The 113,808-nt window shown below is 63.9% G+C and carries 109 protein-coding genes (2 of these 109 only partly in view); 54 read left to right on the top strand and 55 right to left on the bottom strand.

What is annotated here, in order from left to right; translation table 11 throughout:
- From KF712_04935 to KF712_04920, 4 genes are all read left to right on the top strand, one after another.
- Positions 1–494: the 3' portion of an NYN domain-containing protein gene (locus KF712_04935; GenBank protein MBX3740313.1), read on the top strand. 265 nt of this gene lie to the left of the window's left edge; the window shows 494 of its 759 coding nt (coding positions 266–759); its start codon lies beyond the left edge, outside the window; it ends in the stop codon at positions 492–494.
- Positions 495–545: 51 nt separating this feature from the next.
- Positions 546–1,445, top strand: a complete 900-nt coding sequence (locus KF712_04930) for an ADP-ribosylglycohydrolase family protein (protein MBX3740312.1) — start codon at positions 546–548, stop codon at positions 1,443–1,445.
- Positions 1,446–1,556: 111 nt separating this feature from the next.
- Positions 1,557–3,455, top strand: coding sequence for a hypothetical protein (locus tag KF712_04925; GenBank protein ID MBX3740311.1), 1,899 nt, complete (start codon positions 1,557–1,559; stop codon positions 3,453–3,455).
- Positions 3,456–3,704: 249 nt separating this feature from the next.
- Positions 3,705–4,298, top strand: coding sequence for an exopolysaccharide biosynthesis protein (locus tag KF712_04920; GenBank protein ID MBX3740310.1), 594 nt, complete (start codon positions 3,705–3,707; stop codon positions 4,296–4,298).
- A gap of 18 nt (positions 4,299–4,316) precedes the next feature.
- Here the strand turns inward: KF712_04920 and KF712_04915 are convergent, their stop codons facing one another.
- Positions 4,317–4,760 (bottom strand): hypothetical protein, encoded by a 444-nt coding sequence (locus KF712_04915; protein ID MBX3740309.1) that lies wholly within the window; start codon positions 4,758–4,760, stop codon positions 4,317–4,319.
- A gap of 133 nt (positions 4,761–4,893) precedes the next feature.
- On the opposite strand from KF712_04915, the gene KF712_04910 reads away from it, so the two are divergent.
- A complete protein-coding gene (locus KF712_04910) occupies positions 4,894–5,178 on the top strand; it encodes a 4a-hydroxytetrahydrobiopterin dehydratase (protein MBX3740308.1) in 285 nt (94 codons plus the stop codon).
- A gap of 221 nt (positions 5,179–5,399) precedes the next feature.
- Here the strand turns inward: KF712_04910 and KF712_04905 are convergent, their stop codons facing one another.
- The 5 genes from KF712_04905 to fbaA form a co-directional block, all read right to left on the bottom strand.
- On the bottom strand, positions 5,400–6,170 hold the full coding sequence (locus KF712_04905) for a hypothetical protein (protein ID MBX3740307.1): 771 nt from the start codon (positions 6,168–6,170) through the stop codon (positions 5,400–5,402).
- A gap of 144 nt (positions 6,171–6,314) precedes the next feature.
- Positions 6,315–7,220 (bottom strand): PEP-CTERM sorting domain-containing protein, encoded by a 906-nt coding sequence (locus KF712_04900; protein ID MBX3740306.1) that lies wholly within the window; start codon positions 7,218–7,220, stop codon positions 6,315–6,317.
- A 197-nt stretch (positions 7,221–7,417) separates the two neighbouring features.
- Positions 7,418–7,915 (bottom strand): GNAT family N-acetyltransferase, encoded by a 498-nt coding sequence (locus tag KF712_04895; protein MBX3740305.1) that lies wholly within the window; start codon positions 7,913–7,915, stop codon positions 7,418–7,420.
- The gene (locus KF712_04890) at positions 7,896–8,210 is read right to left on the bottom strand and encodes a DUF1778 domain-containing protein (GenBank protein ID MBX3740304.1); all 315 of its coding nucleotides are present in this window, start codon (positions 8,208–8,210) and stop codon (positions 7,896–7,898) included. Before KF712_04890 ends, KF712_04895 begins: the two co-directional genes overlap by 20 nt.
- 159 nt (positions 8,211–8,369) lie before the next feature.
- Positions 8,370–9,401 carry a class II fructose-bisphosphate aldolase gene (gene fbaA, locus KF712_04885; GenBank protein ID MBX3740303.1) on the bottom strand — a complete coding sequence of 344 codons (1,032 nt, stop codon included), beginning with the start codon at positions 9,399–9,401 and terminating at the stop codon, positions 8,370–8,372.
- 170 nt (positions 9,402–9,571) lie between these two features.
- Between fbaA and KF712_04880 the strand changes: the two genes are divergently transcribed.
- From KF712_04880 to KF712_04855, 6 genes are all read left to right on the top strand, one after another.
- Positions 9,572–10,414 (top strand): hypothetical protein, encoded by an 843-nt coding sequence (locus KF712_04880; protein ID MBX3740302.1) that lies wholly within the window; start codon positions 9,572–9,574, stop codon positions 10,412–10,414.
- 109 nt (positions 10,415–10,523) lie between these two features.
- Positions 10,524–10,766: an acyl carrier protein gene (gene acpP, locus KF712_04875; GenBank protein ID MBX3740301.1), complete on the top strand. Its 243-nt coding sequence runs from the start codon at positions 10,524–10,526 to the stop codon at positions 10,764–10,766.
- A gap of 99 nt (positions 10,767–10,865) precedes the next feature.
- Entirely contained in the window at positions 10,866–11,402 is a 537-nt protein-coding gene (locus KF712_04870; protein ID MBX3740300.1) for a hypothetical protein, read from the top strand.
- 14 nt (positions 11,403–11,416) lie between these two features.
- Complete coding sequence (locus KF712_04865) at positions 11,417–12,328, top strand: LysM peptidoglycan-binding domain-containing protein (protein ID MBX3740299.1); 912 nt, start codon at positions 11,417–11,419, stop codon at positions 12,326–12,328.
- A 44-nt stretch (positions 12,329–12,372) separates the two neighbouring features.
- Positions 12,373–13,326, top strand: a complete 954-nt coding sequence (locus KF712_04860) for an acetyl-CoA carboxylase carboxyltransferase subunit alpha (protein MBX3740298.1) — start codon at positions 12,373–12,375, stop codon at positions 13,324–13,326.
- 158 nt (positions 13,327–13,484) lie between these two features.
- Positions 13,485–13,919: a hypothetical protein gene (locus tag KF712_04855; protein MBX3740297.1), complete on the top strand. Its 435-nt coding sequence runs from the start codon at positions 13,485–13,487 to the stop codon at positions 13,917–13,919.
- Between the two features lie 209 nt (positions 13,920–14,128).
- On the opposite strand, the gene ppk1 is transcribed toward KF712_04855, so the two are convergent.
- Together ppk1 and KF712_04845 are read right to left on the bottom strand one after the other, a co-directional pair.
- Positions 14,129–16,222, bottom strand: a complete 2,094-nt coding sequence (gene ppk1 / locus KF712_04850) for a polyphosphate kinase 1 (GenBank protein MBX3740296.1) — start codon at positions 16,220–16,222, stop codon at positions 14,129–14,131.
- 94 nt (positions 16,223–16,316) lie between these two features.
- Positions 16,317–17,876, bottom strand: coding sequence for an HD domain-containing protein (locus KF712_04845; protein MBX3740295.1), 1,560 nt, complete (start codon positions 17,874–17,876; stop codon positions 16,317–16,319).
- A 134-nt stretch (positions 17,877–18,010) separates the two neighbouring features.
- Here KF712_04845 and KF712_04840 point away from each other — a divergent pair, with 134 nt between their 5' ends.
- Positions 18,011–18,832: a polyphosphate kinase 2 family protein gene (locus KF712_04840; GenBank protein ID MBX3740294.1), complete on the top strand. Its 822-nt coding sequence runs from the start codon at positions 18,011–18,013 to the stop codon at positions 18,830–18,832.
- A 107-nt stretch (positions 18,833–18,939) separates the two neighbouring features.
- On the opposite strand, the gene KF712_04835 is transcribed toward KF712_04840, so the two are convergent.
- From KF712_04835 to KF712_04820, 4 genes are all read right to left on the bottom strand, one after another.
- Positions 18,940–19,131, bottom strand: coding sequence for a hypothetical protein (locus KF712_04835; protein MBX3740293.1), 192 nt, complete (start codon positions 19,129–19,131; stop codon positions 18,940–18,942).
- 474 nt (positions 19,132–19,605) lie between these two features.
- Positions 19,606–20,346, bottom strand: a complete 741-nt coding sequence (gene aqpZ, locus KF712_04830) for an aquaporin Z (protein ID MBX3740292.1) — start codon at positions 20,344–20,346, stop codon at positions 19,606–19,608.
- A 155-nt stretch (positions 20,347–20,501) separates the two neighbouring features.
- The gene (locus KF712_04825) at positions 20,502–21,155 is read right to left on the bottom strand and encodes a transposase (protein MBX3740291.1); all 654 of its coding nucleotides are present in this window, start codon (positions 21,153–21,155) and stop codon (positions 20,502–20,504) included.
- 124 nt (positions 21,156–21,279) lie between these two features.
- Positions 21,280–22,431 carry a class I SAM-dependent rRNA methyltransferase gene (locus tag KF712_04820; GenBank protein ID MBX3740290.1) on the bottom strand — a complete coding sequence of 384 codons (1,152 nt, stop codon included), beginning with the start codon at positions 22,429–22,431 and terminating at the stop codon, positions 21,280–21,282.
- A gap of 106 nt (positions 22,432–22,537) precedes the next feature.
- Between KF712_04820 and KF712_04815 the strand changes: the two genes are divergently transcribed.
- Complete coding sequence (locus KF712_04815; protein MBX3740289.1) at positions 22,538–23,716, top strand: class I SAM-dependent methyltransferase; 1,179 nt, start codon at positions 22,538–22,540, stop codon at positions 23,714–23,716.
- A 209-nt stretch (positions 23,717–23,925) separates the two neighbouring features.
- Here KF712_04815 and KF712_04810 read toward each other — a convergent pair whose 3' ends face one another.
- A complete protein-coding gene (locus KF712_04810; GenBank protein ID MBX3740288.1) occupies positions 23,926–24,114 on the bottom strand; it encodes a hypothetical protein in 189 nt (62 codons plus the stop codon).
- A 205-nt stretch (positions 24,115–24,319) separates the two neighbouring features.
- Here KF712_04810 and KF712_04805 point away from each other — a divergent pair, with 205 nt between their 5' ends.
- On the top strand, positions 24,320–24,793 hold the full coding sequence (locus KF712_04805; protein ID MBX3740287.1) for a DNA starvation/stationary phase protection protein: 474 nt from the start codon (positions 24,320–24,322) through the stop codon (positions 24,791–24,793).
- Positions 24,794–25,021: 228 nt separating this feature from the next.
- Here KF712_04805 and KF712_04800 read toward each other — a convergent pair whose 3' ends face one another.
- The 3 genes from KF712_04800 to KF712_04790 all read right to left on the bottom strand — a co-directional run bounded on the left by KF712_04800 (position 25,022) and on the right by KF712_04790 (position 29,488).
- Positions 25,022–25,912, bottom strand: coding sequence for a class I SAM-dependent methyltransferase (locus KF712_04800; protein ID MBX3740286.1), 891 nt, complete (start codon positions 25,910–25,912; stop codon positions 25,022–25,024).
- 147 nt (positions 25,913–26,059) lie between these two features.
- A complete protein-coding gene (locus KF712_04795) occupies positions 26,060–26,206 on the bottom strand; it encodes a hypothetical protein (protein MBX3740285.1) in 147 nt (48 codons plus the stop codon).
- A gap of 90 nt (positions 26,207–26,296) precedes the next feature.
- The gene (locus KF712_04790; protein ID MBX3740284.1) at positions 26,297–29,488 is read right to left on the bottom strand and encodes a DUF1553 domain-containing protein; all 3,192 of its coding nucleotides are present in this window, start codon (positions 29,486–29,488) and stop codon (positions 26,297–26,299) included.
- 152 nt (positions 29,489–29,640) lie between these two features.
- On the opposite strand from KF712_04790, the gene KF712_04785 reads away from it, so the two are divergent.
- The 3 genes from KF712_04785 to KF712_04775 all read left to right on the top strand — a co-directional run bounded on the left by KF712_04785 (position 29,641) and on the right by KF712_04775 (position 30,792).
- Positions 29,641–30,153 carry a hypothetical protein gene (locus tag KF712_04785; protein ID MBX3740283.1) on the top strand — a complete coding sequence of 171 codons (513 nt, stop codon included), beginning with the start codon at positions 29,641–29,643 and terminating at the stop codon, positions 30,151–30,153.
- A gap of 114 nt (positions 30,154–30,267) precedes the next feature.
- Positions 30,268–30,453 carry a hypothetical protein gene (locus KF712_04780; GenBank protein MBX3740282.1) on the top strand — a complete coding sequence of 62 codons (186 nt, stop codon included), beginning with the start codon at positions 30,268–30,270 and terminating at the stop codon, positions 30,451–30,453.
- 132 nt (positions 30,454–30,585) lie between these two features.
- Complete coding sequence (locus KF712_04775) at positions 30,586–30,792, top strand: hypothetical protein (protein ID MBX3740281.1); 207 nt, start codon at positions 30,586–30,588, stop codon at positions 30,790–30,792.
- A 78-nt stretch (positions 30,793–30,870) separates the two neighbouring features.
- Here the strand turns inward: KF712_04775 and KF712_04770 are convergent, their stop codons facing one another.
- Complete coding sequence (locus KF712_04770) at positions 30,871–31,605, bottom strand: hypothetical protein (GenBank protein ID MBX3740280.1); 735 nt, start codon at positions 31,603–31,605, stop codon at positions 30,871–30,873.
- 363 nt (positions 31,606–31,968) lie between these two features.
- On the opposite strand from KF712_04770, the gene KF712_04765 reads away from it, so the two are divergent.
- Positions 31,969–32,442, top strand: a complete 474-nt coding sequence (locus KF712_04765) for a hypothetical protein (protein MBX3740279.1) — start codon at positions 31,969–31,971, stop codon at positions 32,440–32,442.
- A 4-nt stretch (positions 32,443–32,446) separates the two neighbouring features.
- On the opposite strand, the gene KF712_04760 is transcribed toward KF712_04765, so the two are convergent.
- Entirely contained in the window at positions 32,447–33,688 is a 1,242-nt protein-coding gene (locus tag KF712_04760) for a methyltransferase domain-containing protein (protein MBX3740278.1), read from the bottom strand.
- A 381-nt stretch (positions 33,689–34,069) separates the two neighbouring features.
- Here KF712_04760 and KF712_04755 point away from each other — a divergent pair, with 381 nt between their 5' ends.
- The 4 genes from KF712_04755 (at position 34,070) to KF712_04740 (ending at position 38,168) form a co-directional block, all read left to right on the top strand.
- Positions 34,070–35,212, top strand: coding sequence for a hypothetical protein (locus KF712_04755; GenBank protein ID MBX3740277.1), 1,143 nt, complete (start codon positions 34,070–34,072; stop codon positions 35,210–35,212).
- 111 nt (positions 35,213–35,323) lie between these two features.
- The gene (locus KF712_04750; protein MBX3740276.1) at positions 35,324–36,442 is read left to right on the top strand and encodes a prepilin peptidase; all 1,119 of its coding nucleotides are present in this window, start codon (positions 35,324–35,326) and stop codon (positions 36,440–36,442) included.
- A gap of 335 nt (positions 36,443–36,777) precedes the next feature.
- A complete protein-coding gene (locus tag KF712_04745; GenBank protein MBX3740275.1) occupies positions 36,778–37,251 on the top strand; it encodes a nucleoside deaminase in 474 nt (157 codons plus the stop codon).
- Between the two features lie 77 nt (positions 37,252–37,328).
- Positions 37,329–38,168, top strand: a complete 840-nt coding sequence (locus tag KF712_04740) for a hypothetical protein (protein MBX3740274.1) — start codon at positions 37,329–37,331, stop codon at positions 38,166–38,168.
- Positions 38,169–38,180: 12 nt separating this feature from the next.
- Here the strand turns inward: KF712_04740 and KF712_04735 are convergent, their stop codons facing one another.
- From KF712_04735 to KF712_04725, 3 genes are all read right to left on the bottom strand, one after another.
- Positions 38,181–38,498 (bottom strand): AraC family ligand binding domain-containing protein, encoded by a 318-nt coding sequence (locus tag KF712_04735; protein MBX3740273.1) that lies wholly within the window; start codon positions 38,496–38,498, stop codon positions 38,181–38,183.
- Positions 38,499–38,560: 62 nt separating this feature from the next.
- A complete protein-coding gene (locus KF712_04730) occupies positions 38,561–39,850 on the bottom strand; it encodes an acetylxylan esterase (protein MBX3740272.1) in 1,290 nt (429 codons plus the stop codon).
- Positions 39,851–39,861: 11 nt separating this feature from the next.
- Complete coding sequence (locus KF712_04725) at positions 39,862–42,687, bottom strand: PSD1 domain-containing protein (protein ID MBX3740271.1); 2,826 nt, start codon at positions 42,685–42,687, stop codon at positions 39,862–39,864.
- Between the two features lie 437 nt (positions 42,688–43,124).
- Between KF712_04725 and rpmH the strand changes: the two genes are divergently transcribed.
- The 4 genes from rpmH to yidC are packed head-to-tail and all read left to right on the top strand — an operon-like array spanning position 43,125 to position 45,940.
- Complete coding sequence (gene rpmH, locus KF712_04720) at positions 43,125–43,307, top strand: 50S ribosomal protein L34 (protein MBX3740270.1); 183 nt, start codon at positions 43,125–43,127, stop codon at positions 43,305–43,307.
- A gap of 45 nt (positions 43,308–43,352) precedes the next feature.
- Positions 43,353–43,727 carry a ribonuclease P protein component gene (gene rnpA, locus KF712_04715; GenBank protein ID MBX3740269.1) on the top strand — a complete coding sequence of 125 codons (375 nt, stop codon included), beginning with the start codon at positions 43,353–43,355 and terminating at the stop codon, positions 43,725–43,727.
- Entirely contained in the window at positions 43,724–44,032 is a 309-nt protein-coding gene (gene yidD, locus KF712_04710; protein ID MBX3740268.1) for a membrane protein insertion efficiency factor YidD, read from the top strand. The genes rnpA and yidD overlap by 4 nt, the downstream gene beginning before the upstream one ends.
- Positions 44,033–44,050: 18 nt before the next feature.
- Positions 44,051–45,940, top strand: a complete 1,890-nt coding sequence (gene yidC, locus KF712_04705) for a membrane protein insertase YidC (GenBank protein MBX3740267.1) — start codon at positions 44,051–44,053, stop codon at positions 45,938–45,940.
- A 351-nt stretch (positions 45,941–46,291) separates the two neighbouring features.
- Here the strand turns inward: yidC and KF712_04700 are convergent, their stop codons facing one another.
- Both KF712_04700 and KF712_04695 read right to left on the bottom strand, forming a co-directional pair.
- Positions 46,292–46,792: a GNAT family N-acetyltransferase gene (locus tag KF712_04700; GenBank protein MBX3740266.1), complete on the bottom strand. Its 501-nt coding sequence runs from the start codon at positions 46,790–46,792 to the stop codon at positions 46,292–46,294.
- 17 nt (positions 46,793–46,809) lie between these two features.
- Complete coding sequence (locus KF712_04695; protein MBX3740265.1) at positions 46,810–47,064, bottom strand: hypothetical protein; 255 nt, start codon at positions 47,062–47,064, stop codon at positions 46,810–46,812.
- 320 nt (positions 47,065–47,384) lie between these two features.
- On the opposite strand from KF712_04695, the gene KF712_04690 reads away from it, so the two are divergent.
- On the top strand, positions 47,385–48,500 hold the full coding sequence (locus tag KF712_04690) for a hypothetical protein (GenBank protein ID MBX3740264.1): 1,116 nt from the start codon (positions 47,385–47,387) through the stop codon (positions 48,498–48,500).
- A 35-nt stretch (positions 48,501–48,535) separates the two neighbouring features.
- Here KF712_04690 and KF712_04685 read toward each other — a convergent pair whose 3' ends face one another.
- From KF712_04685 to KF712_04640, 10 genes are all read right to left on the bottom strand, one after another.
- On the bottom strand, positions 48,536–48,874 hold the full coding sequence (locus KF712_04685) for a hypothetical protein (GenBank protein ID MBX3740263.1): 339 nt from the start codon (positions 48,872–48,874) through the stop codon (positions 48,536–48,538).
- Positions 48,875–48,904: 30 nt separating this feature from the next.
- The gene (locus KF712_04680; protein MBX3740262.1) at positions 48,905–49,591 is read right to left on the bottom strand and encodes a hypothetical protein; all 687 of its coding nucleotides are present in this window, start codon (positions 49,589–49,591) and stop codon (positions 48,905–48,907) included.
- A 191-nt stretch (positions 49,592–49,782) separates the two neighbouring features.
- A complete protein-coding gene (locus KF712_04675) occupies positions 49,783–50,130 on the bottom strand; it encodes a hypothetical protein (protein ID MBX3740261.1) in 348 nt (115 codons plus the stop codon).
- Positions 50,131–50,177: 47 nt separating this feature from the next.
- Positions 50,178–50,798: a hypothetical protein gene (locus KF712_04670; GenBank protein ID MBX3740260.1), complete on the bottom strand. Its 621-nt coding sequence runs from the start codon at positions 50,796–50,798 to the stop codon at positions 50,178–50,180.
- A complete protein-coding gene (locus KF712_04665) occupies positions 50,795–50,932 on the bottom strand; it encodes a hypothetical protein (protein MBX3740259.1) in 138 nt (45 codons plus the stop codon). The genes KF712_04670 and KF712_04665 overlap by 4 nt, the downstream gene beginning before the upstream one ends.
- A 42-nt stretch (positions 50,933–50,974) precedes the next feature.
- Positions 50,975–53,530, bottom strand: coding sequence for a hypothetical protein (locus tag KF712_04660; GenBank protein MBX3740258.1), 2,556 nt, complete (start codon positions 53,528–53,530; stop codon positions 50,975–50,977).
- 52 nt (positions 53,531–53,582) lie between these two features.
- A complete protein-coding gene (locus tag KF712_04655) occupies positions 53,583–53,867 on the bottom strand; it encodes a hypothetical protein (GenBank protein MBX3740257.1) in 285 nt (94 codons plus the stop codon).
- Positions 53,868–53,939: 72 nt separating this feature from the next.
- Positions 53,940–55,316: a polysaccharide pyruvyl transferase family protein gene (locus KF712_04650; protein MBX3740256.1), complete on the bottom strand. Its 1,377-nt coding sequence runs from the start codon at positions 55,314–55,316 to the stop codon at positions 53,940–53,942.
- Positions 55,317–55,422: 106 nt separating this feature from the next.
- Positions 55,423–57,294 (bottom strand): hypothetical protein, encoded by a 1,872-nt coding sequence (locus KF712_04645; GenBank protein ID MBX3740255.1) that lies wholly within the window; start codon positions 57,292–57,294, stop codon positions 55,423–55,425.
- Between the two features lie 60 nt (positions 57,295–57,354).
- On the bottom strand, positions 57,355–59,106 hold the full coding sequence (locus KF712_04640; protein ID MBX3740254.1) for a hypothetical protein: 1,752 nt from the start codon (positions 59,104–59,106) through the stop codon (positions 57,355–57,357).
- A gap of 139 nt (positions 59,107–59,245) precedes the next feature.
- Between KF712_04640 and KF712_04635 the strand changes: the two genes are divergently transcribed.
- On the top strand, positions 59,246–59,464 hold the full coding sequence (locus KF712_04635) for a hypothetical protein (GenBank protein MBX3740253.1): 219 nt from the start codon (positions 59,246–59,248) through the stop codon (positions 59,462–59,464).
- Positions 59,465–60,286: 822 nt separating this feature from the next.
- On the opposite strand, the gene KF712_04630 is transcribed toward KF712_04635, so the two are convergent.
- From KF712_04630 to KF712_04585, 10 genes are all read right to left on the bottom strand, one after another.
- Positions 60,287–60,853, bottom strand: coding sequence for a hypothetical protein (locus KF712_04630; GenBank protein MBX3740252.1), 567 nt, complete (start codon positions 60,851–60,853; stop codon positions 60,287–60,289).
- 31 nt (positions 60,854–60,884) lie between these two features.
- The gene (locus KF712_04625; GenBank protein ID MBX3740251.1) at positions 60,885–62,411 is read right to left on the bottom strand and encodes a hypothetical protein; all 1,527 of its coding nucleotides are present in this window, start codon (positions 62,409–62,411) and stop codon (positions 60,885–60,887) included.
- 285 nt (positions 62,412–62,696) lie between these two features.
- Positions 62,697–63,323 carry a hypothetical protein gene (locus KF712_04620; GenBank protein MBX3740250.1) on the bottom strand — a complete coding sequence of 209 codons (627 nt, stop codon included), beginning with the start codon at positions 63,321–63,323 and terminating at the stop codon, positions 62,697–62,699.
- Positions 63,320–63,580, bottom strand: coding sequence for a hypothetical protein (locus KF712_04615; GenBank protein ID MBX3740249.1), 261 nt, complete (start codon positions 63,578–63,580; stop codon positions 63,320–63,322). Before KF712_04615 ends, KF712_04620 begins: the two co-directional genes overlap by 4 nt.
- Positions 63,577–69,384, bottom strand: a complete 5,808-nt coding sequence (locus tag KF712_04610) for a hypothetical protein (GenBank protein MBX3740248.1) — start codon at positions 69,382–69,384, stop codon at positions 63,577–63,579. The genes KF712_04615 and KF712_04610 overlap by 4 nt, the downstream gene beginning before the upstream one ends.
- Before the next feature lie 227 nt (positions 69,385–69,611).
- Complete coding sequence (locus KF712_04605; protein ID MBX3740247.1) at positions 69,612–71,012, bottom strand: hypothetical protein; 1,401 nt, start codon at positions 71,010–71,012, stop codon at positions 69,612–69,614.
- Positions 71,013–71,072: 60 nt separating this feature from the next.
- A complete protein-coding gene (locus tag KF712_04600; protein ID MBX3740246.1) occupies positions 71,073–71,879 on the bottom strand; it encodes a hypothetical protein in 807 nt (268 codons plus the stop codon).
- A gap of 162 nt (positions 71,880–72,041) precedes the next feature.
- On the bottom strand, positions 72,042–72,344 hold the full coding sequence (locus KF712_04595) for a hypothetical protein (GenBank protein ID MBX3740245.1): 303 nt from the start codon (positions 72,342–72,344) through the stop codon (positions 72,042–72,044).
- A 249-nt stretch (positions 72,345–72,593) separates the two neighbouring features.
- The gene (locus KF712_04590) at positions 72,594–74,270 is read right to left on the bottom strand and encodes a head-tail connector protein (GenBank protein MBX3740244.1); all 1,677 of its coding nucleotides are present in this window, start codon (positions 74,268–74,270) and stop codon (positions 72,594–72,596) included.
- Between the two features lie 170 nt (positions 74,271–74,440).
- Positions 74,441–74,638 (bottom strand): hypothetical protein, encoded by a 198-nt coding sequence (locus KF712_04585; GenBank protein ID MBX3740243.1) that lies wholly within the window; start codon positions 74,636–74,638, stop codon positions 74,441–74,443.
- A gap of 457 nt (positions 74,639–75,095) precedes the next feature.
- On the opposite strand from KF712_04585, the gene KF712_04580 reads away from it, so the two are divergent.
- The 4 genes from KF712_04580 to KF712_04565 are packed head-to-tail and all read left to right on the top strand — an operon-like array spanning position 75,096 to position 77,228.
- Positions 75,096–75,590, top strand: a complete 495-nt coding sequence (locus KF712_04580) for a hypothetical protein (GenBank protein MBX3740242.1) — start codon at positions 75,096–75,098, stop codon at positions 75,588–75,590.
- Between the two features lie 42 nt (positions 75,591–75,632).
- The gene (locus KF712_04575; protein MBX3740241.1) at positions 75,633–76,127 is read left to right on the top strand and encodes a hypothetical protein; all 495 of its coding nucleotides are present in this window, start codon (positions 75,633–75,635) and stop codon (positions 76,125–76,127) included.
- A gap of 37 nt (positions 76,128–76,164) precedes the next feature.
- On the top strand, positions 76,165–76,656 hold the full coding sequence (locus KF712_04570; protein ID MBX3740240.1) for a hypothetical protein: 492 nt from the start codon (positions 76,165–76,167) through the stop codon (positions 76,654–76,656).
- A gap of 59 nt (positions 76,657–76,715) precedes the next feature.
- The gene (locus KF712_04565; protein ID MBX3740239.1) at positions 76,716–77,228 is read left to right on the top strand and encodes a hypothetical protein; all 513 of its coding nucleotides are present in this window, start codon (positions 76,716–76,718) and stop codon (positions 77,226–77,228) included.
- A 243-nt stretch (positions 77,229–77,471) separates the two neighbouring features.
- Here KF712_04565 and KF712_04560 read toward each other — a convergent pair whose 3' ends face one another.
- Positions 77,472–78,338, bottom strand: a complete 867-nt coding sequence (locus KF712_04560) for an alpha/beta hydrolase (GenBank protein ID MBX3740238.1) — start codon at positions 78,336–78,338, stop codon at positions 77,472–77,474.
- Between the two features lie 284 nt (positions 78,339–78,622).
- Complete coding sequence (locus tag KF712_04555) at positions 78,623–79,984, bottom strand: Gfo/Idh/MocA family oxidoreductase (GenBank protein ID MBX3740237.1); 1,362 nt, start codon at positions 79,982–79,984, stop codon at positions 78,623–78,625.
- 304 nt (positions 79,985–80,288) lie between these two features.
- Here KF712_04555 and KF712_04550 point away from each other — a divergent pair, with 304 nt between their 5' ends.
- On the top strand, positions 80,289–82,538 hold the full coding sequence (locus KF712_04550; protein ID MBX3740236.1) for a DUF1549 domain-containing protein: 2,250 nt from the start codon (positions 80,289–80,291) through the stop codon (positions 82,536–82,538).
- Between the two features lie 235 nt (positions 82,539–82,773).
- Complete coding sequence (locus KF712_04545; protein ID MBX3740235.1) at positions 82,774–84,093, top strand: DUF1501 domain-containing protein; 1,320 nt, start codon at positions 82,774–82,776, stop codon at positions 84,091–84,093.
- Between the two features lie 118 nt (positions 84,094–84,211).
- Here KF712_04545 and KF712_04540 read toward each other — a convergent pair whose 3' ends face one another.
- From KF712_04540 to KF712_04515, 6 genes are all read right to left on the bottom strand, one after another.
- Positions 84,212–84,580 (bottom strand): hypothetical protein, encoded by a 369-nt coding sequence (locus tag KF712_04540; protein ID MBX3740234.1) that lies wholly within the window; start codon positions 84,578–84,580, stop codon positions 84,212–84,214.
- A 90-nt stretch (positions 84,581–84,670) separates the two neighbouring features.
- Positions 84,671–85,105, bottom strand: a complete 435-nt coding sequence (locus KF712_04535) for a hypothetical protein (GenBank protein ID MBX3740233.1) — start codon at positions 85,103–85,105, stop codon at positions 84,671–84,673.
- A gap of 128 nt (positions 85,106–85,233) precedes the next feature.
- A complete protein-coding gene (locus KF712_04530; GenBank protein MBX3740232.1) occupies positions 85,234–85,722 on the bottom strand; it encodes a GNAT family N-acetyltransferase in 489 nt (162 codons plus the stop codon).
- A 314-nt stretch (positions 85,723–86,036) separates the two neighbouring features.
- A complete protein-coding gene (locus KF712_04525) occupies positions 86,037–88,022 on the bottom strand; it encodes an FAD-dependent oxidoreductase (protein ID MBX3740231.1) in 1,986 nt (661 codons plus the stop codon).
- A 116-nt stretch (positions 88,023–88,138) separates the two neighbouring features.
- Positions 88,139–88,327, bottom strand: a complete 189-nt coding sequence (locus KF712_04520; GenBank protein MBX3740230.1) for a hypothetical protein — start codon at positions 88,325–88,327, stop codon at positions 88,139–88,141.
- Positions 88,324–88,737, bottom strand: a complete 414-nt coding sequence (locus KF712_04515) for a hypothetical protein (protein MBX3740229.1) — start codon at positions 88,735–88,737, stop codon at positions 88,324–88,326. Before KF712_04515 ends, KF712_04520 begins: the two co-directional genes overlap by 4 nt.
- 357 nt (positions 88,738–89,094) lie before the next feature.
- On the opposite strand from KF712_04515, the gene KF712_04510 reads away from it, so the two are divergent.
- Together KF712_04510 and KF712_04505 are read left to right on the top strand one after the other, a co-directional pair.
- Positions 89,095–89,574 carry a hypothetical protein gene (locus KF712_04510; GenBank protein MBX3740228.1) on the top strand — a complete coding sequence of 160 codons (480 nt, stop codon included), beginning with the start codon at positions 89,095–89,097 and terminating at the stop codon, positions 89,572–89,574.
- A gap of 134 nt (positions 89,575–89,708) precedes the next feature.
- Positions 89,709–90,275 carry a hypothetical protein gene (locus KF712_04505; GenBank protein ID MBX3740227.1) on the top strand — a complete coding sequence of 189 codons (567 nt, stop codon included), beginning with the start codon at positions 89,709–89,711 and terminating at the stop codon, positions 90,273–90,275.
- A 110-nt stretch (positions 90,276–90,385) separates the two neighbouring features.
- On the opposite strand, the gene KF712_04500 is transcribed toward KF712_04505, so the two are convergent.
- Both KF712_04500 and KF712_04495 read right to left on the bottom strand, forming a co-directional pair.
- Entirely contained in the window at positions 90,386–91,225 is an 840-nt protein-coding gene (locus KF712_04500; GenBank protein ID MBX3740226.1) for a PEP-CTERM sorting domain-containing protein, read from the bottom strand.
- A 365-nt stretch (positions 91,226–91,590) separates the two neighbouring features.
- Positions 91,591–92,253, bottom strand: a complete 663-nt coding sequence (locus KF712_04495) for a PEP-CTERM sorting domain-containing protein (protein MBX3740225.1) — start codon at positions 92,251–92,253, stop codon at positions 91,591–91,593.
- A gap of 1,023 nt (positions 92,254–93,276) precedes the next feature.
- Between KF712_04495 and KF712_04490 the strand changes: the two genes are divergently transcribed.
- The 6 genes from KF712_04490 (at position 93,277) to KF712_04465 (ending at position 99,767) form a co-directional block, all read left to right on the top strand.
- On the top strand, positions 93,277–94,224 hold the full coding sequence (locus KF712_04490) for a hypothetical protein (protein ID MBX3740224.1): 948 nt from the start codon (positions 93,277–93,279) through the stop codon (positions 94,222–94,224).
- A 52-nt stretch (positions 94,225–94,276) separates the two neighbouring features.
- Positions 94,277–94,765 carry a hypothetical protein gene (locus tag KF712_04485; GenBank protein MBX3740223.1) on the top strand — a complete coding sequence of 163 codons (489 nt, stop codon included), beginning with the start codon at positions 94,277–94,279 and terminating at the stop codon, positions 94,763–94,765.
- Between the two features lie 164 nt (positions 94,766–94,929).
- On the top strand, positions 94,930–95,571 hold the full coding sequence (locus KF712_04480; GenBank protein MBX3740222.1) for a hypothetical protein: 642 nt from the start codon (positions 94,930–94,932) through the stop codon (positions 95,569–95,571).
- A gap of 226 nt (positions 95,572–95,797) precedes the next feature.
- Entirely contained in the window at positions 95,798–98,353 is a 2,556-nt protein-coding gene (locus KF712_04475) for a hypothetical protein (protein ID MBX3740221.1), read from the top strand.
- Positions 98,354–98,422: 69 nt separating this feature from the next.
- Positions 98,423–98,854 (top strand): hypothetical protein, encoded by a 432-nt coding sequence (locus KF712_04470; protein ID MBX3740220.1) that lies wholly within the window; start codon positions 98,423–98,425, stop codon positions 98,852–98,854.
- Between the two features lie 127 nt (positions 98,855–98,981).
- A complete protein-coding gene (locus tag KF712_04465; protein MBX3740219.1) occupies positions 98,982–99,767 on the top strand; it encodes a PEP-CTERM sorting domain-containing protein in 786 nt (261 codons plus the stop codon).
- An 18-nt stretch (positions 99,768–99,785) separates the two neighbouring features.
- On the opposite strand, the gene KF712_04460 is transcribed toward KF712_04465, so the two are convergent.
- The gene (locus KF712_04460) at positions 99,786–100,598 is read right to left on the bottom strand and encodes a lamin tail domain-containing protein (GenBank protein MBX3740218.1); all 813 of its coding nucleotides are present in this window, start codon (positions 100,596–100,598) and stop codon (positions 99,786–99,788) included.
- Positions 100,599–100,909: 311 nt separating this feature from the next.
- On the opposite strand from KF712_04460, the gene KF712_04455 reads away from it, so the two are divergent.
- The 12 genes from KF712_04455 to KF712_04400 all read left to right on the top strand — a co-directional run bounded on the left by KF712_04455 (position 100,910) and on the right by KF712_04400 (position 113,377).
- A complete protein-coding gene (locus tag KF712_04455; protein ID MBX3740217.1) occupies positions 100,910–101,404 on the top strand; it encodes a hypothetical protein in 495 nt (164 codons plus the stop codon).
- Positions 101,405–101,497: 93 nt separating this feature from the next.
- Complete coding sequence (locus KF712_04450; protein MBX3740216.1) at positions 101,498–103,171, top strand: hypothetical protein; 1,674 nt, start codon at positions 101,498–101,500, stop codon at positions 103,169–103,171.
- A gap of 49 nt (positions 103,172–103,220) precedes the next feature.
- Positions 103,221–105,707 (top strand): hypothetical protein, encoded by a 2,487-nt coding sequence (locus KF712_04445; GenBank protein ID MBX3740215.1) that lies wholly within the window; start codon positions 103,221–103,223, stop codon positions 105,705–105,707.
- Positions 105,704–106,255, top strand: coding sequence for a suppressor of fused domain protein (locus KF712_04440; protein MBX3740214.1), 552 nt, complete (start codon positions 105,704–105,706; stop codon positions 106,253–106,255). The genes KF712_04445 and KF712_04440 overlap by 4 nt, the downstream gene beginning before the upstream one ends.
- Before the next feature lie 133 nt (positions 106,256–106,388).
- On the top strand, positions 106,389–106,817 hold the full coding sequence (locus tag KF712_04435) for a hypothetical protein (protein MBX3740213.1): 429 nt from the start codon (positions 106,389–106,391) through the stop codon (positions 106,815–106,817).
- A gap of 282 nt (positions 106,818–107,099) precedes the next feature.
- Complete coding sequence (locus KF712_04430; GenBank protein MBX3740212.1) at positions 107,100–107,894, top strand: hypothetical protein; 795 nt, start codon at positions 107,100–107,102, stop codon at positions 107,892–107,894.
- A gap of 5 nt (positions 107,895–107,899) precedes the next feature.
- Positions 107,900–108,238: a hypothetical protein gene (locus KF712_04425; GenBank protein MBX3740211.1), complete on the top strand. Its 339-nt coding sequence runs from the start codon at positions 107,900–107,902 to the stop codon at positions 108,236–108,238.
- A 584-nt stretch (positions 108,239–108,822) separates the two neighbouring features.
- Positions 108,823–109,590 (top strand): hypothetical protein, encoded by a 768-nt coding sequence (locus KF712_04420; protein MBX3740210.1) that lies wholly within the window; start codon positions 108,823–108,825, stop codon positions 109,588–109,590.
- A 412-nt stretch (positions 109,591–110,002) separates the two neighbouring features.
- Positions 110,003–110,635 (top strand): zeta toxin family protein, encoded by a 633-nt coding sequence (locus KF712_04415; GenBank protein MBX3740209.1) that lies wholly within the window; start codon positions 110,003–110,005, stop codon positions 110,633–110,635.
- Between the two features lie 222 nt (positions 110,636–110,857).
- Positions 110,858–111,025, top strand: a complete 168-nt coding sequence (locus KF712_04410; GenBank protein MBX3740208.1) for a hypothetical protein — start codon at positions 110,858–110,860, stop codon at positions 111,023–111,025.
- Between the two features lie 683 nt (positions 111,026–111,708).
- The gene (locus KF712_04405; GenBank protein MBX3740207.1) at positions 111,709–112,317 is read left to right on the top strand and encodes a hypothetical protein; all 609 of its coding nucleotides are present in this window, start codon (positions 111,709–111,711) and stop codon (positions 112,315–112,317) included.
- Positions 112,289–113,377 carry a hypothetical protein gene (locus KF712_04400; protein MBX3740206.1) on the top strand — a complete coding sequence of 363 codons (1,089 nt, stop codon included), beginning with the start codon at positions 112,289–112,291 and terminating at the stop codon, positions 113,375–113,377. The genes KF712_04405 and KF712_04400 overlap by 29 nt, the downstream gene beginning before the upstream one ends.
- A gap of 21 nt (positions 113,378–113,398) precedes the next feature.
- Here KF712_04400 and KF712_04395 read toward each other — a convergent pair whose 3' ends face one another.
- Positions 113,399–113,808: the 3' portion of a hypothetical protein gene (locus KF712_04395; GenBank protein ID MBX3740205.1), read on the bottom strand. The gene runs 691 nt beyond the window's last position; only the last 410 of its 1,101 coding nucleotides appear in the window; its start codon lies beyond the right edge, outside the window; it ends in the stop codon at positions 113,399–113,401.

The raw sequence follows: 113,808 nt of genomic DNA, 5'->3' as shown, positions 1-113,808 counted from the left end.
ACATCCTCTACACCCGTTCCGTGTCCACCTTCTGCCTGGTGTCCTCCGACAGTGACTTCACGCCGCTGATCCAGCGGCTGCGCGCGGATGGGAAGCAGGTCTTCGGCTTCGGCGGGCGGAACACACCGGACCCGTTCATCGCCAGTTGCACGCGGTTCTTTTACCTGGAGGATGAAACCAAGGAGGCCACCACCAGGGACAAGCCGAAGTCGGACGCGACGAAGCAGCTCAAGGGCAACTCCAAGCTCATGAGCACGCTGCGCAGCGCGGTGAACAGCGCGAAGGATGAGGAGGGCTGGGCGCGGCTCGGCCCCATCGGCAGCCACATCGCGAACCTCGGTCCCTTCGACCACCGCACGTATGGTTTCAAGAAACTGGTGGATCTTTTCAGCGCCATCGATCTCTTCGAGGTCCGTCAGGAAAAGAATGGCAACCAGACGGAGATCTTTGTCCGGTTGAAGAAAGGCCCGAAGAAACCTCCGGCGGCGAAATGATTCCGGCGACATGACTTTGACGCGGGATGTCACCGCGGTAGATTCGGACCCATGTCAGACAGAACCATGGTGATGGGGGCCTTCCTCGGGGATGCGATCAGCCTGGGACCCCACTGGGTCTATGATCAGGATGAGATCTCCCGGAAGATCGTGGACCGCGAACGCTATCAGGATCCCATCTCGCCCTATCATCCCGGAAAAAAGGCGGGGGACTTCACCCACTATGGCGACCAGTTGCTGGTTCTCCTGAAATACGTGGTGGATGCCGGGGAGTTCGACCTGACCGGCTACGCCGCGGCGTGGAAGGCGTATTGGGAGGACCCGGACACCATCAGCTACAAGGACGGCTCCACCAAGGGCACGCTCGCCAACCTGCAGGCCGGGCTGCCACCGGACCGGGCGGGGGCGCACTCGCATGATCTCTCCGGCGCGGGCAGGTTCGCACCGCTGTTTCTCCTCAGATGGAATGATGACGCCGCCTTGCTCTCCGCCGTCAGGCAGCTCACGGCCTTCACCCACAACCATCCGGATGTCATCGACGCGGCGGAGTTTTTCGCCCGGGTGGCGCTGGCGGTGAAGCGGGGGGAACCCATCCCCGATGCCATCCGCAGGGTGGGGCGGGATCTGGACGGGAATCTGAAGGACTGGCTCGCCGCTGCGGAGGAACACCTCCATGCGGTGGAGGGAAATGCCGCCGTCCTCAAGGCCCACGGGCTGAGCTGTGACATCGATGGGGGCTTCGCGGGTGTCTGCCATCTGTTGCTCAGGTACCCGGATGATCCTGCCATCGCCCTGGTGGAGAACGCCATGGCGGGCGGGGATAATGCGGCGCGCGCGCTCATTCTGGGAGCCATCCACGGAGCCGCGGATCTCACCGGCCTCCTGCCTGAGCATTGGCGCGGGGAACTGCGTGCCGGGGCGGAGATCGAACGGCTTTCCGGTTCTCTCTGAGAGTTGACCGTGCATCTGGCAAAGGTGCGGTGTGCCTTTGGCATTCCATCCGCTGGAAAACCGATTGGATTGACCGCTGGCGGACAGGGGTGAGCGGGATAGGTTGGGGAGATGTCATCTCCACGCAGGTTCCGCCTTTCCCGCCGCTGGCGGATCTTCCTGTGGATCCTGGTGGGATTTTCCGCCGTGGTGGTGACGGTATTCATGCTCGCGCAGGGCCGCATCATCGCGGGGATCGAGCAACGGATGCGCGACCGTCTGGAGGCGCGTGGGCTGGAGCCGGAGTGGAGCGGCGCGTCATGGAGTCTGTGGCGGGGCGGAGTGGTGTTCCGGGATTTCATCCTCCGTGAGACGGAGGGCGGACGAAAGCAGGTGCTGGAAGTGGAGAGCATGGCCGTCAGCCTGCCGCCATCCCAGTGGATCTCCACCGGGTCCCGAACCATGGTCTGGAGCATCCGCCGCTCGAAGGTGGTCGTCGCTGATGCGGAGGGACATATCGCGCTGGAGGATGTTTCCGCGAAGTTCCGCACGCATCGCGGAAAGATCGTCGTGACGGAGGCGAAGGCCCGGCACCGGGGCTTGGTGGTGGATCTGGAAGGCGGGATCCTCACGAGGAAGGAGCCGTTGCGCCCGCCCCCGCGTTTCGTCATGCGGCTGAAGGCGGCCAGGGCGACGCTGGCGGCGCTGGATTTCGATGATGGCACGGGCCGCTTCAAGATCCGCGGCAAGTTCACCGTGGATGCCTCCACCCCGGCGTTCGATTGGAGCGCATCATTGGAAGGGAATGGCAGAAACGTGAGCCTGAAAGGCGTGCCGTTGCGGAAGGCGGGCGCGACGGCGGAGCTGTCCTCGCTGGGGGATTCCGTCATCCATGCCGGGGCCGCCACGGAGCATGGCAAGGCGGAGGCGGTGATCCGGCGGCAGGGTTGGAAGGGGACGCCTTTCACCTTCGAAGGCACCGTGGAGGACAAGGAGGGAAGGAAAGACCGGCTCCACGGAAGCCATCACCAGGGGACCTTCCACGTCACGGAGCTGGAGGGGGATGCGGATCTGTGGTCCATCGCGGCGGATATTCCCATGCTGGCGGATGCCCTTCCCGAATCCCTGGAGGTGACGGCTTTCCCCCCGATCGCGGTGCGCGACATCCGATGGAAAAAGCAGGACGGCTGGAGCGTGGCGGAGGTGGCGACGAAGGGGGAAGGTGCCGTGACCGTCACGCACGATGGGAAGAAAGTGGAGATCTCCCAACTGACCGGCCGCGCCAGCCTGGCGGATGAAAAGTGGAGCCTCAGAGGGCTGCGGGGAGAGGTGTTCGGCGGGAGTCTTTCCATCCAGGGAGACTATTCCGGAGGGACGCTGGAGGATGCCGTCATCAAGGCGGATGGCCTGAGTCTCGCGAGGATCAAGCAGGTGACGGGAAAGGGGAAAGCCGCCACCCCCGGAGTCCTGTCGCTCTCCTACACCGGCTCCGCGGATCCGGGCGGGAGGCAGTTCGACGGCGAAGGCCGGATGACCCTGGAGAATGCGCCAGTCATCGAGGTGCCGCTGCTCGACCAGGTGCATGATCTGTTCGCCGCCATCATCCCCGGTGTGAAACGCGCGGAATCCGGAGAGGGCCGCTTTGAGGCGCACTTCACCAGCCGCGGGAATGTCGTGAGTGTGGGCAGCTTCGAGGCCAGCGGAGGCACCTTGGTCGTGGATGCCCGCGGCCAGGTGGATTTGAAAAAGGAAACCGTTGCCGGCAGTGCCCGCGGGAGGCTCACCGGCCTGCCGGGAGCGGTGACCCACCCCCTCAGCCGCCTGCTGGAGATGGAGGTCACCGGCACGCTGGACCGCATCCAGGTCCGGCGGCTGGAGGCGGGCAAGATCATCTCGAAGGCGGCGGAAGGCACCGCGGAGGTGGTGGAGGAAAGCGTCAGGGGCGTGAGGAAAGCCAGCGACGGGGAGAAGCGCCGCAGCCCACGCACACCCGCCCGCTGGTTCGACAAGTGGCGTGGGGATCGGAAGTGATACCGTTGCGGAAGCACCGCGCACCGCGCGGAAAGGAAAGACCTTTCTCCGAAAGGGCCGGGGGGGACGTGCCTCCGGTCATTAGGTCTTCGATGACAGGGTGCCGTCCCCCCCGGCCCTTTCGGAGAAAGCGCTTCCTTTCCCATCGGCTCCGCCGACGGGGGGAGAAGTGCCATCCGTGGTGCCTTGGAGCCGGAAGGTGACCGCAGCCGATTTGACATCCATCACGGAGGCTGCATCTTCTAACAGATGGAAAAGCAGCCGGAGAACCTGGAGGAGTTGCTGGAGCGGATCGGCGGCTGCGCCGATGGGAAGGACAAGGTGAAGGTGGACGACATCATGGATGCCGTGGGCGGGCGTTCGTTCGGCCCGCTGCTGTTGCTGGCGGGTGTCTTCGTCTCCGCCCCGGGCATTGCGGACATCCCTGGCGTGCCGACCGTCATCGGTCTTTTCGTCCTGACCATCTCCGTGCAGCTCATCTCCGGCAATGACCACTTCTGGCTGCCGCGCTGGCTGCTCGACCGGAAGATCAAGTCGGAGACCATCCGGAAAATGACGGGCAGCAAGTGGGTGAAAAAGCCCGCCGCATTCATCGACCGCTTGCTGAAGGAACGCCTGCGTTTCCTCACGGGAAAGCCGGCGATGGTCGCCATCGCCACCGTGACCGCGGTCACCATGCTGGTGATGCCGCTCACGGAGGTGGTTCCACTCAGCGCGAATGTCGTCGGCGCGGGGGCCATCGCCTTCGGCCTGTCCCTGATCGCGAAGGACGGCGTGATGGCGCTCGCAGGATTCGTGATCTCAGCGGCGGCCGTCACCCTTGCCATCATGGGTGTGACGTGACGTCCGCGCTTTGGCCGGTCACTTCAAGCGTTCCCAGGATTCCACCCGGTTGCCGGCGAAGGTCACGCTCGCCCGGGTGTAGGGCACATAGACCACCTCCGGCCCCACCGCGAAGCGGTAGCCATACGGACGGTAGTATCCGCCATCGCCCCAATAGTCATAGAAGCCGTATCCGGCGTGGAAGTTGTGGATGAACACCGGGCGGCTTCCGGCGTAGTCCCAGCGCTCCGTGCTGCGGCGGCTTTCCTGGCCTTCGTAACGGCTCGCCGGAGTCCCCCATGCCAGCAGCACCCCGTCTTTCGGCATGCCGCGGTCGATCTTCCCTTCCTCCACCAGCGCCTTGTGCTTGGCGCTCAGGCGCGCGTATTTGTCCGGATGGGCGGCGATGCGGGTTTGGGGGGTGGAGGGGGCGCAGGCTCCGATGAGCAGGCACGCAGACAGGAGCGCGAAAATCGTCTTCATGATCGTGGAACGTACGCTTCCTCGTGGCTGATTGCAACATGCCGCAAGGATTTTGCAAAAGTTTGGAAACACAGCTTGCCAACGGTGAATATCACGCCGCAATCTGCCCGCGAACTTTCCCTCAACATCACGCATGTCCGACCTGCTCGAAGACGAAGACCTCACCGCCGCTCTCAAAAAATGCCCGGAGTGGGAGTATGAGAAAAAATCCATCACCCGCACCGTCGAATTCGAGGAATTCATGGATGCCATCGATTTCGTGAACGATCTCGCCGAGATCGCCGAAGAAGCGCAGCACCACCCGGACATCACGATCCGGCACACGAAGGTGACGCTGAAGCTCACCACCCATGACGCCGGTGGCGTGACGGAGCTGGACGTGGAGCTGGCCCAGCGGGTGGACAACCTGGTGGACTGATCCTTTCCCCGCAACGGTTCCTCCGGGAACCGGAGGAGGGGAAGGCCGCGGATTTTTTCAAAGCAGCAGCCGGACCGGGCGGGTGGACCGTCCGCTCCGGTTGTTTCGTGTCCGGATGGCGCGGCAAGGAAAGGAAGACAAGCCTGCGGATTGTCATTTGGGGAGGCAATCCGGAGGCTTGCCTTCCTTTCGCCTGATCGGTGCCGATCCGCCGGCATCCCTCAGCGCGGCAGCATCAGCTCGTCATCCTTCAGTCCGGTCAGCTCGCGCAGTCCTTTGAGCAGGAACCTCAGCGTGAAGAACAGGAAGGCCAGGATCGGCACGCCGATGACGACGAAGCCCCAGAAGGTGAGGCGCCCGACGATTGCGTTGTAACCCTCCAGCGCGTCCGCCGCGGTGTGGTCGAAGCTCCGGAAGAACCATAGCGCGAGGCCCACGTTCATCAGCGAGCTGACGAAGAAGGAGAAGGCGAACATCTGCGTCGCCCTGCGCAGCAGGTGGAGGTAGGGCGCGTCCTTGCCCAGGTCCGCGATCAATTTCCGGATCTTCGGGATGTCGAAGATGCTGTCATTGTAGAGGAACACGTTGAGCAGCGGTGTGGTGGTGCGCGCGGAGGCCAGCACGGCGACCCCCAGCATCAGCGGGATGGAACCCTCCTTCAGCCCGAAGAGCAGGCCGGCGTTTTCTTTCACCGTGCCATCCTTGTTCCAGAGATACAGCGTCAGACCGCCGGTCAGCAGCACCGAGAACAGCCCGATGGCGGAGAACAGGTTGAACTTCCGCGTCTGGATGAACGACCAGATCCCGTAGAAAAACGGCAGCGCCAGCGCGATGGCCATCGCATAAACCGGGCCGATGTGCCATGGCCTCACTTCCTTGCCCAGCTTCTGCTGGATCTCCGGATCCTTGCTCAGATAGCTGAGCACCAGCACCGGGATGATCACGTTGATGAGGATGTTGGCGAGCGGGTTGTCTTTCGGCTTCTGGGACACGCCGGGGAGGAAAGCAGGGATGGTGGATTCCGGAAACGAAAAAGCGGGGGGACGGATCGGCCCGGGGTGCCTAGGTCGTGGGGCCCTGTGGCGGCGGCTGGACAGGATGCCCATCCTTGTTGTGCTAAAGGGAGGTGCTCTCCATCAACGCCGCCGTCTTCCCGCCAGGGCGAGCGTACCGAGGGCGGAAAGGACGAGCGCGGAGGGTTCCGGGATGGGGTAGGTGGTGCCGGAGGCGGCGTTCAGGGACCAGCCGGTGACCAGATTCCCGTTGCCGTCGCGCAGCTCCATGCCCACCAGGGTGACGGTATTGCTGAAATCCACCGTGCCGGAGTAGTCCTGTCCGTCCTGATGGTATTCCGGGCGGAAGTCGAACTGGCTGAGGGTGGTCGCACGGTGGGCATTTGGCTCATTCAGGAGAATGTTGAACGGCTGGGTGGCCCAGGTGCGGTTGATGAAGTTCCCGTCGTCCGCCCTGAGGAGGATGTAGTCCGACTGCCCGTTGAACTCGACATACACCGAATGGTAACCGGCATCCCCGAGGAAAGCTCCGCTGACCTGGTAGAGGAAGTTGACCGTGAGGGCGGCGCTGGTGTTGGTGTAGGTGAAGGTGTCGCTGTAGGCGGCCTGCCCGTAGGCGATGATCTGGTCCGGGGTGCCCTCCTCATTCACGAACCCGCTGGGGCTGTTGTAGTATTCCGGGTTCTCCGGGTTGAAGTAGGAACCCTGGACGCTGCCGCTGGCGTAGGTGTGCATCCTGCCGTAGCCGGAACTGGCGCTGGAGGAGCCGGTGAAGGTCATGGTGGCGTCATCCCCGTTCCGGTCGATCCCGTTGAAGGTGGCGCTGCCATAGGCGGAGACAGGCGCGCCACCCGGGCTGTAGTTTCCGGTGCCGATGGTGCTGTAGTAGAGAGGATCATACCGTTCGCCATAGCCGGAGTTGGTGGCGACGACGTAGGCGCTCGTCTCAATGGACGACTGGGCGGAGGAAATCTGCGGATGGAGCAGGACGAACGCGGCGGCCAGCAGGGGGGAAGTGACTCTTTTCATGTCAGGGGGGATGACATCTGTTTTTACCGCCCGCTGTCCGGCAGGGTCAAACCCGGGCGGTCCGGTGGCATCCAAGGTGTTGGAAACGCATGGCGTCAGGGAGATGGTTAGGTGCCGCCGGGTTTTCAGGATACCCATAACAATGAACAAAAAAGCGGAGCCAGTGAGGACTCCGCTTTTCACAGATGGATGGTCGATCAGCGCAGTGATGCCAGGGGCAGGAACAATCTCAACGAGTCCGCGTTGATGCGTTGGAATCCGTATTTCTGGTAGAATCCCACGAGTTCCTCATCTGCTGCATCCACGGCGAGTCCGACTCCGCCGGTTCCCTGCATCGACGATGCCGCGATCTCCCGGGCGGCGGCGAGCAGCAGCCGGGCGATGCCTTTTCCCTGCCAATCCCGTGCGACGGCCAGACGCGCCAGAAGCACCATGGGAATCGGTATGCCGGGCAGGCCTTTCGCCGCGCCCGGCCAGTTGGCCGCCTCCGCCAGGATCGTGGTCAGGGTGAAGTAGCCGATGATGGGGACGGGAGCGGCGGCATCCCTCCCGACCAGGACGCGGGTGACGGCCACACCTTTGAGAAGATGGCCCTTCGCGGTTTCCCGCAGGTAGCGGTCCAGGGATTCCCTGCCGCACTGGAAGGCCTTCCTGTCGTGGCGGTCCGCCAGCAGCTCAAGATCGTATGCGGACATGGGTCGCCAGGTCTTTGGCCGCCTTTTTCGCGGCGGCGTTCGGGGCCGGCGGTTTGGCAAGGAGCCGCTGGATCTTCGCGGATTCGGCGAGACTCAGTTTCCAGCGGGTCTCTTCCTCCAGCACACGCTCCGCCTCACGCGCCACTGCTTCCAGGACGAACGCCGCGACGGATTGGCCACGGATCGCGGAGGCTTCCTTGAGGCGTGCTGCGGTCGCTTCGGGAAAGCGGGGGTTGATTCTCACCGTCCGCTGGCCGTTACGCTCCGGTCCGGTGGCCTGTGGGGCCTTCTTCATGGGATGACCGTAGCATCCCTGGTGGATGGCTCCAATCCAAAAGTGGCACCGTTTTGGCACCGCCATTTATCCACGGAGCAAAGAAAAAGCGGAGCCCGTGAGGACTCCGCTTTTCACAGATGAATGGAAGATGCGGACTGAAGTCCGCGCTCCGTGGGATCAGACCGTTCCGAAGATGGTCTTGCCGGAGGAGCGCAGCTCGTCGCAGGCCTGCTTCATGCGGTCGCAGAGGCCTTGCTCGCCCTTCTTGAGGTAGGAGCGCGGGTCGTAGTGCTTCTTGTTGCCGACCTCGCCGTCGATCTTGAGCACACCCTCGATGTTCGCGCAGATGTGGGTGACGATCGGGCGGGTGAAGGCATACTGGGTGTCGGTGTCGATGTTCATCTTCACGACGCCGTAGTCGAGGGTCTCCTGGAGGTCTTCGCTGGAGGTGCCGGAGCCACCGTGGAAGACGAGGTCCATCTCCGCGCTGTCACCGTGCTTGTCCATGACGGCCTTCTGGCCATCGCGGAGGATGCTTGGCTTCAGCTTCACCGCACCTGGCTTGTAGGCGCCGTGGACGTTGCCGAAGGTGGCGGCGAAAAGGAAGCGGCCGATCGGCTGGAGCGCTTCATAGACCTCCACCATGTCTTCCGGGGTGGTGTAGAGTTTTTCGGACGGCAGGCCGGAGGTGTCGTGGCCGTCTTCCTCACCGCCGACGCAGCCGGCCTCGACTTCGAGGATGATGCCCAGCTCGGCGCACTCTTTCAGGAGGGCCTTGGAGATTTCGAGGTTTTCCTTCAGATCGACCACGGAGCCGTCGAACATGTGGGATTGGAAAAGCGGACCCTTGCCGGCGGCGATGCGCTCGCGGGAGGCCTGGAGGAGCGGCTTGAGGAAGCCCTCGACCTTGGCCGGGTGGCAGTGGTCGGTGTGGAGGGCGATGAGGACGTCGTGTTTCTCGGCGAGCAGGTGGCAGGCTTCGGCCAGGATGATCGCGCCGAAGGCGGCGTCTTTCACCGCGGTGCCGGAGGCGAATTCGCCGCCGCCGGTGGAAACCTGGATGATGCCGTCAGACTTCGCTTCGGAGAATGCCTTGAGGGCACCGTTGATGGTGGTCAGCGAGGTGACGTTGATGGCCGGGTAGGCGTAGCTGCCCTTCTGGGCGGCATCGAGCATGGCGCGATATTGTTCGGGAGTGGCGATAGGCATGACGGCGGAGTGCGTAACCAAGCGGAGGCTCCCCGACAAGCGGGAATTCCCGCAGGCAGGAGGGCAATCCTCCCGATGGCCTCAGATGACAATCCGGAGGATTGTCTTCCTTTCCCCGCCGGGGCTTCCGTGCTTGCCATGCCCCGCGAATCCGGGTTTTGTCCCACCCGATGCCGACCGCTTCTCCCGATGCCATCGTCTGCAAGCCAACGCCATGGTTCCTGCTCCGGGCGGCGGCCATGCTGGTGATGTTTTCCTTTTTCGCCGCTTATTTCGCCTATGACGGCGCGATCGGTTACCGGAAGAAGAACCACATCTTCTACCTTTCCAAGGCGTTCGACGAGGCGGTGGTGCAGTTCAACGAGAAGAACAAGGACAACTCATTGACGGCGGAGGAGTGGAAGAGCTTCGCCGCCACCCGCAACGTGAAATTTCCGGAGGATCCCTATGTGCTGCCAAAGGATCTGAAACAGCCCATGCCGTGGCCGGAGATGCTCCAGGATCATGAAAAGATCAGCAAGCGGCTGCAGGCGAACCTTTTGTGGCGGGACTACTCCGCGGAGCATGGCTATGACAGCAAGCCGCCGGAGGAGCCGATGACGAAGCGCGAGATCGATGAGCAATGGATCTGCGCCGGTGTCTGCGTCATCCTCTCCGTGGTGGCGGCGTTTTTCCTCCTCCGCACCATCCGCCGCCGCATCGTCGCGGATGAAACGGGCATCACCTCCCAGGACGGGAAACGGGTGCCATACACCGACCTGAAGACGCTGGATCTCAGGAAGTGGGACAACAAGGGCCTCGCCTTCGCCGACTATGAGGGGGCATCCGGGAAGGGCCGGCTGCGCATCGACGGCCTGACCTACGGGGGGTTCAAAAAAGAGGACGGCCAGCCGGCGGAAATGCTGATGGAGCGCATCCGCTCGAAATTTTCCGGGGAAATCATCGAATTCGCCCGCGCGGAGGAAGTTTCCGGCGGGGAACCGGAAACGAAATCCACCCCGGAAGACGGGTGAAACGCAGCTCCCGCGCGGAATTACCCGGCGATCACTGTTTTCAGGGTTGCCAAGTCCGCCAGCGGCGCGATAACCAACCGCAACGCCAACCAATCAACCACAGCAGCCCATGTCTGACAAAAGCATCGAAGAACGCGTAAAAGATATCATCGTTGACCAACTCGGCGTCAGCGCCGACCAAGTGACCCCTGAGGCGAAGTTCGTCGAAGACCTCGGCGCCGACTCCCTCGACACCGTCGAGCTGGTGATGGCCTTCGAAGAGGAGTTCGACATCGAAGTCCCCGACGAGGAAGCCGAAAAGCTCCAGGCTGTCGGCGACGTCGTGACCTACATCAACAGCCAGCAAGGCTGATCCAGCGGCAGGCGTACGCTTTCGGAAAGGGCGGACTCCTCGCGGATGTCCGTCCTTTTCTTTGCATTGCGCCCGAATGAGCGGAGATTCCCCCGGCTGATGCATTCCCCGGACAATATCCAATACGCGCTGGAGATGACGAAGGTGCTCCGCGAGCCGGACCGCCGGATCGAAACCTTCGGCGAGACCCGCTTCGAGTTCCAGCTCATCAGCGAGCTGATGGACCGCAACAACGAGGTCAGGGTGCGCACGGGTGAGGTGGAGGCCATGCGCCCGCGCATCTTCCGGCCGGATGGCTACCGCGGCATCGAGCTGGAGGGCTTCAACGACGATGCCCGCGCCCGCCTGGACGCGCTGGTGCACAAGTTCAAGGAGCAGGGCAGGGATCTTGCTTTCCTCCAGTATGGCTTCCAGTTCAGGCGCGGCCACGTGCAGGAGGAGATCATCCATGACTCCATGGACGCCGTGCGGGAGCGCGTGATGGAGGACATCCGCCGCACGGGGAACCCCTCGCTGGCGGTCATCGAGGGCGTGGACGACGCCTGGGAGATCTCCATCCTCAAGTTTTCCTTCGAAATGATCCTGCGCTCCCAGGAGATCAATGCGTTCGACTTCAAGCGGCGCGGGCTGCTATAACCCGGCGTGTCATCATGAGGCTGTGGTTCCTGGTCAAGTTGGTCGCCCTTTTCGCCGTGCTCGGCGTGATGGCATTCACGGCGATGTTCCTCTACCACATCCTCGTCGCGCCGATGGGCGGCGTGTTCGAGAAGCTGATCCCGAACCCCGCGGAGATCGTCAAAAAGGAGCCGGACACGGAATTCGCCAAAATGCTGGACGCGGCGGAGCTGCCCGACATCGACCCCGGTGAGAAGGCGTTCCAGAAGGCGCACGAACTGCTCGCCCTGGACCAATACACGGAGGCCCGCGAGAAGCTCATGGCCATCGTCAATGTTTTCCCCACCTCCCCGTCCGCCCCCATCGCCCGCCGCATCGTCGGGGACATGAACATGGACGAGGTGCTGTCCACTTCCCACCGGGAGGGGAAGACCGTCCATGTCGTGAAACGCGGGGATTCCTTCCTCGGCATCGCCGGAAAGAACAAGACCTCGCTCGACATGATCATGTATCTCAACGGCATGTTCGAGCTGGGCAACATCCAGCCCGGGGACGAACTCATCGTCATGCCGCTGGAGTTCCGGCTGCTCATCGAGCCGCAGCGGATGGCCGTCTCCATCTGGGACGGCGGCAGGTTCCTCCGGGAGTACCCCATCCTCCGCATCGGTTCGGGCAGCCCGTTGGCGGGCCAGAAGACCACCATCGAGTCGAAAGGGGCCATGTCCGGCGGGCGGCGCCTCCAGCCGCAGGCGAAGGGTTACCGCGGCGCCGCGAAATACATCCAGTTCACCAAGGTGCCGGTCCCCCTGCTGGCGGACGACCCGACTACCAGTGACGACGACAAGGAAGGCGCGCGCGGCATTTTCCTCAGCGGTCCGGACATGGAGGAGCTGAATCTTCTCACCCGGGCCGGAAATGAGGTGGAAATCCGCAACCCGAAACGCTAGCGTCCGTCCCAGCGGTCCGTCCGCAACCACTTCTTCCATAGCACATGCAGCTTCTCGAATTCGAAAAACCCGCCGCCGAGCTTGAACGCGAACTGGAGAAACTGCGCGCAAAAGCCGCGTCGCAGAACATCGACATGTCCGCGGAGATCTCCATCATGGAGGGGAAACTGGCCGAAACCCGCGCTTCGATTTACAAGAACCTCACACCTTGGCAGCGCGTCCAGATCGCCCGTCACACGAACCGCCCGTTCATGCTCGACTACGTCGCACTCGCTTTCACGGACTTCTACGAACTGCATGGTGACCGCCACATCGGCGATGACGCCTCCATGCCCGGTGGCTTCGCCCGCATCGGCGGCCAGCGTGTCGTCGTCATCGGCCACCAGAAAGGCCGCGACACGAAGGAGAACCTCAAGCGCAACTTCGGCAGCGCCCATCCGGAAGGCTACCGCAAGGCGCTCCGCCTGATGAAGATGGCGGAAAAGTTCGGCCTGCCCGTCGTCACCCTCATCGACACCCCCGGCGCGTTCCCCGGCATCGGCGCGGAGGAGCGCAACATTGCCGAAGCCATCGCCTACAACCTGCGTGAGATGATGTTGCTCAAGGTGCCCGTCATCGCCGTCGTCCTCGGTGAGGGAGGCTCCGGCGGTGCGCTCGGCATCGGCGTCGCGGACCGCGTCCTCATGCTGGAGAACGCCTACTACTCCGTCATCAGTCCGGAAGGTTGCGCCGCCATCCTCTGGAAGCACCGCAAGCACGCCCCGGAGGCCGCGGAAGCGATGAAGCTCGTCGCCCCGGACCTGATGAAGCTCAACCTCATCGACGATGTGATCGAGGAGCCGACCGGCGGCGCCCACCACGACCACCACGCCACTGCGGACGCCTTCAAGGCCACCATCCTCCGCCATCTGGAGGAGTTGAAGAAGCTCCCCGTCCAGAAGCTCCTCGACCAGCGCTACGAAAAGTTCCGCGCCTTCGGTGAGTGGCAGGGCAAGTGACGCCCCGCAGGGAAAGGAAGACAAGCCTCCGGATTGTCATCTGAGGCAATCCGGAGGCTTGCCCTCCTGTCGCCGTGGCTTCCGGTGGGGGGGGATCTTGGCCGTCCCGCCTGATGGAGATTGCAGGGAACTTTCCCGTCTGCTAATACCCGGACTCCATGGATGCGCTGATCGATATGTTCCAGGCCATCGTCGTTGCCGGCCTGTTGCTGGGCCTGCTGGTCAAACCGTGGGATCTCGGTAGGGTGAGGAGCGCCGTCAGGCGAAAGGGAGGGAAGATCGTCGAGCTTGAGGCCGGTCCTTACAGCATCGGGTGGCTTGCAGGGACCAACCCCACGATCCATGAACTGGAATATGTGGACGCCGAAGGGCAGACCCACATGGCGGAAGTGGCAACCTCGTTGGTGAAGGGAGTGATTTTCATCTCCGACATCATCATGCCGAAGGCGAAGCTCCTGCGGAAAAGCCCCAGGAACCCGGAAGCGGCGGCAGCCGCGCGGAAAGCCTCCGGCCACCATCATCCCGGATTCCCTTCCGGACTGCGCGCCAATGAAACCCGCCGTCCCCGGAAGAAGATGGCGAGGATGGAGTAGCGAACCTCGTGAGAGGTTCGGTTGGAGGGAGGTCCACCAGGAACCGGAGCTGGTCTGTTGGATGATGCTCCAACGCATCACTCATCGGATCCGCCACACGGACCATGCGGCATCTACCCCGGCCCTTTCGGAGAAAGCCTCCTTTCCCGCCGGCTCCGCCGACGGGGGTGTATGCCATCCATACTGGATGCCCGCGCATTCCTTTCCCCTCACTCCACCGGCACGTGCGGCTCGAAGGTCATCGCCCGTTCGTGCTCGCGGGCTTTGGCGGCCTGTCTTGCCTGCTGGTAGAAGAACTCCTGCACGCGGAAGGCTTTCTTGCCCTTTTCCCGGACGAGGCGCTGGGAGGTGCCGTCGGGGAGGATGCGGGAGGCCTGGACGTTGTCCTGGAAATAAGCGTCCAGGATGCGGATGAGGCGGCGCTTCAGCGGCGCGGCCTCGATGGGGATCATCAGCTCCACGCGCTTCTCCAGGTTGCGGGTCATCCAGTCCGCGGAGGCGATGTAGACCTGGGAGTCGCCGCCCTGGTGGAAGTGGAAGAGGCGCGCGTGTTCGAGGTAGCGGTCGATGACGGAAATGACCTCGATGTTTTTCGAGTGCTTCGGGTCGCCCGGCTTCAGGCAGCAGATGCCGCGGACGTTGAGCTTCACCTCGACGCCGGCCTGGGAGGCCTTGTAGAGCGCGGCGATGATGTCGGGGTCCTGGAGGGAGTTCACCTTCGCGGTGATCTTCGCGGGCAGGCCCAGCCCGGCGCGGTCCGCCTCGCTGGCGATGAGGTCCAGCAGCTTCGGCTTCATCGCGGTGGGGGCGGGGACCAGACGCTGGAAGCGCAGCAACTTCGACCGTCCGGTGACGGCGTTGAAGAAGAGGGAGGCGTCGTTGCCGTAGTCCGGCTTGCAGGTGAGGTAGGAGAGGTCGGTGTAGAGCTTCGAGGTGGACTCGTTGTAGTTGCCGGTGCCGAGGTGGACGTAGCGGCGCAGGCGGCCGGACTCCCGGCGGATGACCAGGCAGATCTTCGCGTGCGTCTTCAGGCCCTTCACGCCATAGACGATCTGTGCGCCCGCGCGGCGCAGTTCATCCGCACGGTCGAGGTTGCGGGCCTCGTCGAAGCGCGCCTTCAGCTCCACCAGCGCGGTCACGTGTTTGCCGTTTTCCGCGGCCTTGATGAGCGCGTCGATGATGCGTGACTGCCGCGCGGTGCGGTAGAGCACCTGCTTGATGGCGATGACATCCGGATCCTCCGCCGCTTCCTCGATGAGGCGCATCACCGGCTCGAACGATTCATAGGGATGGAAAAGCATCAGGTCGCCGGAGGCGATGGTCTCGAACATGGTCGAGCCGGGTGTGATGGCGGGGGAGGGCTGGCCGGGCCAGTCCGCGTCGCGCAGGTGGTCGTAGCCGGAGAGGAACGCCAGGTCCATGAAGGAGGAAAGTCCGGGCGGGCCGTCCATCTGATAGACTTCCTGCGGGCTGGCACCGGTGACTTTCTGGATGATGCGGGCGAGGTCGCGCGGGGCGTCCTCACGCAGTTCCAGCCGCACGGTGTCCGCGAAGCGGCGGGCGGTGAGCACGTCCTCCATCTCGCCTGCCAGGTCCGTCGCATCCTCCTCCTGCACGGCCATGTCGCCGTTGCGGGTGACGCGGAAGACGGTGGTGGCGGTGACATTCTCACCAGGGAAAAGCTGGTCCGCATGCGCGGCCACCAGGTCCTCGATGAAGAGGAAGGACGCTCCCTCGCCATCCGTGGAGATGGGCACGCGGCGGCCCACGCTTTCCGGGATGGGGATCACGGCGTGGCGCACGGCCTGGGTCTCCGGGTCGAGCAGGCGGCAGGCCACCACGATCTGGAGGCCGGGCACCTGGAGCGGCGGGCCGTCCGGATCGATGGCCAGCGGGGTGAGCAGCGGAAAGACGCCGTCCTCGAAAATGGCGGATGCCTGCGCCGCCTGGGTCAGGCTCAGCTCACGGAAGGAAAGCAGGCGGATCTTGTGCTTCTCCAGCGCGGGCAGCAGCACGGTGTTGAGCAGGGTGTACTGGTCCTCGCACATCCGGAGGATGCGGGTGCGCAGCAGCGCCAGGTTCTTCACCGGGGTGAGGCCGGAAAGGTCCGGCGTCTTCCGGCCGCTGCGGCGCATGAGCATGAGGCTGCCGATGCGGACCTGGAAGAACTCGTCGAGGTTCGACGCGGTGATCGCCAGGAACTTCAGCCGTTCCAGCAGCGGAAGGTCATCGCGCAGGGCTTCGTTGAGCACCCGTTGGTTGAATTCGACCCAGGAAAGTTCGCGGTTGAGGTAGGGGATCATGGGAGAAAAGTGGGAAGTGATCGGTGATTTGAGCCGGATGTTGATGGTTTCAGTGGCTCCATGTCGCTGCGCTCCATTGTGGAAGAAAGGGGAGTCAGTTATCCTCATCGATGACGACGGTGAGGCCGAAGACTTCCTCGAAGAGGTCCGCCTTCGACTCCATGGCGATGCGTTCCACGGCGGCGTCCTCCAGTCCGGGCAGGCGGACGCGGAGCTTGCCTGCTTCACGCTTGATCTCGATCTGCGCGACGCGCTGGGCGTGGGTGCGTTCCAGTGCGTCCGCCACGCGGAGCAGGGCCGCCAGCTTTGACACGCGGATGCGATCCTCCGTGCCCAGGGCGGCGTAGCTGGGGTGTTCCAGCTTCGGGCCGGAGTGGCGGTGGTAGCGGGAAACCAGCGCGACGATGGTGACGTCCAGACGGTCCAGCCCGAAGATCTCCGAGTTGAGGATGATGTATTCCGAGTGCTTGTGGTGCGCGCGCGCGGTGATGAAGGTGCCCACCTCATGGAGGATGGCGGCCACCTGGAGCAGCAGCGCGTCATGCGGCGTGAGGCGGTGCAGGTCCGCCGTGGCATCGAAGAAACGGGTGCAGAGCCGTCCCACGTGTTCGCCATGGGCGATGTCCGACTGGTAGCGTTCCGCGAGGATGTTGGCGGAGCGCAGCACCTCCTCCGCGAAGGCTCCGGTGAGTTCCTGGGAGACCAGCAGGTCGTTCAGCAGGCCCTGTTCGTAGTCGCTGTCCGGGATGTGGATCTCCTCCTGCTTGAGCACCTCCGCGATGGCGAGGTTGATCTCCAGCGCGGGCAGCAGGCCCTCCGCCGTCTGGTAGTCCACCTGGAACCGCTTCACCAGCTCCGCGTCCGAGAGCGTCGCCGCCTCCGAGGTGAACTGGCGCAGCGTCTTCAGCGGGGAGGCGCTCCCTTTCTTGATGAGGGACGGGGCGACGGACTGGATCTCATAACCGATGGCGACGATGCCGTCGATGGTGACGTCCGAGTAGTCGAAGCGGATCTGCGCCAGGTTCCCGGACGTATGCTCGCGGATCACGCGGTTGAGGGCGGGGCCGTCCGTGAGGGAACCCTCCAGCGCCTCGCGGGTGCGGTGGGTGCCCAGCCGGTAGCTGGTGTAGCGGGTGATCTTTCCGTTCTGGAACAGGAGGGCGCGGGTGTTCCCCGGACCCACGTGGACCACCAGCGTGGTGTCCTGCTCCATGGCGGGCAGGTTCTTCAGCCGGCGGCGCGTCTTCAGGTAGATGAGGCGGGTCATCTCCCCGTCGTCGATGGTGCTCACCCGCAGGCCACAGGCGATGCGGATGCGGTTCATGACCGTGTCATGGTTCGTCGCCTCGCTCAGGATGTTCGTCGCCACGGCGCGGGTGAGGTCGTGCGGGTCATAGCCCAGCTCCGCCAATGCCTTCTGGTAGCCCTTGATGATGGAGACGATGCGCTCCGTGGTGGTCAGGCTGACCTTTCCGTCACGGAAAATGTCGCTCGCCAGCGGGGCGGGCTGCTCCAGGAAATCGACCGGGGTCAATGTGCCTTTTCCGTCACGTTCCGCGACCATCATGGAGACGGAGCTGGCACCGATATGGAGCGCGGTATGGAGGGAGGCGGAATTTTGCTTCAGTTGCAGGGACTTCCGGGCGGCGGGCATTGGCCTAAGACTGCCCGTGAACCACGCATTTACAACTCCCAATGTGTGACGCACGTTTCACGGAAGGGGATGGGATTTCGCGGCCCTTCCGGCTTGTCACGGGTCGCTGTCAGGAGGATAACAGCGGCATGCCGGTGAAGGGTCCACTTGAACGATACTATGTGAAGCCGGGGAGCACCCTGGACCTCGCCAGGATCGACACCTCGGAGAAGACGGTCTTCGAGTCCGTCACGAAAGACAGCTTCCTGCCCATCGCGGAGAGGCTGAAGGTGGAGCTGCGGGAACTGCAGAAAGTCCTCTACGCCCAGAGCAAGCAGCGTGTGCTGGTGGTGGTGCAGGCCATGGACACCGGCGGCAAGGACGGCTGCGTGAAGAACGTGTTCGCCGGCATCGACCCGCAGGGCATCCGGGTACAGGCGTTCAAGAAGCCCGCGGAGGAGGAACTGGCGCATGATTTCCTGTGGCGCATCCACCAGCACGTTCCGCGGAACGGCGGGATGGTCATCTTCAACCGCAGCCACTATGAGGACATCATCGCCGTGCGGGTGAAGAAGCTTTTCCCGGATGAAGTCTGGAAGCGCCGCCAGCGCCATGTGCTAGAGTTCGAGCGCATGCTGGCGGAGGAAGGCACCACCATCGTGAAGCTGTTCCTCCACATCTCGAAGGACGAGCAGAAGAAGCGGCTGGAGTCCCGGCTGGCGAACCCGGCGAAGCACTGGAAATTCAATCCCGACGATCTTTCCGACCGCGCCCTGTGGAGCGACTTCATGAAAGCCTATGAGGAGGTCATTTCAAAAACCTCCACCGACCTCGCGCCATGGTATGTCATCCCGGCGGACCGGAAATGGTACCGCGACCTCGTTGTTGCACAGATCATGGTGAACACGCTGAAGGGCCTGAACATGGAGTATCCGAAGATCACCTGGGACCCGAAGACCGTCGTGGTGGGGGAATGACGGAAAGGAGGGCAAGCCTCCGGATTGCCTCATCAGGAATGGAGAGTCGTGATGCGGCTTTTGTTGTTGGCAATCCGGAGGCTTGCCTTCCTGTCTCCCTCCCACCCTCACGCCGCAAGCGACGCCTGAGTGCCGGAGAGGATCACGGGAGCGGGCTGGACCGCCGCCTCCGCACGGGCGGCGCTGAGTTTCTCCAGTCTCCGGCGGAGGTAGAGGATCTCGCGTTCCTGTTCGGCGATGGTGCGGGTGTCCATCTTCTGGCGGATGATTTGTTCGTTGCTGGAGGAGAGGAAGTTCATGATTTTCGGCGGATCATCGCAGGGCGGATGCCATGACCGGCCGGAGAGCACCGGATGCTGATGGCGGAAGGGTTTCCGCGCCATCAGGGGTGAATGGGGACTTCTCCTCGTGGCGCGTATTGCATCACCCTGCGGAGTCCGGGTTGCACGATGCCGAAAGGAGGGCAAGCCTCCGGATTGCCTCAAAAAAGGATCAACCCCGGGGCATTTTCCATCGGATGTTGGCAATCCGGAGGCTTGCCTTCCTTTCTCTGATCACCTCCCGGCGTCGGCCGGGCGGATGACCTTGTAGAGGATGGCGCCGATGACGGCACCGATGATGGGGGCACCCGGAACAGCCAGACTTGGGAAAGATAGTCCCCCCGGAGAAGGAGGAAAGGAGGGCAAGCCTCCGGATTGCCTTAAAAAAGGATCAACCCCGGGGTATTTTTCATCGGATGTTGGCAATCCGGAGGCTTGCCTTCCTGTCTCCGATCACCTTCCGTTCTCGGACGGGGCGATGACCTTGTAGAGGATCGCACCGATGACGGCACCGATGATGGGAGCCACCCAGAACAGCCACACTTGGGAAAGGTAAGCGCCCCCGGCGAAGGCCGCGGTGCCCAGGCTGCGGGCGGGATTCACCGAGCAGTTGGTGACCGGGATGGAAATGAGGTGGATGAGCGTCAGCCCGAGGCCGATGGCGACGGGAGCCAGTCCGGCGGGCGCTTTCTTGTCCGTGGAGCCCAGGATGATGATCAGGAACACCGCCGTCAGCGCGACCTCCGCGGCGAAGCAGGCGACCAGCGAGTATTTGCCCGGGGAAAGATCCGCATAACCGTTCGAGGCGAACCCGCCGGCCACGAAGCCCGCCTTTCCGCTGGCGATGAGATAGAGCAACCCCGCACCTGCGATACCACCGATGACCTGCGAGATGATGTAGGGCACCAGATCCTTTGCCGGAAACCGGCCACCGACGAACAGACCCACGGATACGGCGGGGTTCAGGTGGCAGCCGGAGATGTGGCCGATGGCATAGGCCATGGTCAGCACCGTGAGGCCGAATGCCAGCGCCACTCCCAGGAATCCGATGCCCAGCTCCGGCCATCCGGCTGCCAGCACCGCGCTCCCCGCGCCTCCGAATACCAGCCAGAATGTCCCGATCGCTTCAGCAATATACTTTTTCATGGATGCCACAGGGTTCCAAGCGCCGGGCTCCGGCACTTCACGCTCCATGTGCATTAGGAAGTCATCGTGCATTATTCAAGGCTAATTATGCGGGGTTGAGGGGAAAGAAAGGAAGGCAAGCCTCCGGATTGCCAACATCAGATGGAAAATGCCTCGGGATTGATCCTTTTTCAGGCAATCCGGAGGCTTGCCTTCCTTTCCTTTCAGGAGAGCAGGCGGTCGGTCCAGGGGGCGCTGTGGAGGACGCTGGCGGCGGGCGGGAGCTTCGCCTTGCGGGGATTGTTGCGGATATACCGCGCGACGGCGATGAAGTGATCCCAGTTCCGGATGATGCGGTCGAAGTAGTCGTCCATCCAGAAGGCCCCGGACCGCCCGGTGGCCTTGTTGATGGCGGTCGCGGAGAAGCGCTTCCACGTCGCGATGATCTCGGAAAGTGCGCCGCTTTCCTCCAGGGATAGCAGGACGTGGACGTGGTTCGGCATCACGACGAAGCTGTGGAGGGTGTAGCGCACGCGGTCGAAATGGTGGAAGGCGTCGGCGACGCGGGCAGAGTGCTCCGGGTCCTGCAGCAGGCAGGAGCCCATGCCCTGGTCCAGCCAGCGGTCGATGGCACCGGAGAAGGTGCGGTGGTATTCCACCTCCGTTTCCGGGGACCAGGGTTGCGGGTGCTCCGCGAGCCATTGGTCACGATCCAGCCTCCATTGCCGGAGGAGCGAAACGGGGAGGGAATCCGCCAACCGGAAGGTGACGAAGTAGCTCTTTCCGTTCTGCTGCCAGTGCGGGAGATGGCGGCGCGTCTTGTCGATGGGGGCCTCGCCATTGAGAAAACGCAGATCCGACCACTGGAAGGAGGGCATTGGGGAAAGATAGGAGGGGATGAAGGAAAGGAGGGCAAGCCTCCGGATTGCCTCATCAGGAATGGAAAGTCGTGATGTGGCTTTTGTTGATGGCAATCCGGAGGCTTGCCTTCCTTTCGCCGTTTCACACCACGCGGCTCCAGAGCAGCTTGAGGTAGCGGCTTTCCGGGTAGTTGGACAAGGTGGGGTGGTCCGGGCCCGCACCCGTGCGGTCGAAGATCTGCAGGCGCTTGTTCTGGCGGTGCGCGCCGCCGGTGATGATGCGCTCATGTTCGTCCACGGAGAGCTGGCCGGAACAGGAACAGGTCACGTAAAGGCCGTCCTTTTCGACGAGCTGGAGCGCCAGCTTGTTGAGGTCCGCGTACTTCGCGACGCCCGTTTCGTCCTCGCGGCCGTGGATGAACTTCGGCGGGTCCGCGATGACGAGGTCCCACTTGCGGCCGTTCTCGATCATGGTGCGCACCCAGGTGAAGGCGTCGGCGTGGGTGAACTTCACCTTCGCGGAGTTCAGGTTCGCGTTCCGCTTCGCCATCTCGACGGCGGTTTCGTCCAGGTCCACGGCGGTGACGTCCTTCGCCCCGGCGAGGGCGGCGGAAACGGAGAAGCCGCCGGTGTAGCAGCAGAGGTCCAGCACGGACCGGCCCTCCGCCAGCGCGCCGAATTTTTTCCGGTTGTCCCGCTGGTCGCAGAAGAAGCCCGTCTTGTGCCCGTCGGTGAAGTCCACCTCGTAGCGGATGCCGTGTTCGCGGATCTTCACCGTGCGGAATTTGTCGGACTCCACGCCGCCGCTGCGCGGGATGCCCTCCACCCGGGCCAGATCCGGATCGACCCGGACGACCACCCGCTTCGTGCCGAATGACTCATGGAGCAGCGGCAGCCAGCCGCCGAGGCGCTGCCAGGCGGCCAGGTTGGTGATCTCCACGGACAGCACATCCGCGAACTTGTCCGCCACCATGCCGGGGAGGAAGTCGGCGTCGCCATGGATGGCGCGGTAGCTGTCCGTCTCCGCGTCGAGCTTGTGGATTTCCCGGCGCAGGGACGCCGCACGGCGGATGGCGGTTTCAAAAAAGGTCTCGTCCAGATCCTCCAGCGAGTGGCTGACCACCCGCAGCGGCATGCGCGACTTCGGGTTCCAGAAGCCCCAGCCGAATCGGGTGCCTTCCTTGCCCAGCACTTCCACGAACGAACCCGGCTCCGCATCGCGGGAAACCTCGCCGATCATTTTCGGCCAGATGGAGGGGTGGAAGGACTGATACTTGAGTTGGACGGTCGGCACGCCGGGAAGGATGAACATCGAACATCGAACGTCCAACATTGAACGCTGAAGTGAAGATTTTCGTGGCCGGAGTTGTCAGGTTGGGGGATCTGGCAAGGATAAGCGGATGAAAATGCACCGCATCCTGGCTGAGGCCGCTTCGACCATCGCGAAATCGGTCTTCCGGGAGTTCAAGGTTCTGGATCACGAGCTGGCGGCGGCATTCGAGGAAAACCCGAAGTGGGGAAAGCGCGACCGCGGCTTCATCGCGGAGACCGTGTTCGAGGTGGTGCGCTGGCGGCGGTCGCTGGGCTTCCTGGTGGACAGTGAGGAAACCACCGCCCTGTGCGCGGCGCAGTGGGTCCGCATGGGCTATGAACTGCCGGAGTGGTGGAAATACAACGGCCGCGCCGCGGAGGAGATCACCGCCCGGCAGGATCTGCTGGCGGACCAGCCGCGCGCGGTGCGGGAGTCCATCCCGGACTGGCTGGACCAGCTTGCTTTCTCCGAGCTGGGCGACGCCTGGGACGCGGAAATTTCCGCGCTCAACGAGCGCGCCGCCGTCTATCTGCGGGTGAACACGCTCAAAACCACCCGTGAGAAAGCCATCGAGTGGCTGGCGAAGGAAGGCGTGGAAACCTCACCCGTGGACGGTGTGCCGGACGCGCTGGTGCTGGCTCCGGGAAAGGCGCTGCCGAAGCCGCTGCGCTACGACGGCCGGATCGAGATCCAGGACGCAGGCTCCCAGCTCATCGCCGGGATGGTGGCTCCGCAGCCCGGTGACCGCGTCATCGACGCCTGCTCCGGTGCCGGTGGAAAGGCGCTGCACCTGGCCGCGCTGATGGAGAACCAGGGCCGCATCTACGGCATGGATGTGGATGGAAAGAAGCTCAAGGAACTGGAGAAACGCGCCACCCGTGCCGGTGCGAAGTGCGTGACCACCCGCCTCATCAGCGAGACCACGGCGGACGAGTTCGGTCCCATCGCGGACCGCCTGCTCATCGACGCGCCTTGTTCCGGCCTCGGCACGCTCAAGCGCCAGCCTGACCTCAAGTGGCGGTTGAAGCCCGCCGCTGTCGAGCGCGTCCGTTCCATCCAGGCGGAGTTGCTCCAGGAATACCCGAAGATGCTGAAAGCCGGTGGCCGCCTTGTGTATGCCACCTGTTCCGTCCTGCCATCGGAGAACCGCAGGCAGGTGGACAAGCTGCTGGAAGGTGGGGCTTTCGAGCTGCTGGAAGACCGCGCTATTTCACCAGCGGAACTCGGCTTCGATGGCTTTTATGGCGCTGTGTTGTTGAAGAAGTAGGGAGAAGTAAGGAGGGAGGACACTCTTGTCCTCCGGCGGCATTGGCGAACAATGCAGGAGAAGTTTTCAGTGTGTGGTTGTCCGGATAAAGAAAGCTGACCGCGAATCTTGAGGAATCCATTTTGCTACCTTCGCGGCCACGGCTGTTGCGGTGAATTTTCACTGGCTTGCCAATGCCGTCGGAGGACAGGAGTGTCCTCCCTCCTTACTCAATCCCCGTCCTTGGCGTTCTTGCGGAGCTGCTTCTCGAACTTCATCGGCTTGCAGAGGACGTAGGGGATGTTCGCGACGCGGGCACACTTCCGGCAGAAGAACTCCGGGTTCCGGGTCAGCTCGAGAAGTTCTTCCGCGCGTTCCCGGATCTCGTGTTTCGACCAATCGCAGAGCGTTTCCGACATCGTTTCCCACAAGGTCAACCAGCCGCCGGGAGAGTCAAGAAAACGCCGAAAATTGTCACGTTCACGCGAATCAGTCTCAATAAGGTGACGTGCGAAATTAGTTGAAATACCAACGATTTTTTCACTTGCGGGCGATCAAAACAGGATCATATTGAGACTAACCGAGCGGCCCGATCCCACCGCCTTTCCCAGACAATTCAACACCATGAAAACACAGACGAAATCAGCCACCAAGAACGACGCGGTTGTGAAAGGCCTCACCACCCTTCTGGCGGACTCCTACGCCCTTCTCGGCCAGACCCACATCGCCCACTGGAACGTGGAAGGCCCGGCGTTCTTCTCCCTGCACGCCGCTTTCCAGACCCAGTATGAGGAACTGTTCGAAGCCGTCGATGAGATCGCCGAGCGGATCCGCGGCCTGAATGTGCTGGCTCCCGGTGGTCTCAAGACGCTCGCCGCGCTGTCCTCCATCACCGAGCTGGCCGCCGAGCCGATGCCCGCGAAGGACTTCGTCGCCCACCTCATCGAAGGTCACGAAACCGTCGTCACCAACGCCACCTCCGCCCGCAAGGCCGCCGAGGACGCCGGTGACCTGGAAACGCAGGACCTCATCATCAAGCGCATCCAGACCCATGAGAAAACCTTGTGGATGCTGCGCTCCTTCCTGAAAAATCTCTGAGCCTGCGACGCTCCGCGATATACCCACCCGCACCCGCCCCCATAGCGGATGCGGGTTTTTCGTGCCGTGGATTCCGTAGCGGGATGGCTGCGCCGTGACGGCTGGGTGGAAGGGGGAGACCCTCAGATTCCCAATCCTTGGGAGAGGCATTCCTTTCATGCGGACCTGAGGGAGGAAGGAGAATGTTCCCAACCGTCATGGTGCAGCCATGCCGCTACCTCACCCTGCTCACTCCAGCCAGACGGATTTCAGATACGGCTCCCCGGTGAAATCGGACGGCATGGGGGAATGGGTGCCTTTCATGCCGCGGCGGACGGAGGTGAGGAGCTGCCGCTCGAAGGCGGACGGCGGCAGTTTCTTGAAGTTCGTGCAGCAGAGGATCCAGCCGCCGGGAGCCAGCACGCTGGCGGCCAGCGCGGCCAGCTCGCCGAAGTCATTCTCCACGCGGAAGACCTTGCCCTTCTCATCCCGGGAGAACGTCGGTGGGTCGAGGACGATCCCATCGAACTTGCGCTCCTGTTTCGCGAAGCGGCGCAGCCAGTGGAACGTGTCGCCCTTGCAGAAATGGTGGGCGGCGGGGTCGATGCCGTTGTGGGAGAGGTTCCGCTTCGCCCAGTCCAGATAGGGTTGGGAGAGGTCCAGGGTGGTCGTCTCCGCGCCTGCGGCGGCGGCGGCCACGGAGAAGGCACCCGTGTAGGAAAAGGTGTTGAGCAGGCGCAACCCCGCGCCCATCCGGCGGCGCACCTCCGCGCGGTTGTCCCGCTGGTCCAGGAAGATGCCTTGGGAGTAGCCGGACTGGAAGGAGATCTCGAAGTTCAGGCCGTTCTCCCGCGCGAGGAACGGTCCTTCCGTGACCGGGCCGCTGAAGTGGGCGGGCGAGTCCTTCTGGTGCTGGTCCAGGTGCTTCCAGTGGACCGACTGCGGCTGGTCGCGCAGCCAGCGGCCGAACTCCGGCGGGATCGTCCGGCCCGTGGTGGACACCAGCCAGCGGTCCGCGAAGGTTTCGAGGAAAACACCCGGCACGCCATCTCCGCCGCCGTCGATGAGCCGCAGGGCATCGGTCATTCCATCAGGCAGCGGCTGGCGCTTGCGGATCGCGGTCGTGAAAGGGTCGGGCATCTGGCACGGGGAGGATGGGTGGGGATTCCACTCCGGGCGAGATCGAATATGGTGAGGGGTAGCGAAGGTCTCACGACCTTCGCTACTCCCCCTGGGGTTTCCTCCGCTCCTTGTGGTGGATCTTCCAGAAGCGTTCCCGGAATTCCGTCAACCTGCCCCGTGGATCGAAGTCGGGATATAGAGGATGGCGCCGATGACGGCACCGAGGATGGGCACCACCCAGAACAGCCACACCTGGGAAAGGTAGGCGCCGCCGGCGAAGGAAAGGAGGGCAAGCCTCCGGATTGCCAACATCAAGAATGGGGGGGCTTGAAGTGTTGGTTCTTAGGTGGCAATCCGGAGGCTTGCCTTCCTTTCTCCACTCACCTCCCTGCGTTTGCCTCCCTACCTCGTCACGGCCTCATCCAGATTGAGGATCTGGCTGGTGAGGATGGTCCAGGCGGCGAGTTCGGCGGGCGGCAGGGTTGCGTCCGCCGGTGTCCCGCCGGTCTTGAGCAGCTCCGCGGCGGCGTTGGGATCTTTGGCGAATGTCGCGCTGATGTCCGCGAATGTGCCGGTGATGATCTTCCTTTCCTCCGCGTCCAGCGTGCGGTTCAGCAGGCGTGCGGTGATGAAATCCAGCCGAGCGGCGGAATCGGCGGAGGCTTTCATGGCATGGGTGGCGAGCTGTCTGGAGGCTTCCACGAACTGCGGGTCGTTGAGCAGGACCAGCGCCTGCAGCGGTGTGTTGGTCTGGTCCCGGCGGACGCAGGTCACCTCGCGGGACGGCGCGTTGAGGATCTCCATGGAGGCCGGCGGCGCGGTGCGTTTCCAGAAGGTATAGACGGAGCGCCGGTAGAGTCCCTCGCCGCTGTCCTCCTGATAGGAGCGGGTGTTGGACTGTGGCATGGCGACGGCTTCCCAGATGCCTTCCGGTTGGTAGGGCTTCGCGGGTGGTCCGCCGGTTTTCGCGGAGAGCAGGCCGGAGGCGGACAGCGCCATGTCGCGCAGGACCTCCGCATCCATCCGCTGCCGCGGCCCGCGGGCGAGCAGCTTGTTATAGGGATCTTTCTCCAGCTTCTCCGGGGAGATGACGGCGGACTGCCGGTAGGTGGCGGAGGTGACGATGAGCTTCAGGACATGGCGGTAGTCCCAGCCGGAGTCCATGAACTCGACGGCCAGCCAGTCCAGCAACTTCGGGTGGGTGGGCCGCGCACCCATGATGCCGAAGTCCCCCGCCGATTCGACGATGCCTGTGCCGAAAAACTGCTGCCACGCGCGGTTCACCGTCACCCGTGCGGTCAGCGGGTTGCCGCGGTCCACCAGCCACTCCGCGAGGTCCAGCCGGTCATGCGGCCCTTTCTTCGGGATGGCTGGCAGGGAAACGGGGATGTTCGCCGGGACCAGCGCGCCTTTCGATGAATATACGCCGCGCTCCAGGATGTGGGCGGTGGCGGGGCTGTCCTTCTTCTCCTCCATGATGAGGGTCACGGACCCACGCTGGCGGAGGGTGGTCTGCTCCGCGGTGAGGGGGGCCAGTTTCTTCAGGAGCGCCAGCGTCGGCGCGTCGTGGTTCTTCAGGTAGTAGTCGAAAAGCGCGGCCGTCTGCGCCTCCGTCCGCTGTTCCGCGGGGATGGAGAGGAGGGCCTGGAGCTGGTTCTGCTGGCTGAGCGCGGCGATTTCCTCCACCGGAAGCACCCTGCGGTAAAGGCGGAAGTCCTGGATGGCGACGGTGCCGCCCAGCCGGTTCGCGCCATTTTTCCGCGAGCCGATCCTGAGGCTGGTGTTGCCCGTGATGTCCTGCCCCAGCGTGTTCGGCTCCGGGCCTTTCTTCACCGGCTTGCCGTTGACGAAAAGCGTCAGCGTCCGGTGGGAGGCCTGGCTTCCGTCGAAGGTGACCATGACATGGTGCCACTTTCCGGGTTCCAGTGGTTCCGGCGCGACGATCTTGTTGGCGGCGTCCGGCCAGCGGTCGATGAAGTGGGTGCCGATCTTCCCGTTCTCCAGCCAGAGGTCCCAGCCGCGGTAGTCGTTCGCGGTGTCCATCCGGGCGATGATGGCTCCGCTGGGAGTGCCTTCGATGTAGAGGTGGGCGCCGAGGCTGACCTTCTCGCTGCGGGAAATGGCTCCCAGATCCCCCAGGTCCGTGGTGGCGGAACTGGCCAGCAGGGCCGGACCCAGCGGGCCGTCGCGGTGTTCCCCAGGGATGGTCCATTCCGTGGGCTTGCCCGCCACGGTGCCGCGGGAGATGGACTCCCCGGTATTGAGCGGGAGATGGAGGGCCAGGGAGGGGTCCATCACATCCCCGGAGCCGATCTTCGCGTTGGCCAGCCATGCGCCGAAGTCGGCCTTCGCTTGCGGTTTCCTGCCGGCGATCTCGCCTTCGATCTGCCTGATGTCACCGGCAAGGCTGGTCCAGCGTTCGCGGTCCGCGGGCAGAGGGGCGAAGATGTTCGGCGGATGCTCGGCGTTGTTGCCATCCATCGCTGACATCGTGTTGTTCCGGAAAAAGGCGGCCATGGAGTAGAAGTCCGCCGTGCTCACCGGGTCGAACTTGTGGTCATGGCAGGCGGCGCAGCCGGTGGTCAGGCCCAGCCAGACGGCGGAGACCGTTTCCACGCGATCCTTTGCGTAGATGGCTTCGTATTCTTCGGAAATGGCACCGCCTTCCCCGGTGGTGGCCAGGCAGCGGCTGAAGCCGGTGGCGATCTTCTGCTCGAGGGTGGGGGAGGGCAGCAGGTCCCCGGCGATCTGCTCGATGGTGAACTGGTCCCACTTCATGTTTTTCGCAAAGGCGTCCACCACCCAGTCGCGGTAGGGCCAGATGGCGCGGTAGTTGTCGATGTGGATGCCGTGGGTGTCCGCATAGCGTGCGGCGTCCAGCCACAGGCGTGACTGGTGCTCCGCGGCGGCGGGGGATGCCAGCAGGGTGTCGATGACCGGCTGGGGGTCGGCGGCTGCCAGATACCTTTCCGTCTCCTCCGGGGACGGCGGCAGTCCCGTCACATCCAGGTGCAGGCGGCGGAAAAAGCGGCGCGCTTCCTCCGGCGGGTTCGGGGCCAGGCCCTCCGTGGCGAGCCGCGCCTTGATGAAATGATCGATGGGGTTTTCCCCGGCAGGCACCTCCGGCCGCACGGGTGGGATGAAGGCCCAGTGCGCCTGGTATTCCGCACCCTGCCCGATCCATCGCTCCAGCAGGGAAATGTCACGTGCGGAGAGCTTCTTGTGGCTGGCGGGCGGCGGCATGATCTCCTTCTCATCGGTCGTGCGGATGAGCTTCATGAGCATGGATGAGGCTGGATCGCCCTTGATGATGACCGGCGCTCCGCCATCCCGGGCGGCGAACGCCTGGTCCGCCAGGTCCAGCCGCAGCGGCTCGCTTTTCGGCTCCCGCGTCCCGGAGTCCGGGCCGTGGCAGTGGTAGCAGTTCTCCGAGAGGATGGGCTGGATATGGTCGTTGAAGCTGACTTTCTCCGGAAGGGGTTCCTCCTTCCGCACCTCCGCACGGTGCGGCGCATCAGGCATGGCGGGACGTTCCTCGGGCTGGCAGGAACCGAGAATCAGTGCTGATGCGAGCAGGAGCCCGTGGGATTTCATCAGGGATAGGGTTTGGGATTCAGAGGAATACTCCGGGGAGCCCCTGGGTACTGTCACTGAAAATACGCTTTGCTCCCGGCGGGATTCCCGGCCAACTCGGCGGCGGAATGCTGGATTTCCGGAACCCACAACCCTGCCCCTGGCTCCCGCAGGTGGCATCCCGCCTGGGGCCGGACGTCACGCGCCGGCTGGCGGAGAAGAAGGAGGAGTTCTACCTCGCCGCCCTCCGCTATTCCCAGTCCCTCTGGCTGGAAGGAAAGCCCGCCCAGGCCATCCTCCAGCTCAACAAGGCGTGGATGGCGGACCTCGATGGCCGGGAGGAAATCTTCGCCCGCCACCCGTCACCCTACCGTGCGCTCCGCTGGATCATGGAGCGGGCGAAGGCCGGGGATGCGGGGTTCATGGGAAATCCGGTCCGCCATTTCCAGCACCTCGCCAGCCGGATGAGCGGCCCGCGTGCGGAGGTCCGGGTGTGGCGGGCGTGGGCGTGCTTTCACCTCGCCTCTTCCGTGCTTGATCCGGTGGACTTCCCCCGGGATGGCGTCCAGATCACCAGGGAAGGCCTGTGGATTCCCAGCAGGGAATGTGCTTTCAGCAGGTTGCGCCGTTTCGGGTGGAAAAATGAAATAAACCACCTGCTTCTTACGCTTAAAGGGCCGGAATAGATGGAAAGTTGCAAAATGAATGATTAATGGCTGTTTTTAATCACGCGATCACGTAGGTGGTTTATGGCCGTTTTAGTGACATTGTGTGGAGGGTTTCGTTGCCCAACTCCAATCATGATCTTTGAACTGGACTCGGTCAATTTGGATGCCGCCCTGGAGGCTGTCCGGCAAATCCACGATCATCTGGAAGATGCGAAGCGCCATATCATGGATGGCGGCGTTGTGATCGTCACGAAGGCGGGAGAGGAAATCGGCAGGGCGGCGACTGTGGAAGAACTGCTCCGTCTGGTGATCCTCTGAGGTCCGGTCCACGGGAATGCATAACGAAAGTTCCGGATTGCACGAAGCGCGGCACGCGCGCGGTGTCAGGGATGGCGACGCTTGATTTCCAGCAGGTCAGGGATTGGTGGGGGTTCTGCGATGGAGGATGTCATGAACCCGCTCGTGATCTCCATCGGTTCCATCGCCATCGCCGCGTCCCTCTCGTCCTGCGACCGGAAGCCGTCCACCGGCACCAACACTTCCGAATACCGTGAGGGGAAATCCGGAGCGACGTCCGCGACGATCCAGAATGACAAAACGGACAACCCGACCCCCTATCCGGCGGCGAAGGAGGATGAGGGCCGTAAAGATGAATGAGCCGTCGGCGTCCGGTCGGGGCGAAAAAAAAAGCGGACCGGTGTGAAACCGGCCCGCCATGGGGAATGTGGTCCGGAATCAGTTCGTTTCCTGGAAGGTGACGAGAAGGGCGAGGTCCTGGAGGTCGAAGCCGCCGTCGTTCTTGTTCGTATGGGTCAGTTCCATGAGGTAGATGACGTCCTTCGGCCCGATCTTGATGCGGCCCTGGCCGTCGAGGTAAGGCTTGATGAAGTCCTCGATGGTCGGCTGCTGGTAGAGCGGGGTGGTGGTGGGAGGCGTGTCACCATTGACCAGGGCGATCACGTTCTGTCCGCTGGTGGAGGTGAACTGGTTTGACCAGCCGTTGAAGTTGTAGCGGCCTGCGAAGTTGATCGGTTGGTTGGCGTTGACCTTCTGGTTATAGACGACCGTGCCTGGCTTCACCTTGTCCTGCGTGTTGTAGAAGATCTCGGAGTAGCTGCTGTTGTTGATGCTCACGGAGGCTTGGGTGGGAGCCCATTCCCACTTGGTGACGATGCCCCATGCGTTGAGCCAGACCACCTTGACGGAGGCTCCGACGACGCGGACATCCATGTTCACCTTCACCTTCGGCGTGCAGGTGCCGGGAGGGGTGATCTTGATGATGTCCTTGACCACGGCGGGGTAGGTGATGTCCCAGTTGAGGGTGGGCTTGGTTCCGGCCCTGACGAGGGTGGCGGAGGTATCCAGGCGGCCGACCGGAACAGGAGGATCCTGTGCCAGTGCACGGCTGGAGATCATGGCGCTGAGCGCGAGGACAAAGATAGCGACGACCGCAAAGGGACTCGTTTTCATGGTGGGGGGGGAGGGGGAAATGGAAGCGCGCGAGTGGGGGAGCGCTTCCAGAACTGCCGATACCCTACCCGGATTCATCCCTCCGGCCTATTCCGCAATCGCGTAGGGCCTTCCGGGAGTGGCGGAGGTCACGGGTTCCGCCTACCTGGCGGAAGCCGGGACGGGTTTCCTCGAAAATTCGGCGGTGCTGCTCAGATACCACAGCACGGCACCGCCGCCGATGACGGCGGCCAGCACGATGAGGGTGAACAACATGCCGAGGAAGGATTTCACGCCCCTTTTGATGCGGGAACCCCGCGCGCTTGGCGAGCGAGAAAAAACAGGAGCTTGAGATGTCATCGCGAGGGCGTCATGGTACTCTCCATGAAACCCTCCTGCATCTGGATGCCGCTCCTGGCGGGAGCCACGCTCTGCACGGCGCAGGTTGATTTCCCGGGAAATCCGCTGGTGGGTCCGAAGAAATACACGAAGCGCGAGGTGGGCGGCGGCGCGGAGCCGGGAGCCAAGGTGGAAAGCCCCGCGGAATCCGGCATGGCGAGGTATGTAACACATGTCGTCCTTTATGACACGCGCTTCTGGACCAGCGTGGAAGGGAAACCGCTGGCGGGAAAGTTGATCGCGTTCGAGGATCTGGTGGTGACCGCGCCGAAGGGCGCCCCCATGCCGCCGATGCCCGCGCCCCCGTCAAAACCGACCATCGTGCGGGACGGCAGCGTGCGGCTGCTGGTGGAAAAGAAGCCGGTGGTGGTGTCCCTGGAGCGCCTGAGCTGGCAGGACCGGGAACTCATCGACGGCATCCAGGCGGCGCTGGACAGGAAAGAGGAGCAGGGCCGCTGAGCGGCTACGCCTTTCTCCGGATCAGGGCGGCGAAGGCTCCGTCCGTGCCGTCGCGGAACGGCAGCGCGTCCCGCGTTTCCACCAGTTCCAGTTCCGGATGGGCGGTGAGGAATGCCTCCACCTGCGCGAGGTTCTCCGCCTTCTCGATGGAGCAGGTGGAATAGACCAGCCGTCCGCCCGGCTTCAGGCAGGGCAGGGCGGCCTCCAGGATCTTGCGCTGGGTGATGACCAGCTTTTCGATGTCCGGCGACTGCAACCGCCAGCGGACATCCACCCGGCGGCGGATCACCCCGGTGTTCGAGCAGGGGACATCCAGGAGGATGGCATCGAACGCGCCGTGCCATTCCTCCGGAGCGGGCTTCGTCCAGTCATGGACGGAGGTTTCCGCCTGCCCGGCATGCAGGCGCTCCAGGTTCTCTTTGAGACGCGGAAGGCGTTTCTCGTTGGAGTCCGTGCAGAGCAGGTTCTCCGCGGAGCCGAGCGCGGCGGCGATGAGGAATGCCTTTCCGCCCGGGGCGGCGCAGGCGTCCAGGACGCGTTCCCCCGGTTGCGGGGCGAGCAGGTCCACCGCATGACGGGTGGCCGGGTCCTGGATGTAGATTTTTCCGGAGGCCAGCAGGGTCGTCGGTGGAGCGCCGGACAGCTCATGGAAGCCCGGGGCGCCCTCGACGGCGGGATAGGCGGACGCGTCGAAGTCGTCCGCCTTTGCCAGCGGGTTCACCCGGAAATAGTTCTCCGCGGGGGTGTTGTCCCACTCCATCAGGGAAATGGTGTTCGCTTTCCCGAACTCCTGCCGCCAGCGGTTGTAGAGCCAGTCCGGGTGCGAATGCACCACCGCGGCGGGCAGTTCCTCGACATCCAGCAGCCGCTTGCGCGAGGTGATCGCGCGCCGCAGCACCGCGTTGATCAGCGCGCGGACGCTCGCCTTGCCCGCCTCCACCGTTTCGTTCACCGCCGCGTGGTCCGGGATGCCCAGGATGAGGATCTGCACCAGCCCGACGCGCAGCACATCCCGCGTCTCCGGGTCCAGCTTGCCCTCCCGCAGGATGCCGATCCAGTGGTCCAGCAACCTGCGGTGGCGCAGCGTGGCGAAAAGGATGGCCTGGAGCAGCCCGCGGTCCTGGGAGGAAAGCATGCGCCGGTCCGCGTGGCGGTCGATCAGCGTCTCGGCGTAGTCATGGCCCTTCGCCCACGCCCGGAGGGCGGAAACGGCGGCCTGGCGGACATGGAAATTCTTGGCGGGCATGGGCAAGGACTAAGGAGGGTGGACACTCTTGTCCACCGGCTGCAATGGCGAATAAGAAAAGATTCATCTCCTGCGGCTTTGGGACAGGTCTTGCGCCAGGGCCACCTCATTTCGGAATTGTCAGGACGGTTGTTGGCTCGTTTCAGGAATTCCGAACCGCGAATGAACACCAATGGACGCGAATTCACCGTGAATCAGGGTTGGGTGGTGATGCTACTCCATCCGGAAAATTCCCGCTCCACCTCCAAATCCGGGATCAGCCGACCTTCCATTCGTGTTCATTCGCGTCCATTCGCGGTTGGATTCCCGAAATGAGGTGCCCTGGGTCTTTCGCATTTCGCCATTGCAGCCGGTGGACAAGAGCGTCCACCCTCCTTGCTGATGAAGCGCATCGCCTTCTTTGCCCATGAACGCGGGGATGCGCGGGTGGTGAAACGGATCTCCGCGCTGCGTGACGGGGGGGGGGAGGTGCTGGGCTTCACGTTCCACCGGGACCGGGGGAAACCGGATGTGCCGCCGGTGTGGGAGAACATCGACCTGGGGACGACCTTCAACCGCCGCTACGTGCAGCGGCTTTTCACGCTGGGGAAAAGCCTGCTGACGCTGTGGCGCGAGCGGGACCGGCTGGGGGAGTGCGGGTTGGTTTATGCCATCAACACGGACAATGCGGCGCTGGCGTTGTGCGGGCGCTTCCTTTCCGGGAGCCGCGCGCCGCTGGTGCTGGAGCTGGCGGACATCCAGCCGGCGATGACGGGGAGCGGCGTGGTTTCGGGGATGATGCGTGCGGTGGAGCGGTGGGTGCTGCGGCGCAGCGCACTGCTGGTGACGACGTCGCCGGGGTTCGTGCGGCATTACTTCGGGCCGGTGCAGGGGTTCCGTGGGGAGATCTTCCTGCTGGAGAACAAGGTGTATCCGTCCACGGGCATGCCGGTGGTGGCGGCGAAGGAACGCCCGGCACGCGGTGGAGCGCCGTGGGTGGTGGGCTACTCAGGCGCGTTCCGCTGCCGCCGGAGCATGGAGCTGATCCGCGCGCTGGCGGAGCGGCTGCGGGGAAAGGTGTACTTTGTCCTGCGCGGCTATGCTTCCGGGACCATCGCGGAGGATTTCACGGAGCTGCTGGGGGAGATGCCGGAGGTGGTCTTCGGCGGGCCGTATGCGTATCCGGATGACCTGCCGGGAATGTATGGGGCGGTGGATTTCAACTGGTGCTTCGACGAGGCGGACGCGGGCGGGAACTCGGCGTGGCTGCTGCCGAACCGGATCTATGAGGGCGGATTGTTCAAGGTGCCGGCACTGGCGGCGGCGGGGACGGAGACGGGCCGGTGGGTGGCGGAGAATGGCTGCGGGTGGGAACTCACCGAACCGCTGGAGGAAAGCCTGGCGGAATTTTTCACGACGATGACGGAGGAGAAATGGCGGGCCGCGGCGGCGCGGTGCGCGGCGGTGCCGGATGACCGGCTGCGCGGGGAGGGTGACTACGTGCGGCTGGGGAGAAAATTGGAAGAGATAAGCACTAAATCCTAAGCACGAAATCCGAAACGGAGATCCGCTTCCGGGCATCCCTCTTCGTTTCGGATTTCGTGCTTGGGATTTAGTGCTTCCCCCCACAGGGGATAGGGCTTGAATGGCGGCGCTGTGCCTTTCCCTCCCTTCGACCACTGGCTTTGGTATATCCCCGCGATCTTCATCGGCGCGTGTGTGGGGTCTTTCCTGAACGTGGTGATCTACCGGGTGCCGCTGGGCCTTTCCGTGAATGAGCCGAAGCGGTCGTTCTGCCCGAAGTGCCGCAAGCCGATCCCGATGCGGCGGAACATCCCGCTGCTGAGCTGGCTGCTGCTGCGCGGGAAGTGCGCGGACTGCGGCGCGCCGATCGCTTTCCGTTACTTTGCCGTGGAACTGCTGACGGCGGTGGCGTTCACGGCGGTGTGGCGGTTCTTTCCGCCGGAGGTGGTGCTGCCGCTGTGGGTGATGATGGCGCTGGTGATCTCCATCACGTTCATCGATGCGGAACACATGATCATCCCTACGGGGCTGACGTGGTCGGGATCGGTGGCGGGTCTGGTAGGCTGCGTGCTGTGGCCGCAACTGCCGGTGATGGCGGGGTTCGCGGGGGATTGGAAAAGCGGGCTGCTGCAGGGCGGCATCGGCTGGGCGGTGGGGTTCTTCGGCCTGTGGGTGGTGGTGGAACTGGGGAAGAAGGCGTTCGGCAGGAAGGCGATGAAGTTCGACCAGCCGGTGGAGTGGATGATCAAGGAGCCGGTGGGTGACCAGGACCCGATGCTGTTCGTGATCGATGGTGAGGAGATCCCGTGGTGGGATATTTTTTCGCGGAAGTCGGACCGCCTGATGGTGGAGGCGGGGGACATCCGCGTGGACGGGGAGTCCGTGGGCAAAGGCACGCTGGTGATCCGCGAGATGGAGATCGAGCTGCCGGACGGCACGGTGAGGAAGCTGGAGGAGGTGAAGTCGGTGGACGGCACGGCGCTGTCCGTGGTGATCCCGCGCGAGGCGATGGGGATGGGGGATGTGCACCTGCTGGGGATGATCGGCGCGTTTTTCGGATGGACGGGGGTGTTGTTCTCGCTGTTCGCGGCGTCGGTTTTCGCGATCGTCGCGGCGGTGATCGGCAGGATCGGTTTCGGCAGGCAACTTCCGTTCGGGCCGTTCCTGGTGATGGGGGCGGTGGCGTGGATGTTCGGCGGGTGGAAGCTGTGGCAGTGGTACATCAGCCTGCTGGGGCCGGTGGGGCCTTGATGGGGTGGCGGATCTGAGGCGTAGCGGATCTCGTGAGAGATCCGGCGGGGTTGATGGCACCGGGGGAGAGGAAATGAACCACGGATGGACGCGGATGAACACGGATAAGAATGTGGGAATGGGGCATTTCATCCGGACTGGGACCGCGGAATTTATTCCGCTTGGCTTCGCATGATGGCTGGATTCTCCGGGGCGGAATGAATTGCCTTAGGGCCAACCGGCTAGGCTGCGCCATGGGGTGGAGCTCGTTACCACTCGCTCTGGATTCCGCGGTCCCAGTGTTCGATGTCCTCCATCCTTGACGCGGGCGGCGCGGGGTTTCCTGATGGGGGCGTATGAGTGACCTGTCGCGATACATGCTGAGGGCGATCGAGCTGGCACGGGCCGGGATGACCCGCGGGGCGGGCGGGCCGTTCGGCGCGGTGGTGGTGCGGGACGGGGAAATCGTCGGGGAGGGGTGGAACCGCGTGCTGGAGACGAATGACCCGACGGCGCACGGGGAGGTGACGGCCATCCGCGACGCGTGCGCGAAGCTGGGGACGTTCTCGCTGGAGGGCTGTGAGATCCACACGACGGGGCAGCCGTGCCCGATGTGCCTGGGGGCGATCCACTGGGCGCGGGTGGGGCGGATCTACTATGGATTCCGTATCGAGGATGCGGCGGAGATCGGCTTCGATGACAGCGAGTTTTTCAGGCAGTTCGTGCTGCCGCCTGAGGAGAGGTTGATCCGCGCGAGCGAGCTGTGCCGGGAGGAGGCGCTGGCGCTGGCGGCGGACTACATGAAGATGCCGGGGCGGAGGATCTATTGATGGGGGGAATGTGGACCGGGAAAAGGGGCGGAAACAAGGGGTTGCCCCACCGTTCCCCCGCGCCTAGGGTCCGGGTCATGAAAGTTTCCCGCGTCCCTGTCCTGTGCCTGGTGGGCCTGTCGCTCTGCGCGGCATTGCCGCCGGCATCCGCCGCGACGATCGTCAGCGACTCTTTTGACGATGGTGGCCGGACCAATGGCACGGACCCGCTGGACATCCCGTGGTTCACCAACAGTTCGACCCAGGGCCTGACGGTGGAGGGGAACCAGCTCCGGATCACGCCGACCATCGCGTCACAGGGTGTGGTCGGGAGCATTCCATCCGGCATCACCCTCGCTGTCGGGGAATACATCGAGCTTTCCTTTTCCTTCCGCTATGGGACGAATGCGCCGAACAGCGCCACCAACGGCATCCGCTTCGGCCTCTACAATGATATGGGCCAGACCATGACCGCGGATGCGGCGAACCGTGACGATGCCAACGCGGGCATCAATTCGCTCGGGTACTACGCGAACATCTCCACCGGCAGTCCGGCGACGATCACCAATGCCTTTTACCGCGAGTTCGGCACCACGAACGGCATCCTGACCGGAGACGACCGCTCCAGTGCGGTGGGCAGCAATGCCGTGAACAGGGGACTGGATGACACGGATCTCCACACCGTGGTCATGCGCATCACCGCCACGGCGGCCGGGGTCACGCTGACCGGCTCCCTTGACGGAACAACCTTCGCCTCGGGCAATGCGAGCGCGCCGAACGCGGACTACCTGACCTTCAACCAGATCGCCTTCTCCAGCAACGTGACGAACACCTCGCTGTTCATTGACGATGTCACCGTCATTTACGTCCCGGAGCCAACCGCCGCATTGTTGGGTGGTCTGGGCATGATGGCCTTCATCGGCCGCCGCCGCCGCTGAGCGACGGGCCGGTCATGGCTGGAAATGCAGGGCGAGCCAAGTGGCGTCCGCACTGGTGGATGAGACGCGGTGCTTCATGCGGGCCGGGATGGTGAGGTGGTCGCCTGCCTTCAGGTGGACGGTGCCGTCGGCGAAGTCGATGGAGGCGCTTCCCTGGAGGAGGGCGACCCATTCGGGCTGGTTCTGGTCATACCAGAAGCCGGGAGGGCTGGCCTTTCCGAAGGAGGCGATGTGCTCGGCGCGGAAGCCGTGGCCGGAGAGGATGGGGGTGATGATCTCGTCGTCCGTGCTTCCGGCGGGTGTCAGGAGGGAGTGGACGGCTGGCGGCATCCCGGGGAGTGTGGCGGGGATGGGGCAGGGGAGGAAGGAGGATCTGGAAAACGGACCGCCGGTCACATGCCGATGCGTTCCTTCCAGATCTCGCGCGCCTTCTTCGTCACGCCATCCGGCACGGAGTGGCCTGCGCCGGGCATGTCGAGCATCACCTTGTCCTTCACCGGCAGTTCGTTGTAGGCGGCATAGACGCTCGTCGGCGGGCAGACGCCATCGACGAAGCCAGCGGAAACGATGGCCACCTTCGCCTTGCAGCGTGCGGCGAAGTTCACGTTGTCCACATAGCGGGACGCCTCCAGCACGGCGGGGTCCGGGCGGCCGTCGGCCACCGGCACCATCTTCGGCCATCCGGCCACGCGGTTGGCCAGCATGCCGCTGTGGTCGCAGCCGGCGGGCACATGCGCGACCATGACCGTCACCCGGTCATCCAGCGCCGCCGCCGCGAACGCCTGGAAGCCACCCTGGCTGCCACCGGAAACGATGACCGTCTTTCCGTCCCACTCCGGCTGGCTGCAGAGGAAATCCAGCGCCCGCTTCGACCGCAGGAACATGCCGACGAAGTAGCCCTTTTCCCGGGAGTCCCGGCCGATCGCGCGGTAGTCCTTCAGCTCCGCCTGTCCCAGCGCTTCGTAAAATGCCTCATCCTTGCCGTTGTCGATGCCGTGGGCATTGATGTCCATGGCCAGCATGCCCTGGGAGGCCAGGCCCGCCGTGCCCGGCAGGTTCGCGCTGCGGATGCCCGCGCCGTGCAGCGTGAGGATGATGGGCAGCGACTTCGGTTTCGCGCCCTTCGGGCGGGAGAAGTAACCGGACACCTTCGCGCCGACGCAATCGACCCGCGTGTCAAAGCTCTCCACTTCCTTCGGCTCGCCCACCGGGGTCAGCACCGGGTTCAGCGGCACCGCCGCCAGCTTGTCGAGCTGGTCTTTCCAGAACGCGTCGAACTCCTGCGGGAACGGCATGCTGCGGCCGATCCGGTCCGGGGAAAAGCCCACGCCCCAGGAACCGCCCGCGCCCTTTCCGTCCGCCTCCGCGCTCACCTTGCACAGCAGGAAGCCCGGCTCATCCAGCTTTCCGGTGATGGTCGCCTTTCCGTCCTGGAGCTTCACCTTGCCGTTCGTCTTCGGGTCCACGCCGTCCTTGCTCATGGTCCAGAACAACTCCGCATCCGGAGCGACCTTGGATTCCGCCCCCAGGGTGATGGTGAAGGTGGCCGTCTCGCCCGTCTGGTAGAGCGCATTCTCATGGTCCGCGCGGACCGTCCATGCCGGTCCGGCTTCTTTCGCATGCAGGGTGGAGAGCATCCCCGCGCACATCACGGGGACCAGGATTCGGAACGGGTTTTTCATGAAATTTCCACTCAATGGTTGAAGATGAACTCCTTCGAGTTCAGCAGCGCCCAGAACACGTCTTCCAGGGTGTCGCGCACGTCTTCCGGTTTCGGGGATTCCGCCACCGCGGCCAGCAGCTTCTCGCGCTCCGTGTCCGTCGGTTTCCGGCTCAGCGCCTTCAGGTACATCTGCTCGATGATCTCCTTCGGTTCCTTCTTCTCCGCCAGCAGGTCGGCCACCACCTTGCCGCGCTTGATGCGGTCGTGGGTGTTGTCACCGTTGAGCAGGTGGAGCGCCTGGGAAAGGTTCGGCTCCATCTTCACCTCGCAGGAGCACACCGTCGCGCGCGTCGCCCGGCCGAAGGTGGTGAGGAAGTAGTTCGTCGTGTTGCCATCGGCGATCTGCACCGCCTTCGCGCCCAGAGGCAGGCCCTTGAACTTGTTCGGCGTCTTTGTCACCGCGGAGATGGAGTCCAGAAGCACCTCCGCCCGCACCCGTCGCACCATGGAGTGGGAGAAGTTCCGGTTGTCATCCACGTTCGTGTCGTTCGTCCGGGTGGACAGTTGGTAGGTGCGGGAGTTGCAGATGTCGCGCACCAGCTTCCGCAGGTCGAAGTTGTAGGAAACGAAGCGCTTCGCCAGTTCATCCAGCAGTTCGGGGTTCGACGGCGGGTTGGACACGCGGACGTCATCCACAGGCTCCACGATGCCCACGCCGTTGAAGTGCGCCCACACGATGTTCACCACGTTGCGCGCGAACCAGGGATTGTCCGGGGCGGCCAACCAGCCCGCGACGGACTCCCGGCGGGACTCGCCCGGCTTCAACTCCGGCTTCGGCCCGCCCAGGAACTTCGGCGGCACCGGCTTCTTCGTCACCAGGTGGGGGATCTCCCCGCCCTCGTCATAGACCACGCGCTCGCGCGGGTCTTCCGCGGGCTTCCGCTTCACCTGCGCGAAGAACGAGGCGAAGCCATAGTAGTCATCCATCGTCCAGCGGTCGAACGGGTGGTTGTGGCACTGCGCGCACTGGATGCGCGTGCCCATGAAGACCTGCGCGACGTTTTCCGTCAGCTTCATGACGTCCTGCTCCACCTGGAAGAAATTCGTCGCCGGGCTGGAGAAGGTGCCGCCCTTCGCGGACAGCAGCTCACCCACCATCTCGTTGAGCGGCATGTTCGTGGCGATGCGGTCACGCAGCCAGTTGTAATAGCCCAGCGCGGCCTTGTAGGAGACGGACTGGCCGCCGTTCTGGAACGTGCGGATCTGCATCAGCTCCGCCCATTTCATCACCCACATCTCCGTGAATTCCTTCCGGGAAATCAGGTCGTCGATGAGGACCTCCCGCTTGTTCGGACGCTTGTCCTCCAGGAACGCGGTGCGTTCCTCCGTCGTCGGCGGCACGCCCACCACGTCCAGGAACACCCGGCGCAGGAACACCTCATCCTCCGCCACCGTGGACGGGATGATGCGCAGCTTGTGCAGCTTGTCCGCCACCAACGGGTCGATGTAGTTCGCGGCGGGGAACTCCGGGCGCGTGTATTGCACATCCTTCGGGATCACGATCGCCTGGGCGCCCTCCGTGAACAACGCGAAGCGGGCCAGCAGGAACGCCTCCCCCCGGTTCTTCGAGTTCGCCACGCCGTCCGACTTGTGGATCGCCACGGAGTTGTCGTTGGAGGTGGAGTAGGTGGAAAGCGTGCTCACATCCCGGTCGGTGCCGTCGGAGTAGGTCGCGCGCACCGTCAGCGGCACCTGGATATCCGCGCCGGTCAGGACCATCTGCTTCGGCTCGACCTCGATGGCGAGCGGCTGCGGGATCTCCCCCTTGTCATACTCCGCACCGTCGCGGATCCACTGGACCAGCGTCTCATGGAACGGGGAGCCTTTCTCGAACAGCTTGCCGCCCGTGTGCGGCACCGTGCCGTCCGCCTTCGTCAGCAGCAGGGAGTCCTCCGGCAGCGCGAGGTTGATGCGGCGGCCCGCCATTTCATGGGTCAGGCGGAAGTGGTCGCCCTTCGGGTCGAAGCCGTAGAGTGTCAGGTGGAATCCATCCTGACCGCGCGCGGAGCCGTGGCAGGAGCCCGTGTTGCACCCCGCCGCCGTCAGCACCGGCATCACATCCAGTTGGAAGGAGATCGGGCGTGGCTTCGCGGAGTCCTTGACGGTCACCGGCACTTCGGTTTTCAGGCCGCGGTATTCGATGGAAAGCTTCGTCGTCCCGTCCTTCTGCGGGCGCAGCGTCGTGCCCGTCAGGCTGGCAAGGGAAGCGTCCGCCAGCGTGATCTTCGACTGCTTCGTGATGTCATGGGTGGAGGCGTCCTTGAACCTGGCCACGATGACCACGCGGTGGAAATCCGCCGCCGTCTCCAGCGTCACCGCTTTTGGGAACGCCTCGATCGACGCGATCTGCGGGTCCGCCGGCGCGTCCCACGGCGGCAGCGCCGTCTTCGAGCGCGGGGACATCACCACGGATGCATCACCCCAGGCCGCTCCGGACTCGATCCATTTCTCCAGCGCCATCACCTCCGATGGGGAAAGCGGCGGGCCGTGCTTCTTCGGCGGCATGATCTCGTCATCATCCGCCGCCAGCCGCACCCGCTTCACCAGCTCCGAGTTTCCGGGGTTCCCCGGCACGATGGACTCACCGGAATCCCCGCCGGTGATGAAATCCTGCCGCACCTCCAGCACCAGCCCGCCTTTCGCCTCTTTCTTGGTATGGCACTCCAGGCACTTGCTTTCCAGCACGTCACGGGCCGCGTCGAACGGGGTCTTCGGGCCATAGCCGGCCGGGGCATCCGTGCCAAAGGCACCTGCCACAGCGGGGATCAGAGTCAGAAGCGGGATCTTCCAGTGCATCCCCGACATACGGAGCTTGTCCTCATTCCTTTACAATCCTCTCCAATATTTTTGCGTGCCCTGCGACGGGTGTTTTTCGAACCACGGATTTCACGGATTGGGATAAGATGACCACTGATTGCACTGATTTACTGATTATGAAGAAAGGGACCTGATGTTTCCGATCCTGAAATGGATTTCTCTTCAATCAGTAAATCAGTGCAATCAGTGGTTATCCTCCCACCCAATTCAAATTCATTACCCAATCCGTGAAATCCGTGAAATCCGTGGTCTGAAAAACGCCGCTTCCCTCCCTTACCGGGGGAAAATCCGTGGAACTTCCGCAAAAGCGTGATTTTCTCCCACTGCCGGGTTGACAACTCCCTCCGCATTCCTAAAGTCCGGCCCCCGCGCCGCTGGAAAAGCGGTTCCAAACTTATTTCATACCAGGTCCCGCCATGAGCAAACGCACTTACCAGCCATCCAAGCGCACCCGCAAAGCCCAATTCGGTTTCCGCGCCCGCATGGCCACCAAGGCCGGCCGCGACATCCTCCGCCGCCGCCGCCAGAAAGGCCGCAAGCGCCTCATTCCGAAAGGCGTGGAGCTGAAGTACGCCCGCCACACCACCCAGCACAACTGAGCTGGGGCTTGGGTGCGCCGAGGTGCTTGCCAATAGCAGCCCGCCATGCGTCTCCCGAGAAAGTGCAGCATGACAGACCGCGCGGATTTCGCGCGGGTCAAGACCACCGGTCACGCGAAAGCTGGCCGGTTCGTCATTTTAAGCACGTTGCCGGATCCGTCGCTGGACACCATCCGCACCGGTTTCATCACGTCAAAGCGGTCCGCAAAGCGGGCGCATGACCGCGTGCTGATGCGCCGCCGCTTCCGCGCCTTGGTGCAGAAGCACGCCCCGCAGTTCACGGACATCCGGCGTTTCCTGGTCACCATCGCCCGGCCCGGCGCTTCGCAGGCGACATTCCAGGAAATTGAGGAAGATTGGGTCCGCCAGGCACGCCGTCTGGGCCTGCTCCCGAAACCCGCCTCCTCCCCGCCACCGTGATCTCCCGCGCCGCCACCGCCTTCATCCGGGCAGGTATCCGCTTTTACCAGCGGTTCCTCAATCCGCTGCTGAAAGCCGCTGCCGGACCCGCCGCCGGGTGCCGCTACACCCCCACCTGCTCCCACTACTTTCTCGGCGCGGTGGAAACCCACGGCCCCCTCAAGGGGAGCTGGCTGGGAATTTGCCGGATTTTCCGCTGTCATCCGTGGGGGGGCTACGGTTATGACCCCGTGCCGCCGGCCCTGACACCGGACGGACAGCCCCGCGACCACTCCTGCGGATGCCGCGGGCACCACCACCACTAACGAGATTTTCCCCACATCATGTACGACCGCAAAACCTGGGTGATCGTCGCCCTCTGTGCCGGCCTGCTGGCCGTCAACCTCCACTTCTCCAGCCAGCAACGGGCCGACGAAGCGCGGAAAAAACAGTTCATCGAGGAGGCCCAGAAAGCCACCAAGGCCGCGGAAGCCGCCAGCACCGATCCCGCCGCCGCCCCCGCCGCCGCCCTCAGCAGCGAGGCATCCCTCCCGCCCACCGAGGAGGAAACCTTCGTCCTGGAGAACGGCAAGGTCGCCTTCACCTTCACCAACATCGGCGGCGGCATCAAGCAGGCCCTCTTCAAGGACCAGTTCCAGGTCGGCAGCAAGACCCGCCACGTCATCGTCAACGACAAGGCCGCCGCCGCCATCGGCTCCTTCGCCGACTCCAAGGGAGAATCGTTTGAGAAAACCGTCTTCGCCTTTCCGAAGGACGAGGAGCCCATCCCCGGCAGGAAGGTCAGCTACATCGCCACGCTGCCCTCCGGTCTCATCGTCAAGAAGACCTACTCCCTCATCGACCCCACGGAGCCGGGCGCGCCCTACCTCCTCGACTTCGACCTCTCCGTCCAGAACGAGGGTGCGGGTGCCCTCAACCTCGGCCAATGGAGCATCTTCCTGGGTGAAGCCGCCCCGCTTTACCAGAAGGAGGACATGCACCAGACCGGCTTCTTCTGGCGGGAGAACGGCAGCATGCACTTTGAGGAAGTCACCGGCTTCACCGGCGGCACCTTCTCCAAGGCGAAGAACCTGATCACCAGCCCGAACGATGAGGCCATCGAGTTCGGCGGCGTCGCCAACCAGTTCTTCACCACCGTTCTCCGCGCGAAGAACCCCGTCGCCGGAGAAGTCTGGGGCCGTTCCTCCACCTACCAGCTCACGGATGGGGAAAGGACCCTCCACTCCATCCGCGCCGGCCTCCGCCTGCCGGAGACCAACCTGAACCAGGCGGATGGGGTGAAGACTTTCTCCTACCGCCTCTTCATCGGCCCGAAGGACAACACCATGCTGCGGAAGATGGACAACCGCGAGAGCGGCTGGGGTGACGTCATGCAGTACGGCTTTTTCTCCCCCGTATCCCGCGTCCTCAACTTCATCCTCAACTTCCTCCACACCGGCCTCGACAAGGTGGCGAAGGAATGGTCGTGGGGCCTCGCCATCATCTTCCTGACCATCATCGTCCGCGGTGCCATCTGGCCGCTGCACGCGAAGTCCACCCGCACCATGAAGCGGATGAGCAAGCTGCAGCCGGAGATGGCCAAGCTGAAGGAAAAATACCCGGACGATCCCAACAAGCTCAACACGGAGATGATGGGCCTTTACAAGAAGTATGGCATCAACCCCGTCGGCGGCTGCCTGCCCATGCTCCTGCAGATCCCCATCTTCTTCGGCTTCTTCCGCATGCTCCAGTATGCCGTGGAGTTCCGCGGCCAGGGCTTCCTCTGGGTGCAGGACCTTTCCCAGCCGGACACCCTCACCCACGTCCTCAACATCCCGATCAACATCCTGCCCATCGTCATGGGCATCACCAGCTTCCTCCAGATCGCCATGACCCCGAAGACCGGGGACAAGATGCAGCAGCGCATCATCATGTTCATGCCGCTGATCTTCTTCTTCTTCTGCTATAACTTCGCCTCCGCCCTCGCCCTCTACTGGACCACGCAGAACATCTTCTCCATCGGCCAGACCTGGCTCATGAACAAGATCCCCGAGCCCGAGCTGAAGCCCCGCCCCGACGGCGGCAAGAAAAGCTGGGTCCAGCGCATGGCCGAGCGCCAGATGGAACTCCAGAAAGCCCGTGAAAAGGGCGGCCACGGCGGCAGCGGTGGCACCGGCATGCGCGACGTCACCCCGGAAAAGAAAAAGCCCCGCGGTCCCCGCACCGGCGGCTGATCACAGTAGCGAAGCCCGTGAGAGCTTCGGCGGAGTGGACGTCTGATGGGAAACCCGCTCCACTCCTTCGCGGACTCCCTCATCGCAAAGACGAGGCCCATGAGGAAATGTCATCGTGGGATCATCGCCGGCCTCCGGAATGGCTCCTCTTTCTGGTAGCGGAAGTCGTGAGACTTCCGGCTGGGAGGACGTCCACGAAAAACCGGAGTCGCTTTGCCAGATGACCTCCACCCACCGAATCTCCCACGAGATTCGCTACACCCGGGATTCTCCACCCTCCATGGAGCTTCGCCCGCCTCCGCGATCCTCTCCGCGACCTCCTTTCCTCCGCGTTTCGTTTCACGACGGGCATCACCCCTCCCTCACCAGGGCCATCATCAGCACGTCATGATAGATCCCATCGATGCGGATGGCCGCCCGCTTCGTCCCCTCCGTGTGGAAGCCCAGCTTTTCGTAAAGCGCGATCGCGTTCGCATTGTCCACCCGCACCGTCAGTTCCAGCCGGGTGAGGCCCAGCTCCCATGACCTCCTGACCGCCTCCTCCATCATCGTGCGGCCGTGGCCTTTCCCGCGGTAGTCCGGCAGCAGGCCCAGCCCGATGACCCCCACATGGGAACGCGCATCGCCGAAGACCGGCGTCACATCGCACCAGCCCACCACACGGCCGTCATCCTCCGCCACCAGATGCGGGAAACCCGCCTTTGCCAGGCTGCGGTAAAAAGCGACGGACGCCTCCAGCGGCGGCACTTTCACCCCGGCCAGATATTTCCGCTCACGCGCCACCGCGTCCGTCGCCGCACGCAGCCCGACATGATGCCCCTCATGCGCCGTGGTGATCCGGAATCCCGTCATGTGCCGCGGGCTTTCACTTAACCCTGTGGGGAGCCGGTGGTGCGTGTCAGGCTTTCCACGTAGGCGCGGCAGCGGGAACGCAGGAGGCGGATGAAAAGGAAGCCGGGCAGGCCGGGGAGCAGCAGGCTGCCGAGCAGGGAGAGGGTCTGCCAGTGAGGCTCATCCCGGTGGCAGCGGTGGGAAAGCCAGAGGGCGAGGGCGAACTGGCCCAGCATGGCGATGAAGAAAATCTCAGATCCATTCACCAAACCGGAAAGGGGAAGCTTGCTCATGCGGATGATGGGTGGATTCACCCCGTCTCCGTGAGTGGCGGGGTGGGTGGATTTTGATCGTATCCCCCGGCCTCAGCCAAGCGCGAAATGAAGTTTCTGATTGTGGATATCTTTGTGAATGGATTGTTAATTTGTTGGTGTTCAGGTTGTTGTGGTTGATGGTTTTCAGATTGGCTGCGGTTCGTGGTGGAAGGGTCGGCTTGGCCCCGCCCGTTCCAGTCGCTATGATGGTGGTCCCGCCGCCAGAGATGAGGTGGTCCGGGAGATGGGGGGAGAATCGGGATTGGCGGAGGGAACGGGGCGGTGCTATCCATCCTCATATGCACGGGAATGGCATGAAGTTCATGGCGGCGGTGGCGGTGTTGCTGCTGTCGGTGATGGGGGTGCTGGTGGTCCTGAAAGCGGGGAAGGAGAAGGAGAGGGCGGCATTTGTGGGGGAGGGCCAGGTGGATGGGGTTTCATCCGTGGGTGAGGAACTGCAGCGGGTGGAACGGGAGTCGGGTGAGGCGGGGCAGCCGATGGAGCCGGTGCGGGCGCGGGAGAAGATGCGGGAGGCGATGGCGGTGCCGGCGCTGAACGTGCGGGCGAAGATGGCGGGGGAGATCATCCGGGATCTGTGCCTGGCCGGGCATGTGGAGGATGCGTGGAAGATGGTGGACCCGGCGAAGGGGCAGGTGCGTGACGTGGAGTTGATGGCGTATTTCCGCTACGCGAAGCTGGAGCCGATGGAGCTGCTGGAGAAGGCGGGGGAACTGCCGGACAAGGCGGAGGTGCGGCGGGCGCTGGATGGCTACCTTTCCGGCGGGACGCTGGAGGATGTGCACGGGGTGGTGGCGCTGCCGGGATTCGCGGAGGGGCTCAGGGAACTGGAGGCGGGGTATCCGCCGGAGATGAAGCCGGTGGTCGCGGAGCTGGTGCGTGACCGGCTGCGGGCGTCCCGGTCCGACCAGGAGCGGGATGCGGTGGCGCGGTTCGCATGGAAGATGCATGAGCTGAAGGCGATCGACACCAGCCTGTGGATGGAGGTGACGAAGGTGAACGACCTGCGGGATGCGTTCGAACGCTGGGAGGAAGTCCGCGCGCTGACGGAGGCGGAGGGTCTTTTCCAGGAGGGGGATCCCCATCGCTCCGGGATGCTGCAGAGGCTGATGACGGAGGACGCGGGAAAGGCGATGTCCGTGCTGGTGCCGCGGGATGACCGCCAGGGCCGGGTGGACCTGGTGGATGCGGTGCGCCTCTGGTATGAAAGGGACTGGCCATCCACCGGAAAGTGGCTGGAAAAACATGCGCAGGAACTGGACCAGGGCCAGCGGGACGCGGTGTATGCCGCTCTGGCGAAATACGAAGCCTCCGCCGGTGATGCGGCGAAGGCGAGGGGGTGGGCGGAGAAGGTGGGGGACGCGGAGATCCGCGGGGAACTGCTACGGGGTATGTAGTGGAAGGGTCCGCGCGGCTTGCGTGGGGAGGCGGTTCACCGCGTTTCCAGGCGGTCGAGGCGCTGGCGGATGGCCTGGAGTTCCTGGTCCCGGACACGGTCGCCTGCGGTGCTGCCGGCGGCGTGCTGGTCGAACTCGCGCCGTAGGTCGCGGGATTCCTTCGCGACGTCGGCGAGGGTCTTGAGCGCCTCCGTCTGCACGGCCTGGGTGCGCTTCATTTCATGGACGTCGTTCTGGATGCGTTCCTGCGCGCCGGGGAGGGTCTTCAACGGGGCGATGAACAGGACGGCGGTGGTGATGGCTCCGAGGATGGAGATGGTGAGGAGCAGGGTGTTGAGGTTGACGCCGCGGTCGGTGAGGGATTTGACGGTCATGATGGAGTCGGGTGATGGATGGCTGATAATCTAGTGGCTGGCTCCCAATGCCCTCTCCACGAGCTTTGCCTCGGCTTCGCGGCGGCGGATGAGACCGGTGAGATGGGTGCCGGTCCACAGGCGCTTTGATGCGCGGATCTGTGGCGGCAGCGCGGAGGGCCGTGCGGGGATGGCGGAGCGGATGGCCCGCTTTTCCCGATCACGGACGGAGGTGGGGTGGATGCCCGGCCCGCGGTTGAACACCCATGAGAGCATGGCGGACTGGATGTGCGGATGGAGGGTGTGGACGCCGGGATAGGCGGCGCGGGTGGCGGCGGTGAAGCGGGGGATGGTGCTCCTCTGATAGACGCCCAGCGCGCTTTCCCAAGGGATGATGAGGTGCCGGACGGCGGGCAGTTTCAACCGGGCGGCGGTGCCGGTGATGCCGGCGCAGGACTGGAGCTGGCGGATGGCGGCGGGGGGGAGGGCGGACCAGTCACGTGCGATGTCCCCGCGCGTGTTGTAACCGAGATCATAGCCGACGCCGATGGTGACGCCGCTGGCCCCGCCGGGCCAGGTGGGGTGGATGAGCTGGCGGTTGTAGTAGGGTGCGCCGCCGCCGACCTCATGGTCGAGGATGAGTTTCATGCCCTCTGCGGAGAGGGTGAGGGGGCCGGTGTGTGTTGGCTGCGCGTGGAGGGGGATGAGCGCCGCCAGGGCGAGGATGAGGGATTTCATGGGAAGGGGGGGAGGTGGGGTGGAATGACTGGGACCGCGGAATTCATTCCGCCCCGGAGAATCAAGCCAGCGAAGCCAAGCGGAATGAATTGCCTCCGGCTGACCCATCTCACTTCGCATTTGGAGAAAGCCCGCTATCGCTCACTATGGGCTCTGCGGTTCCAGTGGGTCCACTTCGATGTTTCTCCGGATCACGCCCCGCTGAAGCAGATGGACGCGGCGATGAGTTCGAGCGTGGCGACTCCGGTGAAGACGAAGAAGCGGGAGCGGACATCGAGCGCGGCCCAGCCTTCGGCGAAGCCTTCGTTGCTGAATCGGTTGAGGGTGGGCCAGCCGATGGCGATGCCGATGAGCCATGCGCAGAGGTTGGCGCCGACGAAGTTGGAGAATCCACGCAGCGCGCCGATGAGGTTGGCCAGTCCGGGGACGTCCCGCCCGCTGATGGAGAGGCGGCTGACGACATCCGCGAGGATGGCGAAGAGAAGGGCGATGGCGAGGAAGGCGAGGATGTCTTTCCAGTTGGTGAGGAGTGTTTTCATGGAGTGGTGGGTGGTAGGGAGTTATGTCTTATGTCTGTTAGTTGATGTTATATCTTGAGGAATGTCTTCGCCGCGATCCATGCGAGGGCGATGGCGAGGCAGATGCCGAGGGTGATGCGGTAGATGCGGATCTCCCCGGAGAGCTTGTCGGCGCGTGTGCGCTGGATCCCGATGGCTTTGGTGGCGGCGGTGAGCTGCGTGGCATGGTCAGCCACCATGGTGCTGAGGTGGGTGTGGGCGGCGCGGAGTTGGCCGGCTTCCGCATCTTTCATGGATGCGTGTTCCTGGAGCCTGCCCGCGGCGGCGCGCGCATCGGTCAGAGCCGCCGCGAGACGGGAGGTTTCCGTATCGAGGAAAAGGTTCCTCGCTTCCACGGTCTGGAGATCCTGCCAGAGCCTGGTGAGCTCGGCTTCGGTGGCGGTCTTCAGGGTTTTGAGACGCTCCGCTTCCTCCCGCGCCTTGGTGGCGGCGAGGCGGGCTTCCGTTGCGCCGGAGCCAATGATGGCGGCCATCTCCCCGGCATCCGCGATCTGGTCGCGCAGCCTGCCCGCCTCCGGCGCGACGGCGGCGGCACGCGGGGGTGCGGCGGGGACGATGGAGGTCGGCGCGGGCTTGCTGGCGCAGGAGGCGAGCAGAATGCAGCAGAGGGGGATCGTGGATCGCATCATGGGGGGAGGGGTGGAGGTTTGAGGCCCGAAGCGTGAAGGAAGTTGTCCCGGTTCCACATCATGCCGAGGTCCGCGGAGTCATGTGAAGCGGCGAGCGTGCCTGCAAGGGCGATGCCGGATTGGCGAGCTGCCATGGTTGCAGGTATCACGGATGGCAGTGGGGACGAGGGTGTAAGTCATGAGGGCCGGAGTTTGGAAAAGTGGAATTGAGTCTGGAGGGTTTGCGCTTCTGTCCATGGACCAAAGGCAACACTGCTGATATAGCCGTCCCACAGATCCGCAGTGTCAGAGAACGCGAATGAGCCGCCGATTTTGATTCGAGTGGATGCGATGGCGCTGGTGTTGACGGAGGCAGTCACCTTGTCGTTGCCATTCTTCCAAGTCTCAATGGCGGAGCCGGTGGCGCGTGAGGCGAACGTGAACCACTCATTGGCGAGGGTATTCTGATATCCATGAGATTCGGCATATTGAACCCCGACTTCAGAGTCAGACAGTGGCCTGAGAGCAGGAACATACCCGGTGCCACCCTCCCAATCCATATTCGAGGTATCCGCCATGGACAGGAGACGTCCGTTGTCCTGCGCGGAACTTCTATACATTCCGGTCGCAGTAGCGGAGATGATCCCGGAGATGGTGGGGACTCCTGTGGCAATCAGGAAGTCGTCAATGCCATCGAATTCCAGGACAGGAACACCGGAAACAAACTGAAGAGTCGGACGTTTGGCTGGAATACTTTGCTCCAAAACGAGACCGCTGCCGGAAAGCTCATCCCGCCATGCAGCGACGGAGTCCCCATCCTCCATCGCGGGGATGGTGCATGCCACATCCTTGTATAGCCCGAAAGGAACCCCATCCCCGCGATGGGTCTGGAGGCGGAGTGAGAAGTCCAGGCCCGCAAGTGGATCCGGATCGAAGGAATGGAGGTGGGAGGCAGCACTTGCCATCTGATTTTCCGTCCATCGGGATCCGGGCAGGATCAGGATGGAAGTGAGATCCACGGGAGCTGCGATCTCTCCGTTGTGGCCGTTGCCGATCATCAGTTCGCCGGTGGCTAAGTAGCCGCCGGAGCCGTCCGTCTGGTCGGTGATGATGACGTCCGGCTCGAATTGACGGCGGACGTGGTAGGAGTAGATGTTCGGTTCGTAAGTGACGACGAACGCGAATGGGTCTGTGCCGACGTCCACAGCGGTCTGCGGATCGTTCACCCCCAGCTGATTGATCCCCACCAGGTTCGCACCCCCAGCGCCGAACGTGACGCCTCCCGGCGGTGCGCCGATCAATGCGGGATAGAGGCCTGTGCTGCGGAAACGCCCGGATGCCGCATAGGAGAATGCATCGTCCGGGGCGAGGATGGTGGTGTGCAGGACATCATCGGCTCCGTCGAAGCGGATCACGGGCGTTCCGGAGACGAATCGGAGTGTGGGACGCTTGGTGGAAACGCTCTGCACTGCGACCAGCCCACCACCTGAAATTTCATCCCGCCACGCGGCGATGGAGTCGCCTTCTGTTGTCGCAGGGATGGTGCAGGCGACATCCTGATACAACCCAAGAGGAATACCGTTCCCGCGATGTGTTTGGAGCCGGAGAATGGCGGGAACCTCCGCCATGGGATCAGGATTGATATGGCGGACATGTGTTGAGATCCGGGCAATCTCACCGGCGGACCAAATGGAATTGGCCTGCATGTAGGATGTCATCCGGCCCGACCAATGCGCTCCGAAGCCATCCTGCCCGATGCTCAAGGTGGTGGAATCGCCCAGCATCGGCGCGTTGGCCGGAGTTCCGGGAGATCCGGTCCGGACGCCGTCCAGATACATGGACCACGCGGCCTTATCGATGTCGCCATTGGGGATCAGTCCGATGTGGGAGTGCCAGTTGAGGTCCAGGCTGTTTTCCTCCCCATACCCGGCAGCGCGATCAGGGGACCACAGCCAGAACGCATTGTCGGGAGTGAGGCCATCATAGTAATTTCCTATGGCGATGTTATATGGCCCGTAGCCAGCCATTCCGCCAAACCCTGTGGTGTTGTTTTTCGCTCCAACTGAGAGGGAGAATGGAAATGGCCTGGCAAGAGTGAGTGTGAGATGATCATCAACCCCATCGAACTCCAGAACCGGCACGCCGGAGGCAAACCGCAGGATCGGCCGCTTGGTGGAAACATCCTGAACTGCCACCAGGCCACTGCCTGAAATTTCATCCCGCCATGCGGCGATGAGGTCTCCGGCTGCCGTTGCGGGGGTGGTGCAGGCAGTGTCCTTGTAAAGGCCGACTGGGGCCAGCCGTTGGTGTGTGATGAACCTGATCACTGGCATGGCGCCTCCTCCACCGGCATCCTGCCATCCTTCTTCCGGTGGCAGGTCGGGGTTGTTCAGGTTGATATAGGCGGGCCCGTTGGTGGCGTTCAGGAGCCAGACAGGTTCCGGCAACCAACCGGAGAACCAGATGATGCTGATGTTGCTGGAGGCGTGTCTGAACCATGGCTTTCCGTCAAAGTATCCGTCCATCTGATAGAGGCCGTTCACACTGGCATCCCCCGCGCCCGTGACGAGGATGTCGTTGATCACTCCTCTCACCTCCCCCCGGTGCGTCTGCAGCCGGAGGTTGAAGGGAATTCCCTCCAGCGGGTCCGTTTCACCATGGCGTGTGATGATACCGCTGCGGGAACTCACCCGGCCGGAACGGGTGATGCTTCCGCGCCGGAGGATGGGGTGGGGGAGGAGGATGCCTGACATGGAGATGGGGGGAGGTGGGATGGAGAGCGGAAAGGAAAGGCGGTGCGCCGCCTCAGAGCACCGGCACCAGATTCACGCGGATGGGTGCGTTGGTGGACGCCACGGTGATGCGCAGTGTGCCGGAGGGCGCGACCAGGCGCGCTTCGGTGGGGTTGGCGCCCAGCATGCCTCCGTCCTGGACTGCGGAGAAGCCGCCGCCGGGGCCGTCGTCAAAGGCCAGTGTGGCGGCGGCGGTGCCGGAGCAGCGCAGCGTGAGGAGATATTCGCGGCCGGGGATCAGGCGTGGGATGTCATAGGATCCGGCGGTGGTGATGGTGTTGTTGGGGGGTAGGTTCATGGTGGGGATGATGGTTGATAGTTGATAGTTGGGGGTTGATGGCGTGAGGGCTGATTCGCTGGATATTTACCATCAACCATCCACCATCAACCTGCCGCCAACACTCGCCATGCGGGGCGGTTCGATCTTTCCGCTGCGCGCGGAGGTGTCCTCGTGAGTGGTGAAGGCGTGGTCCGTGCGGCAGTGGAGTTTCAGCCCCACGCTTTGCAGCGCCATGAGGAGGATGGATTCGTAACAAAGGCCGAAGCCGTTGCCGTGCGGACCCACCTGGTTGGAGGCGATGATCTCCAGCGCGTTGATCAGGAAAGGTGTCTTTGCCAGCAGCGGTGTGTTATAGACCACGGCCTGGCTGCCCCAGAATGGCGGGAGAACTTCGTGCCAGCCACCCGGGCCGGGCGTGTGGTGGGCCACATCCCCGCCCAGCAGCACCGCGCCGCAGTCGTCGGGGAGGGTGGTCGTGCGCAGCCACGACCCGTAGGCGGCGGGCACCACCTTCGCGTCATCCTCCAGCACCAGCAGCGGACCGTTTCCGCCATGCAGGCGCAGCGCGCGCAGGTGGGAGAGGGAGCAGCCGCGGACCGCCACGTTCGCCGGTGCGCTTTCCCACAGGGGTGCCACCGCCTCCAGCATGCGGCAGTTCCCCACCTTGTGGAACAGTTCCAGCACGGATGCCTTCCTGTCCTCTCGGCCGGACTGGTGGATGATGACGGCCCGCGGGGCAGGACCCACGTGCGTCTCCTCCGCGCGGTGCAGCGTCACGTTTTCCAGATGGCGGAGCGAGTGTGCGTACACTTCCGGGATCTTGTGGTCCGTGCCCGCATACAGATGTGTTTCGCGCCCCAGCAATCCGGCGATGATGCCCACATGCAGCCGGTCCGTGTGGATGGTGCGGTACCCGGCGATGGTGCGGATGAAATCGTGGGCCGCCTCCTTGCAGTTGTCTGGTGTCCAGGCGCGGTGCGCCGCCAGGGAGATGTCATCATTGTCCACCGGGCGGTGGTTCGTCGCGCTCTCCACATCCCCGCGGAAGCAGTTCAGCGTGCCCGCCGCCGGCAGATCCCGCCATGGCGTGCAGTCGGTGCGGAGCGCCAGATCGTGCGCCAGTTCGCAGGAGATGCCGCGTGCCTCCGCCAGTTCCAGGGACACCGCGCCGCGGCAGAAGACATGTGCGCGGGGAAAGGTGGCGAGGATGTCCGCGGAGGCCGCGTCCAGGGAGGTGGGCGCGACGACCAGCGGTTTTTCACGCGGCAGGCTGTCCAGCAGCTCGTGGAGATTCGCGTGGTGGCCCAGGCCACCGCCTTTGAAGATGATGGTGTCCTCCTCCAACCGCAGGGAGCGGATCCACGGCGTCGTCGCCAGGGTGATCACCGCGTCACCTGCATTGCCATGCGCGCCGATGAAGGTGACTCCGGGGGCGGCGGGAGGTGCGTCGGTGGCCTGCTGGATCATGTGGGGGAGGATGGCGGATGAAAGGCGGGTGGGTGGATTGAACAGATGGCCAATTTTTTTTCACCGCGGGATCATCCGACTTCTACGGGGTATATAGTAAATGATGTCACTCCGCGTCGAAGTCCGCGCTGGCCGTGCGGATCACCGGGCCGTCGCACAGGTGGATGCGCAGCGTGTCCCCGTCGCAGTGGAAGGTGAGCATGCCGGGAGCCAGCGTGCCGCAGTGTTCCGCGGTGATGGCCTGCGGCTCCTCCCCCCGCACGGCGTCCGTGGCGGCGGGTGGCAGTGCGGTCGCCGCATGGCTCAGCGACAGGCCGTGGTGCGGATGGAGGAAGGCGCGCGCTCCGGGAGCCACCGGCTGCCCGGGTGGGGTGTCATCCCCCTGGCCGCGTGCGATGACCTCCACGCTTCCCTCCAGGGTCAGCCGCGGCCGGTAGCCGAAGCCGCTGGCAGCCCACGCCCCCGTCTCCGCCCTGCCGTTGGAGAACATGGTGGACCACCCCGCCTGCGCCGCCGCCCCATGGCCCAGCGCCACGCATCCTTCCTCCCCGGCCACCGCACCCGCGCCCACCGCCACCGTCTGCGGCGCGGTGGCCGCTTCCGCGGATGCACCTGCGGCCACCGTCTCCCAGGACCGGGCCTGCGCTCCGTGGCCCACGGCCAGCGCGGCGGCATCCGGCGGCGGATCCTCCAGGGATGGCCGGCGCTCGAGGTAGGGCACCTGTGCCGTCGCATCCGCTCCCAGGGCCAGCATGCCGTAGCCGTTCGCCACCGTCTGGTGGCCGAAGGCGCAGTTCCTCTTCCCATGCGCCACCGCCTGCGCCCCCAGGATCACGTTTTCCCTGCCATGGCAGAAAGTGGCGGTTCCCACCACGGTGGACAAAGTATGGCCGGTCCAGTCCATGTTATCCTCGAACGCGGCATCCTGCGCGTCCGCCCTGCCGGTGATGCCGTGGCTTCCCAGCGCGACATTGTTATAGCCATAGATCAGCGCGGATCTCCCCGCCACGGCCAGGGAGTGGTGCTGGTCCGGACCCCTCAGCGCCATGGACTCCGCGCCGATGACCAGCATGTCCCTGGTGTTCTCCTCATCATCCCCCGCGTCCGTGTGCGCGCCATCACCGATGACCGTGGAGCGGAAGCTCAGCGCGTGCGGCTCCGTCGTTTCATGCTCACCCACGCTCCCATGCTGGATGGTGAGGCTGGCGGGGGCCGTGAACACATGATTCCCCTTGTAGCCGAAGGTCGTCCCGTGCCTTTCGTTCGCGATGATGTAGGAGATGGAGAACCGGTAGGCGTCCGCCCGCGCCGTCAGCCATGACATCGCATTCTCGATCGCGACCTCCGCGGTGCCCCACCGGTCGATGAGATACTCTCCCTCCGCCTCCTCCCGGATGGACTCCAGCAGCGCGTCCGTCGGCGTGTAGGTCAGTCCGCCGGGCGGCTCGTCCTCCGGTGCGGGTGCACCCGGGAGATCCTCCGGAAAAAAGGTGATCACCGTGCCGCGGCGGTCCGGCTCCCCCCCGGCGGCCTGGTGCGGCAGGAGCGTGACGCCTCCGTCCTCCACCGCCTCGCTGGCGGGGAATGTCATCGACCGGGTGGAAAGCCCCCCGTCCGTCCGCAGATCCTGCACCGCCATCGCCACCCGGTCCAGCGCCCGTTCCACATCCTCCGGTGCCAGCGGTGAGTCCGGCAGCGGGTGCAGCCGCTGGGTGCGCGGCGTCCGGCGGCGGATGCGGACCTGCATGTCCGCCCCCACCGGCGCGGTGGTGAACAGCCGTGCCTGGCCGCCCGCCATTTCCACGGTATATCCCGTACCTGGCTCCAGCGGTGTTTCCTCCCCGTCCGCAGGCGCGTCCTGACGCCGCAGCGTCACCCGCAGCCACCCCGGCTCATCGAAGCGGAAAGGGATGGGATAGGCTTCCGCCGTCGAGCCGTTCCCGGCATGGATGGTCATGTTGGAGGTTTCCTGGATCATGGATGGTGGTTTTTATGGGTCACATAGGTCTTATGGGTCTTACAGGTCCTATGGGACCCGTCACCCGAACGCGATGGACGCCGTCCGGATCACCGGGACGCCCGATTCCTCCACGGCCACGTCGATGAAAAGATGCGTCTTCGCCGTGTTCACGCGGAAGGCCAGCATCCGCACCGGGATGTGGAACCCGCCGCTGGAGGGCGGCGGTTCCTCGCCCCATGGTTCCGTGCCCGTCGTGGGCGTGTCGTCCGTCAGCAGGTAGGAAAGCTGCGCCGCCCCGGTGCTCCCGGAGAGGAACAACCGCGGGCCGGAGGTGCCCGCGCGGATGTCCACGCTGTCCGGCACCTCCAGCGCCACCCCGCGTCCCAGCGCCGTGGACCGTTCCGCCTCCACCTTCACCACGTTCCCGTAGCCGAAGGCACATCCATCCGGCGCGGACACACTGTTGCTCCAGCCCACCGCCGTGGATCTCGCGCCATGTGCCTGCGCATCCACCCCTACCGCCGTGCCGCCCGCGCCCTCCGCCGTACAGCGGATGCCCACCGCGCACGCGTCCGCCGCCTTCGCCTTGCTGAACGCGCCCATGGAGAGCGCGCGGTCCGCCGGGTGCGCCGCACTGCCCGCCTGGTGCCCCACGGAGGTCTGCTGGACACCCACCGCCGCCGCGCCCGTCCCCGCCGCCAGGGAGGATGTGCCCGCCGCACGTGCCTCCGCACCCAGCGCCGTCCCGTATGCCCCGCCCGCCTCCGTCATATAGCCCACCGCCACACATCCATATCCCGTCACCCCGGACTCCACCGGCGTCCGCGCCCATGGTCCCACCGCCACGGACGTGTCCAGCTCCGCATGCGCGGAACGCCCCGCCGCCACCGACTCGCTCCCCCGCGCCACCGCGTCATGCCCCAGGCTCACCGCACCGCCACCCCACGCCTGCGCGAAAGAGCCGATGCTCACCGAGTAGGCCGCATCCGCATGCGTCCCGTAGCCGATGGCGATGCTCCGCTGCCCCTTCGCCCGGTGCTCCAGCGAATCGCTCCCGGACTGGATCGTCATCGACTCCGGCCCCGGACGGTAGGCGGGCTGGTCCAGCAGGTCCCGGTTCCCGATCTCCCCGTACTTCATCCCGTCATTCACCGCGTCCCGGTAGTAGAATCCCTGCGTCGCCCACTGGTAGGTCTGTTGGAATGACGTCTCCGTCTGCTGGACCAGCGCACCCACCTGCCCCAGCACATACGTGAGCTGCGACTGCGCCGACACCAGCGCGATCTGGTTCGTCGTCACCAGCTCCAGCTCCCCCGTCTGCCTGTGGAACCCCAGCAAGCGTCCCGTCCGCCCCGTCGCCGGTGGCAACTGCGTGCGGAAGCCCGCCGGCTCCCCCGGCGGAAAGGTCAGCACGTTCTGGACCAGCGATCCGTTCTCCGCCTGCTGGTCCTGCAGCGCCATCGTCAGCCGGTCCAGCGCCCGCTCCAGCGCGCGGGCCGGCAGCGGCGCGTTCGTGGCCAGTTCCAGCGGCTGCTCCAGTGGCGTCACCCGGGCCACCCGCAGCGTCTGTCCGTGCGGCAGCGGCGGATTCGTCACCACATGCGGCACCGCCGTGCCCCCGCCATCCACCTCCGCATACCGCACGATGAACGAGTTCTCCTGTTGGGACCCCTCGGTCCCATCCGGATCATGATCCAGGTTCACCACCAGATTTCCATCCAGGAACTGCACCTTCAGCCACCCCGGATCATCGAAGCGGAAAGGCACCGCCACCCCACCTTCAGGCACCTCATCATAGTCCTGCGTCGGTCTCGTCTCTTCCTCGATCATGCCGCCAGCATGCCCATCCCCCGAAGCGCCCACACATTGAACACCTGGCCAATTTATGGGTCATCGGTCATCGGTCATCGGTCATCCTGAATCTTGAATCTTGAATCTTGAATCTCCCGCACGATCTTCCCCCATGGGAATGAACCACATCCGGAAAGCGCCCGGCGTGCTCGACGAAGCCGCGGCCCGTGCGGAGCAAATGCCATACTGCACCGAGCGTGAAGCCGCCGGACGTGAGCATGATGGGAAATGCACCCGCGCCCTCGACCACCTCATCCATGCCGGCGTCCGCGAAGCCATCGCCATACTGGAGCTGGAAGGGGAGTGGTTGCGGAAGTCCCGCGGCAGCCGCCCCTGATGACGGCGCGGCGGAGTAACACGTGCAGGGAATACGTTAAAAAGATTCCGTTTTTTTAACATGAGGCTGCACTCATGTCACTCCGTGCAACACGTCCGGAAAATGTGTTAAGATTTGCCTCATTTTTTAACATGAAGTGCAGGTTGGCATCCACAGGATCTGAATCCGCGCAAATCCAGGGTCCCTACATTAGGGAGAATAGACCCTGATCGTTGGATTTTGAACCACGGATGAACGCGGATGGACACAGATTGAAGAACTCCATTCCAATCCTCCTCTTATCTGATCTGTGTCCATCCGCGTTCATCTGTGGTTGATTCAACTCTTTCTGAATTGGCTGGTTGGATCGGATTCCGGTCAGAATTTTTGGCAAAAGATCCATTCCGATCCGCCAATGACACCTCCGCATCTTCGTGGTGAATCCTCTCCATGAAACCGCTTGAGCCTCCGCCATTCCCGGCTTTGTTGTTTCCGGAAAGGCATGGATGACGGAGAGAGAAACCTGCAGGCCGCCCTCGGCTACCTGCACCTGGGCATGGCGGAGGACGCGGCGGAAGAGCTGGACCTGCTCCCGCCCCACCGCGCCGGGGATCCCATCGTGCTCCGCATCCGCGCCCACATCCACTCGGAAACCCACGCTTGGGAAGCCCTGCGGGAAACCTCCGCCCTCCTCATCATCCTCGCCCCGGAGGACAGCCAGCACTGGATCTGGCTGGCCTACGCCACCCGCCGCTGCCGCTCCGTCCGGGATGCGGAAGGCATCCTCCGGAACGCGCTGAAGCTCCACGCGCGGGAACCCCTCATCCACTTCAACCTTGCCTGCTACGCCGCCGTCACCGGCCGCACCGACCTTGCCCGCACCCGCCTTGCGGAAGCCATCCGCATCGACCCCGCCGTCGCCGCCATGGCCGTGGAGGATCCGGACCTCGCCACACTGTGGTAAGTGGCAGGGTGGACATCGCGGCTGCGCGGCCATGTCCGCGCTCCCAGCTTGCCGAAGTAGGCATCGTAGTCCGCCCGGTCGAGCGAGCCGTCCGCCAGCCCGCGGCGGATGCGGTGGGCGCGGTCCGTCGCCAGGCCGAAGAAGCCGCGGAACGCTTCCACGAAGGAACCAAACCTGCCCGCGGCCTGTGGCCCCGCCAGCCGGGCGATGGCAGCCATGTTCCGCGAGATGATGCCCGCGGGCAGTTCCCTCGCGCCGCCGCCTTTCCGCGTGCGGATGACCTCCGCCTCCATCAGTCCGGAGATGCCTTCGTCGAGCGCGACGTCCTGGTCCGCCCGGGACAACGTGTCGAAATTTTCCGGCAGCAGGGAAAGCCGCCGGCCCTCGCGGCTTGGGCGGCCATCCATCACGATGTCCACGGCGCGGCCATCGAGGCGAGGAAACACTCCGCCGCCTCTCTAACAGAAACGTGCTGCGCTACTTCGGCGTCGATCCCTTCGCCACCTTGCCGGTGATGAGATCGATCAGGCGGATGTTGCCTTGCGGGTCCTTCACGAAGTTCTCAGGTCGCAGGTCGGAGATGAGATAATCTTCCCCGTCGATCTCGATCTTATAGATGCCGTGCCGCGATGGCTCGATGCCGAAGGGAAGCTCGATGGAAAGGTAGTCCGTTTCCGAAATTGGGGTGCCTCGATCTTGGACAATGAAGACTTTGCCCCCTGCCGTTAAGGCAGTCGTCGGCATCCCGCCAAGCGCTTCGATGACGGACGCTTTCTCACGCGCAGCTTCCAAACTGGAATCGGTGGTCCGGCTTCCGTCAGAAAGATACCTCACGATACCATCGCTCTTGAATTCCTTCAGAACCTGGCTGGGTCCGAATCGGAAGACATAGCTTTCCGAACCGTCTCCAATGCGTTCTTCGCCATAGTCTTCTTCTGCTCTGGAGAGAGCTTCGCGGATTCTTCTGCGGCTTTCCTCCTCGCTTCTTCGTTGGCTATCCGGTGACTCTCCGGTTCCGGGAACCATTCCGCTTTCTTGTCCATGATCTTGTTGGTGGGGTTGGTTGGGTGAATCCGGCTCCGAGCCGATGGAATACGAAATCTCCTTCAGGGCGTGTCTCGGACGAGGCCCTGCAGCTCCGCTTCCGAGATCAGACACAAAATTCTGAACTGCTCCGGGGTGTACTCGTCGCTCACCTCGCTCACCGGTCCCAGTTTCTGATCCAGGCTCCAGCCGCCCTTCAGCCGCCAGTTGGCCCGTGACAAGAGCGCGTCGCAATGTTGTTTTGCCAATTCCAAGTCGGCTTGGGTGACGTTCTCCCACGAGGAGATCTGCCAAAGTCTGTCTGGAAACGGGAGCGCCTGCATGGTCCACGATGGTAGCGGAATCTGCGCTCAAACGCAAGGCGTCGATCTCGGGGAAAAAGTGCCTCACATATTCATATTCGTGCATCGCCAGCAGGCCCGCGTTGTGTTCGTGGTCGCCGTCCTTCCAGCCTTCCACATCCTTCGTGCCGTCGATGTGCGTGGTGTCGCCCATGCGGATGGCGGAGGAGAGAAGTTGCGGCCAGCGGCGGAAGGTGGCGATGGCCGAAACGCCCGCCGGATCCGGAATGAATCTGAGACCGTTGTTCTTCGCATAGGCCTGGGCGATCTGATAGACGGCGGGGCTCATGGACGCCTTCACGCGGTTCTCATGCATGCCGGGGCTGCCATAGGTGTCCAGTCCACCGGAATGGCTCGTATTGACCCACACGCCCTCCGGACCGACGGAGATGAAGGCGACGCCGATGCCGTCCTCGATGGTGGTGACCTGCGCATTTCCGATCATGCCGAAGGGATAGGTGGAGAGTCCGGGTATGACCGCGTTGGCTTCCTTCACCAGTTCCCCCATGTCCTTGCCCTTCAGCTCCGGCAGACGTGCGGCACCCTCCACCCCATGCAGGGAAAGCCAGAATCCGCCCGCCCGCCTGATGGATGCCACATCGGCCTTGCCGACCTTCAAGCGGGCATCTGATGTGGCGGCCTTGATGCGCGCTTCGCTATCTCCGGGAGAAGATTCCGATCCGAGCGAAAAGGATAGGTCATTCCCGTCATCCAGCAGTCCGCCGAGTTTCTTCGGGTCGGGCAGGTGATGCGGTGGGTTGGTATTCCCATTTTCCTCGATCTGTGGTTTGGACAGATTGACTCCCAGCGCCTTTGCCGCTAGATTGACGTAGAGTCCGATCCCACCGTTAGGAGCAGTCCCTTCTCGGGAGGATGCCGCGGTCTTGAGGGGATCGGACTCTATCTATTTGCGGAACGTGGAATCCAGGATCACCTCATGGACATAGAAATGGGGTTGGAGACTTTTGGCAGTCGTATCCGCACGCAGGCGGGCGAACAACTGGTGCCGGGTTCCGTCGATCTCGACCGGCCCCACGATGATCCAGTTCCTCAGATCCTCGCCCGTGTGGTCCATGCTCACGTCGATGAGGGTCCCGTTGCGGATCACCTCCGGCACCGCTGTCAGGGCGTTGAGCTTCGGGCCGGAGAAGCCGTGGCCGAGGGATTTCTTGATCGACGCCTCGTTGAAGACGACAGGCCCCAGTCCGGAGCGTTCCAGCCCATGCTGCGGATTCTCCGCCAGCCACCGGTACGCCGCATCGCTGGCTTTCTCCCCGGGTCTTGCCTGGATGACGCCGGTGGTCACCGACGCGAGTGAAGGTCCGTTGACGACGGCTCCCACCTTGTCCGCTGGATCTGATCCTTTGCCGATGGAAAAGGAGATGGTCTTCCCTCCGGGTTCTGTCTGTCGGACGGTGGCCAGAGATGGACCTGCTGTGGAACCAATGGTCCCTTCCTTCCCGGTCAGCCTGCCGAAGAACCCATCATACTCCGCCTGGCTGATGCTGCCGTCCGCCGACTCTTCGCTCAATCTTTGGGAGAAATCTTTCCTTCGATGGCCTTGGCCAGCTCGCCATCATCATAGCCGGTTTTCTTGAACCAGTAGTCCCACTGTTGCAGATGGTTCATCACGTCGGGTTTGAGCCGGCATGAACGCATGAGTTCACTGGTGAGATGCACATAGGTGCGGTTTTCCGGGTGCAATCCGGAGAGTATCCCACGGAATATCTCCGGCCATGATTTGCCTTCGTCCAGAAGGACCCGGATCTGAATGGGATTGTCGTTCATGGTTTTTGGAAGATTACGATAACCTTTGTGTAATTGCCAGGAGTTCCTCGGGTTTCCATCACCTTCGCGGCGGTGAAACCATGCCGTGCGGCCATCTTGCCGGTGAATGTCGCAGCCGCCGCTTCGTCCATTGCCTTGCCGGTGGATGTGAGTTGGTTCGCGGTGTGGATGTTGGAGCGCGGATCGTTATCCGCCGGGTCGTCACAATACCATTCCGCCCTGATGGCTTTCACCCGTTCCCCGAAATGCTCCATCATCCGGTCGAACAGCTCTTTACCCCTGACAGGTGAATTTTCCGCAGGTGTTTTTATCCCGTAGGTGATCACTCCATCCTCATCGAGGAAGGCGGACAGGCTGGGGGATACCTCGGTGGACCTCCGTGCATAGTGGAAGTTGAAGAACTGATCTTCCCCTTCGATTTCCGCTCCTGGGAAACGCTCGCTGTCAGGGATCGCAGGCAGCCTCGCATCGTCTCCCCGTTGTGGGTGGCTCTTGTTATCCGAGCCAATCGAAAACGAAGTCTCCCTGCCGATGCCGGTGCGCAGGCGGACTTCCGCGAGTTCCTTCGACGGGGTGGGTGCCACCTGCAGGTCGATGACGCGCATGCCATCCGCCGTGGCGATGACATTGCCCGGTGTGATGGTGTCCCACACGGTGATGCCGCGGATGGGGTGGATCCAGCGTCCGTCCGGTTGCTCGTGGAAGCCCTTGCCGTTGAGGAAATCCGCCTGCTCCTCCATGGTGGCATCGCGGCCCTCAGCATATCGTTGGGAGATTACAGCGCGGGGTGCATGCTCTCCAGGCAAGGTGACCAGCCCCTCAAAGGCGACATCATCGCCGAAGGCCCGGTTGTGCAGCGCCCAGCGCTCCAGATAGGCGATGGCATCCTCCGCCTGCGCGCCGAAGAGCCCCGGTTTCGTCAGCTTGATGACTCGGCGGCTGGGACCATCAATGATTACAGTGTGCTCTCCTCCGTGAGGGGCATCTTGGCCTCGGAGTCCTTCGATGGGGCCGGGGTCGAGTATGCGTCCATGACGTTGTGCCCACGCCAGGATTCCGGGATCATCGGTGAGTTGCCGCCCTTGTTTAGATTTCCGGCGCTTGCCTTCATTTGTTCGTAGGCCTTCCGGACTTCTTCGGAGGTCATGGGTTTCTGCTCCGAGGGCTTCGAGGATTTGAAGGGGTTCTCGTAGTCTTTCATGGTGTTCATTCTGATCGGTATGGGTGGAAGGGTCAAGCGGGCGGATGAGCGAGGGCGCAGGGCCGAGCGAAAAGGATAGGTCATTCCCGTCATCCAGCAGGCCACCGAGGTTCTCCGGATGGGGCAGAGGATTCGCCGCTGTGGCGGAGTTATCAGGCGATCCGGAACTTGTTCCCTGAAGGTCCGCCTCATTGACAGAATAGATCCATTGGAGTAGCTTGCCACTGTCCTCAATCTCTTCGACGCCGATCTGTTGGCCCTTCGGGTCAACCCCGGGAATCAGGGGTTGGGGATCTTTGCGTTTCCGGAGTTCGGTCAGATCGGAAAGCTCATGGTTGTAGTAGCGGTTTCCGTTGGCATCCGTGTCGATGACGATTCTTGCCACGTAGTCGGTTCCATCAATCGTCACGCGTCTTGCCAAACGATAGCTGTTAGAAGCTCCTTCCCGCTCCCTGAACTGCATCACGGTTGCCCCCGGGATGAGTTCCTTCATCTTCAACAGTGCGGCGGCCTTGCGTGGATTGAGAAGATGCCCGATCGCGTTCTTGACGCCCCGGTTTCTGATCTCGATTTCGCCAATGGATGGGTGGATGGTCTTGCCCTCGGCATTCTGTGACTTCATCCACTGCACCGCTTCCTTGGCCTTGAGGTCGGACGGGATGCCTTCGGTGGATAGCTCGGTGGACTTCTGCCCCTCGATCTCACTCCGGATTGCGATGGCCTCCCTTGGGCTGATCGAGAACGAAGTCGAGATCGGGATGTTCCCCTCCGCGTCCAGCACGGAAGAAGTCCCTTCCTTCCCGGTCAACTTCCCGAAGAACCCTTCATACTCCGCCTGGCTGATGCTGCCGTCCGCCAGCCCGCGGCGGATGGCCACGGAGCGGTCCAGCGCCACGCCGAACCAAGAGCGGATGCCGTCGAAGAACGCCTTGAATTTCCCCGCCGTGCCCTGGCCGGAGAGCCGCGCGATGGCAGCCAGGTTCCGCGAGACCAGCCCCGGCGGCAGCCCGCCATCCTTCCGCGTGCGGAGGATCTCCGCCTCCCGCAGTTCCGCGATGGCCTCGTCCAGATGGACGTCAGTGATCTCCACATCCCCCTCCGGCAGCAGGCGCAGGCTCTGGCCCTCCCGACCCGTGCGGGTGGAGAGCACCGTATCGACCGCACGGAGGAAGGTGATGGCCTCCTGCCGGGTGATGCGGCCGGTGGCCAGCGCCTCTTTCCAGAAACCGTGCGTCTCCTCATGGAAGACGGTGAGCACGGAGGCACCCTGCTGCAGGCGGTTGGTGGTGTGGCGGACGCCTTCCTCGAAATGGGTCGTGCTGCTGCCGAAGATGATGTCGGAAAGCGAGCCGTCCCCGCCGTTGACCAGCTCCCGGGCGCGCAACTGCGCGGCGATGCGTCTGGCCTTTGCCCCGCTCTCCGCGATGGCCTGCGCCAGCGTGAGCCGCTGGCCGGAAGAATCCGCAGCCACTTTGACCGCCGCCGGAAGTGTGTCCTTGATTTGTCCTAGGAATTCACCTATGTTCTGTGCGGGTCCGGGCTGAGAGGTAACCTGGATAGGCGGCTCCGTCTTTCCTAAAGGCCTCTGAGTAGCTCGGGCCCGCTTCGTGTCCGGAGATTCGTAGAGGCCGAATTCATAGAAGTTCTCAGGTGACTCGTTTTTAGGTTTCCGGGCGTTGAACCAGGCGACCGCATGGTGGCCGTCGATTTCCACGGGGATCGCGTAATAGTTGAAGTGGCTGGTGTCGGCTTCCCTTCCTTTGCCCGGTGCGCTGCTGCCTAGGAAGACCGCTTCCTCGGTGATGCTCTCGATCTCGGTCGCCGTCCGGAACGCCTGTTCCTTCCGCAGTTTGGAAGGTGCCTCTCCCCGGCTCTGGGAGTTGAAATGAATGGGGCGACCGCTGTCCTTGTTGATGAGAGTCCGGCCCTGGAGTTTTTCCGCGATGTAATCGCGCACCACTTTTCTCCAGTCCGCGCGGTTGCCCTGCAGGATTTCGGATGGGATGACCAGCGGCTTGATCTGGCGGGCGTCCCTTTCAGGATTGGATGGTGCGATCGAGAAAGATGCGGAACCCGAAATACCATCCTCCGCGATGGCCTGCGCCAGCGTGAGCCGCTGGCCGGGGCGGAAGTCCGTGGTGGTCTGCCGCACGCCCTCCGCGTCCGTGGCGGAGGTGATGCTGCCCGCCTCCAACATGGTCGCCAGGTAGGCGATCTGGTCCGCGTCCGCCGCATGGATGGCATCCGTGTGCGCAGCCGCCATCCGCAGCGCCTCCTCGTTGGTGGCCGCCTTGCCCAGTTCCCGGCCTTCCTTGTCATGGAGTGTCCATCCTCCGTCCGGAGAAGACACGAAGCGGGGCATGTCTCCGCCGATGCGCAGCGTCTCCGCCGCCAGCATCCTCTCCTCTTCCAGCCGCGCGAGATCCTCCACGGCGGTTTTGGCGGACTCGCTGAAAGGATCACGCTCCGCCAGCGCACGGTCCACCGCTTCATTGAGCGAGGCCTGCCCCTGTGTTTTGGCCTCCAGGATGCCGGAGATGCCATCCTGCGTCAGCCCGAAGGCGGCGAGGTGGGTGGGGGATGCCTCCGCAAATGCCTGGGCGCGCTTGTCCCGCGTCCAGCTTCCCTTGCCCGCAGGGATGGCAAGAGGGGACATCGAAAGGAACGTGCTGCCCTGCCGTGTCCAGAAGCCGTCGAAGGCCCCGTCCTTCCCGTTATACCATTCCGGGGCGGGGATGCCGGTCATCTGCGGCAGCGCGGCGGCCAGCTCCTGGACCACGTAGGGCATCTGGTACTGCGCTTCCTCCAGCAGGGTTTCGGACGCTGTGGCGGCGAGACCTGTCCCACCCGCGCGCATCAGGTGGCCGGAGATCCGGCCCTGCACCGCTTTCATGAGCTGTTTCACTCCGGGGGTTCTGCCTACCACGCCGAGGCTCTGCATCCTCTCGACGAATGTCTGTGGAAGCGCCACGACGGACTTCGCGGACTCCGCGAAAAGCGAGGCCGCTTCCTCGTTGCTGCTGCCATGTGCCGCTTTCTGGCTCTGCAGGACGTGGTCCCGCAGGTCGCGGTAGGCGCTGTCCCGCATCGCCTCATACATCATCAGCCCGCCTCCCGGCAGCATCATCATGCCCAGGGAAGCCCCTACCGAGGGGATGCCGTAGATGCCGTTCTCCAGTGTCCTCAAAGAGAAGAAATCCCTGCTGTCCTTTGAGAAATGGCGGATGGGGTCATAGTCCTCCCGCTCCATCCTGCGCACCTCGTCCACGAAGTTCTTCTGCTTCAGACGGTCCAGCCGGATGCGGTCCGCATTCTCCTGTGCTTCTTTTTTTTCCGCTTCAGAGGCTCCCCAGGGTCCTTTGCTGTCGGCCACTCCCTGGTTCATTTCCTCCTCCAGCCCCTTGAGGGTAAAGCGGCTCACCGAACCTCTGCCGAGATCGTCCACCATCCGTCCTCCCGTCTTCAGGAGGTTGGAAACCGCCGATGGCCGTGCTTCCTTGGGCAGGGCTTTCACCAACAGTCCCAGCGAACCGAGAAACGCGCCACGGTCCTCTTCGGAAAGCTTGTCATAAATGTCGAACGCGACCGCACCCGCGTCCCTTTTGGCCATTTCATCCCGCGTCAGGGACACGTAGTGATCCGGCGCGCCGATCGGGCGGAAGACCATATCGAGGAGGATTGCCTTGCCCGTGTTGGAGGGAGATCCGCCACCGCCCTGCTTCATCGCACCCCATACCTCCTTCAGCTCTGGCCCGAAGCGTCGCAGGCTGTCGCCCACCCCATACCGGGTGTCGTTCCACATCTCCATGTAAAGGCTTTCCTGGCCGGGGGCTATCTTCGCAGCGTTCTCCTTCCGCCAGTCCGCGAAGGTGCGTGTCTCACCGGCTCCGGGTTCCAGGGATTGGAGCAGCATGGACTTCGACGCCTCTTCCCCCATGGCCGTGGAAAGGGTCTCGAAATCCTTCCGTCCCTGCGCCGCCTTCACCAGCTCCGCGTGGAAGGCCTCGTCGCTGTCCCCGCCGCGTCCGTGGAACATGACGAGGGACACCTTGTAACGCAGCAGGTCCCTGCCGAGCGGTCCCTTTGGCAGCGGCTTGCCGTGGATGAAGCTGCGGAGGTAGGCGTCCACCGTGACCTTGCGCCACGCGCGCTCCGGGTCCTCTTTGTCAAAGGAGATGTCCACACCCGCCCGCGCCTTCGGGTCGCCCAGCACCGCGCCGAAGATGCGCGTGTGGGCGTCCGCGCGCCACCGCGCCCAGTCCAGCACGTTCTTTTCCTCCGCCGCCCTGCGCCGCATGTCCTCCGCGTTCAGGTGGTGGAGCATGCCCGCCGGTGCGGCGGACGACTGCGGGATGCCGCCGGGGGCATCCGCGGCCGGGACGGTGGTGCCAATCTCCTCCTGCGTCAGCGGGGCGGGTGGAGGCAGCTTCACGGGCTGCGGCTCCGGAGCTGCCGCCGGCACCGTGGCGGCTGTTGGCGGGCTCTCCGGCATGACATGCCCGGAGGTATCTTCCTGCCCCGCCTCCGGCGGCGGGGATGGTTCCAGGGTGGAGGCGGATGCCGCGCGGGACGCGGGGGCGTGGAGGGGGATGGATACGGCCATGACGGAGGGATGGAAATACGGGATGTGTAGTAGGGATGGCGGGCATCAGGCAGTGCCGCGACCGCAGGGCGCATGATGAAACGGTAGGGCCGCGACCGCCGGGCGCGCCGTGGCCGTCTGCAGACAGGTAGGTGATGTCCTATGAAGCATTGCGGCCGCGGTCGCCCCACGGCGCACGGCTTCGGCGCGGCGGACCGCCACGCCCTGTCATTTCTCCAATGGCCCGCTCATGGATGCGGGGTTCCCGGCACGGCGGGCAGCATGGTGCCGGATGAAGCCTCGCGCGGGTATGCCTCCACCAGTTCCTTCGCCTTCGCTTTCATGTCCGCGTCCGTGGCGGCGGGGTTGAGGGAGAACCACTGGATGAACTCCGACTTCGCCTCGCCGTAGTTTTTTTCTGCCAGCCGGTTTTCCTCCGCGTTGCGTTCATCTTCGCCGGGGGCGGGTGGCCCCACGCGGACGGACGGGTCCATCCGCCTGCCGAAGCCATGGTTCGCCCACTCGTCATCGATGGCCTTGAGATAGTTGTCCGCACGGGTGCGGATCTGCCGCTGCTTTCCCTCCCGGGCGTCGCCCAGTTCCTTGATGAACTGCTCCTTCACCGGACCATCCACCAGCCTGCCGATGTCCGTGGCGATGCCCGTGAAGCCGGCGTCATAGTCCTCCGCATCCAAGTTGTAAGCCAGCAGGCGGGAGGAAATGCGGCCCGCCAGTTCCTTCTGCACCTCCGGCGTGCGCAGCCGCGCCGCCTCCTGCCGGTTCACGCGCAGCGACAGCTCCTCCTTCAACTGCACCGCCACGCCCGGGTTCAGCCGCGCCGTCCGCGCGTCGATTTCCTCCGGCTTCGTCACCTTTCCGGAAAGGATGTCGCCGTAAACCTCCTGCCGCGTGAACTCCGTCTCCGTGAGGTGGAGCTGCTTCGCCATCGTCATGCGGTTCGCGTGCTTCACCTCGTCGAAGTCCGGCGCATCCCGGACCGGCGTCGCGTTCGCCTGGATCCACGCGCCGGGGTTCGCATGGATCTCCCTCACCACCTGGTGGTCCGTGCGGGCCGTCTTTGCCTGCGCACGGACCTTTTCGCCCTCCGCCACCGGGACCACTCCGCGTGCCATGGCAGTGTCCACCTCCCGGTCGATCGCGCCGTCATCGTCACCCTCCACTGCCAGCGCCACACGCTGCTGGAAGGCGGCCCTGCCCTGCGCGACGATGTGGCGGCTGGCCTGCTCCGCCCCCTGGATCCTCATGCCGTGGACCATGCGCTGCTGGTCCCCGCGCAGGCGGTCGCGGACCTCCGGCGGGACGCCCGGTGCCTCCAGCAGGGCGGAGGTCTCCTTTGAGAAGGCATCCACGCGCTGGAGAAAGCCCGCGCCGCCGGGGTCATCCGCCATCTGTTTCCCGAACGCGGCCTGGCGCTCCGCCCATGCGGTGCGGATCCTCATTTCCGTGTCCGCGTTCTTCACGTCCTGCAGCCGGTTGGCGATGTCCGCGAACGGCTTCGACACGGAGGCGATGTCCCTCGCCAGTCCCTCCAGCGCGGCGCCGGGTGCACCCGCAACACGCGGATCCATGGTCGCCTGGTTCAGACGGGTGTGTTGTAGGTTCGGTATATCTTCGATGCGGATGGGCATTGGGGGAAGAGTTGATGGTTGATAGTTGAGAGCCGCTGACCGATGACCGATGACCGCTGCTCACCTCCCTGCGAGGTTCAACAGGCGCATGACCTCCTGGTAGGCGGCTTGCTTTTCCTCCGTGTTGCCCTCGGTGTATTGGCGGCCCCAGGTGGGGTCGCTGCCGGACATGATGGACTCCGCGCGCTGGCGGGGGGACTTCAGCTCGCTGAGGCCGTGGGGGGTGCGGGTGGGGTCCTCCCCGGTGCGGCGGGAGAACTCCAGCGCCATGAGGGCGAGCGCGGGGTTGTCGAACATCTCGCCGAGGTAGGGATCGTCCAGGTCGATGCCGGCGGACCCGGCGAGGGTGGAGATGACGTGGCGGGCGGTGGATTTGTTAGGCTCGAAGTCGGCTCCCCAGCGGGAGATGAGGAGGTCCTCCGCCTCCCGCGCGCGGGCGGCCATCTGTTCCTCATGCCCGCCGATGATCTCTCCCTGGATCTTCTGATACTCCCCGACAACGGCGGCGAGGCCGGGGCCGGAGACGTGGTGCTGGTGGGCGATGCGCGCGATGCGGTCGTAGATGCCTTTCTCCGTGTCGCTGATGTGCTCCGGCACGCTGATGCCATACGCCTTTGGCGTGGCCTCCGCGGGGACTTTCGCAAGGGAGTGGAAGCGGGCGATGTCCTCCGGCGCGGATTGCTCGCCCGGATAGACGGGGCCGTTGGCGCGGAGGTGGAGGTAGGACTTCGCGAGCCCGGCGACGTTCTTGAACGTGCCGAGCTGTGCGGCGTGGGGCGCGAATTCCTCCCCGAGCTGGGAATGCCAGCCCGCGGAAAGCGAGCCGTCAGGGGAGATGGCGGATGGTGGTGGGGTGGTGTCGGTCATGCTGGGTTGAGGGTCGGGGGTTGAGAGTTGGAAGAAGTGCCGAGTGATCAGTGATCGGTGATCAGTGCCGGGACGATGGAATGATCAGTTTTCCGCGCTCTTCACTCTTCCACTGCTCACTGCTCACTGATCACTGATCACTTGGCACTCCCCCGAAGGGGGCTATCTCACCCTCTTCGGGCCGCTTTCTCCGGTTTGGTCCTCCGGCTCCGCGAGGTAGCCGTGGATTTCCGCGAGGACGGACTTCCTTCCGTCACGGATGGCGGCGGCGATGGGGTCGTAGGGCTTTCCCCCTGTGGCGGGGAGGAAACTAGGCTTCCCGTAGTGGACGGAGGCCTCCAGCAGGGCGAGCACACGCTTTCCATGGTCCGTCCCGAAGGTCCCCCGGAAGTCGGCCAGGATGGCGGCTCTGCGGGAAATGAGGGCGGCGTCACGATTCTCCAGTCCTTGGTCATGGTGTTTCATAAGTGGGAGCGCCGGACATCGCGGCAGCGTCATGGAGTGCGGCGGCCCTCCGCCGCTTTGGAGGTGGAGGACGCAGCAGGAAAATCATGCGGGCTACGGGGCTGCGGATGGCATCTTCGTCTGGGGGAAATTCATACCTGCCACTGACAGCGGCAGATGACTGCCGCACTCCATGACGCTGCCGCGACAGTGGAGATCCCACCCCTTCTCCACTTCAGCGTTCGATGTTGGACGTTCGACGTTCGATGTTCACTGTACAAGCCCCGCCAAATCCTGGATGCCCTGTGCGCCGCCGAGGTTTTTCACGGCTCCGGTGGCCTGGGCGGCGGCCTGTATCTCGGCGGCCTGGGCGCGGCCTTCGCGGATCTCCGCGATCTCCTCCGCGCTGCGGATGAACTGTTCCGGCAGGCCCTTGTAACGGAAGAACGCGGGGCCGATGGCGTCGGTGTTGAGGAAGTCGAGCGCGCCGGGATCGTTCTGCACGATGGGGGCCAGCACGCCCAGGCACTCGGAAAAGTTGGCGATCTGCGTCTGCTCCAGCGCCAGCGCCATGATGGAGGTGTATTCCACGGACGGCTCCGCGATGAATGCACCCAGCGAATCCTCACCGAGGACGGAGGGCGGCGGCGCGGGCAGCTCCCCCTGGCGCAGCAGGATGGCGAAGGCGCGCTTCAGCACCGGTCCCTGGAACTCCCGCGTGAGGTTGGCGAAGATGGGGTGGAACAGCTCCCGGCTTTCCGTGACGATGGCGCGGACCTCCGTGGCGGTGGCGGTCCGGTCGAGTTGGGAAATGGCGCTGAACAACGGCACGTAGAACGCCTCCTCGATCGCGCGCCGCTTGTCCGCCGCGCCGTCCTTGGCGATGTCATACCTGCCGTTGGTCAGCCATTCGCGCGGCTCATGTCCATTACTAGGGTCATAGCAGGTCAGCCCCAGCGCGCGGAAGTCGATGTCGCCCTTGATGTTCGCCGGATAGAGCACGCGCGGGAACGCGGAGATCTCCAGCAGGGTGTCCTTCATCTGCTCGATGAAGTTGGCCTGCGTGGCCTCCGGCAGCGCGAGGTAGGAGGGCGCCCAGCCATACGGGCTGTCCCCCCACAGCTCCCAGCGGGAGACGGCGACGGGGAACTCGTCAAAGCCTTCCTCCCGCAGCAGATGCCGCTCCGCGCAGAGGATGTAGGTGCTTTCATACGCCTTGTTGCGCGCGTTGCTGCGGCGCGGATCGCGCTGGAGCCGGGGGCGGATGGTGTGGCGGATCTCCAGCGGGGCCAGCGCGGCGGCGGGGTCCTCCAGCTTTTTCAGGACGCAGGCGGGCGTGTCCTTTTCGCCGAACATCTGGAGGATCTGCTTCGGCGTCAGGTGGAGCAGCCGCGTGATGGTGTCCACCTCATCCCGCTCGTCGTGCGCGACGGAGTAGGTGCCGATGGGGTAGGAGCGGAAGTGGAGGCCGCGGTTGTGCTTTCCGGGCAGAACTTCCAGCGCGGCGGTGCCGAACGCGCCGCGGTCCAGGTAGTGTTCGTGCGCGCGGTTGTAGAAGTTCGATGCGGAAAGCTTCCGCGCCAGCACCTCCCCGCACTTCTGGTACCAGGCGACGGCGGACGGTTCCTCCGCCAGTTCATCCGGCGGGCGCAGGGCGAACCAACGCGCGCCCATGGGGGTGATGCGGGCCGCCTGGCCGTTGGCCAAAGTGCGGTTCGCCCGCATGGCCGTGCCGTCGAAGGACTCCGCCATGCGCGTGCGGTCCGGCAGGCCGCCGGTGTGGGCGGCGCTGCGGCTGGAGGTCAGGCCGCGCCGTGGGTGGACCACCGCCGCCAGTTCATCCCACAGGGCGTCCCACGGCGCGCGCCGGGCGTCCAGCGCGGCTCCGTGGCTCAGGATCTCATCCACCCGCGCCTTCGTCCCGGCGGTGTCCGTGGCTTGTTTCATCTTTGTCTGGTAAATAGGAATTTTGAGAAGTGGGAACATCGAACATCGAACGCCCAACATTGAACGTCGAAGTGAAGAAAGGACTGGAGGAGTTGGTGACGGTCAGGAGTCCGTCGGCGGCAGGCATCTTGGCCCCTGCATCATGCATCCCGTATCCTGCATCCTGATATTCACCCCAGGGTGTTCTTCGTCCCGTCCGTGCCACCGAGCGAGCCGAGGCCGCCGGGGCGGAGGATGGTTTTGGAGAAGTCGTAGCGTTTCCGCTCCCGCTTCTTCGCGGCGGCGGTTTCCTGCGCGATGTCAGCGCCGGTGGAGGACATCGGCGGTGGCGGTGGCGGCGGATCTTTCGGTTTTTTCGCGGAACCCATGCGGCGGATGATGCCCGGTGGAAAGACGGAGGGTGAACTGAACACCTGGCCAATTTTTTTCCAGGAACGATGGGGGTTGGCGGACGTGGGAGGTAGCGGAAGTCGTGAGACTTCCGGCGGGAGGGAAGTCCATCGGGAACCGGAGCGGGATTGTCGGATGGCATGCACCCCGCGAAGAGGGCGCAACCATCCCGCTACACCCGGGATCCGCCCGCAGAGGTAGCGGAATGGCTGCGCCATTCCGGCTGGGGAAATCCACCGTCATCCCCACGATGCCGAACGGGAAAGGATGACATCGGCGGCGTGGCGGGACCGGCTGGAAGCAGACATCCACCCTGCCGTGATGGCGCAGCCATCCCACTACGGAGAAGCAGCGGCGCGCCCGGCGGTCGCGGCCCCACCGTGATTTTCAGATCTTCCTTCCGCCGCGTGTTTCCCGTATCCATCATTTCCTCAAATGATGATCCGCCTCCACCTCACCCGCGCGCTGCTGGCGGCTGGCATCAGCCTGATGTTCTGCTCCGCCCTGCCGCTTGTCCTCCACATCGGCGGCGGTCTCCTGGGCGGCCGCGGATTTCCTGTCCATATGGAGCTGCGGTGGATCCTGGAACAACAGGTCCAGGTCATGATCATCTTCGCGGCGCTGCCGCTGCTGCTGACCTTCCCGCTGGCCGCGCTATGGTTCGCGGGGCACACAAGGCGCACGCTGTCCATCCCGTGGATGGCAGCCGTCTGCGGCGGCTGCCTCGGCATCCTCCTGTCCCCGGCATGGTATGTGATCGGGACTGTCCTGGATCAGGGTGGCTGCGCTTTGTCGGTCGATGATTACCTCGACGGCTTCCACTTCCTCGGCCCTGTCTCCGCCATCACCGGCGCGCTTTATTTCTTCCTCCATTCCTTCTTCATCCGGCAGGCTCTCGGGAAGAAGGCATGGCTGGAAGCGCGGGTGTGATCTTCCCAATATCCACTCTCCGATCATCAATATTCAATCCAGATGCTCCGCCTCCACCTATCCCGTGCCCTGCTGGCGGCTGGCATCGCCTGTAGCATATGCGCCATGCTGCCTGTGGCGGTGAGCTTTATCATAATACAGTTTGGCGGACACGCCCCCGCCGCCGCCGACTACCTGGGGTCGCTCCTGATGCGGCTGCCAAAGATCCTCTGCTTCTACGCCGCGCTGTTCCTTCTGGTGTTGTCCGTCCCCTTGGCGATCCTATGGAACTATACGCCATCGCGGCGCATGCTTTCCGTGCCGTGGATGGCGGGTGTCTGCGGTGGCTGCCTGGGCATCCTCCTTTCCCCCGCGTGGTATATAGGTGTCTTCGCACTGCATGGTGCATTTTTCAGGATGTCACTCTCGAGCTATCTGGGGACCACCCACAACCTGCTTCCTTACACCACCATCACCGGCGCGCTTTATTTTTTCCTTCATTCCTTCTTCATCCGGCAGGCTCTCGGCAGAAAAGCATGGCAGGAAACACGGATGTGATCTCCATCCGGTTTCCAGCATCCAACACCCATTTCCCATGTGGCGTCTCCATCTCTTCCCTGCGCTGCTGGCGACCTCCATCACCGGCGGCGTGTGCGCGATACTGCTATTCGGGAAGATGATCGCGGCGAGGACAGCCCATGGATTCGGACTTCCCAATGCTGTGGATCTGGGATGGTTCCTGGCGGACCTGCCGAAGGTCCTGTCGTCCTTCGCCGTGCTCCACGCGCTGTTGGCCGCCGCGATGGCACTCCTCTGGAAACACGCACCGTCGGTGCGCCTGCTTTCCAGACCGTGGATGTCAGCCGTTTGCGGCGGCTTCCTCGGGATCATCCTTTCCCCGGGGATGTATATGGCGTATCTCATCATCCATCGTGAACTCCGCCATCTTGCGGTGGACGATTATCTGAACTTCATCGACTACCTGGGCTTCTTCGCCACCATCACCGGCGCGCTTTATTTCTTCCTCCACTCCTTCTTCATCCGGCAGGCTCTTGCGAAGAAAGCATGGCTCGCGGAGCGGGTGTGATCCCGATTCCCCCCAATCATCCAATCATCCAATCATCCAATCACCCATCTCCATTCCCCATGTTCCGCTTCCATCTCACGCGCGCGTCGCTGGCCGCTCTCATCACACTGTCCATCGCCCCGGGGGTGATCCTCATCATCGAGGTGATCGAACGGCTGTCGAAGGGGCGAACGCTGGCCACGACGAGCACGATCGAAAGATTCGCCCGGGACCTGCCGCGGATCACGGGCATCTTCGGCATGCTTGTGCTGATGGTCGCGGCACTGATGACAGTGCTGTGGCTGCTGCCCGCCACGCGGCGGTGGTTCCGGCGGTCATGGGTGGCGGCCATCGCGGGCGCGGTGTGCGGGGTGCTGCTGACCTGGCCGTGGATGGAATCCTTCTCGATCTTCTTTCCCTTCCGCAGCCCCATGACCTGGGAGAGGTTCGTCGAGGCTGCTCCCATCCTCATGCCGCTGGCCGCCTTTCCCGCCGCGCTTTTCGCGTTCCTCCACGCGTTCTTCGTCAACAGCGCCATCGCAAAGAAGAAGTGGCTGGAGGAGCAGGGGAGGGACGTGCCGGGGGGCGCGTGACACCCGGGTAGCGTCATGGCTGCGCCATGACGGCTGGGGGGATCCACCCCAATACCAGGATCCCACCACGCGGGAGTGAGGCCCGTGTGACCTCCGGTCCCGGACGAGGGCGCATCGGCGTGCGCCAAGGGTAGCGAAGGTCGTGAGATCTTCGGCTGGGGGGAAGTCTATGGGGGACCGGAACGGGTTTGTTGGATGACATGCAGCCCGCCGAAGCTCTCACGAGCTTCGCTACGCATGCTCCTACTTCATCCACTTCTCCAGGAAGGCCAGCACCACCGGCCGCAGGTCCTGCTGCTTTGGCTGGAGGTCGAAGGAATGCGGCCCGCCCTCCACCTCGACGTATTCATGCCTCGCGCCGAGTTCCTTCATCTTCGCCACCAGGGCGCGGGAGTGGCTGATGTCGCACGTCCCGTCCTTCGTGCCGTGGACCACCAGGATGGGCGGGGAGTCCTTTTTCACCATGGCGACCGGGGAGCCTTTCCGCACATTCTCCGCCGTTTCCTCCGGGGTCTTTCCGGCGAAGCGAGGCGCGCGTTTCGCGTCGATCTCCGTCGGTCCGTAGAAGTCGATGATGCAGGCCACATCGTTCCGCTGGTCCGTGTACAGCCCGCCCTTGTTCAGCTCCGCGTCATCCGCCGTCAGGCCCACGCACAGCGCCAGATGCGCTCCGGCCGATCCACCGGAGACGGCGACGCGCCCCGGGTCGATGCCGAACCGCGCGGCCTCCTGGCGGATGAAACGCAGCGCCGTCTTGCAGTCATGGATGTTGCGCGGCCACGGCGCGTCCTCCGGACCGGCCTCCTTGTCCGCCACGTGGTAGTCGATGGAGAATGCCGCATAGCCATGCTCCGCCAGCGTCCGGCAGACGTTCAGCTCCCGCTTCGCGGACTTGCTCCCGCCCACCCATCCGCCGCCGTGGATCCAGATGACCACCGGGTCCGGCCCGGGAAAGCGGTCCTCCGCCGGCAGGTAGGCGTCCATTTTCTCCGTCCGCCCCTCACCGAGAAAAGCGATGTCTTTCTCGATGCGGACCTCCCCGGCCATCGCGGCGGGGCAGAGTGACAGCATGGGCAACGCGGCGACAGAAAACAGGCGGGCTTTCATCATGCCTGCCATCCAAGCGTCCCGATGGGGAAAGGCAAGGCCGGGGGTTGGGGAACGTCGAACATCGAACGTCGAACGTCCAACATCGAAGGTTGAAGTGAAGAGAGAGCGCCCCTCCATTTTTCTCCGCTCGCAGGGGTGGCGGAAATCGTGAGACTTCCGGTTGGAGAGACGTCCATGGTGGACCGCAGCCGGTTGGCGGATGGAGGATACTCCCCGCCGAAGCTCTCACGAGCTTCGCTACGCTTGGACTGCTCACGGATCACCTGGCACTCCCCCGCAGGGGGCTAAAGCACCCATCCCTCCCTCGGCTGGCGGGAGAGGAATTTCGCGGCTCCTTCCACATCGGCGCGGAGGGTCTTCGCGTCCCACTGGATGCGGCTGCCGGTGCGGTAGGCGACGTTGCCCAGGTGGTTGGCGATGGTGAGCGGCCCGGCATACGTGGCGAAGGGACTGTCGGTCGGCGTGCCGTTACGGATGGCGTCCAGCCACTGGCGGTGGTGGCCGGGGGAGGGGAGGATGCTGGCGGGCGGCGGGGTGAAGTCCTTGAAGACGTCTTCCGGCAGGAGCTTGTGCTTGCCGTAGTCGGAGATGAGCATGCCCTTGTCGCCGATGAAAAGGACGCCGCTGTCCCATTTGGCGAGCTGCGGATCGTCCCGCCACACGGTGGGTTTCATGGCCGCGCCCTGGTGCCAGTGCAGGGTGCAGGCGGGCATCTCTCCGCGCGGGCCGTATTCGTAGCGGGCGGTCATGGCGGCGGGCGCCAGGTCGGGATGCGCGGGGCCGTGGGGAGAGGTGGCCTCCACGGCGAGCGGTGCCTCCAGCTTCAACGCCCACCACGGCAGGTCGTTCCAGTGGCTGCCCAGGTCGGACATGGTGCCGCTGCCGAAGTCCCACCAGCGGTACCACTTCGGCCCCGGCAGATAGACGGGATCGAACGGACGGAAAGGCGCGGGTCCCAGCCACAGGTCCCAGTCGATGTTCTCCGGGACGGCTGCTCCGCCCGCCGGACGCTCCGTGATGTGGACGATGTCGCCGTAGCGCTTCGCGTCCTCCGCGCTCTGCAGGCCCCAGCTCCGGGAAACACAGACGTGGCACTCCCGCACGTGGCCGATCGCACCGGACTGCACCAGCTCCACCACGCGGCGGTAGTTCTCCCCGGCGTGGATCTGGGTGCCCATCTGCGTGGCCACGCCCGCCTGCCGCGCGGCGTCCATGACCAGCGCGGCCTCCGCCACATTGTGAGTGAGCGGCTTTTCACAATACACCGGCAGCTTCCGCCGCAGCGCGGGCATGGTGGCGTAGGCGTGCGTGTGCTCCGGCGTGGAGACGACGACGGCGTCGATGTCCTTGCGGTCGTCGTAAAGCTTGCGGAAGTCCTTGTAGCGGCCCGCGCCGGGGAACTTCGCCGCGGCGGCATCCAGCGCGAGCGAGTCCACATCGCACAGCGCGACGACGTTCACCATGTCCGGGTGCGCGGCCACCGCTCCCAGGTTCCCGCCGCCACGGCCACCCACGCCGATGAACGCGACGTTGATCTTCGCGTTGGGCGACGCGCCCCTCACGATGGCGGGAAAGCCGAGCGCCGCGCCTGCGGCGGTGGCCTGGAGGATGAAGCGGCGGCGGCTGGTGGCGCTGGGCGGGGTCATGGTATGGGGAGTGTGGGTTTCCCGGACGGAGTGGCGGGACACCCTTTCATACACAGGATGTGGCCGGGTTCTTCGGTGCTTTTCCTTCATATGCTGATCCTTATTGGTCAGGTGGATCGGGGAGTAGCGAATCTCGTGAGAGATTCGGCGGGGCGTCGATCCTTCCGCAAACCGACTCCGGTTCCCGATGGACTTCCCCCCAGCCGGAAGTCTCACGACTTCCGCTACCCCTCGCGGTCCCCTCCGAAAAAATTCCCAAAAACACGAAACATTCCGCTATTTTCCCAGTTACTACACCCTAGCCATGCAACCCTTCGGCAAAACCCTGCTGTTTTTCGCGTTTGCGCTAGGAATCGGATCCCTGACGGCGAAGCCGCTCACGGCGAAGCAGGCACAGGATGCCGCCGCCCGGATCGACTCGCTGCTCGGGCAGGACCTGAAGGCGGCGAAGCTGCAGCCGCTGGGCCGCATCGATGACGGCAGCTTCCTGCGCCGCGCCTACCTGGGCATCATCGGGCGGATCCCGACGGAGGAAGAGGCGCGCGCGTTCCTGGAAAGCCGCGCGCCGGACAAGCGGTCGGCCTTGGTCGATTCCCTGGTCGCATCGCCCGGCTTCGACAGCCATCTGTTCAACTGGACGGCGGACCTGCTGCGCGTGCAGACCGGGCGTGAGGGAGGAGCCGGCCAGGGCTGGCACGTGTGGCTGCGGGAGTCCCTCGCCGCGGACAAACCGTGGGATGCCATGGTCCGTGAAATGCTCTCCGCCACGGGCCACGCGGCGCGCAACCCGGCGGTGGGCTACTACCTGCGGGACCGGGCGATGCAGTTGGATAATTTCAGCAACTCCATGCAGGTGTTCCTCGGACGCCAGATCGGCTGTGCGCAGTGCCATGACCATCCGTTCGATGACTGGACGCAGCATGAGTATTACCAGATGGCGGCATTCACCGGCGGCTTCACCTACCGCAGCGCGGAGGTGAAGGAGACGACCGACCGGGTGGCCAGGGAACTGGGTCCGCCGATGCCCCCTCCACTCCCCGCACCACCGAAGGCGAAGCCGGAGGAGAAAAAGACGGCGGAGAAGGTGAACGCGGAGAAGGACCCGGTGAAGGCAAGGGCGGCGCTGCGGGCGAAGCAGGAAGCGGAGACAAAGGCGAAAGCGGCCGCCCGCGCGGCGCGCAACGAGGAAGTCCGCAAGCGGAATGAAGCGGTGCGCCAGCGGAACCTGGAGCTGAACCGCTACGCGAAGATCCTCCAGCCGCTCTACCAGGACTTCAACCGCAGCGCGATCTATGATGATCCCACCAGGATGCTGAAACTGCCGGAGGACTACGCCTACCGCGACGCGAAGCCGAAGGATGTGGTCCCTGCGGAGACGCTCTTCGGGGAGGAGCTGAAGGACGTGCCACCTGCGGAAAGGCGCACCGCCTTCGCAAAGTGGGTCACCTCGCGGGGGAATCCGTATTTCACGAAAGTCATCGCCAACCGGATGTGGGCGCGTTCCTTCGGCCATGGCCTGCTTGACCCCGTGGACGACTGGAACGACGACAGCAAGCCGTCCCACCCGCAGGTCATGGCCTTCCTGGAGGAGGCGATGAAGGCGGTGGACTACGACCTGCGCCAGTTCTCCCGCATCCTCTACCGCACCAACCTGTTCCAGCGTGAGAACGATCCCGTGGAACCGGAGCGCGGCGTGCCCCACCTGGTGCGCGGCCCCGCCCTCCAGCGCATGACCGCGGAGCAGCTCTATGACTCCATGGTGGTCCTCACCCGCGGCGAGGTGGATGATACCATGCTGCCGGCGAACAAGGAGAAGTGGATCGCCTACACCGCTGCCGTGGAGAAGCTGCTCACCGCCGGCTCCCGCCAGTTGGTCGCCCTGGGAGAGGCCACCAGCAAGGCGGAGACCGCCTTCCTCGACTCCCGCACGGAGGTCCGGCAACTGCGCGCCAAACTGGCTGAAACCCGCGACCAGGACGAGCGGAAGAAACTCACCGCCCTCATGCAGGCCGCGCAGAAGTCCGCGGATGAGAACCGCCGCATGAGCAGCCCGCTCACCGCCGCGTCCACCCTCACCGTCGCGACCGGCGCCCCCTCCGCAGGCATGTCCTCCATGGGCGGCATGTCCATGACCATGGCGGAGGAAGACGGCGGCATGAACAGCCGCGGAAGCGAAGGCGCCGCGCGGAACAGGGCCCGCGCATCCGAGCTGCCCGCCCCCTTCAACCCCGGCACCATCGTCCGGGAGTTCGGCGGGTCCGACCGCGGCACCCCGTCCTCCAGCCACGCCACGCCCACCGTGCCACAGGCGCTCGCCCTGCTCAACGACCCGAACACCGACGTCAGCGGCGGCAGGAAGACCGTCCTCAACCAGCGCCTGGCAAAGATCTCCACCCCGGAGGAACGCCTGGAGATCGTCTTCCTCCGCATCTACTCCCGCCTGCCGGACGCGGGGGAAAAGGAACGCTTCACCCCGCTCGCCGCGGACCCCAACTCGCTCCGCGACCTCACCCGCGCGATGATGACCTCCAACCGCTTCCTCTTTGTTCCCTGAACTCCGATGCCAACTCCGGATCGATGGGGGGGATGACCACTGATTTCACTGATTCCACTGATTGTTCTTTTGCCATGCCTTCAGATATCCGTCCGATCAATTTCCCGTCCGTCGCACTGGAAGCATAATCCGAACTCCCTTCTTCAATCTGCGTAATCAGTGAAATCAGTGAAATCAGTGGTCATCCTCTCCGTCCGTAGTTGACCCTCCAAGATCTCCAAAATCGCCCCAACCCATGAACCCGCACCAACTGAACGAACTCTCCCGCCGGGACTTCCTTGCCCGGACGGCCCGTGCCTGCTTCGGCCTGTCCATCGCCGGTTCCGCGGCGCAACTTTTCAGCCCGCAGGCGCTGGCCGCGGACCCCGCCATCCTCCAGGCGGGGGGCGGAAAGGCGAAGCACGTCATCTACCTCTACATGTCCGGTGGCATGACCCACATCGACACCTTCGACCCGAAGCCGGACGCGCCTGCGGAGTATCGCGGGCTGACGAACGCCATCGGCACGAACGTCGATGGCATCCAGCTCGGCCACTGCCTGCCGATGCTGGCGAAGCACATGGACAAGGTGGCGCTCATCCGTTCCCTCAGCACCACGCAGGGCGCGCACGAGCAGGGGAAATACCTCATGCACACCAGCTACACGCCGCGCGGGACCATCGTCCACCCGTCGTCCGGCGCGTGGGCCGCCCGCCTGGCCGGTGAGCAGAACGGCAGCATCCCATCCTTCGTCCTCATCGGCGGTGGCAACCAGCACCCCGGCGGAGGCTTCTTCGAGCCGCAATATTCCCCGCTGCCCATCGGCGATCCGCAGAAAGGCCTGCGCAACGTGAGGAAGCGCGCCGATACCAACGACGCCTCCTTCCAGCGCCAGCTCGACCTGCGCGCGGAGCTGGACCACGACTTCGACAGCCGCTTCCACAAGGGCCAGCGGTCCGTCCGCGCCTACAACGAGGTCTATGACTCCGCCGTGAAGATGATGCACAGCGCGGACCTGGAGGCCTTCGACCTTTCCAAGGAACCGGCGGACTCCCGCGCCGCGTATGGCACGGACCGGTTCGGCCAGGGCGTCCTGCTCGCCCGCAGGCTGGTGGAGCGCGGCGTGCGCTTCGTCGAGGTGGAGTACGGCGGCTTCGACTGGCACTCCGACAACTTCGCGCTGATGGAGGAAAAGATCCCCGTGCTGGACCAGGCGCTCTCCACCCTCATCTCCGACCTGCAGGCGCGCGGCCTGCTGGACTCCACCCTCATCGTCGTCGCCACCGAGTTCGGCCGCACGCCGAAGATCGTCGAGGGCAACCTGGGCCGGAACCATTTCCCGAAAGCCTTCTCCTGCCTCATGGCCGGCGGCGGCATCAAGGGCGGCCAGGCTTATGGAAAGACCGACGAGACCGCCTCCAACGTCATCGAGGGCAAGGTCGGCGCGTCCGACTTCAACGCCTCCATCGCCTTCGCGCTCGGCATCCCGTTCGATCTCCCGCTCATGTCCCCGTCGAAGCGTCCGTTCCGCATGGGCGGCACCGATGGCAAGCCCATCGCCGCGTTGTTCAGTTAACTGAAAATCGGTAGGGCTGGCCCGGCCCGGACCGCCGGAGCTGTACGTGCGGGGGAAAACCATGGCCGCTTCATACCTTCAGCGGGTGCCATAGGACGGTCAGCGCGTCATCACGCTCCTACACCAGCGGCTGGGGCGGGCCACATCTCCCTCCGGATGGATATCCATCCTGCCACTGGTTGAGCACCTCCTGAACCGCTTCCTCCAGATCGTCCTGATTGCACCAGTATTCATCGATGGTCCCGGCAACCGACCATGCAGATCGGTTGAATCCGCGTTCGATGTCATTGTACCAGATCACCGTGTTGCCGCAGATACCCACCACCCAGAAGCCGCCGCCCAAACCCCCGTATGAGCTTTCCCGCCACTTGACGGGATCGATTTTGATGACTTCCCACAGGCGGCGCTGCGGCAGGCTCATCCTCATCCATGCCTGGTTGATCAGGTCCCATATCTCGGCTTCGGATGTCGGTCTCCAGGAACTCATTTCTGATGGAAGAAGTTGAAGTAGTGCCAGGGTGCGATGAGAGCGATGGAATGGACAGGAGATTCGTCAGAACTCCGCCCCTCATGCCTTTCAGTCGATCCTGCTACGATAGATCACGTACACCAGCCGCTCGCCGATGATGATGCCGGAGGCGATGGCGGCCAGAATGAAGAAGGTCATCCGTCCCTGTTCATCCGCGGACGGCAGGGCGAGCGCGGCACCGGCGGCAAGGGCCAGACCGAGAACCACCGCGAAACGCAGCGGCTGGAGCGTATCCGTCCACCAACCGAACGGATGCCGGTCCCACGACGGACGCAGCATCCTTTCCCTTCTGGAATGGTGGAATCCATAGGCGGCCAACAGCAGCGGCGCGATGGTGAAGGCAGCGAAGGTCACTGCCGCCGCCCCCCAATCCACACCGGATGGCATCTCCCCCGCATCACGGACCATGCGGTATCCGCCATGGCCGCAGAGGAGCACCAGCACGGCATAAATCCACGGCCACGGTTTCGCCATTCGTCTCATGGAAAGGAAAGCGGTCGAGCCACCCGCAGGATGATCCATGCACCCGGAGGGAAAGGAAGACAAGCCTCCGGATTGTCATTTCGGGCCAATCCGGAGGATTGCCTTCCTGTCGCCCTGGCCGCCACGCCCTACCTTTCGCCCAGCGCCTTGAACATCACGAACGCATCGACCAGCCCGTCCACGGGGTCCCTGAATGCGGAGGGCAGCGTGCCGACGATCTCAAAGCCCAGCTTCTTCCACAGCCGGACCGCGCCTTCGTTGGTGGAGACGACGAGGTTGAACTGCATGCCCGTGAAGCCCATCCCGATCCCCTGTTCCTGCGAATGCACGCACATCCGTGAGGCGGTCCCCTTGCCCCGCGCCCTGTCGGACACCACGTAGCCGCAGTTGCAGATGTGGCTGCCCTGGCCGGGTTGGTTCGGTTTGATGTAGTAGGTCCCCAGCACCTCGCCGTCCTCCACACAGACGTAGGTCGCCTGCGGGATGTCGATCCACGCCTTGCGCGCCTCCTCTTCGGAAATGTCGCGCGGATGGACATAGGTCCGGCCCTTGCGGAACACCGGTTCCAGGATGGCCCATATCGCGGGCCAATCAGTGGCATCGTAAGGTCGGATCATGCGTGGTGGATGCGCCATTCTTCCATGCGATGGTTCCGAATCAAGCGGAAGCGTGGTGTTGGCCCGGCAAGGGCCTCTGGGAAATGGTAGGACTGGCCCGGCCCGGGCCGCCGAAGCTGTGCGCGGACAGACTATCGCGGCTATTTCACCATCGCACGTCATCGGCCTATCAGCCGGAATCCACGGCGCGCCCGGCGGTCGCAGCCCTACCGGCGATGAAGACGCCGGTCTGAAGATTTGAGGGCGGAAAGAAAAAACAATTTGGCCCTCTATGTCGCTCCGCTCCATTGCGCTCCCAGCGGAACCTCCCAGCGTCACTCCAGGCGGATGCAGAGCTGCATGACCATCGACCCCTTGCAGGTCTTTCCGGCGCGGGCGTTCTCACGCCAATACTTCTTCGCGTCCGGCAGGGTGTCGTCGGCGGCGAGGGCGTCGAGCGCGGCGTCCACATCCGCCACGGGCTTTTTCAGGGATGCCTTGCCGATGAGCAGTTCCGCGACCTTCGCGCCGTCCACCTGGGTTTCCGACTTCAGGGTGTCCAGCCAGGCGGTGTCGCCTTTCAGCGCGCCGTCTTTTTTCAACGAGGCGACGGCTCCCTTGAAACGATCCGCGGGAGAGGATCCGCCGCCCTTTTTCTCCGCGGCGGCCTCATCCGCGGACGCGGGCTTGATGCCTGCCAGCAGCTCCGTGGTGCCGACGTGCTTGCGGATGCCATCGACCGGGACCGCTTGTACGGGTTTTCCAGTATCAATCGACTGTGCGGCGGCGTAGGCGGACGCCTGGCCCAGCATCATGAACACAGGCTCCATGCGGATGGAGCCGTAGGCGGCGTGAGTGGCGGAAAGGCAGACGGGAACGAGCAGGTTCGCGCATTCCTTTTCCACAGGGACGATGGAGCGGTAGCTGACCGGGTACGGCTTCACGCGGATGAGCATGCCGCCTTCCCCGCGGAGCTGGCCGTTTTCATCGACAAAGCGGGAGGTCGAGTGGGAGTCCATGCCGTAGGAGGCGAGGATGATGCCGTCCTCCGCGATGCGGGTGCGCCGGCAGTCATGCTCCGTGACGATGTAGGCGCTCTTCATGCGCCGTGCCTCGCGCACGTAGAGCTGGAACGGCCAGTGGCCCGCGTCCGCGAATTCGTCCTTCGGCAGGCCCCAGCGCAGCGTCTCCGTGCGGATGTGCTCCGGCACGCGGGGATCATTCCCCAGGAACCAGAAGTAGCCGCGCACGTAGTCCACGTGTTCCTGCCACAGCTCCGCGCGGCGCGCATAGCCGGCCTCCGCCCACTCCGCGCTCTTGCCCACGTAGTCGGTGGAAAAGAGGCCCTGGTTGTTGGAGTCCGTCTTCCGGTTCGGCATCGGGGTCAGCTTGTAGAACAGCTTTCCGGGCTTCTCCTTCGCGTTGACGTTGATCCAGCGCAGGTGCGGTTCGAAGACGAGCGGGTCGTAGTTCTCGGGCTTCGTGATGGGCAGTTGGTTCTCCTTCACATCCGTCAGGCACATGCGGAAGGTGTAGGCCTGCACGCGCTTGTCCGCGGAGCCGTCAGGCCCGGGCGGCTTCGGCTCGATGCCGGGGAGGATGCCGCTGGCCGGGTCCCCCGGCACCTTGTAGGGGTCCAGTTCCTTTCCGGGATACACCTTCAGCGCGCGGATGCCGTTGATCGTCTCGTTGTGCTCGCTGTTCGCCTCACGGCCGACGAAGTAGGACACGCCCGCGCCCGCCAGGAGGTCGCCTTCATAGCTGGCGTCGATGAACATCTTTCCGCCGAAGATTTTCCCGCTCTCCATGGTCACGGTGGAGATGCGGTTGCCCTCCTTTTTCACGCCGCCCTCCGCGCGCACCATGCGCTCCCCGGTGAAGACCTTCACGCCCGCTTCGGAAAGCATCTCCGTGAGGATCTGGTCCGCGACCTTCGGCTCGAAGAACCAATGGACCTCCAGGTTGTCGGAGATGGCGTCGTGGTGCTTCGGCTTGTATTCCTCCCGCGTCTCGTATTTCCAGGACTCCGGCTTGTTGTAGTGCTTCCACACACGGTGGTAGAACTCCTTCGCCAGTCCGACGACGGTCGTCTTCGAGCCGATGTCCGTCGCGCCCAGGCCACCCGTGGTCATGCCGCCGATGAACTTCTGCGGCTCCACCAGCGCGACGCTTTTCCCGAGCCTGCCAGCCTCCACCGCGGCGGCCACGCCACCACCCGTCGCGCCATACACGACGATGTCATAGGAATCCTTCTCCGCCGCCGGACCGAGGGCGGTGAGTGACAGGGAAACAAGCAATGGGAGCGTGAGCGTGGGTTTCATTGGCGGAAAGTGCATGATGAGAGTCCAGTCGGATACGCGCGGCGCGGCGATCACTTTCCGGAAAAAGTCCGCAGGCTGACAGGGACGCCATTACATGGTGTCCGGCGGGCAATCCGTCAGATGCCATCCACCCCGCCGGATCTCTCACGGGATTGGCCGTCAGTAGCAGGCTTGAATCTCCTCAACTGATCGAGCCGCTCACGCATGGCGTCCAGCCTTTCCACTTTCACACGCAAGGGCAGTGCGGCGAGCACGCGCCGGGTGGCCCGCTTTCTTGCTGCGATCTCTGTCCATGGTGTGTTCATCCTTGCGGTTCGGCGTCGGGTGGAAACTGACGCTGGAACTCCCGCCAACGGCTGGAAAGTCCATGCGATTCCAATATCGTCTCAAATTCCGCCATGTCGAGATCTCCTTCTTCCCGCAACTGGATCAATCGGTTGCGGTCCTTCGCCCGGTTGGTCTGGAGTGCGATCGCCGCGAGATACTCCCTCGGAAGCACTCGTAATTTCAGATCCCCGTACTGAAGAACAATGGCCTTGCCAAGAGCTTCCTCCTCCAACCGGGTGGGCGGTGGCAGAAATTGGACGGGCCATCCACCGATCACGACCTTGTCTTCAAAAAGTGAGTGCCCCTTGTCAGTGAAGTAGCGGATGACAGGGGTCGGATCGATGATCAGAGAAGACGCACCGGGCCGGAAGACGATGAATACGTCCACATCCTCCGTTGTTGCGACCTCTCCATAAAAGGATGCGGCGATGGCACCATCCGATAGCGTAGCCGTCAACGATGTCGTCTGCCAGCATTCGATCCAGAGACCGGATCACTTCTTCAAGATCATACTTCATGCGGAGGATTCTCCATCGGTCGATTAGCGACGCAAGTAATCTCGGCCCTGACCTCCCCGCCTATAGGTTCGGCAGGACCGCAACCTCAGGACGCGCCGTGGTTTCCGCGTGGCAGGGGGTTGATGTCCGATGGCGGAATGCAGCTCCGCCCGCGACGAAAATAAGATGGAGAGACCGGCGGACCGGGTGAATCATGATCCTCGGATCCTTTCCGTCCGGATGATGAAATGAACCGCCCTTCCCTCATGCCCGCCTGCCTCGTCCTCGCTCTGGCCATCCAGGTGGCGGACGCGCAACAACTTCCTCCCGTGGAACTGCGCGCGGAGTGGGCGGAACTCGGAGAGGTGAAGTTCGAAAGCTGGGAGATCCGCAGCTTCACCGGCTGGGACGAATTCGGCGACGGCGGATCGAGGGGCTTCAATTTCGAGTCCACTACCGCGGGGCCGTTCATCGTCCTGGCGGCGAATCCCGCCTACTGGTCGGAAGAGGACAGAAAGGAAAAGCGGCAGGTGTTTTTCCTGGTCCGGAAGGATCGCTTCCACCTCATCACCCCCGGCAGCGTGGAGGAAAAGAAAATCATCTCCATGCTGGAAAAGGCGGCGGCCACCTTGGCGGGCGAAGGCAGGACCGATCCCAAACTGATGAAGACATTGGCGGAGCGGTTGCACGACCGGAAATACGTCGTGGGTATCGGAAAGGGATTCTGAAGGATGATGCCCCTCCGGTGGGAAGAACAAGGGTGGGGCTGCCGGGTGCGCCGTGGCTTTCTGCGGAGAATCGTCTGGAAAGCCACCGCCAATGGGATAACAAGGACGTTTCCCCATCACGTCATCTTTCCACCATGATCCGCACTTCCATCATACTGTTCATATCCCTGCTCGCCGGGCACCTCCACGCCGCTGACAAGATCCCCGCAGGCTATGTCATGCAAGTCATGGAGCCGACCGGTGGGAAGATCCTGCGGCCGGAAGGCTGGCACTACCACGAACGCCACGGAGAGAAGTCCTGGATGTGGACCATCTCCAGGGAAGACACCAACGGCGGCAAGGATCCCTATGATACGGGCGTGCGGATCCAGACCTTCATGGGGGTGGAGAAAGGCACGGGAAAGACCCCGGAGGCATTCGTGAGGGGGTTCATCGAAGGAAAGAAAAAGACCGCGGGGAAGGTCCACCGGAACTGCGGGGCGAATGACCAGGGGATGTTCACACGCATCTGCACGGAAGTCACCGAGGGGGACTACCGCATCCTCTACTCCGCTTTCTGGGGAAATGGCATGGACATCGTGGTCATCAGCATCTCCGGCGCGAAGGCGGACGAGTGGGGGAAGTACGCGAAGACCTTCGATACCATGGGCGCGTTTGAACTCATTGACATGGAGAGGTTCACCCAGGGCGGGAAAAAGTGATGGCGGAGGGACCCGCCATGCATTGGGCCTCCGCGCCCCTATCCGCACGTTGGACGTCGCCCGGTCTCACCACACGGGCGCATCGGAGTGCGCCCCTCCATTGATCCACCTCACTTCCGCCGCCGGCGCAGCAGTCCGGCCATGCCGGCGGCCATCACCAGCGCCGCGGAGGATGCCTCCGGCACCGCGTCCACCGTCACCAGCAGGTTGTCGATGTGCGTCTGCACGCCCGGAGATTCCGACCAGCGGAAGCCCACCGCCGTGATCTCCCTGCCCACGACCGTGGAGGTCAGCGGGCTCGATGTCTCGGCGATCATGGTTTCCGCGCCGCCGTTCACGCTCTGGAAATAGCGCAGCATGTAGCTGGTTTCGCTGATCTTCGTGATCGTGAAGCGCATGGTGTAGTTCGTGTCCACCGCCAGCCCTCCGCCGGTGAAGGTGCTGCCGGCCCTTCCTCCGCCATCGTTGTTGGAGGTGCTCATGTTCCAGCTCGTGTCCCGCCGCTTGAACTCGCCGCCCGCCGCGCCCACCAGCGCGTAGGCGATGCTGCTCTGCGTGGAGGTGCCCGCATCGTTCAGGAAGCCGAAGCTGAAGGAACGGCTCTCCGCCAGTGTCCCCGCCAGCCGCATGTCGAAGCTCATGCTCAGGACGCTGCCGACCCCCAGGCTGCCCAGGGAGGAACCCGTGGAGGTGTTCAGCGTCCGGACGTGGGTGCTGTTGCCATTGCTCAGGGTCATCACATTCCCGCTGCCGAATCCATCCACCGTGCCGACGGAGTAGGCGCTGCCCCCGTCAAAGACGCGGCGGTAGGTGCCCACACCGGGTGCCTCCGTGTTCGCCATCGTGGAAGCGGTGGCCGTGGCGTTCGTGTAGTTGTCGGAAGCGTAGGTCGCCGCACCAGCGGCACCCGCCAGAACGACGGACAACAGGCCTGTGATGAAAGGCTTCATGAAAGCAACTTTCCGCTCCAGTCCAGATGCGTCAAGGACTTATCGGAAATGCCGGTGGAAGGGGAACAGGTTGTGGTGAGGAACAGCCACCCGCTGGGGCTGGCCCTGCGGGTCCGGAATGGTGGTCCGCCATGCCCCGCAGGGAAAGGAAGACAAGCCTCCGGATTGTCATCTGAGGCAATCCGGAGGCTTGCCCTCCTGTCGCCGTTGCGTTTGGTGGAGAGGTCCGTGGATTTTCCACCACCACCTATTTGCGTTCATTTGACGGAGGATTTTGAACGGTCAGTTCGTCCATGTCGCTTCGCTTCCATTGCGGTTGGAAATCTCTTCTCTCCTCAACGACGAGGACATTGCACCAAGCAGAGCTAGGCGCGGGTGCGGCGGGAGAGGAGGGTGATGAGGCCGAGGCCGGAGAGGAGGGCGGCGGAGGGTTCCGGGACGAAGTCCACCCTCATGACGTTGATGATGTAGGATTGGTCGGCGTTGAAGGAGGCGCGGCTGAGGGTGACGGTGAGGTTGCCGTTGGTGTCCGGGCTGGCGCTGATGGGGGCGGACCAGGTGTTGACGTTGTCGTTGGTCTCCAGCTCGGAGTAGTTGCCGGGATCTCCGACGGTGTAGCGGGTGCCGCGGGTGCCGGTGCGGTCAACGGTGCCGAAGAAGGTGAAGGTGTAGGTGAGGGCGGGATCCAGCCCGGTGAGGGTGAAGACGGTGGGATTGTTCGGCGTGCCGGTGAGGGCGCCGTAGAAGCCGTCACGGTAGTTGGCGACGGGGGTGAGGTTGGTGGGGCCGTCGCCAACGTCACCGACGAAGGCGTTGGTGGTGAGGGTGAGGCCGTAGTTGGTGGACTGGTTGGTGGTGGTGCGGAGGTCGGCGACTTTGACTCCGGTGCTGTAGGTGGTGACGCTGTTCCAGGTGATGCTGTCGGCGACGGTGGCGTTCGGCCCGAAGTCCACGTAGATGGAGGCGGCGCGGGCGGCGGGGAGGAGGGGAAGGAGCAGCGTGAGGAAAAGGAGCGGGAGGGTTTTCATGGAGACTTTCATCTAGCGCACGGCGGCCATGGCGGAACAGATGGCGGAGATACCACTTTCGGGGGATGGCGGAGGAACATCGAACGCCGAACGTCCAACATTGAACGTAGAAGTGAAGAGGGGGGAGTGATGCGGGCGTTTTTTAAGCGCAGATTGAGAGGATTATTGAGGATTCCGCGGATTTGGGATGGGGGTGCTGGTGGGTGGAGCAAGGACTTCTGGCAGCATGGGCTGGTGGTGCGGCGGGTGCTCCGGGGCGGCATGAGGTCCGCGGTCTGTTGAGGGGGATGTTTTGCTGCGCGGAGCGCGTTTTTTTGAATCGGGGGTATGTGCGGGGGAAAAGGGCGGGGACGGACGGAATGGAAGACTCTCCCCGGGCAATACCCCCCCTCCCCCCATGGGGCGGCGGACCGCCCGGCATGAGGTTGTGGAAGAGGGTGACCCTCCGCACCTTGTTTAGGGTGGCGTGCGGACATAGCCCCTGCCACTCGGTTGTCCTCCCGTGATGTTGTCGAGATGGGAGGGATATGGATCTCGGCCGGATTCCCCGCGATGTCATGGAAGGCGGGCCGGCTCGACGGACGGTGTCCGCGATGCCGTCCATCATGCCACAGCGGTGCGGGCGGGACAGCGGGAGTTATTCACGGGAAGAAGCCCACTTCGTGGGAGTGCCGGGTGATTCAAGATTCAAGATTCAAGATCCATGATCCATGATCCATGATGCGGTTGCGGGGAAAAAATTGGCCAAGTGTTCAATATGCGGGGGGCGGGGGGCGGGGGCATGCTGGCGGCGTCCTGGGATGCGATGGATAATTTCCCCCGGCCCGGCCGGAAAGACGGGATGGGGCGGGCTTCATGGCCGGCCTTTCCCGACGGGAAACCCTGAGCGGATGGACCGCCCCGGGGGCGCGTGTGCCCCAAGGTGATGACCCTCTCCATGCCACGTGTGGCGGCGGGGACAATCGGAACCGGAATGACAACCGATTCAGATCAACCAACCAACACACAGAAAGACATATCATCATGATTCCCGATCATTTCACGATCCAGTTCGGCCGGAACTTCACGGCCGCGGTGCAACAGACGCAGTCCCGCTTCCGCAAGGCGGCGGTGGTGGAGACCGGCTGCACGGGTGAGGCGAAGACGCACAACCTGGTGCTGCCCATCCATGACAGCGAGACCACCGGAGAGCGGCTGGCGCAGACGCTGCTGCAGGAGCTGGACACCCAGAAGCGCTGGGTGAGGCCGCAGACGTTCGACCTGGCGACGGGCGAGCCGTTCTGGGACGAGATCATGCTGGCTCCGGCGATCCTGCCGGGCGGCAAGCATCTGGAGGCCCACCTGGGCGCCTACAACCGCCGGGTGGACCGCGTGTTCATCGACGGCCTGTTCGGCACGAACCACATCGGCAAGAACGGCACGACCGCATCGGAGATCCCCGCGGAGAACAGGGTGGAGGTTGACTTCGCGGCGACAACCGGCGGCCCGGATACGGGGCTGACGGTGGACAAGATCATCCACGCGAAGCGCATCCTGACGAAGAACGAATCCTACGGTGACGATGCCCGCGCCCGCGGCGTCCAACTGTGGGGGGCGATGACTCCGGAGATGGAGGAACGCCTGCTGTTCCTGGCGAACGGGACGACTTCCTCCGCCGCGGCGAACCGTCTGTTCTCCCGCGACTACATGCCGCCGACCCTGGACAAGGACGGGAACATTTCCTTCTTCCTGGGGGTGAACTGGATCCGCTCCACCCAACTGCCGATGAAGGCGGGGAGCACGACCGTGCAGCACTCCGGCATCTGGACGTCGGACGCGGTGCACCTGGATTTCTGGAAGGAGATCCAGACGTCGGTGGACCGCCGCGCGGACCTGAAGAACGCGGCGCAGTTCTTCAGCCAATACGGACTGGGGGCATGCCGCTCCGAGGACAAGAAGGTGGTCATCATCGAATGCTCCGTGGAGGACTGATTCCAAGATCCATCAACCATCAGCTATCAACCATCAACTATCCTAACTTACCATGGCAACCTACAAATCAGACATCATCACGGCGAAGGATTCGCTGGACGTTTCCAGCAAGAGCCTGAGCGGGGAAAAGACGGGCGCACCGGTGCTGTATGCGACGGCGGACTACGTGTTCGGCAATCCCCGGGCGACGAACGGCGACGTGCTCGATCTGGCGGACATCCCCGCGGGGGCGACGGTCGTGCCGGAGCTGTCCTACGTGTCGAAGTCGTTCGGCGGGCGGCATCTCCGGATCTTGTTGGGGGACAAGCACGCCGGGGGCCGCTTCGGCCAGGTGGGCACCGATTCCTCAGGCATCCCCGAAGGGCCACACGGCTTCGGCTATGACTCCCCGAGCACGGCGAGCTTCGGCTACGAGATGCAGGGGAGCCTGTCGAGGTATACGGAGACGACCCGTGTGAAGGCGACCCTGTCCAATATCTCCTTGGCCATCCCGGAAAACGAGAAGCTGAGGTTCGGCATCGCCTACCGGGTGCAGGGCTGACGTGACATGGCGGCGGGTGTCTTTCGAGAGAGGGATGCCCGCCGCCTTTCCTTTTCCGGCGCACGGCACGGCGTGCCTGCGGACACGGATGTGAAGTGGGCGCAACGGCGTGCGCCTCCCCCAATCTCCTATCTCCAATCCCCAATCTCCCCCCCTTATTTCCCATGCCATTGACCTCAAAAACCGATGTGTGCAACCTGGCGCTGGCCGAACTGGGCGCGCGCCGGATTTCTTCCTATGACTCCGACACGACGGTGGAGGCGCACGCGTGCCGCCTGCACCTGGACCATGTGGTGGACACGTTGCTGGAGCGGCACCAGTGGAACTTCGCCACGACACGGGGGACGCTGGCAAAGCTGGCCGCGCCGGGTGACGCGGAGTGGGCGGAGACATGGCAACTGCCGACGGACTGCGTGCGGTTGATCCGCATCACCACCGGGGACACGCAGAATCCTCTGCGCGACTATGCCATCGAGGGCCGCCACCTGCTGACGCGCGGAGCGGGGTCCGGCCTGAGGATCGTCTATGTGAGCAACGCGCGCCCGGTCGGGCAGTGGATCCCGCTGTTCACGGACGCGGTGGTGTACAAGCTGGCGGCCCGCATCTGCGGGGATGTGACGCAGAACCCGGCGCTGGCGGACGGCTGCCTGCAGAAGCTGGAGTCCCTGGCGTTGCCCGCGGCGCAGACGGCGGACGCGCGGGAGACGCTTTCGGGTGAGAACTTCGGCCCGCGCCACCTGGCGAGCATGTCCGCGCTGGTGGGGGCGAGGTTCCGCGCGGACGGACGGCCGCCGTATGTGCCGTGAGGCCCCCTGCGGGGGAGTGCCGAGTGATCCGTGATCAGTGATCAGTGCCGGGACGATGAAACGAAGAAGTGCCGGGACGATGAAGCGAAGATCCATACCAACGAAACGCGCCGCACCAGAACTCTTCCACTGATCACTGATCACCGATCACTCGGCACTTCTTTCCCTCACCCGGCACTCTTTCCCTTCCAACAACCATCAACTTCAGACCACCAACTCATTTTCCATGATCCTGCACCAAACCAACATCGCGCTGAACGGCGGGGAGATCACTCCATACCTGGCGCACACCGTGAACCTGGACAAGCACGCGTCATCGGTGGGGAGGATGGAGAATTTCATCCCGATGCCGTTCGGCTCCGTGAGGAAGCGTCCGGGGACGGTGCACCTGCAGATGCTGGAGGGGGAGGCGCGGCTGGAGGCGTTCACGTTTTCCGACGGGCTTTCGTATGTGATGGCATTCATGCCGTCCGTTCCGGCGTCGGGAGGACAGCCGCGGAGATATGGGAAAATCTTCATTTACCGCGCGGACGCGCCGCCGGGGGCGTGGCCGGAGGGGCCGCAGCCGGGTCCGGCGCCGAATGCGACCATCAGCGAGGAGACGGTGGCGCAGGCCGTGTTCAGGGATCCTTTCCGGCTCCAGTTTTCCCAGGTGAATGATGTGATCGAGATCGTGGACCCGTTCCACCACCCGCGGCGCCTGAGCAGCAGCGTGGGGCTGGGCGGGGAGATCGTGTGGACGCTGGAGAAGACGCCCTACAAGCATCCGCCGCTGCTGGATGAGAACACGGATGAGGAGCACAAGCTGGAGCTGGCTCCGGAGGAGGGGCCGGCGCCGCCCGCGCTGCCGGAGGGGACGGCGGACATGCGGGTGACGAGCACGAAGCCGTTTTTCCAACCCGGCCATGTGGGCGCGGTGTTCCGCATTTCGCGGAAGCGGGCGTCCGCGGACTTCGAGCGGTCGCTGAAGGCGGACGCCGCGGTCCCGATGGAGGGCACCCCGCTGGAGGCGGATGGCATCGTGTATTTCAGCACGTCCGGCACATCCGACAGCGCGTGGCACGGGACGTTTTATGTGAAGAGGTGGAATGAAAGCACCAGCGAGTGGGAGGAGATCCGGCGCTATACGGCGGCGGGCGACCGGCATGTGCCGGTGACGGAGATCGAGCTGGAGGGTCCGTGCCAGTTGATCCTGACCTACACGGGAGCCGCGAATCCGAATGCGCGGGCGGTGCTGGCGGTGGGGTCGCCTTTCACCTACGGGCTGTTGGAGATCACGGGTGTGGTGGGGCCGTCGCTGGCCACGGCGGTGGCGGTGACGCGGGTGCACACGGAGGCGACCCAGTTCTGGAGCGAGGGTGCGTTTTCTGAATACCGGGGCTACCCGCGGGCGGTGGCGATGCACGACCGGCGACGGGTGTATGGCGGCACGCACCACCGGCCGATGAGCCTGTGGTTTTCCAAGACGGACGCGCTGGATGACTTCCAGGCGGGGACGGAAGCGGACTCCGGCATGTACCGGACGCTGGCGGCCACGCGGCAGAGCCCCATCCTGTGGCTGGCGTCCCAGCGGATGCTGTATGTGGGGACGAACACGGGGGAGTGGGTCATCGGCGGGCGGTCGTCGGATGAGGCGCTTTCGCCGGTGAACTTCCTGGCGCGGGAGTACACGCGGTTCGGCTCGAACACGGTGCCGGCGCTGAACATCCATGACTCGCTTTACTTCGTGGAGCGTCAGGGCATCCGGCTGCGGGAGTTCACCTACTCGCTGGAACGTGACAGCTTCGAGGCCCCGAACCTGACGCGGCTGGCTGAGCACATGGCGGTGGACGGCATTTCCCAGATGGCGTTCCAGCAGGCGCGGGAGCCGGTGCTGTGGCTGGTGACGGGGCGGGAGGGTAATCTACTATCATTCTCGTACAACCGCGGGGAGAACCTGGCGGCGTGGGCGCGGCACACCACGGCGCACGGCAGGTTCCGCTCCGTCGCGGTGGTGCGGAACAACAGCGATGATGATGACGTCTTCGTCGTGGTGGAACGGCGCACGGTGCCCCTGTCCGTGGCTCCTGCATCCGGAGGGCATGCGGGGCCGGACGGGACGTTCCTTTACTACACCCTGGAGAAGCTGTCCCCCTCCCAGCAGGCGGTCATGGAGCGTGGGGATGTTTCCCGGATGCACCACACGGACGGGGGCGTGGACAACACCATCGGCGCGCTGACCGCGCCGGAACTGTGGAAGACGCCGTCCCCGTCGCGCAACCCGCCCATCCCGGCTGGCTCCGCGGACCCGCTGCGGGTGCACGTGCACGGGTGGCTGGTGGGCCGCACGCTGCACCTGCTGGTGAACGGAGTCTTCCGCAAGGGGGTGGCCTACCGGAACGGGGTGGACAGCGTGGTGGTGGACATCCCGTCCCCGCCCGCGGGGGAGATCACCCAGGTGTCCTGGGGCCTGCCGCTGGAGTCCGTGCTGACCACCCTGCCACTGGACGTCCCCGCGGACAACGGCACCACCCACGGCAGGATGAAACGCGCGCACGAGCTGAAGCTGAACGTGCTGAACTCCTTCGGCGGCTCCTACACCTATGACGGAAAGACGGAGGTCATCCACCACACGACGACGGCGGACCCCATGGACGCCGCCCCCACGCCGCGCACCGGCTGGCTCTCCCACACCCTGCCGCCCGCCCACCTGGCGGACCTCACCTTTTCGCTCGGCCATGACGAGCCATACGCGTTCCTGCTGAGGGCGTCGGTGCTTTCGTGGTCGTTGCATGAGCGATAGCCCCCTCCGGGGCATCACCCGGCACTCCCCGCAGGGACACCACCCGCACTCTTTATGATCCGGATAAGAATGATCCACCTCGCGGATGACGGTCGCATCTCCGCCGCCGACTACCGCGTCATGGAAAGGTGGTGGCGGGTGCGGGCGCGGGAGGCCCCGCCGCGGAACATCCTGCCGCGGCTGGGCGTCATCGCCTCCTACGGACAAGGGACGCCGGTGGCGGCGGCGTTCGCGTATCTGGATGCCGCGGGGTCCGGCACCGCGTGGCTGGGCTGGATGATCACGGACCCATCCGCGCCGAAGGCCACCGCCGGCCGCGCGATGATGCGGGCGCTGGAGTTCCTGGAAAAGGAGTGCCGCCGCCTGGGCTACTGGCTGGGCTGGGCCACGGTGAATGACCCGTCCTTCATCCGCTTCCTGGAGCGGCGTGGCTACACCCGGACGGATGAGGGGCTGTGCCATCTTTTCAAGACACTGCCGCATATACCGGAAAAACGGTAGGGCATGGCGGCCCGCGGAGCTGGTCCGGTGAGGCATCATCCATGGCCTCTCCGCCTGCGGTTGGCACAGGTTTCCGCAGGGGCACCTTCCCTTGACAGACGGGGGAGGGGGCGGGAGGTTCCCCGCGATGAGCCCCACCTTCCGTCCCCGCACGCTTTTCCTCCTCGCCCTGTCCGCCATTCCCGCGCACGCCTCCACGACCATCTACTCCGGTTTCGGGGATTCCACGGTGGGGGCGACGGCACCGGCGGGCTGGACGCGCGTGGCGAACTCCGGCTCCGCCACCTCCACCATCACGGCGGATCACCACTTCTCCATGAACGCCCCGTCCGCCGGGCAGAACACCCTTTCCCTGTTCGACACGGGCGCGGGCATCAGCCATGCGGCGGGTGACGGCTTCCGGCTGACGGCGACGTTCAGCGCCACCTCCGGCACCGGACAGTATGAAAACACGGCGTTCTTTTTCATGGCCCCGTCGGACGGAGCGAACGCGCCGCGCGTGAACTTCAACATGGGCTACGACAACACGGGCCTGCTGGAGTTTTCCAACACCACCAGCCAGACCAACGGGACCATGGGTGGCACCGCCTACAACGCGCTGGAGGCGCTCAACCCCGTCTATACCTTCACCCTCACCGGCATCTTCCAGGCCAACGGCAGCCTCTCCCTCACCGCCGTGCTGACCAACAGCGCGAACTCCGTGGTCGTGAACTCCACCGCCACGCTCAGTGCGGCTGCCGCGACGGGCAACCACTTCGGCATCCGCACCGCCGCCGGTGGGGATGGCTCCGGCCATGCCGCCTCCGCCCTGCACCGCAGCTACGTGCTGGAGGCCATCCCGGAGCCATCCCACGCGCTGCTGCTGCTGGGTGGTGCCATGGCCACGCTGGTGCGCAGACGCCGCGTGGCATGAGGTGTGCCGCTCCGGCTTTCAACTGTTGTGCGCCTCCCGCACCGTCCTGCGGCGCAGCACCAGCGCGGCGAGGCCCAGTGAGGACAGGGCCATGATGCCCGGCTCCGGGATCACCGTGTAGCCGCCCATCAGCGGGCTGCCCCAGTCCGTGCCTTTCTGGAAGGCCAGGGGATCGGTCGTGCGGTTGTTGTCCTCATAGCCCAGCGTGCCGGTGCCGTCGGTGCCGTTGCGGTTGATCAGGGCCCCGGTGGCGTTGTCCTGCGGGGGCACGCCGTAGTTCGTGATCGTGAAATCATTGATCGCCAGCCATGTCGCGCGCCGTGCGGACACCGGGTCCTCTGTGGAAAGGTTGTAGCCCAGGCTCCACACCAGCGCGCTGGTGGCGTCCCTCAGATAGAGGCCGTCACCGGGTGCGCCGTTGTTGAGCTGGAAGCGTCCGTTCACCTCCGCGTCCGTCGTGTTGACCGTGGACAGCACGCGCGCGTCCGCCACACCGTCCAGCCAGCGGTTGGTGAAGGCGACGCCGTTCTGGGCGATGACCAGGTAGCCGCCCGACGGGATGCTCGTCCCGCTGGGAAAGGTGTAGGCCGCGCTGGAGTTGTCCTTCAGCGTCCAGCCGGACAGGTCCACCGCGTCCGTGCCGTAGTTGAAGACCTCCACCCACTCGTTCAGCAGATCCGTGCCGCTGGGGTCCACCATGAACTCCGTGATGGCGACGGTGGAGGCGGCGCACGCGCCATGCAGCAGGAGGGCCAGTGCGGCGGTGCATGCGGGGAGTGCGGCCGTTTTTTTCCGGAGGATGCCGGTGGGGCGGGGCAGGGAGGATTTCATGGCATCGTGCGTGGTTTCCTGTTCTCGCGGGTGGCCGGAGCGCGTCCGCCAGCCGGGCGGTATGGAGGACGGGAAAGGCGGCGCGTTCCATGACCCGCTTGTGACTCTATTGGCACAGGCCGCCCCCGCCACCCGCCCGATGACAGAGGGGGGAAAGTTGGCCAACTGTTCAATCCCCCCCCCGTCCCGCGGCGGAGGATCATGCGGTCATACCAACGGATGAAAAGGGGCCGCGCCCGCCACCGTGGCGGCCGGCCTTCCCCCCTTCCTGTGGGGAAACATCCATCCACCCACACCCCCACCGCACCACCATGGGCACCGCCGTCCTCGCACTCGCCTCACTCGCCACCACCGCAGTCTCCACCGGCATCTCCTTCTACGGGCAGAAGCAACAGGCCCGCAGCCAGAGATACGCCGCCGAATACAACGCCAAGGTCGCGGAGAACGAGGCCCGCAACATCCAGCTCCAGTCCGCGGAAGACCAGAAGCGCATGCGCCAGCAAAGCCGCCGCAAGCAGGCGGACCTGCGCAACCACCTGGCCGGCGGCGGCACCCTCACCACTACTGGAACCACCGTGGATCTCCTCGCGGAAAACTCCGCCAACATGGACCTCGGCATCCGGGACGCCGCGCACGCCTCCCGCATCCAGGCGGACTCATACTACTCGAAGGCGGACATGATGCGCTGGGAAGGCCGCCACCTCCAGCGCGCCGCCAACATCTCCGCCTACGGCAGCCTCTTCTCCGGCGTGGCCAACATGGCGGAAAGCTACGGCAACTTCCGCTACAAGGGAGCCTTTGGTTGAAGCACGAAATCCCAAGCACGAAATCCGAAACGGAAGAGGCCGCAGGCCGCAGGTCTTCTATCAACTCTCAACCATCAACTCTCAACCAGCGCCATGCCCATCCGCATCGAAGACATCCCCAACCTCCGCCACACCCCGCTCGACCAGGCCACCATGGATCCGCGGGCCGCCGGTGCACATGGCCACGCCCTCCAGGGCATCGCCCGGGACATCGCCTCCGTGTCGAAACCCTTCGCGGACATCGCCAACCGGCTGCAGGACGTGAAGAACGCGGACATGGAAATGAGGATCCGCACCGCCTGGGACCAAAGCCAGGCCACCCTGTGGAAGCACGCCGCGGAAAACCCCGGTGAGGATGTCTTCCGGGGCATCGACAAGCTGGCGAAGGACTCCGCCGCCATGCTGGAGGCCGCGGGCGTCCCGCCGGAAGTGCGCGACCGCCTGCGCGGGGAGCAGCAGCGCATGATCCACGGCGCGAAGATCCGCGGTGCGGAACTCTCCGGCCACCGCATCATGAAGGACGGCCGCGCCGCCTTCCAGCAGCGCATCGGCCTCGCCGTGGAGGATGAGGATGACGGCGCGATCGACCGTGAGGTGGACAACGCCGTGGCGCGGCGCATCCTCACCCCCGCGGACGGGGAAGCCGCCCGTGCCCGGGCAAAGACCGCCCGCGCCGACCACCGGGCCCTCACGGAGATCCACGCCAACCCCGGCGGCTGGATCGCCGCCAACCGCAACCCGGACCGGACCACGCCCGGCTTCGACGAAGTGAAGCACGTCAACCGCATGGCGACGGCACGGGTGCTCCATGCCGGAAAGACGTTGGAGATCTACCACGCCGCCGCACGCAGCATCACGGAGGGCAGCCTTACCCTCCCCGCACACATCGCGGACCTCACGGCAGGCCTGCATCCCGCGGTGGCCGGAGCGTTGGAAGGCATGCTCAGGGAAAAGGCGCAATCCGCCCGCGCTGACACACGCCCGCCACAGCAGGTGCAGCACCAGCTCGCCGGGGATGCCGCCGCCGCCCTCCAGGACTACAGCGCGGAAGGCGACAACTATGACGGTGACCTCATCACCATCGCCGACCGCATCCGCCGCATGGATGACGGACCGCTGAAGACCGGCTGCGAAGAAAGCCTGCGGGACGCCCTCACCGGCACGCGGCGCCCGCCCGCGACGAATGCGGAATACCACCGCAGGGCCATCGACGAAACGTGGCGGAACCATGGCTTCGGCAGGGTGGACGTCCCCCTCCGCAGGATCGATGTCACGCCACTCATCGCCGGCGGCCTGCTGCGGGACCGGGAGCGGCTGGCGCAGGCAGGCCTGGGAAAGGAGGACATCGACTATATCTCTGGTAGTCGCCCGGATGGAGGGCCGTCCGGTGGTGCGCGTGCGGCGGTGGATGACACCGTGCGCCTCGCCCGCTTCGCGGAAAGGTATGGCCGGCTGGAAGGGAAGGCGGAGGCCGCGGATCCGTTCCTGCGCGCCGTCTTCGCCACCCTCGGCGCGGGGCGCACCGTCATGGACTACGCGGACCCCGCGGAGGCGGAGGCCGCGGAGCGGAAAAACGCCGCCGCCCGCACCCGCTACGGCGCCGCCCTCACCGACTACACCGGCTGGGTCCAGCGGAACCCGCACGCGGACGGACAGGCCGTGGAGGCCGCCGCCCGGCAGGCCATCATGACCGGTGCCTGGCAGATGGCTGCCGCAGCGGCATCGGAACGCGCCCGGAGCGCGGCCCTGCCGCACCGCACGGCATGACGCGCCATCTCACCGGCTTCCCTCCCGTCCTCCCCCCATACCACACACCATGGCATACACCCTCTTCCCAGATCCCGCCGCGCATCCGGAGCCGGATGCCAAATTCCCTGAGACGGGTGCGACGGCTCCCGCCACTGCGGAAATAGTAGTTCTTTCCCCGCCACGCGCCCTGCCGGTGGAGCACCCCGCCACGCGGGGCGGGGCACCATTCATCCTGGGAGCGGATGCCGCCGTGCGGAAGGGAGGCACGTCCCCGCAGCACCACCATGCCCCGCCGGATGACTACGTGGCGGCGTTCAAGGACGCGGAGACGCACCGCGTGGAGCTGGAGCGCGGCATGAACGCGGAGCGCTGGGCCGGGCACGGCCAGCGCACCATCCACGGCATCCTGGAACTCATGGACGGCGGGAAGGATGCGTGGCGGCATGTCCCGCTGCCACCCGGCGTGGATGTGGAGCAGGCGCGCGGGCGTGTGCTGGTGGACGCCTATCTGGGCGTCTTCCTCGACGGTGCGCCCGTCCCGGAGGATGCCCTCCAGCGGGACCTCCTGCGCCTCCAGGTGGCCCAGCTCATGTACAACGGGAGCGGAGCCTACAGCGACGCGGACTTCCTGCGGGAAATGAAACGGGACCGGGCCATGGAGGCCCTCTCCCCAGAGGAGCGAAAGGCGGCTGGCAATCCGCCGGACCTGCTGGCGCGTCTGACCATGGCCGCCCGGCACGACGCCCTGCCCGCTGGCGTCATCTTACGACGCCCGGCGGACACCACCCCGCCCGGTCATGGGCAGCCGGACCTCATCGCCCGCTTGCACAAGTCCCATCATTTCCACACCACCGGCATTCCAGGCCGGAACGCCGCCAATCTGGAGAAGCTGGTGGACCTGGCACGAAAGGGAAATGTCTTCGACCCCACCTGGAGCCAACCGCAGCTCACCGCCATGTATGGCTCCCTTATGAGCCAGGCGGCGGAGGACTCCGGCCTCACGGCGGAGGACCTGGATGATGTCGTGCGCCACCAGGTGGACGCCCAGCGGGAGGACGTCTCCCGGGACGCCTTCGGCGCGCTGCATTTCCGCAACCGGGTGGTCATCCGCGGCGTGGAGGCCATGCGCCGGGCCGTGGAGGACGCGGACCATCTTTCCCCGCTGGAAAAGGCCACCCTCACCGACGGCCTGCCGCAGCGACACGCCCGCTTTGTGGAAAACCTCGTCACCAATGTCATGCGCGACATGCCGGAACTGGCGGCCGCGCTGGGCGTCAGGTCCGCGGAGGACTATTGGAAAATCACCACCGCCCTCAATGACAGCGTGCCGGAGCAGTTCATGGGCGGGTTCTACGGTGCCGGGGACAAGAGCATCGGCGGCATGTACCATCTGCTGGGCCATGTGGAGGGCTGGGTCACTCCGGACTCCCGCACCCCCTGGGCGGAGCGCAGGTCACGCCGGCTGAAGGACAACAGCGCCGCCAACTTCCAGCTCAACGAGCTGTCCCGGAACTACCACCGGGAGCAGACCTCCTTCCTGGGCCTGGATGCCGGCCTCTACGGCCAGGGGGCCTGGGGCGCGGTGGAGTCCGTCGCCATCACCGGCCTCACCGCGCCGCTGGTGCCCGCCTTCACCGTGGCGAACCACGCCCGCCTCACCCTCGCCCTCAACGCTGCGGCAAAGGTCGCGCCCGCCTCCGCCATCTTCGGCACACGGAAGGGCATCTCCACCTATGACGAGGCCATCGCTGCCGGAAAGACGGAGGCGGAGGCGCTGCGCCTCGCATGGACCTCCGGTGTCATGGAGGGGGCCATCACCGCCGCCTTCAACGCCGCCGGGGCGGGCGGCATCGAGGGCATCGCCAGCGGCTCCGCGCGGGAGCTGTTCCGCCACACCATGCGCCAGTCCGTCACCAGCACGTGGCTCGCCGGGGCGAAGGAATTCGCCAAAGGCACGCTCGGCGAGGTGGGCGAGGAAGTCCTCATCGAGGCGCTCGACACGGCCTTCGTCCGGATGAGCCTCCGCCCGGACATGACCGTCGGGGAGTTCTTCAAAAGCCTCCACAACACCGCCCTGGTCACCGCCTTCACCTCCGCCCCCTCCTCCGCCGTCCATGGCGCGAACGCGGTCAGGGATGTGACGGGGAACAACGGAGAAAGAGGTGCGGAGATAGGCAGTGTGTTGGAAATATCCGATTCTTCAGGCATCGATAGCTCTGTCACTGTTGCGGGTGATGATACAATCATCGGGAAACCCTCGGAACCCTACAGTAGGCGAAAACACTACGGCGTTACTCCTACCTCGGCAGATCGCAAGGCGCTGAACATCCGGTCAAATGAAGTCGCCGATCATCAGCCCTCACTTGTAGAAAGGTACTACGATGGTGATCCATCCAGCGGAGAACCGCCCGGCTACACAATGACTCCGGAACAGCGTCGGAGAAGTGCAAAAGATCGAAGTCGTATGGCGCCACAACCGCGTTCGGAATCAAATGCCCAAGGTGCTGAAAAAGCTCGATATTCCCAAGAACAGAAGAAAAAATACGGCCTATGAACAGGATTGAAGCCATCAAACAACATTACCTCGATAATTGGCGGAGTGATCCGGAATCAAGCCTGTTCGACAAAGGTCCGGTCCGTGAGCTTCCAGCGGGATTCAGAGTGCTGCTGTTTCCGCCGCGTGCTGGGCGCGAGATGTGGACGTATGCTACTTGCGGCATGTCATCACCATCTGACGAAAGTCAGATGGAATTACACATTTTTAGCCCAAAGCAATCCGAGAGCATAGTTGAAATATTGCACGCTTTGGCCCACTTCCATCACAATAAGATCCAGTGCAATCTATGGCATACAGTCAATTTCGGGCGCCCCTGGCTGGAATCATCGATATGCTCCTTCGGGCTTATATCTTTACCTTATCTCGATGGACCTGCGTTGGAGAATTTTGAATACGAAGATAGCACTATCAAGTTTTACTGGCTGATACCCGTTACCAAATCGGAGGTGGATTTCAAAAGGACGGCGGGAATCGAAGCCTTGGAAGAAAAATTCGAAGACGCCAACCTTGCTTACTGGGATCCCTCCAGATCAAGTTTGGTGTGATATTGCAGCCGTGAATGCAGTTGCTGTCTAGGCCCACAGATGGTCGCCGGGAGAATTCCGATCCAATCCTGGAAATGTTGGATCCCAATTGCCAATCTACCCCGCCAAAAATTCACCAGCCAAGTGACAGTTTATGCCCAATCCAGATTATCCAATTCAGAAGCTCCTCTTCTTTGTCGCCCAGGATCACGATGACGCGTTGACGCCGGTCATCGAACGATTTGTGGATGAGTTGTCCGGAAGTCGTTCCTGGTCAGCTTCACGGCCAGTATTCCTGAATGAAAGTTGGGATGGTTTGACGATCCTTGGGGGATATCTGAGCATATATAGTGCTCTCACACCCCATCAGCTTCCGCCGGAGCTGGATCGCCGGAATCTGGAGGAGATCAAGGAGTTCATCCAGAGACTTCAGGTTCTCTCTGAGGAGAACGAAATCGCGTTTGAATTGGAATTGGATGGTGTTCCGGTAGGCACTATCGAAGATGGCATCGTCGATGAGAATCTTCGTGTTATTTTGCTCGAGGAATGGGAGCGAACATTGAAGGAGAGAGAGGCGAAATAAAAGGGGGCCGCTTCATTGTCCTGATGTCCGAGGCGGGGAGATAGTGAACAGAACCTCGCTGGACAACCAGACTGACGGCACTCCCTGCTCCCGGATCATCAGGGCAACCCTCCATATGGAGGGTTGCCCTCTTTCTTTGGACTAACGCACGCCTTTGCCGCCGGGTTGGACGCCGCCGCCGCCATCTTCGGCACGCGGAAGGGCATCTCCACCTATGACGAGGCCATTTCCGCGGGAAAGACGGAGGCGGAGGCGCTGCGCCTCGCATGGACCTCCGGTGTCATGGAGGGGGCCATCACCGCCGCCTTCAACGCCGCCGGGGCGGGCGGCATCGAGGGCATCGCCAGCGGCTCCGCGCGGGAGCTGTTCCGCCACACCATGCGCCAGTCCGTCACCAGCACGTGGCTCGCCGGGGCAAAGGAATTCGCCAGAGGCACGCTCGGCGAGGTCGGCGAGGAAGTCCTCATCGAGGCGCTCGACACGGCCTTCGTCCGGATGAGCCTCCGCCCGGACATGACCGTCGGGGAGTTCTTCAAAAGCCTCCACGACACCGCCCTGGTCACCGCCTTCACCTCCGCCCCCTCCTCCGCCGTCCATGGCAGGAGGGTGATGAAGGACGTGATGGGGAATGACGGGAGGAGCGGAGAGATGAGGGTTGGAGAGCCGGGTGGATCCTTGCCCGGGGAGAATACCATCGAAATGGCCAACGGAGCCGCGGAGAAAAAACAGTCGTCGGAAACCATCACCAAAAACAAATTGGCTGGCGATGCATGGGAAAAGGAGCTATTGACCACAGAGAACCTGCGACAAACGGACATCCAGATCCAAATCACAATTAGGTCTCATGGTTCATCAGGCAAAAAGGTCAGAGTTGACGCGGTCGGCCTTAGTCCAGAAAAGAAGATCAAGCTGACCGACGCCAAGGCATCAACTTCAGCCCGTCTTACCAAGAATCAGAAAATTGTTTATCCTGAAATTGAGACTCACGGTGGCATTGTCACGGGCGAAGGCAAAGGCATCTTTCCGGGGGGAACAATCATACCCCCCACGAAAGTCGACATAATTATCAAAAAATAATTGCAATGGGTCTCGAAGCAACAAACCAAGTGGATGCAATAGGCATCGATACAGAAACCGGAAAAGTCGTACTTAATATCCTCGATTCGTTGGATTGGAATGATCCATATGAACATCTCATCGCTCTTCAGGCCAAACTTAACGCCTACTTTGCCTTCGTAGAAGAAGGGCAGATGCAGGAAACATATCCCACATCAAGAGATCGCGAAATCTTGATCAGGATCATCACCAAACATCCGCTTCATCCGTTGGGGGCAGAGCTAATCGAAATAGCCGAGAACGCAATCCGCGACTTGAATATTGAAATTAGAACAGATATGATTCCAAGTGGAGAAAGTAGATGAAAATCACACATTCATCCCATGGTAGCCTATTGAAGATCCGCCGTTTCCGTTGGCCGGAGTTGGATCATGCCGGGACCGGAACGGCGTATCGTTCCAGTCGGATCATCAGCCTTCAGGTCGGTCCGCTCGAAGTCTCTTTATTTTATAATGGGAGCGGATCTTGACGGAATAGGAAACAGAAGCGGAACCGGATATTATTGATCTTCGTAAAATAGAGTGACGTACCGCGCTCACGGGAGATGCCATGGTTGCGCCAGCTTTTGGAGTGCGGCGGCATGACGCCGCTTTGGGGGAGGAGGTCACTGTCGGGATGCGGCGGAAAGGAGCGGCAGGCTCTGGAGCACGGAGAGATTCTTCATTTTGGGAGGGTCTCACCCGCCGCTGGAAAGCGGCAGAGGACCGCCGCACTCCATGACGCTCCCGCGCTCACGGGGATTCCGCTGCTTCGGGGAAATCACCTCCTCCTGCGAGCATCACTCTATTTTACGAAACTCAATAGGACTTTTGAAGCGATGGGGCTGATCACGGCGCTTTCCCAACGCCGCTGATGCGGCGCGGGGCGATGGCATGAACGGCTACGCCATGTGGCCGAAGCTGGGCTTCGAGGGCAAGCGATCTCCGGTCATCAGCCCGTGCCTCATCGGCTGGCTGAGCTGTTCCGGCACACCATGCGCCAGTCCGTCACCAGCACGTGGCTCGCCGGGGCGAAGGAATTCGCCAGAGGCACGCTCGGCGAGGTCGGCGAGGAAGTCCTCATCGAGGCGCTCGACACGGCCTTCGTCCGGATGAGCCTGAACCCGGACATGACCGTCGGGGAGTTCTTCAAAAGCCTCCACGACACCGCCCTGGTCACCGCCTTCACCTCCGCCCCCTCCTCCGCCGTCCACGGCGCGAACGCGGTGAGGGATGTGAGGGATGTGAGGGGGAGCAAAGGGGTGATTGAAGGGGAGACGAAGCTTTCGGAGCCGGTCGGACCTTCGTCCGGAGAGCCAATGGATCAGGACGCAGCAACGTCACCGGTGCCAGAAGTGATCAATCATTCTAACGCTACCAACGCATCAAAGGGTCGGATCACCATCCATGAGCGCGACGAGAATGTAGTCGTCAGTTCGTTCGAAGGGGATGCAGGAGAGGCGAGAATCGTCGCTGAAATGATCCAAGACGGCGACACGCTGATCTTGAGGGGTGTGCATATCGAGGGGAAGGGAACATTGAAAGAAGCGCTGGAAGCAGCACGGAATTTCGGACGTGAACAAGGGGCGAAAAGAGTCATTATCGAAGGAGGTCGCCGCACTACCGGAGCCAAACCGGGACACATTCCAAAACCACTTTCGATTGATACAGGGCTATGACAACACTCAAAATCACTTCATTCAGCAGAAATATCCAGACAGTGTCGCTTATCATGGCGATCAAGGAACATTCAAAAAGATCACTTTCCCGAGCGAAAGCTGAGGTAGAACACCTTATCGAAGGGGGAAGCATCATTTTGGAATTCAATAGTGAATTGGAAAGAGAAAAGTTCAGAGGCAAAGCAGAGGGATTCGGAGCAATCTGCGAATCGTAAAAACGGGCGGAAACGAAGCCCCAAGTCACTGAACCAGCCACGGAGGCAAGGTCATCAGCACGATCTGCCGCGAAAGCTGCTGCCGGAGTTAGAAGGGCCGCGAGCGTTACACCGCCATCACCACCGGGGGCGCACGCGCCTACGGACGCGACCGCCTGTGGCGGGAGATCCACAACCGGGGAGACAGGAGGAAGCTCATGTTCACCGCCGGAGGCATCGCGGCGGGGAAAAGTTCGGTCGTCAACGACGAGGTGATCGCGGCGCAGGACCTGGTCTATGACGCGACGCTCCGCGAAACCGGTTGGGCGATCCGTAACATCGAGAAAGCGCTCGAAAACGGGTGGGAAGTACAGATTGTTTATGTACAACGCCCGATTGAGTTGGCCATGCAGGGTGCTGTTGATCGGGCCGGGCAACAGGGACGCTCTTTTCCTCTTGCAGATCTCCCCGCCGCCCACCGCGACGCGCAGAGAAGCATCATCGAAATCGCCAAGCGGTTTGAGGGGAATGAAAACGTGAGGATCGGTTACTGGTTGAATGCTGGCACCCAAGGCGAGAAAGCAACCAAACTCTCATTGCATGAAATTGACAAAGGAGGAAAATACTCATATGAACACATCAGCCATGTCACTGACGCCAGAAGAACGGAAAGCTTGGCACGAAGCTACGAGGAAAGCGATTCTGAACGCATTCGGACCGCATCACGTGGAGCAGTCCTCGACGCCTTCCAGCGAGCAGTCGGAAGAAAAGACCTTTCCCGCGAAGTCCTCTCCGGACTCGCCGGAAAAGACCCGGAACTCCAGCGCATCCTGAAGGAGAGCGGGAGGTGAGAGACATCCGCTTTTCCGAGCAACCGGACGGCACCTACCAAGGTGCACGCCATTTCCCCGAATACCCGCATTTCCACTAGATAGCTAGTATTTATCCCGGCGAAGGTCTCTCCCGCCGCCGCCATCTTCGGCACGCGGAAGGGCATCTCCGCCTATGACGAGGCCATTTCCGCGGGAAAGACGGAGGCGGAGGCGCTGCGCCTCGCATGGACCTCCGGCGTCATGGAGGGCGCCATCACCGCCGCCTTCAACGCCGCCGGGGCGGGCGGCATCGAGAGGATCGCCGTCGCCGCCGCCCGGGAACAGTTCCGGCGGATACCTTCCCGCCAGGCGGAGACGGAGGTGATGCGGAAAAAAAACACGGCATATGTATTTTTCATGTCACGATGACCGTGCAAATCGGTATTGGGATGATGAAGCACCCTGTTTCCGAAGGATGACATATCCGGCGGGATCCGGTGTGACAGCTTTTCCTCCTGTCGTTGGCGGACTTCCGCTCATCACCGGCCGCCCGGCGGAGGAAAGGCCGTCCGCGGGCGTTGGGGGCGGTCCATGGCGATGGCGGTTTGGGTTTCCGCTTCCGCCTGGGGCTGCCTCCTCCAGCCCGCGGGCGGTCGTCAGCCGTGGCGGCACTCCAAAGGCCAATCCTTAACGGCATTGCTCCAAAGGCCGCCGCCATGCCATTCCCCATGACGCTTGCCGCGGCTGTGATGGCCCCCCTTCACTCCGGGATCTCCACGACCTGATAAAACAACCGCGGGTTCGCGCTACGGTCGATGGGGTGGGGGAATGACAGCGCCGCGCCCGTGCCCGGCTTTCCCGCCGGGAGGACGGTCCGGCTCCGCTCCTAGGCACCGTGTCAGCGGGCACCGCTGTTCATCCTCGTCGCCCGGGGAGGAAATGACGGCGGCGAACGGGGTTGGTTCACCAGGTTAACGGATTTTCCCTTGCTGACGGATGAGGTGCGGGATGCGGATTTTGGTTTTCTGCGTCAACGCAACGGAGGATGAGGCTGGAAAATAATAAAAGATTGCATAAACATCCATAAAGGATAGTATTGCGATACTCTAACGATGAATCTGAGCGAAGAACGGCTGACGGCGGCGCTGAAGCTGGTGGGCGGTCTGCTGACCCAAAGGCGGCAAGGCCCGTACCATCTGGTGGTGTGCGGAGGGTCCGCCTTGGTGGCGCGGGGGGTGATCTCCCGACCGACGAATGACGTGGATGTGCTGGCGAGGGTGATCCATGAGGAGGGAGTGGACGAGATCGCTCCGATGCCCTACCCGATGCCCCCCGAACTGGCGAAAGCGGCGCGGGATGTGGCGCATGAGATGGATCTGCAGGAGACGTGGTTGAACGGAAACGCGTCGCTGGTGTTCCCCGGCCTGGGTGACCTGCCGGAGTGGTTCTGGCGGGATGTGGAGCGGCGGCCGTATGGCATGGACCTGACGGTGGACTACATTTCGCGGCGCGGGCAGATCTTTCTGAAGGTGTATGCGGCGCTGAACCGTGAGGAGGAGCGCGACCTGGAGGACCTGCGGGCGCTGGCACCGGACAGGGCGGAAACGCTGGAGGCGGTGCGGTGGGTGCTGGAGAACATGACGACGCTGGGGCACCGGGAGCGGTTGCCACATCTGTTGGGGATATTGAGCCATGAAGACATCATTGCAAAAGTCGGGTGAGGAGCTGCTGGCGCGGACGCTGGATCTGCTGTGGCGGCAGTGGTCGTCGCTGGGCGTGCCGGGGAACCGTGTGTATGCCGGTGATGCGATGCTGGACCCGGAGGGGTTGCTGCTGGTGACGACTTCCCTCGGCAGACATGATTCCCGCCTGCTGGACATGGCGCTGGACTGGCTGCACGCGGAGGGCACCCGGATCAACGTGCAGCGGTTGAAGGGCCTGCGTGCCGCCATCCCCATGCCGGGAACCGCCGGCGGAGCGATGGAGGATGGCAGGGTGCTGGCCGCCCTGGCGGAGGTGCTGGCCGAAAAGGCGGTGATGCGGAAGTGGAGGGGACTGGATGGAACTGCAGGTGAGGAAGCCGGGGAGCCGGAGCCGCTTTTCCACTCCGGAAATGCGGCGGCCGCTCCACTGTCCGGGATGAAGACGGACCCGCGCTTCGCGAAACACGGGCTGCTGCGTCCGCCGTGGAAGCCCCGCGGCGCGTGCGTGCCACCGCCGCCGGACCGCCCGGCCAACCTGTTGCTGACCCTCCGTTCCTTTGTGGGGGTGAACGCGCGGGCGGAGATCCTCGCCTGGTTGCTGGCACGCGGGCACGGCCACCCGGCGGAGATCGCGCGGGACACGTGTTATTTCTCCAAGTCGGTCCAGGGGACGCTCAATGAGATGGAGCAGTCCGGCATGATCCTGTCCGGAAGGCACGGACGGGAAAAGCATTTCCGCCTGCGGACGCACGACTGGATGGCCTTCCTCGGTTTCCCGGAGGGGACCCACCCGCCCCGCTGGGTGGCGTGGCCGTGGGTGTACTACTACATCCGCCGTATGATCATGCTGCTGGACGGGTCCGGTGGAGCGGATGGGGTGTCCGGTCCGCTGGCGTCCATCCGGCAGCGGGATTTCCTGGAGGAGATGGCGCCATGGCTGTGGCGGTCCGGCCTGCGGACTGAGATGACGGCGGAGGCGGGGATGAAAGGCACGCGGCTGACGGACGCCGTGCTGGAGGATGTCGCGCGCCTGGGGGCGCTCATGGAGGCGGACTTCCGGGAGGGCGGGCCAGCGTGAAACGCGGCGTCTGCCCCCCATTCACTCCGGGATCTCCACGACCTGATAAAACAACCGCGGGTTCGCGCTGCGGTCGATGGGGTGGGGGAAGGCGAGCGCCGCGCCCGTGCCCGGCTTTCCCGCCGGGAGGATGTTCCACCGCACCAGGTCGCGGGAGGTCGCCATGCGGTAGTGGTGGCCGGTCCGGCTGGTGCAGGTGAGAGTGCCGGTGGGTCCGGAGAAATCATAGGCCGTCACCGTGGCCAGCCGTTCGCGCAGCGGCGCGTCCACCGCCAGCGGATACCCCATCGCCCGCAGGAAATTCAGGTCCGTCGTCTCATAGCGCGTCCATGACGGATGGTCGTTCGCGTAGGCGATGCCCGTGATGTGGGAAAAGTCGATGTAGGACCCGTTCGTGCCGCCCGGCCCGCTGATGGGCGGCATCTTCACCA

It is taken from the genome of Akkermansiaceae bacterium, from assembly GCA_019634595.1.
Classification (GTDB): domain Bacteria; phylum Verrucomicrobiota; class Verrucomicrobiia; order Verrucomicrobiales; family Akkermansiaceae; genus Luteolibacter.
This window is presented reverse-complemented; position numbering and strand designations above follow the sequence as displayed.

Excerpts from the sequence above, each read along its gene's own strand:
- KF712_04930 (MBX3740312.1), top strand. The coding sequence starts at position 546 with ATGTCAGACAGAACCATGGTGATGGGGGCCTTCCTCGGGGATGCGATC.
- KF712_04925 (MBX3740311.1), top strand. The coding sequence starts at position 1,557 with ATGTCATCTCCACGCAGGTTCCGCCTTTCCCGCCGCTGGCGGATCTTC.
- KF712_04920 (MBX3740310.1), top strand. The coding sequence starts at position 3,705 with ATGGAAAAGCAGCCGGAGAACCTGGAGGAGTTGCTGGAGCGGATCGGC.
- KF712_04915 (MBX3740309.1), bottom strand. The coding sequence starts at position 4,760 with ATGAAGACGATTTTCGCGCTCCTGTCTGCGTGCCTGCTCATCGGAGCC.
- KF712_04910 (MBX3740308.1), top strand. The coding sequence starts at position 4,894 with ATGTCCGACCTGCTCGAAGACGAAGACCTCACCGCCGCTCTCAAAAAA.
- KF712_04900 (MBX3740306.1), bottom strand. The coding sequence starts at position 7,220 with ATGAAAAGAGTCACTTCCCCCCTGCTGGCCGCCGCGTTCGTCCTGCTC.
- KF712_04895 (MBX3740305.1), bottom strand. The coding sequence starts at position 7,915 with ATGTCCGCATACGATCTTGAGCTGCTGGCGGACCGCCACGACAGGAAG.
- KF712_04890 (MBX3740304.1), bottom strand. The coding sequence starts at position 8,210 with ATGAAGAAGGCCCCACAGGCCACCGGACCGGAGCGTAACGGCCAGCGG.
- fbaA (MBX3740303.1), bottom strand. The coding sequence starts at position 9,401 with ATGCCTATCGCCACTCCCGAACAATATCGCGCCATGCTCGATGCCGCC.
- KF712_04880 (MBX3740302.1), top strand. The coding sequence starts at position 9,572 with ATGCCGACCGCTTCTCCCGATGCCATCGTCTGCAAGCCAACGCCATGG.
- acpP (MBX3740301.1), top strand. The coding sequence starts at position 10,524 with ATGTCTGACAAAAGCATCGAAGAACGCGTAAAAGATATCATCGTTGAC.
- KF712_04870 (MBX3740300.1), top strand. The coding sequence starts at position 10,866 with ATGCATTCCCCGGACAATATCCAATACGCGCTGGAGATGACGAAGGTG.
- KF712_04865 (MBX3740299.1), top strand. The coding sequence starts at position 11,417 with ATGAGGCTGTGGTTCCTGGTCAAGTTGGTCGCCCTTTTCGCCGTGCTC.
- KF712_04860 (MBX3740298.1), top strand. The coding sequence starts at position 12,373 with ATGCAGCTTCTCGAATTCGAAAAACCCGCCGCCGAGCTTGAACGCGAA.
- KF712_04855 (MBX3740297.1), top strand. The coding sequence starts at position 13,485 with ATGGATGCGCTGATCGATATGTTCCAGGCCATCGTCGTTGCCGGCCTG.
- ppk1 (MBX3740296.1), bottom strand. The coding sequence starts at position 16,222 with ATGATCCCCTACCTCAACCGCGAACTTTCCTGGGTCGAATTCAACCAA.
- KF712_04845 (MBX3740295.1), bottom strand. The coding sequence starts at position 17,876 with ATGCCCGCCGCCCGGAAGTCCCTGCAACTGAAGCAAAATTCCGCCTCC.
- KF712_04835 (MBX3740293.1), bottom strand. The coding sequence starts at position 19,131 with ATGAACTTCCTCTCCTCCAGCAACGAACAAATCATCCGCCAGAAGATG.
- aqpZ (MBX3740292.1), bottom strand. The coding sequence starts at position 20,346 with ATGGAGCGTGAAGTGCCGGAGCCCGGCGCTTGGAACCCTGTGGCATCC.
- KF712_04825 (MBX3740291.1), bottom strand. The coding sequence starts at position 21,155 with ATGCCCTCCTTCCAGTGGTCGGATCTGCGTTTTCTCAATGGCGAGGCC.
- KF712_04815 (MBX3740289.1), top strand. The coding sequence starts at position 22,538 with ATGAAAATGCACCGCATCCTGGCTGAGGCCGCTTCGACCATCGCGAAA.
- KF712_04810 (MBX3740288.1), bottom strand. The coding sequence starts at position 24,114 with ATGTCGGAAACGCTCTGCGATTGGTCGAAACACGAGATCCGGGAACGC.
- KF712_04805 (MBX3740287.1), top strand. The coding sequence starts at position 24,320 with ATGAAAACACAGACGAAATCAGCCACCAAGAACGACGCGGTTGTGAAA.
- KF712_04800 (MBX3740286.1), bottom strand. The coding sequence starts at position 25,912 with ATGCCCGACCCTTTCACGACCGCGATCCGCAAGCGCCAGCCGCTGCCT.
- KF712_04795 (MBX3740285.1), bottom strand. The coding sequence starts at position 26,206 with ATGTTGGCAATCCGGAGGCTTGCCCTCCTTTCCTTCGCCGGCGGCGCC.
- KF712_04790 (MBX3740284.1), bottom strand. The coding sequence starts at position 29,488 with ATGAAATCCCACGGGCTCCTGCTCGCATCAGCACTGATTCTCGGTTCC.
- KF712_04780 (MBX3740282.1), top strand. The coding sequence starts at position 30,268 with ATGATCTTTGAACTGGACTCGGTCAATTTGGATGCCGCCCTGGAGGCT.
- KF712_04775 (MBX3740281.1), top strand. The coding sequence starts at position 30,586 with ATGAACCCGCTCGTGATCTCCATCGGTTCCATCGCCATCGCCGCGTCC.
- KF712_04770 (MBX3740280.1), bottom strand. The coding sequence starts at position 31,605 with ATGAAAACGAGTCCCTTTGCGGTCGTCGCTATCTTTGTCCTCGCGCTC.
- KF712_04765 (MBX3740279.1), top strand. The coding sequence starts at position 31,969 with ATGAAACCCTCCTGCATCTGGATGCCGCTCCTGGCGGGAGCCACGCTC.
- KF712_04760 (MBX3740278.1), bottom strand. The coding sequence starts at position 33,688 with ATGCCCGCCAAGAATTTCCATGTCCGCCAGGCCGCCGTTTCCGCCCTC.
- KF712_04755 (MBX3740277.1), top strand. The coding sequence starts at position 34,070 with ATGAAGCGCATCGCCTTCTTTGCCCATGAACGCGGGGATGCGCGGGTG.
- KF712_04745 (MBX3740275.1), top strand. The coding sequence starts at position 36,778 with ATGAGTGACCTGTCGCGATACATGCTGAGGGCGATCGAGCTGGCACGG.
- KF712_04740 (MBX3740274.1), top strand. The coding sequence starts at position 37,329 with ATGAAAGTTTCCCGCGTCCCTGTCCTGTGCCTGGTGGGCCTGTCGCTC.
- KF712_04735 (MBX3740273.1), bottom strand. The coding sequence starts at position 38,498 with ATGCCGCCAGCCGTCCACTCCCTCCTGACACCCGCCGGAAGCACGGAC.
- KF712_04730 (MBX3740272.1), bottom strand. The coding sequence starts at position 39,850 with ATGAAAAACCCGTTCCGAATCCTGGTCCCCGTGATGTGCGCGGGGATG.
- KF712_04725 (MBX3740271.1), bottom strand. The coding sequence starts at position 42,687 with ATGCACTGGAAGATCCCGCTTCTGACTCTGATCCCCGCTGTGGCAGGT.
- rpmH (MBX3740270.1), top strand. The coding sequence starts at position 43,125 with ATGAGCAAACGCACTTACCAGCCATCCAAGCGCACCCGCAAAGCCCAA.
- rnpA (MBX3740269.1), top strand. The coding sequence starts at position 43,353 with ATGCGTCTCCCGAGAAAGTGCAGCATGACAGACCGCGCGGATTTCGCG.
- yidC (MBX3740267.1), top strand. The coding sequence starts at position 44,051 with ATGTACGACCGCAAAACCTGGGTGATCGTCGCCCTCTGTGCCGGCCTG.
- KF712_04700 (MBX3740266.1), bottom strand. The coding sequence starts at position 46,792 with ATGACGGGATTCCGGATCACCACGGCGCATGAGGGGCATCATGTCGGG.
- KF712_04695 (MBX3740265.1), bottom strand. The coding sequence starts at position 47,064 with ATGAGCAAGCTTCCCCTTTCCGGTTTGGTGAATGGATCTGAGATTTTC.
- KF712_04690 (MBX3740264.1), top strand. The coding sequence starts at position 47,385 with ATGCACGGGAATGGCATGAAGTTCATGGCGGCGGTGGCGGTGTTGCTG.
- KF712_04685 (MBX3740263.1), bottom strand. The coding sequence starts at position 48,874 with ATGACCGTCAAATCCCTCACCGACCGCGGCGTCAACCTCAACACCCTG.
- KF712_04680 (MBX3740262.1), bottom strand. The coding sequence starts at position 49,591 with ATGAAATCCCTCATCCTCGCCCTGGCGGCGCTCATCCCCCTCCACGCG.
- KF712_04675 (MBX3740261.1), bottom strand. The coding sequence starts at position 50,130 with ATGAAAACACTCCTCACCAACTGGAAAGACATCCTCGCCTTCCTCGCC.
- KF712_04670 (MBX3740260.1), bottom strand. The coding sequence starts at position 50,798 with ATGATGCGATCCACGATCCCCCTCTGCTGCATTCTGCTCGCCTCCTGC.
- KF712_04665 (MBX3740259.1), bottom strand. The coding sequence starts at position 50,932 with ATGGCAGCTCGCCAATCCGGCATCGCCCTTGCAGGCACGCTCGCCGCT.
- KF712_04660 (MBX3740258.1), bottom strand. The coding sequence starts at position 53,530 with ATGTCAGGCATCCTCCTCCCCCACCCCATCCTCCGGCGCGGAAGCATC.
- KF712_04655 (MBX3740257.1), bottom strand. The coding sequence starts at position 53,867 with ATGAACCTACCCCCCAACAACACCATCACCACCGCCGGATCCTATGAC.
- KF712_04650 (MBX3740256.1), bottom strand. The coding sequence starts at position 55,316 with ATGATCCAGCAGGCCACCGACGCACCTCCCGCCGCCCCCGGAGTCACC.
- KF712_04645 (MBX3740255.1), bottom strand. The coding sequence starts at position 57,294 with ATGATCCAGGAAACCTCCAACATGACCATCCATGCCGGGAACGGCTCG.
- KF712_04640 (MBX3740254.1), bottom strand. The coding sequence starts at position 59,106 with ATGATCGAGGAAGAGACGAGACCGACGCAGGACTATGATGAGGTGCCT.
- KF712_04635 (MBX3740253.1), top strand. The coding sequence starts at position 59,246 with ATGAACCACATCCGGAAAGCGCCCGGCGTGCTCGACGAAGCCGCGGCC.
- KF712_04615 (MBX3740249.1), bottom strand. The coding sequence starts at position 63,580 with ATGAACGACAATCCCATTCAGATCCGGGTCCTTCTGGACGAAGGCAAA.
- KF712_04610 (MBX3740248.1), bottom strand. The coding sequence starts at position 69,384 with ATGGCCGTATCCATCCCCCTCCACGCCCCCGCGTCCCGCGCGGCATCC.
- KF712_04605 (MBX3740247.1), bottom strand. The coding sequence starts at position 71,012 with ATGCCCATCCGCATCGAAGATATACCGAACCTACAACACACCCGTCTG.
- KF712_04600 (MBX3740246.1), bottom strand. The coding sequence starts at position 71,879 with ATGACCGACACCACCCCACCACCATCCGCCATCTCCCCTGACGGCTCG.
- KF712_04595 (MBX3740245.1), bottom strand. The coding sequence starts at position 72,344 with ATGAAACACCATGACCAAGGACTGGAGAATCGTGACGCCGCCCTCATT.
- KF712_04590 (MBX3740244.1), bottom strand. The coding sequence starts at position 74,270 with ATGAAACAAGCCACGGACACCGCCGGGACGAAGGCGCGGGTGGATGAG.
- KF712_04585 (MBX3740243.1), bottom strand. The coding sequence starts at position 74,638 with ATGGGTTCCGCGAAAAAACCGAAAGATCCGCCGCCACCGCCACCGCCG.
- KF712_04580 (MBX3740242.1), top strand. The coding sequence starts at position 75,096 with ATGATGATCCGCCTCCACCTCACCCGCGCGCTGCTGGCGGCTGGCATC.
- KF712_04575 (MBX3740241.1), top strand. The coding sequence starts at position 75,633 with ATGCTCCGCCTCCACCTATCCCGTGCCCTGCTGGCGGCTGGCATCGCC.
- KF712_04570 (MBX3740240.1), top strand. The coding sequence starts at position 76,165 with ATGTGGCGTCTCCATCTCTTCCCTGCGCTGCTGGCGACCTCCATCACC.
- KF712_04565 (MBX3740239.1), top strand. The coding sequence starts at position 76,716 with ATGTTCCGCTTCCATCTCACGCGCGCGTCGCTGGCCGCTCTCATCACA.
- KF712_04560 (MBX3740238.1), bottom strand. The coding sequence starts at position 78,338 with ATGATGAAAGCCCGCCTGTTTTCTGTCGCCGCGTTGCCCATGCTGTCA.
- KF712_04555 (MBX3740237.1), bottom strand. The coding sequence starts at position 79,984 with ATGACCCCGCCCAGCGCCACCAGCCGCCGCCGCTTCATCCTCCAGGCC.
- KF712_04550 (MBX3740236.1), top strand. The coding sequence starts at position 80,289 with ATGCAACCCTTCGGCAAAACCCTGCTGTTTTTCGCGTTTGCGCTAGGA.
- KF712_04545 (MBX3740235.1), top strand. The coding sequence starts at position 82,774 with ATGAACCCGCACCAACTGAACGAACTCTCCCGCCGGGACTTCCTTGCC.
- KF712_04540 (MBX3740234.1), bottom strand. The coding sequence starts at position 84,580 with ATGAGTTCCTGGAGACCGACATCCGAAGCCGAGATATGGGACCTGATC.
- KF712_04535 (MBX3740233.1), bottom strand. The coding sequence starts at position 85,105 with ATGAGACGAATGGCGAAACCGTGGCCGTGGATTTATGCCGTGCTGGTG.
- KF712_04530 (MBX3740232.1), bottom strand. The coding sequence starts at position 85,722 with ATGATCCGACCTTACGATGCCACTGATTGGCCCGCGATATGGGCCATC.
- KF712_04525 (MBX3740231.1), bottom strand. The coding sequence starts at position 88,022 with ATGAAACCCACGCTCACGCTCCCATTGCTTGTTTCCCTGTCACTCACC.
- KF712_04520 (MBX3740230.1), bottom strand. The coding sequence starts at position 88,327 with ATGAACACACCATGGACAGAGATCGCAGCAAGAAAGCGGGCCACCCGG.
- KF712_04510 (MBX3740228.1), top strand. The coding sequence starts at position 89,095 with ATGAACCGCCCTTCCCTCATGCCCGCCTGCCTCGTCCTCGCTCTGGCC.
- KF712_04505 (MBX3740227.1), top strand. The coding sequence starts at position 89,709 with ATGATCCGCACTTCCATCATACTGTTCATATCCCTGCTCGCCGGGCAC.
- KF712_04500 (MBX3740226.1), bottom strand. The coding sequence starts at position 91,225 with ATGAAGCCTTTCATCACAGGCCTGTTGTCCGTCGTTCTGGCGGGTGCC.
- KF712_04495 (MBX3740225.1), bottom strand. The coding sequence starts at position 92,253 with ATGAAAACCCTCCCGCTCCTTTTCCTCACGCTGCTCCTTCCCCTCCTC.
- KF712_04490 (MBX3740224.1), top strand. The coding sequence starts at position 93,277 with ATGATTCCCGATCATTTCACGATCCAGTTCGGCCGGAACTTCACGGCC.
- KF712_04485 (MBX3740223.1), top strand. The coding sequence starts at position 94,277 with ATGGCAACCTACAAATCAGACATCATCACGGCGAAGGATTCGCTGGAC.
- KF712_04480 (MBX3740222.1), top strand. The coding sequence starts at position 94,930 with ATGCCATTGACCTCAAAAACCGATGTGTGCAACCTGGCGCTGGCCGAA.
- KF712_04475 (MBX3740221.1), top strand. The coding sequence starts at position 95,798 with ATGATCCTGCACCAAACCAACATCGCGCTGAACGGCGGGGAGATCACT.
- KF712_04470 (MBX3740220.1), top strand. The coding sequence starts at position 98,423 with ATGATCCACCTCGCGGATGACGGTCGCATCTCCGCCGCCGACTACCGC.
- KF712_04465 (MBX3740219.1), top strand. The coding sequence starts at position 98,982 with ATGAGCCCCACCTTCCGTCCCCGCACGCTTTTCCTCCTCGCCCTGTCC.
- KF712_04460 (MBX3740218.1), bottom strand. The coding sequence starts at position 100,598 with ATGAAATCCTCCCTGCCCCGCCCCACCGGCATCCTCCGGAAAAAAACG.
- KF712_04455 (MBX3740217.1), top strand. The coding sequence starts at position 100,910 with ATGGGCACCGCCGTCCTCGCACTCGCCTCACTCGCCACCACCGCAGTC.
- KF712_04450 (MBX3740216.1), top strand. The coding sequence starts at position 101,498 with ATGCCCATCCGCATCGAAGACATCCCCAACCTCCGCCACACCCCGCTC.
- KF712_04445 (MBX3740215.1), top strand. The coding sequence starts at position 103,221 with ATGGCATACACCCTCTTCCCAGATCCCGCCGCGCATCCGGAGCCGGAT.
- KF712_04440 (MBX3740214.1), top strand. The coding sequence starts at position 105,704 with ATGAACAGGATTGAAGCCATCAAACAACATTACCTCGATAATTGGCGG.
- KF712_04435 (MBX3740213.1), top strand. The coding sequence starts at position 106,389 with ATGCCCAATCCAGATTATCCAATTCAGAAGCTCCTCTTCTTTGTCGCC.
- KF712_04430 (MBX3740212.1), top strand. The coding sequence starts at position 107,100 with ATGGAGGGGGCCATCACCGCCGCCTTCAACGCCGCCGGGGCGGGCGGC.
- KF712_04425 (MBX3740211.1), top strand. The coding sequence starts at position 107,900 with ATGGGTCTCGAAGCAACAAACCAAGTGGATGCAATAGGCATCGATACA.
- KF712_04415 (MBX3740209.1), top strand. The coding sequence starts at position 110,003 with ATGTTCACCGCCGGAGGCATCGCGGCGGGGAAAAGTTCGGTCGTCAAC.
- KF712_04410 (MBX3740208.1), top strand. The coding sequence starts at position 110,858 with ATGGAGGGCGCCATCACCGCCGCCTTCAACGCCGCCGGGGCGGGCGGC.
- KF712_04405 (MBX3740207.1), top strand. The coding sequence starts at position 111,709 with ATGAATCTGAGCGAAGAACGGCTGACGGCGGCGCTGAAGCTGGTGGGC.
- KF712_04400 (MBX3740206.1), top strand. The coding sequence starts at position 112,289 with ATGAAGACATCATTGCAAAAGTCGGGTGAGGAGCTGCTGGCGCGGACG.